This is a genomic window from Pyxidicoccus fallax, from assembly GCF_012933655.1.
In the GTDB taxonomy this organism is placed as follows: domain Bacteria; phylum Myxococcota; class Myxococcia; order Myxococcales; family Myxococcaceae; genus Myxococcus; species Myxococcus fallax.
On record NZ_JABBJJ010000007.1, the window covers coordinates 1 to 94624 of the forward strand.

General features: G+C 70.3%; 70 protein-coding genes and 3 tRNA genes. 34 read left to right on the top strand and 39 right to left on the bottom strand.

The genetic code is table 11. From position 1 onward, the window contains the following. The 3 genes from HG543_RS02360 to HG543_RS02370 all read left to right on the top strand — a co-directional run. A partial coding sequence (locus HG543_RS02360) for a DUF2760 domain-containing protein (protein ID WP_169342994.1) occupies positions 1 to 405 on the top strand: 405 nt, incomplete at its 5' end. A 61-nt stretch (positions 406 to 466) separates the two neighbouring features. Continuing rightward, positions 467 to 2326 (top strand): Hsp70 family protein, encoded by a 1860-nt coding sequence (locus HG543_RS02365; RefSeq protein ID WP_169342995.1) that lies wholly within the window; start codon positions 467 to 469, stop codon positions 2324 to 2326. 25 nt (positions 2327 to 2351) lie between these two features. Continuing rightward, on the top strand, positions 2352 to 5129 hold the full coding sequence (locus tag HG543_RS02370; protein ID WP_169342996.1) for an Hsp70 family protein: 2778 nt from the start codon (positions 2352 to 2354) through the stop codon (positions 5127 to 5129). 244 nt (positions 5130 to 5373) lie between these two features. Here the strand turns inward: HG543_RS02370 and HG543_RS02375 are convergent, their stop codons facing one another. The 3 genes from HG543_RS02375 to HG543_RS02385 all read right to left on the bottom strand — a co-directional run bounded on the left by HG543_RS02375 (position 5374) and on the right by HG543_RS02385 (position 9112). Further along, positions 5374 to 5760: a hypothetical protein gene (locus HG543_RS02375; protein ID WP_169342997.1), complete on the bottom strand. Its 387-nt coding sequence runs from the start codon at positions 5758 to 5760 to the stop codon at positions 5374 to 5376. Positions 5761 to 5987: 227 nt separating this feature from the next. Next, positions 5988 to 7787: a bifunctional metallophosphatase/5'-nucleotidase gene (locus HG543_RS02380; protein ID WP_169342998.1), complete on the bottom strand. Its 1800-nt coding sequence runs from the start codon at positions 7785 to 7787 to the stop codon at positions 5988 to 5990. Positions 7788 to 7837: 50 nt separating this feature from the next. Next, complete coding sequence (locus HG543_RS02385; protein ID WP_169342999.1) at positions 7838 to 9112, bottom strand: myxosortase-dependent phytase-like phosphatase; 1275 nt, start codon at positions 9110 to 9112, stop codon at positions 7838 to 7840. Positions 9113 to 9255: 143 nt separating this feature from the next. Here HG543_RS02385 and gmd point away from each other — a divergent pair, with 143 nt between their 5' ends. Both gmd and HG543_RS02395 read left to right on the top strand, forming a co-directional pair. Continuing rightward, positions 9256 to 10230, top strand: a complete 975-nt coding sequence (gene gmd, locus HG543_RS02390; RefSeq protein WP_169343000.1) for a GDP-mannose 4,6-dehydratase — start codon at positions 9256 to 9258, stop codon at positions 10228 to 10230. Continuing rightward, positions 10231 to 11163: a GDP-mannose 4,6-dehydratase gene (locus HG543_RS02395; protein WP_169343001.1), complete on the top strand. Its 933-nt coding sequence runs from the start codon at positions 10231 to 10233 to the stop codon at positions 11161 to 11163. Positions 11164 to 11222: 59 nt separating this feature from the next. Here HG543_RS02395 and HG543_RS54375 read toward each other — a convergent pair whose 3' ends face one another. From HG543_RS54375 to HG543_RS02410, 3 genes are all read right to left on the bottom strand, one after another. Continuing rightward, a complete protein-coding gene (locus HG543_RS54375; RefSeq protein WP_211193678.1) occupies positions 11223 to 11777 on the bottom strand; it encodes a hypothetical protein in 555 nt (184 codons plus the stop codon). A 13-nt stretch (positions 11778 to 11790) separates the two neighbouring features. Then, positions 11791 to 12942: a zinc-dependent alcohol dehydrogenase gene (locus HG543_RS02405; protein WP_169343002.1), complete on the bottom strand. Its 1152-nt coding sequence runs from the start codon at positions 12940 to 12942 to the stop codon at positions 11791 to 11793. 126 nt (positions 12943 to 13068) lie between these two features. Next, positions 13069 to 13803, bottom strand: coding sequence for a hypothetical protein (locus tag HG543_RS02410; protein WP_169343003.1), 735 nt, complete (start codon positions 13801 to 13803; stop codon positions 13069 to 13071). Between the two features lie 91 nt (positions 13804 to 13894). Here HG543_RS02410 and ybiA point away from each other — a divergent pair, with 91 nt between their 5' ends. Continuing rightward, on the top strand, positions 13895 to 14416 hold the full coding sequence (ybiA, locus tag HG543_RS02415; protein ID WP_169343004.1) for a riboflavin biosynthesis intermediates N-glycosidase: 522 nt from the start codon (positions 13895 to 13897) through the stop codon (positions 14414 to 14416). Between the two features lie 6 nt (positions 14417 to 14422). On the opposite strand, the gene HG543_RS02420 is transcribed toward ybiA, so the two are convergent. Both HG543_RS02420 and HG543_RS02425 read right to left on the bottom strand, forming a co-directional pair. Then, positions 14423 to 14956 carry a hypothetical protein gene (locus HG543_RS02420; protein WP_169343005.1) on the bottom strand — a complete coding sequence of 178 codons (534 nt, stop codon included), beginning with the start codon at positions 14954 to 14956 and terminating at the stop codon, positions 14423 to 14425. An 18-nt stretch (positions 14957 to 14974) separates the two neighbouring features. Next, positions 14975 to 16066 carry a glycosyltransferase family 4 protein gene (locus HG543_RS02425; protein ID WP_343073252.1) on the bottom strand — a complete coding sequence of 364 codons (1092 nt, stop codon included), beginning with the start codon at positions 16064 to 16066 and terminating at the stop codon, positions 14975 to 14977. A gap of 43 nt (positions 16067 to 16109) precedes the next feature. Here HG543_RS02425 and HG543_RS02430 point away from each other — a divergent pair, with 43 nt between their 5' ends. From HG543_RS02430 to HG543_RS02445, 4 genes are all read left to right on the top strand, one after another. Beyond that, positions 16110 to 18347, top strand: coding sequence for a glycosyltransferase family 4 protein (locus HG543_RS02430; protein ID WP_169343007.1), 2238 nt, complete (start codon positions 16110 to 16112; stop codon positions 18345 to 18347). Further along, positions 18344 to 19333, top strand: coding sequence for a hypothetical protein (locus tag HG543_RS54905; protein WP_246356699.1), 990 nt, complete (start codon positions 18344 to 18346; stop codon positions 19331 to 19333). Before HG543_RS02430 ends, HG543_RS54905 begins: the two co-directional genes overlap by 4 nt. A 215-nt stretch (positions 19334 to 19548) precedes the next feature. After that, the gene (locus HG543_RS02440) at positions 19549 to 19953 is read left to right on the top strand and encodes a DUF2256 and DUF3253 domain-containing protein (RefSeq protein ID WP_169343008.1); all 405 of its coding nucleotides are present in this window, start codon (positions 19549 to 19551) and stop codon (positions 19951 to 19953) included. 31 nt (positions 19954 to 19984) lie between these two features. Continuing rightward, positions 19985 to 20833 (top strand): glycosyltransferase, encoded by an 849-nt coding sequence (locus HG543_RS02445; RefSeq protein ID WP_169343009.1) that lies wholly within the window; start codon positions 19985 to 19987, stop codon positions 20831 to 20833. On the opposite strand, the gene HG543_RS02450 is transcribed toward HG543_RS02445, so the two are convergent. Continuing rightward, on the bottom strand, positions 20811 to 22700 hold the full coding sequence (locus HG543_RS02450; protein WP_169343010.1) for a hypothetical protein: 1890 nt from the start codon (positions 22698 to 22700) through the stop codon (positions 20811 to 20813). The genes HG543_RS02445 and HG543_RS02450 overlap by 23 nt on opposite strands. Before the next feature lie 431 nt (positions 22701 to 23131). Between HG543_RS02450 and HG543_RS02455 the strand changes: the two genes are divergently transcribed. After that, entirely contained in the window at positions 23132 to 26911 is a 3780-nt protein-coding gene (locus HG543_RS02455) for an FAD-dependent oxidoreductase (RefSeq protein ID WP_169343011.1), read from the top strand. Positions 26912 to 26936: 25 nt separating this feature from the next. On the opposite strand, the gene HG543_RS02460 is transcribed toward HG543_RS02455, so the two are convergent. After that, a complete protein-coding gene (locus HG543_RS02460) occupies positions 26937 to 27605 on the bottom strand; it encodes a hypothetical protein (RefSeq protein ID WP_169343012.1) in 669 nt (222 codons plus the stop codon). Positions 27606 to 27791: 186 nt separating this feature from the next. On the opposite strand from HG543_RS02460, the gene HG543_RS02465 reads away from it, so the two are divergent. Together HG543_RS02465 and cyaY are read left to right on the top strand one after the other, a co-directional pair. Continuing rightward, positions 27792 to 28286 (top strand): SixA phosphatase family protein, encoded by a 495-nt coding sequence (locus HG543_RS02465; protein ID WP_169343013.1) that lies wholly within the window; start codon positions 27792 to 27794, stop codon positions 28284 to 28286. 13 nt (positions 28287 to 28299) lie between these two features. After that, the gene (gene cyaY, locus HG543_RS02470; protein ID WP_169343014.1) at positions 28300 to 28632 is read left to right on the top strand and encodes an iron donor protein CyaY; all 333 of its coding nucleotides are present in this window, start codon (positions 28300 to 28302) and stop codon (positions 28630 to 28632) included. On the opposite strand, the gene HG543_RS02475 is transcribed toward cyaY, so the two are convergent. From HG543_RS02475 to secA, 6 genes are all read right to left on the bottom strand, one after another. Then, on the bottom strand, positions 28620 to 29744 hold the full coding sequence (locus HG543_RS02475; protein ID WP_169343015.1) for a diguanylate cyclase: 1125 nt from the start codon (positions 29742 to 29744) through the stop codon (positions 28620 to 28622). The two genes, cyaY and HG543_RS02475, sit on opposite strands and share 13 nt — an antisense overlap. Next, complete coding sequence (gene frr, locus HG543_RS02480; RefSeq protein ID WP_169343016.1) at positions 29744 to 30301, bottom strand: ribosome recycling factor; 558 nt, start codon at positions 30299 to 30301, stop codon at positions 29744 to 29746. The genes HG543_RS02475 and frr overlap by 1 nt, the downstream gene beginning before the upstream one ends. Positions 30302 to 30347: 46 nt before the next feature. Beyond that, positions 30348 to 31100, bottom strand: coding sequence for a UMP kinase (gene pyrH, locus HG543_RS02485; RefSeq protein WP_169343017.1), 753 nt, complete (start codon positions 31098 to 31100; stop codon positions 30348 to 30350). A 216-nt stretch (positions 31101 to 31316) separates the two neighbouring features. After that, the gene (tsf, locus tag HG543_RS02490; protein ID WP_169343018.1) at positions 31317 to 31970 is read right to left on the bottom strand and encodes a translation elongation factor Ts; all 654 of its coding nucleotides are present in this window, start codon (positions 31968 to 31970) and stop codon (positions 31317 to 31319) included. A gap of 151 nt (positions 31971 to 32121) precedes the next feature. Then, positions 32122 to 33108, bottom strand: a complete 987-nt coding sequence (gene rpsB, locus HG543_RS02495; protein WP_169343019.1) for a 30S ribosomal protein S2 — start codon at positions 33106 to 33108, stop codon at positions 32122 to 32124. A 403-nt stretch (positions 33109 to 33511) separates the two neighbouring features. Continuing rightward, entirely contained in the window at positions 33512 to 36340 is a 2829-nt protein-coding gene (gene secA, locus HG543_RS02500; RefSeq protein ID WP_169343020.1) for a preprotein translocase subunit SecA, read from the bottom strand. Between the two features lie 434 nt (positions 36341 to 36774). On the opposite strand from secA, the gene rlmM reads away from it, so the two are divergent. Together rlmM and HG543_RS02510 are read left to right on the top strand one after the other, a co-directional pair. After that, entirely contained in the window at positions 36775 to 37797 is a 1023-nt protein-coding gene (gene rlmM / locus HG543_RS02505) for a 23S rRNA (cytidine(2498)-2'-O)-methyltransferase RlmM (RefSeq protein ID WP_169343021.1), read from the top strand. 42 nt (positions 37798 to 37839) lie between these two features. After that, positions 37840 to 38547 (top strand): nucleotidyl cyclase domain-containing protein, encoded by a 708-nt coding sequence (locus HG543_RS02510; RefSeq protein WP_169343022.1) that lies wholly within the window; start codon positions 37840 to 37842, stop codon positions 38545 to 38547. A 106-nt stretch (positions 38548 to 38653) separates the two neighbouring features. Here the strand turns inward: HG543_RS02510 and HG543_RS02515 are convergent, their stop codons facing one another. The 4 genes from HG543_RS02515 to HG543_RS02530 all read right to left on the bottom strand — a co-directional run bounded on the left by HG543_RS02515 (position 38654) and on the right by HG543_RS02530 (position 45808). Continuing rightward, positions 38654 to 39571, bottom strand: a complete 918-nt coding sequence (locus HG543_RS02515) for a peptidoglycan DD-metalloendopeptidase family protein (protein WP_169343023.1) — start codon at positions 39569 to 39571, stop codon at positions 38654 to 38656. A gap of 224 nt (positions 39572 to 39795) precedes the next feature. Continuing rightward, positions 39796 to 40593 carry a Stp1/IreP family PP2C-type Ser/Thr phosphatase gene (locus HG543_RS02520; protein ID WP_169343024.1) on the bottom strand — a complete coding sequence of 266 codons (798 nt, stop codon included), beginning with the start codon at positions 40591 to 40593 and terminating at the stop codon, positions 39796 to 39798. A 60-nt stretch (positions 40594 to 40653) separates the two neighbouring features. Beyond that, positions 40654 to 42399 carry a DNA repair protein RecN gene (recN, locus tag HG543_RS02525; RefSeq protein ID WP_169343025.1) on the bottom strand — a complete coding sequence of 582 codons (1746 nt, stop codon included), beginning with the start codon at positions 42397 to 42399 and terminating at the stop codon, positions 40654 to 40656. 145 nt (positions 42400 to 42544) lie between these two features. After that, on the bottom strand, positions 42545 to 45808 hold the full coding sequence (locus HG543_RS02530) for a DEAD/DEAH box helicase (RefSeq protein WP_211193680.1): 3264 nt from the start codon (positions 45806 to 45808) through the stop codon (positions 42545 to 42547). Positions 45809 to 45945: 137 nt separating this feature from the next. Here HG543_RS02530 and HG543_RS02535 point away from each other — a divergent pair, with 137 nt between their 5' ends. Further along, the gene (locus HG543_RS02535; RefSeq protein WP_169343026.1) at positions 45946 to 46932 is read left to right on the top strand and encodes a 2-hydroxyacid dehydrogenase; all 987 of its coding nucleotides are present in this window, start codon (positions 45946 to 45948) and stop codon (positions 46930 to 46932) included. Next, the gene (locus HG543_RS02540) at positions 46929 to 47486 is read left to right on the top strand and encodes an adenine phosphoribosyltransferase (RefSeq protein WP_171817948.1); all 558 of its coding nucleotides are present in this window, start codon (positions 46929 to 46931) and stop codon (positions 47484 to 47486) included. Before HG543_RS02535 ends, HG543_RS02540 begins: the two co-directional genes overlap by 4 nt. 3 nt (positions 47487 to 47489) lie before the next feature. On the opposite strand, the gene HG543_RS02545 is transcribed toward HG543_RS02540, so the two are convergent. Beyond that, positions 47490 to 49748: a hypothetical protein gene (locus HG543_RS02545; RefSeq protein ID WP_169343027.1), complete on the bottom strand. Its 2259-nt coding sequence runs from the start codon at positions 49746 to 49748 to the stop codon at positions 47490 to 47492. A gap of 247 nt (positions 49749 to 49995) precedes the next feature. Between HG543_RS02545 and HG543_RS02550 the strand changes: the two genes are divergently transcribed. From HG543_RS02550 to HG543_RS02570, 5 genes are all read left to right on the top strand, one after another. Further along, the gene (locus HG543_RS02550) at positions 49996 to 50841 is read left to right on the top strand and encodes an alpha/beta fold hydrolase (protein ID WP_169343028.1); all 846 of its coding nucleotides are present in this window, start codon (positions 49996 to 49998) and stop codon (positions 50839 to 50841) included. A gap of 118 nt (positions 50842 to 50959) precedes the next feature. Further along, positions 50960 to 51571: a TetR family transcriptional regulator gene (locus HG543_RS02555; protein WP_169343029.1), complete on the top strand. Its 612-nt coding sequence runs from the start codon at positions 50960 to 50962 to the stop codon at positions 51569 to 51571. Continuing rightward, complete coding sequence (locus HG543_RS02560; protein WP_169343030.1) at positions 51568 to 52785, top strand: MFS transporter; 1218 nt, start codon at positions 51568 to 51570, stop codon at positions 52783 to 52785. The genes HG543_RS02555 and HG543_RS02560 overlap by 4 nt, the downstream gene beginning before the upstream one ends. Beyond that, complete coding sequence (gene coaD / locus HG543_RS02565) at positions 52782 to 53282, top strand: pantetheine-phosphate adenylyltransferase (protein WP_169343031.1); 501 nt, start codon at positions 52782 to 52784, stop codon at positions 53280 to 53282. The genes HG543_RS02560 and coaD overlap by 4 nt, the downstream gene beginning before the upstream one ends. Beyond that, a complete protein-coding gene (locus HG543_RS02570; RefSeq protein ID WP_169343032.1) occupies positions 53279 to 54025 on the top strand; it encodes an MBL fold metallo-hydrolase in 747 nt (248 codons plus the stop codon). The genes coaD and HG543_RS02570 overlap by 4 nt, the downstream gene beginning before the upstream one ends. A 54-nt stretch (positions 54026 to 54079) precedes the next feature. Here the strand turns inward: HG543_RS02570 and HG543_RS02575 are convergent, their stop codons facing one another. Then, positions 54080 to 55978, bottom strand: a complete 1899-nt coding sequence (locus tag HG543_RS02575) for an alpha-amylase family glycosyl hydrolase (protein ID WP_169343033.1) — start codon at positions 55976 to 55978, stop codon at positions 54080 to 54082. 243 nt (positions 55979 to 56221) lie between these two features. On the opposite strand from HG543_RS02575, the gene HG543_RS02580 reads away from it, so the two are divergent. After that, on the top strand, positions 56222 to 57835 hold the full coding sequence (locus tag HG543_RS02580) for a bifunctional metallophosphatase/5'-nucleotidase (RefSeq protein WP_169343034.1): 1614 nt from the start codon (positions 56222 to 56224) through the stop codon (positions 57833 to 57835). A gap of 111 nt (positions 57836 to 57946) precedes the next feature. Here the strand turns inward: HG543_RS02580 and HG543_RS02585 are convergent, their stop codons facing one another. Both HG543_RS02585 and HG543_RS02590 read right to left on the bottom strand, forming a co-directional pair. Then, positions 57947 to 58711, bottom strand: coding sequence for an ElyC/SanA/YdcF family protein (locus HG543_RS02585; protein ID WP_169343035.1), 765 nt, complete (start codon positions 58709 to 58711; stop codon positions 57947 to 57949). A 9-nt stretch (positions 58712 to 58720) separates the two neighbouring features. After that, the gene (locus tag HG543_RS02590) at positions 58721 to 59566 is read right to left on the bottom strand and encodes an NAD(+)/NADH kinase (RefSeq protein WP_169343036.1); all 846 of its coding nucleotides are present in this window, start codon (positions 59564 to 59566) and stop codon (positions 58721 to 58723) included. A gap of 114 nt (positions 59567 to 59680) precedes the next feature. On the opposite strand from HG543_RS02590, the gene HG543_RS02595 reads away from it, so the two are divergent. Further along, positions 59681 to 61015, top strand: a complete 1335-nt coding sequence (locus HG543_RS02595; protein WP_169343037.1) for a replication-associated recombination protein A — start codon at positions 59681 to 59683, stop codon at positions 61013 to 61015. Between the two features lie 24 nt (positions 61016 to 61039). On the opposite strand, the gene HG543_RS02600 is transcribed toward HG543_RS02595, so the two are convergent. From HG543_RS02600 to HG543_RS02610, 3 genes are all read right to left on the bottom strand, one after another. Beyond that, positions 61040 to 62497, bottom strand: a complete 1458-nt coding sequence (locus HG543_RS02600; RefSeq protein WP_169343038.1) for a sigma 54-interacting transcriptional regulator — start codon at positions 62495 to 62497, stop codon at positions 61040 to 61042. Continuing rightward, positions 62494 to 64074 carry an ATP-binding protein gene (locus HG543_RS02605; protein WP_169343039.1) on the bottom strand — a complete coding sequence of 527 codons (1581 nt, stop codon included), beginning with the start codon at positions 64072 to 64074 and terminating at the stop codon, positions 62494 to 62496. The genes HG543_RS02600 and HG543_RS02605 overlap by 4 nt, the downstream gene beginning before the upstream one ends. A gap of 167 nt (positions 64075 to 64241) precedes the next feature. After that, positions 64242 to 65189, bottom strand: a complete 948-nt coding sequence (locus tag HG543_RS02610) for a diguanylate cyclase (RefSeq protein ID WP_169343040.1) — start codon at positions 65187 to 65189, stop codon at positions 64242 to 64244. 133 nt (positions 65190 to 65322) lie between these two features. Between HG543_RS02610 and HG543_RS02615 the strand changes: the two genes are divergently transcribed. Continuing rightward, the gene (locus HG543_RS02615; RefSeq protein ID WP_169343041.1) at positions 65323 to 66114 is read left to right on the top strand and encodes a glycosyltransferase; all 792 of its coding nucleotides are present in this window, start codon (positions 65323 to 65325) and stop codon (positions 66112 to 66114) included. 16 nt (positions 66115 to 66130) lie between these two features. Beyond that, positions 66131 to 66979: a ChbG/HpnK family deacetylase gene (locus HG543_RS02620; protein WP_169343042.1), complete on the top strand. Its 849-nt coding sequence runs from the start codon at positions 66131 to 66133 to the stop codon at positions 66977 to 66979. Between the two features lie 226 nt (positions 66980 to 67205). On the opposite strand, the gene HG543_RS02625 is transcribed toward HG543_RS02620, so the two are convergent. From HG543_RS02625 to fadI, 4 genes are all read right to left on the bottom strand, one after another. Beyond that, positions 67206 to 67874: a class I SAM-dependent methyltransferase gene (locus HG543_RS02625; protein WP_169343043.1), complete on the bottom strand. Its 669-nt coding sequence runs from the start codon at positions 67872 to 67874 to the stop codon at positions 67206 to 67208. Continuing rightward, the gene (locus HG543_RS02630; RefSeq protein ID WP_169343044.1) at positions 67871 to 69004 is read right to left on the bottom strand and encodes a mannosyltransferase family protein; all 1134 of its coding nucleotides are present in this window, start codon (positions 69002 to 69004) and stop codon (positions 67871 to 67873) included. The genes HG543_RS02625 and HG543_RS02630 overlap by 4 nt, the downstream gene beginning before the upstream one ends. 86 nt (positions 69005 to 69090) lie before the next feature. Then, positions 69091 to 71331 (bottom strand): fatty acid oxidation complex subunit alpha FadJ, encoded by a 2241-nt coding sequence (gene fadJ / locus HG543_RS02635; RefSeq protein ID WP_169343045.1) that lies wholly within the window; start codon positions 71329 to 71331, stop codon positions 69091 to 69093. Beyond that, entirely contained in the window at positions 71331 to 72632 is a 1302-nt protein-coding gene (gene fadI / locus HG543_RS02640; protein WP_169343046.1) for an acetyl-CoA C-acyltransferase FadI, read from the bottom strand. The genes fadJ and fadI overlap by 1 nt, the downstream gene beginning before the upstream one ends. A gap of 212 nt (positions 72633 to 72844) precedes the next feature. On the opposite strand from fadI, the gene HG543_RS02645 reads away from it, so the two are divergent. Beyond that, positions 72845 to 75562, top strand: a complete 2718-nt coding sequence (locus HG543_RS02645; protein WP_169343047.1) for a LamG-like jellyroll fold domain-containing protein — start codon at positions 72845 to 72847, stop codon at positions 75560 to 75562. Here the strand turns inward: HG543_RS02645 and HG543_RS02650 are convergent. The 6 genes from HG543_RS02650 to HG543_RS02675 form a co-directional block, all read right to left on the bottom strand. Then, positions 75551 to 75871 carry a hypothetical protein gene (locus HG543_RS02650; protein WP_169343048.1) on the bottom strand — a complete coding sequence of 107 codons (321 nt, stop codon included), beginning with the start codon at positions 75869 to 75871 and terminating at the stop codon, positions 75551 to 75553. The genes HG543_RS02645 and HG543_RS02650 overlap by 12 nt on opposite strands. Positions 75872 to 76119: 248 nt before the next feature. Beyond that, on the bottom strand, positions 76120 to 76695 hold the full coding sequence (locus tag HG543_RS02655; RefSeq protein ID WP_169343049.1) for a hypothetical protein: 576 nt from the start codon (positions 76693 to 76695) through the stop codon (positions 76120 to 76122). Positions 76696 to 76965: 270 nt separating this feature from the next. Then, the gene (hemE, locus tag HG543_RS02660) at positions 76966 to 78012 is read right to left on the bottom strand and encodes a uroporphyrinogen decarboxylase (RefSeq protein WP_169343050.1); all 1047 of its coding nucleotides are present in this window, start codon (positions 78010 to 78012) and stop codon (positions 76966 to 76968) included. Positions 78013 to 78043: 31 nt separating this feature from the next. After that, on the bottom strand, positions 78044 to 80401 hold the full coding sequence (locus HG543_RS02665; protein WP_169343051.1) for an alpha-amylase family glycosyl hydrolase: 2358 nt from the start codon (positions 80399 to 80401) through the stop codon (positions 78044 to 78046). Next, positions 80392 to 81891: a hypothetical protein gene (locus HG543_RS02670; RefSeq protein ID WP_169343052.1), complete on the bottom strand. Its 1500-nt coding sequence runs from the start codon at positions 81889 to 81891 to the stop codon at positions 80392 to 80394. Before HG543_RS02670 ends, HG543_RS02665 begins: the two co-directional genes overlap by 10 nt. Positions 81892 to 81928: 37 nt before the next feature. Further along, complete coding sequence (locus HG543_RS02675; protein ID WP_246356700.1) at positions 81929 to 84358, bottom strand: glycogen debranching protein; 2430 nt, start codon at positions 84356 to 84358, stop codon at positions 81929 to 81931. Positions 84359 to 84612: 254 nt separating this feature from the next. Here HG543_RS02675 and HG543_RS02680 point away from each other — a divergent pair, with 254 nt between their 5' ends. The 7 genes from HG543_RS02680 (at position 84613) to HG543_RS02710 (ending at position 92484) form a co-directional block, all read left to right on the top strand. Further along, a complete protein-coding gene (locus HG543_RS02680; RefSeq protein WP_169343054.1) occupies positions 84613 to 85701 on the top strand; it encodes an ABC transporter ATP-binding protein in 1089 nt (362 codons plus the stop codon). Next, positions 85698 to 87878: an extracellular solute-binding protein gene (locus HG543_RS02685; RefSeq protein ID WP_169343055.1), complete on the top strand. Its 2181-nt coding sequence runs from the start codon at positions 85698 to 85700 to the stop codon at positions 87876 to 87878. The genes HG543_RS02680 and HG543_RS02685 overlap by 4 nt, the downstream gene beginning before the upstream one ends. Beyond that, positions 87875 to 88723 (top strand): sugar ABC transporter permease, encoded by an 849-nt coding sequence (locus HG543_RS02690; RefSeq protein WP_169343056.1) that lies wholly within the window; start codon positions 87875 to 87877, stop codon positions 88721 to 88723. The genes HG543_RS02685 and HG543_RS02690 overlap by 4 nt, the downstream gene beginning before the upstream one ends. A gap of 6 nt (positions 88724 to 88729) precedes the next feature. Next, positions 88730 to 92032 (top strand): IPT/TIG domain-containing protein, encoded by a 3303-nt coding sequence (locus tag HG543_RS02695; protein WP_169343057.1) that lies wholly within the window; start codon positions 88730 to 88732, stop codon positions 92030 to 92032. Positions 92033 to 92173: 141 nt separating this feature from the next. Next, positions 92174 to 92245, top strand: a tRNA-Val gene (locus HG543_RS02700). Positions 92246 to 92252: 7 nt separating this feature from the next. Beyond that, a tRNA-Asp gene (locus HG543_RS02705) sits at positions 92253 to 92329 on the top strand. 78 nt (positions 92330 to 92407) lie between these two features. Then, a tRNA-Asp gene (locus HG543_RS02710) sits at positions 92408 to 92484 on the top strand. Between the two features lie 65 nt (positions 92485 to 92549). Here HG543_RS02710 and HG543_RS02715 read toward each other — a convergent pair. Together HG543_RS02715 and HG543_RS02720 are read right to left on the bottom strand one after the other, a co-directional pair. Then, complete coding sequence (locus HG543_RS02715; RefSeq protein WP_169343058.1) at positions 92550 to 93764, bottom strand: tyrosine-type recombinase/integrase; 1215 nt, start codon at positions 93762 to 93764, stop codon at positions 92550 to 92552. Continuing rightward, a complete protein-coding gene (locus HG543_RS02720; protein ID WP_343073253.1) occupies positions 93761 to 94015 on the bottom strand; it encodes a helix-turn-helix domain-containing protein in 255 nt (84 codons plus the stop codon). Before HG543_RS02720 ends, HG543_RS02715 begins: the two co-directional genes overlap by 4 nt. Between the last annotated feature and the right edge of the window lie 609 nt (positions 94016 to 94624).

The following is a 94624-nucleotide window of genomic DNA, read 5'->3' on the forward strand; positions in this document are numbered from 1 at the left end:
CCCCCCGCCCCGCCGCCCGAGCGCGAGCACGCCAGCGCGCTGTCCCTGCTGGCCATGCTCCAGCGCGAGGGGCGCTTCGTGGACTTCCTCCAGGAGAACGTGGCCGCCTTCTCGGACGCCGAGGTGGGCGCCGCGGCCCGCATCGTCCACGAGGGCTGCCGCAAGGTGGTGAACCAGTACCTCACGCTGCAGCCGGTGCTGCCGCAGTCGGAGGGGGACCGGGTGACGGTGCCCGCCGGCTTCGACGCCCAGCGCACCCGCCTCACCGGCAACGTGGCGGGCCAGCCTCCCCATAACGGGACGTTGCGCCACCACGGCTGGGTGACGACGGAGGTGAAGTTCCCCTCGGTGAGCCCCGCGATGGACCCGCGCGTGCTGGCGCCCGCCGAGGTGGAACTCGCCTGAGCGTGGTGCCGCCGTTCCGCTGAGCGAACAAAAGGGAGCCCTCAAGGAGTTCCAGTCCGATATGGCCCGTTATTCCATCGGCATCGACCTTGGCACCACCCACTCCGCGGTGTCCTACTTCAACCTCGAAGAGGGCAAGCCGCGAGGCCGGGCGCAGTCCATGCTGCCCATCCCCCAGCTGACCGCGCCCGGCACCGTCGAGGCGCGCCCGCTGCTGCCCTCCTTCCTCTACCTGCCCTCCTCCCAGGAGTTCCCCGCCGGCAGCCTCGGGCTGCCCTGGAACCCGGAGACCGGCACCATCCTCGGTGAGTTCGCCCGCACGCACGGCGCCAAGGTGCCCACGCGCCTGGTGTCGTCCGCCAAGAGCTGGCTGTCCCACCCGGGCGTGGACCGGCGCGCGGCGCTGCTGCCCTGGCAGGCCCCGGAGGAGGTGCAGCGCGTCTCCCCGCTGGATGCCTCCGCGCGCTACCTGCGCCACCTGAGGGAGGCGTGGGACCACACCTTCGGCGCCCGCGACGAGGCCGGCAACGCCCTCACCGAGCAGGACGTCATCGTCACCGTCCCCGCCTCCTTCGACGCGGCGGCGCGCGACTTGACGCTCGAGGCCGCCAAGGCCGCGGGCTTCCAGAACATCACCCTCCTGGAGGAGCCCCAGGCCGCGCTCTACGCGTGGCTGGAGGCCATGGGGGAGAACTTCCGCAAGCAGGTGCAGCCCGGCGAGGTCATCCTCGTGGTGGACGTGGGCGGCGGCACCTCCGACTTCTCCGTCATCACCGTGAGGGACCGCGAGGGCGACCTCGAGCTGCTCCGGGTCGCGGTGGGCGACCACATCCTCCTGGGCGGCGACAACATGGACCTCGCCCTGGCGCACACGCTCAACCAGCGCCTGACGGCCGAGGGCAAGAAGCTGGACGCGTGGCAGTTCAACGCCCTCACCTACGGCTGCCGCCACGCGAAGGAGACGCTCTACGGCGACCCGTCCATGGACCGGGCGCCCATCTCCATCCCCGGCCGCGGCTCGTCGCTCATCGGCGGCACGCTGCGCACGGAGCTGACGCGCGAGGAGCTGGACCGCGTCCTCACCAACGGCTTCTTCCCGGTGACGGCCGTGGCCGAGCTGCCGCGCACCGCGCGCCGCACCGGCCTCGCGCAGATGGCCCTGCCCTACGCGCAGGACCCGGCGGTGTCCAAGCACCTGGCGGCCTTCCTCACCCGGCAGGCGCAGGCGCTCGCGGCCAGCCCCGACGCGCCGGTGGACGTCAGCGGCAAGTCCTTCCTCCACCCCACGGCCGTGCTCTTCAACGGTGGCGTCTTCAAGGCCGGCCCGCTGAAGGCGCGCGTCATGGAGGTCATCAACGCGTGGCTGACCGCGGACGGCGGCAAGCCCGCGAAGGAGCTGGAGGGCGCGGACCTGGACCTCGCGGTGGCGCGGGGCGCGGCGTACTACGGCTGGGTGCGCCAGGGCCACGGCCTGCGCATCCGCGGCGGCACCGCGCGCGCCTACTACGTGGGCGTGGAGACGGCGATGCCCGCGGTGCCCGGCATGGAGCCGCCCGTGAAGGCGCTGTGCGTGGCCCCCTTCGGCATGGAGGAAGGCACGCAGGCGGACGTTCCTCCGCAGGAGTTCGGCCTCGTCACCGGCGAGCCCACCAGCTTCCGCTTCTTCTCCTCGTCCGTGCGTCGCGACGACAAGGTCGGGTCGATGCTGGAGGACGTGGACAGCGAGCTGGCCAGCGGCGGCCTGGAGGAGGTGGCGCCGATTGAAACCACCATGCCCGGCCAGCCCTCCGCCTTCGGCGACCTGACGCCCGTCAACCTCCAGGCGGCGGTGACGGAGGTGGGCACGCTGGAGCTGCGCTGCCTGGAGAAGAATGGCCCGGGGCGCTGGAAGCTGGAACTCAACGTCCGCATGAAGGAGTAGAAAGCCGTCCGTCACCCGGAGGCGTATGCGAATCGTCGGAATCGACCTGGGAACCACCCACTGCGCGGTGGCGTCCGTGGACCCCTCGAAGGGCGCGGCCGCCCCCGTGGAGGACTTCCCGATTCCCCAGCTCGTCCGGCAGGGGGAGGTGGCGCCCCGCGCGCTCCTCCCCTCCACCGTCTATGTCCCCGCCGGCCACGAGCTGGCCGCCGAGTCGCTGAAGCTCCCCTGGGGCGATGACGGCGGCCCGTTCGTCGTGGGCGAGCTGGCGCGCTGGCAGGGCGCCCGGGTGCCGGGGCGCCTCGTCGCCAGCGCGAAGAGCTGGCTGTGCCACCCGGGCGTGGACCGCTCCGCCCCCATCCTCCCCTGGGGGGCCCCGGCGGACGTGCAGAAGGTGTCCCCGGTGGACGCCAGCGCCATGCTGCTGACGCACATGGCTCGGGCCTGGGACTTCGCACACCCGGACACGCCGCTGTCCAAGCAGGAGGTGGTGATTACCGTCCCCGCCTCCTTCGACGAGGCGGCGCGCGCCCTCACGGTGAGCGCCGCGCGCAAGGCCGGGCTGGAGAAGTTCACCCTGCTGGAGGAGCCGCAGGCGGCCTTCTACGACTACACCGCGCGCCACCGCTCGGACCTGGCGCAGACGCTCGCCAACGTCCGGCTGGTGCTGGTGGTGGACGTGGGCGGCGGCACCACGGACTTCACGCTGGTGCACGCGGGCATCTCCCCCGAGGGGCCCATGCTCCGGCGCCTCGCGGTGGGTGACCACCTCATGCTGGGCGGCGACAACATGGACGCCGCCCTGGCGCGCCGGGTGGAGGAGAAGCTCTTCAAGGACGGCCGGCGCCTGTCCGCCACGCAGTGGACGCAGGCCATCCAGGCCGCGCGCACCGCGAAGGAGGCGCTGCTGGGCAGGGGGCCGCCGGAGAAGTACGGCGTGTCCCTCGTCGGCGAGGGCAGCCGGCTTCTGGGCGGCACGCTGTCCACGGAGCTCTTGCGCGAGGAGGCGCACGGGCTGGTGCTGGACGGCTTCTTCCCGCTGACGCCTCCCACCGAGCGCCCACGCCGCGCCGCGCGCATGGCGCTCCAGGAGCTGGGCCTGCCGTACGTGCAGGACGCGGCGGTGACGCGGCACCTGGCCGCCTTCCTCGCGCAGCACGCGGCGGCGGGCTTCGCGGCCCTGGGCGAGACGGCCCCCGCCGAGGGCGCCCTGCCCCGCCCCGACGCCATCCTCCTCAACGGCGGCGTCTTCAACTCGCCGCAGATTTCCGAGCGCCTGGTGGAGGCCCTCTCCGCGTGGTGGCCCGGGGCGCCGCGCATCCCCCTGCTGCGCCACGAGTCGCTGGAGCGCGCGGTGGCCCGGGGTGCCGCGTACTACGGGCTCGTGCGGCGCGGGCATGGCCTGCGCATCGGCGGTGGCGCGGCGCGCGCGTACTACGTGGGCCTGCAGCGGCCGGCGGACAGCGCCGAGCAGCCCGCGCTCTGCCTCATCCCCCGCGGCTTCGAGGAGGGACAGAAGGTGGACCTGGGCGAGCGCCCCTTCACGCTCACCCTCGGGCGGCCGGTGCAGTTCCAGCTCTACTCCACGACGAGCGACCGCATCGACAAACCGGGCGACCTGGTGCCGCTGGCGGAGGATTTGAAGCCCCTGCCCCCCATCCACACGCTGCTCAAGGGCGCGTCCGGCAAGGTGGCCGAGGCGCCCGTGCACCTGCAGGCGGCGCTGACGGAGATTGGCACGCTGGAGCTGTACTGCGTCTCCAACGTGGCGGACGAGCGCTGGCGGCTCGAGTTCGAGCTGCGCGGCACGGGCGGCTCGCACGAGCTGACCGTCACCGAGTCCATGCCCGCGCGCTTCGTGGAGGCGAAGGACAACATCGAGCGCGTCTACGGCAACAAGCCGCTGCCCATCGGCCCCAAGGACGTGAAGCAGCTGGTGCGCACGCTGGAGAAGGCGCTGGGCCCGCGCGAGACGTGGCGGGTGCCGGTGCTGCGCGAGATGTGGAGCACCCTCTTCGCGGGCGCCAGCAAGCGGCGACGCACGGCGGACCACGAGCGCGTCTTCTACAGCCTCGCCGGCTTCAGCCTGCGCCCGGGCTTCGGATACCCGCTGGACGGCTGGCGCGCGGAGCAGACCTTCGGCCTCTTCGACGCGCTGGTGCAGCACCACACGGACAAGGCCGTGTGGACGGAGTTCTGGGTCATGTGGCGCCGCATCGCCGGCGGCCTCTCCGAGGCGCAGCAGCAGAAGCTGTACGCGTACCTCCAGCCGCACCTCGCCCGGAAGGTGCCGCCGGACGCGCCGCCCCCGGGCAAGCTCAAGGGCATCCAGCCCGAGGGCCTGGAAGAGATGGTCCGCACCGCGGCCTCCCTGGAGCACCTGTCACCCGGTGACAAGTCCGAGGTGGGCCGGTGGATTGCCGCCCGACTGAAGGCCGAGGCGAAGTCCGGTGGCCCCTGGGCCTGGTCGCTCGGCCGGCTGGGTGCGCGCGTGCCACTGTATGGCAGTAGCCACAAGGTGGTGGACGTGGAGACGGCCGAGGCGTGGCTCACGCTGCTGCTGGAGCTGGACCTGAAGAAGATCGACGGCGCGCCCTTCGCCGCGGCGCAGCTCGCCCGGCTCACCGGTGACCGCACGCGGGACATCGACCCGGCGCTGCGCGAGCGCACGGCCCAGGCGCTCGCCGCCGCCAAGGCGGCCGACACCTGGGTGCGCATGGTGCGCGAAGTCGTGGCGCTCGAGGCGGCCGACGAGGCCCGCGCGCTTGGCGATACGCTGCCCGCGGGCCTGCGGCTGTCCTGAGCGGAAGTCGCCGGACAACGAGCACGGCCCTCGCATTCGGAGGTCCGTGCCTTTCCGCGGTGGCGCCCGGGCTGGCCCGATCGGACACCATGCCCACGGCAATGACGCTCCACGTCACCTGTCGGGGGCACCGTGACGGGACCTCCGACGTCAGCGACGTGGACTCATCGGTCAGATCCCTCCCGTCGGGGCGGCCCTGGAGGGGCCCACCCTCGGGAAGGGGGCTCGGTCCTGGATCAGCGCGTCAGCCCTGCGCGGCGACGGGCGGGGTGACGTTCCCCGCTTCGGCGTCCGTGCCGGCGACGACCTGGAGCACCGGCGCGGCGACCTCGGGGGCCGCCTGCGCGGCCTCCTTGCCGGCCTTGGCCTTCTTGGAGCCCGCGCCCGAACGGCACGTGCGGCACCAGGGCTGATTCCGGATGGCACCGTCCGCCATCTTCCGCAGGCCGAACTGGGCCAGCGGCTTCAGGGTCCGGCACTTGATGCACATCAGCGAAATGAGCACCTCGTGGCCATCCGCATCGTAGACGGCGGACTTGCGCCGCTTGCGCGGCTGACCCTGCCCCGGTTCGCGCGGCTTGGCCTTCTCCTGCGCAGGCGGCGCCATCATCGGGGTCACTTTGTAGAGCATGTCTCTCCCTCCCACTCGCGGGCGTCCGTGCTCGCAGGCCCTGCCAAAGGGCCACCTCGGCTCAGTCGCTCGCGATCGCTAGAGTAAGGACTCTTCCCCCCGTTGAAAACTGATCCAAGGCCGAAAAATCGGGCCCCGGCGCGTTTTCTCCGTAACTACGCCGAGTTGGCCCATTTCGTTCAATCCCAGCGGATCACACCCGGACCGAATTTTCGGCCCCGGCTCCCTCAGCGCGGCGCGCCGGAACACGTCGCGACACCCGTGTAGCGCACGCGGCCCGGCGGCGGCGCGGTGAGGGTGCCGCCCCGGGCCCGCCCGTAGGCGATGAGCGCCTCGCGCAGATCCATGCCCCGCGCGGGCGTCAGGTCCGCGCGCTCGGGAGGCAGCGCCCGCGTCACGGGGCCCAGGCCGTCACCGCCGCGCGCGAGGAAGTCCGGCAGGGCCACCCGGTACGTCTTCCCCGGCTCCAGCGGCCTGCCGCCCGTCAGCGTCGCGTCCTGGAAGCGCTGGAGCCCCGGGCAGCGCGCCAGCGTCACCTCCAGCCCGGAGACGGCGAAGACGGCGCCCCGGTCCGACGCATGGGCCAGCTCCAGCAGGCGCCGCAATTCCGCGCCGGTGAGCTGGAGCACGGCCACCGTGTTGTCGAAGGGCAGCACCTCGTACACCTGTCCGAAGGACAGCGGGCCCGCGGGCAGGTCCGCGCGCACGCCACCGGGGTTCATGATGCCCACGTCCGCGCCGGCCGCCTCGCGCAGCGCGTCCGCGACGAGGTTGCCCAGCGCGCCCTCCTCCGTGTAGCCGCGCGCCAGGGGCGTGGCCGCGGAGACGCCCACCGGACGCCGCTGCGCCTCGTCCGCCAGCGCCAGCGCCGGGGCCAGCACCCGCGCCACCTCCGCGTCCGGAACCACCGGCGCCCCGAGGAAGGTGGCCCGCACCAGCCGCACCCCGTCCCTGTCGCGAAGGCGGCGCCCGTCACACGTGCCCTCTTGCGCGTCCACGCGGGCGCAGAGGGGGATGGTGGCCTGGATGCGGGTGCGCTGGGGCAGCACGCGGCGGCTCGCCGGGTCCACGTACAGCTCCACCACGCCCAGCGAGCGCGACAGGCCCGTCGTCTCGATGACGGGCACGTCGCCGAAGAAGTGCCCCATGGGCTGGTGCGTGTGCCCCGCCACCACCGCGTCCAGCGTGCCCGGTGGCAGCGCGTCCAGCATGGCGAGGATTTCCGCGTCGCCCCGGTCGCAGCTCGACGTGTCGCGCGGGTTCTTCAAGTCCGCGCACCTGCCGCCCGCGTGCGCCACCGCCACCACCACCTCCGCGCCCCGCGCGCGCAGCGAGCGCGCCGCCTCCAGCGCCGTGGGCGCCAGCGGCAGGAAGCGCAGCGAGGCCACGTTGGCGGGGTTGGTGACGTCCGGCGTGGACTCCGTGGTGAGCCCCACGAGCCCCACCTTCACGCCCTTCACCGTCACCAGGTGCGTGCCGTCATTGCCCGTCCACGCCGGGTGCTTGCCGGTGGCCGCCTCGACCATGTTGGCCGACAGCAGCGGGAAGCGCGCCTGGCGGACGCGGGCCTTGAGGGCGCCCAGCGGATCATCCCCGGGGCGGCTGGCCATGGCGCCCGGCCCCACCGGGCCATAGTCGAACTCGTGGTTGCCGATGGCCGCCGCCGTGAAGCCCAGGCGGTTGTACACGTCGATGACGACGGCCCCCTCCGTGAGGTTGGAGGGCAGCGTCCCCTGGAAGAGGTCCCCGGCGTCCACGAGCACCACCCCTTGCGGGTTGTCCTCGCGCAGCCGGGCCACGTACGCCGCCAGGGTGGCCGCGCCGCCCTCCTCCACCACCTGCCCGTCCTTCAGGCGCGTGCGGTGGGGCTCCACCTGTCCATGGAAGTCGTTGATGCCCACCAGCGTCAGGCGCACGGGCTCCGCCGGAGCGGAGCGGGCGGCCACGGGAGGAGCGGTGGGAGCGGTGCCGGCGCAGGCGGCGACGAGGGCCGCCAGCGCGACAAGGACGGAACGCGAGGGATGCATGGGGCGCGCACTTCAGCGCGGGGCGCGCGCCCTTTCAACCCGACGTGCGCTCAGCTCCGCCGGCGCCGGCCCGTGAGCGCCAGGGCGAGCAGCGCGAAGAGCGCGGAGGCGGGCACGGAGGCCGCCGCGCACGAGCACCCGTCGCCCCCATTACTGGACACGGGCGGCTTGCCGGGCGGGCTGACGGGAGGACCGGCGTCGAATGCTCCGGCGTCCGTGCCACCGTCGTTGGTGCCACCGTCCGCCTGGCCCGTACTGCCCCGGAGCGGCGGGTCGAAGGCATCCGCCACCGCTCCCCACGGCATCACCAGGAGGTTCTCCGGGGCGCCCTGGGCGTTGTGCGCGACGAGGATGCCGCCCTGGAAGTCCGTCCCCACCGTCCGCGAGACCACCGCCACGGCCAGCGGGTTCCGGGCCCCGGCGAGGTTCTCATCCGGGTTCTCCACCACGGCGAACGACCCCACGTAGACCTCGGAGCTGCGCTCGAAGACGTTGTACGCGCTGCGCGCCGGGTCCGCGGCGAGGAGGTAGCCCTCGGCGGTGGTGCCCGCGCGGTACAACGCCAGCCGGCCGAGCGTCGACCCGAGCCTGCCGCCATCCCCCTGCCACGCGACCTGCTTTCCCTCGGAGCCCGCGTCGGGCGCGATGCCATAGCGCCACAGCCCCTCGCCGACGAGCATCGCGAACAGCCGGCCGGACTGCTCGTCCACCACCAGCCCGGAGATGGTGGGCGACGTCGTGCCCGTGTCCACGATGCGCACGCGCGTGGCCGACACCGCCCCGCCCTGACCCGACAGCTCGAACTGCTCGATGTAACGAATCCCCGCCTTGAAGAGATGGAAGCGGCCCGAACCGGGGTCGCGGTAGAGGGCCAGCGACTGCTGCCCCCCGAAGGTCGTCGCCGGGTCGAACGTCACCGGCCCGATGCGCTGCACCCGGTCCGCTCCCTGCTCGGCGAGCCGGTAGGCCACCACCCCGCCCTCGAGCGCGGACAGCACCAGCGTCACCGTGTCATTCCCTAGTGGGAAACCGTCATGCACCGCCACCGCGTAGCTGGGCCCGTCCGCCTCCAGGTCCACCCGCGTCCCGTCCAGCCCGAAGGTGGTGAGCCCGGCGTTGAAGTCCCCGTACGCGGTGAGGACCAGCCCGTCGCTCCCGCCGTCCGGCGTCACCCACAGTGCGACGTCCCGGAGCGCCCCCGCGACGGCCGCGGCCTGGGGCTGGGTCTCCCCGGTGGGGAGGACCTCGACGGGCTCGATGGGCTGCGCCGACACGGCCGAGCCTGTCAGGAGCGCCACCAAGGCGAGGAGGGGGGGGTTGCGCATGACCATCTCCTTGGGCTTCGTGGGGGGACCTACCTTGTCACGGCAGGTGTGTCCTTCAAGTACGAAGTCAGCGGGAACGGTTGGCTAGCGGCAACGGCCTCGGGTAGAACCCGCGCGTCCTCCAGCAAACATAGAAAAAGACCATGGCGACCAAGCGCGCACTGATTACGGGAATCACGGGGCAGGACGGCAGCTACCTCGCGGAGCTGCTGCTCTCGAAGGGGTACGAGGTGCACGGCATGGTGCGCCGCTCCTCCGAGGAGAAGTTCGAGCGCATCCAGCACCTGCACGGGAAGATTCAGCTCCACCAGGGTGACCTGCTGGACCAGTTCTCGCTCGCGGCGCTCCTGAACCTGGTCAAGCCGGACGAGGTCTACAACCTGGCGGCGCAGTCCTTCGTGCCGACGTCGTGGAACCAGCCGGTGCTCACGGGTGAGTTCACCGCGCTGGGCGTGACGAAGATGCTGGAGGCCATCCGCCACACCCGCCCGCAGGTGCGCTTCTACCAGGCGTCCTCCAGCGAGATGTTCGGCAAGGTGCTGGCGGTTCCGCAGACGGAGGAGACGCCCTTCTACCCGCGCAGCCCGTACGGCGTGGCCAAGGCGTACGGCCACCACATCACGGTGAACTACCGCGAGTCCTTCGGCCTGTTCGCGGTGAGCGGCATCCTCTTCAACCACGAGTCTCCGCGCCGCGGCCTGGAGTTCGTCACGCGCAAGGTCACCTACAACGTGGCGCGCATCAAGCTGGGCCTCCAGGAGAAGCTGCCCATGGGCAACCTGGACGCCAAGCGCGACTGGGGCTTCGCGGGTGACTACGTGGACGCCATGTGGCGGATGCTCCAGCAGCCGGAGCCGGACGACTACGTGATTGCCACCAACGAGACGCACACGGTGCGCGAGCTGGTGGAGATTGCCTTCGGCCGCGTGGGCCTGGACTGGCAGAAGCACGTGCACATCGACCCGGCCTTCGTGCGCCCCGCCGAGGTGGACCTGCTCATCGGCGACTACGCCAAGGCGAAGAAGAAGCTGGGTTGGGAGCCCACCGTGCGCTTCAAGCAGCTGGTGGAGATGATGGTGGACGCCGACCTGGAGCGTCTCAAGGCGGGGCAGAAGTAGATGCGCATCCTCGTCACGGGAGCGGACGGCTTCGTCGGCCGTCACCTGTGCGCCCTCTTGCGCGCCGCGGGTGACGAGGTGGTGGAGGCCCACGGACCGCGCGGAGAGGGCATCAGCAGCAGCGCGCTGCACTTCGACGTGGCCAACGAGGCCGCGATGAAGGCCGCCATCGCCGAGGCGAAGCCCGAGGGCGTCATCCACCTGGCCGGCTTCAGCTCGGTGGCCAAGAGCCACAACAACCCCTCGCGCGTGTTCGCGGTGAACACGATGGGGGTGGTGCACCTGCTCACGGCCCTGCGCGACACCGCGCCGAAGACGCGCGTGGTGCTGGTGGGCTCGGGCGAGGTGTACGGCCCCGTGCCCGAGGGCACGCGCGCCACCGAGTCCACGCCGGCGATGCCGCTGAGCCCCTACGCGGCGTCGAAGTCCGCGGCGGAGCTGGCGGGCGTGCAGTTCCACCGCAGCTACGGGCTGGAAGTCATGATGGCCCGGCCCTTCAACCACCTGGGCGCCGGGCAGGACCCCACCTTCGTGGTGCCCTCCTTCGCCTCGCAGATTCGCGCCATCGGCCTGGGCACGGTGGACCCGGTGCTGCGCACGGGCAACCTGGACGCGGTGCGCGACTTCTCCCACGTGCGCGACGTGGTGGAGGCGTACCGGCTGCTGCTGTTCAAGGGCGAGCCCGGGCAGGCGTACAACATCTGCAGCGGCGAGGGACGCACCATCCGCAGCCTGCTGGAGGAGATGCTGACGCTGGCCGGCGTGAATGCACGCATCGAGCTGGACCCGGCGCGGCTGCGGCCCTCGGACATCCCGAGCCTCGTCGGCGCGCCGGACAAGCTGCGGGCGCTGGGCTGGACGCCGAAGCTGACGGTGACGGACGCGCTGCGCGACGTGCTCGGCCCCAAGGTGCCGGCCGCCAACAAGAGCTGACTCGCGGGCCGTGCGTGGCTCGGGCCGTCAGGCGGCTCGAGCCACGCGGTGCCCTCGAATCAATGCGAGGGCGCCCACTCCCGCCGGCTCCACTCCCGCCGGCGGGCCTCACCGCCCCAGCGCGTCACCGGCAGGCTCCTCGGCTTGCGGCGGCCGAGCCCGCGTGACTCGGACGCGCGCGAGGAGAGGATGAAGCCGAGCCCCGCCACCGCGAGCCCCAGGGGCAGGTACTTCTTCGCGTGGTACTCCCACGAGTCCACGCGGTCCCCGAGCAGCTTCAGCAGCCAGTGGCTGGGGTCGTGGTCGGGCATGGAGTACGCGTACTTGCGGATGGCGCCGGACAGCCCGCGCAGCGGCACGGCGGTGCCGAAGACGGGAGGCATCGTCTTGTTGGTGCGCCCGTGCATGGGCGCCGCCGGCATGCCCCGCTGCGGCTCCGGCGGGAAGCGCGTGTTGGCCATGGGCCGCGGCTCGCGGTGGCCGGGGACGCCCGGCCTGCGGGCGGGGTCCAGGTCCACGCCCCAATACGAGGGCCGCCGCACGGGCTCCATGGACTGGTAGCCGGAGCGCCGCAGAATCGTCTCAGGAGTGGTCACTTCTGGTTCGCGATTCATGAGGGTCTCCGTCCTAGTGAAGGTTGCCGTTGGGGAAGAGCGCCACCTTGACGCAGCCGTCCTTCTTCTGGGCGAACGTGTGGTAGGCGCGCGGCGCGTCCTCGAGGGAGCACCGGTGGGTGAACACGGTCGACGGCTTGATGCGGCCGGCGCGCACGTGCTCCAGCAGGTGCGGCATGTAGCGCTTCACGCTGGCCTGGCCGGTGCGCATCGTCTGCGCCTTGTTCATGAAGGTGCCGATGTCCACGCCGTTGAACGGCGGGCCATAGGCGCCGATGAGCGAGATGACGCCGCCCTTGCGCGTGGCGTGGATGGCGAAGTTGATGGCCTGCGGCGAGCCGGCCTCCAGCTTCGCGTACACGCCGAGCGCGCGGTGCACCGGCGAGCCCGAGGCCTCGCAACCCACCGCCTCGATGGTGGCGTCGGCGCCGCGGCCTTCCGTCATCCCCTTCACGATGGTGACGAGGTCGTGCTCCTTGAAGTTGATGGTCTCCACGCCCAGCCAGTCGCGCGCGAACTGCAGGCGGTAGTTCTCCAGGTCCACGGCGATGACGCGGCCGGCGCCCATGGCCCAGGCGGACCACATGGCGAACAGGCCCACCGGGCCAGCGCCGAGCACGAGCACCGTCTCGCCGCCCCGGAGGTCGCACATCTCCGCGCCCTGGTAGCCGGTGGAGAAGGCGTCGGTGATGGGCAGCGCGTCGAGGTCGTCGACGTCCTCGGGAATCTTCTCGGCGTCCACGCCGATGAAGGGCACGCGCACGTACTCGGCCTGGCCGCCGTCATACCCGCCCATGGTGTGCGAGTAGCCGTAGATGCCCGTGCCGGCGTCCGTCGCGGGGTTGGTGTTCTCGCAGCACGCGGAGAGGCCGCGCGTGCAGTAGTAACAGCCGCCGCAGAAAATCTGGAACGGCAGCATCACCCGGTCGCCCGGCTTGATGCCCTGCGCGTTGGGGCCAACCTCCTCGACGATGCCGGTGAACTCGTGACCGAAGGTGAACCCGATGCGGGTGTCCGGGACGAGTCCGTGGAGCAGGTGGAGGTCGGAGCCGCAGATGGCGGCGCTCGTCACGCGAACGATGCCGTCCTGAGGATGCTCGATTCTCGGCTCGGGCTTGTTCCGTACGGCGACGCGGTACGGTCCTTCGTAGGTCAGAGCTCTCATGCCCGATAGCGTTTGAGCGCTCTGCCGCATTGCCAACTGGACAACGGACGCGCCCAGTGAAACGTCCGCCCGGCGGCTCGTCCTCCGACAGGTCCGGGACGGAGCGACTTGGCAGGCAGGCGTGCCCTACTCCGCTCCGCTCCCCACCGCCTCCCACGCCTCCAGCCGCCGGTCCAGCGCGGTGAGCGCCCACAGGTCCGCCGGGTTGTCGGGACGCACGGCCGCCAGGTCCCGCTGGAGCGGTCCACGGGCCGCGACGACGCCCCACTCGGACAGCACGCGCAGGGCCATCAGCGACGGCTTGCGCGTCACCAGCGCGAGCAGCGCCTCCACCACGCGTGGGCTGCGCTCCGCCGCCAGCCGCTGCACGGCCTCGTGACGCTCCTCGTTCGTGGAGTCCGGGTCCTCCAGCGTCCCCGTGAGCGCGTGGAAGCGCGCGTCTTCCAGCAGCGGGCGCGGGCCCGCGCCTTCCCAGTGCTCCACGGTGACGCTCGTCCGGCCGAAGGACACGCACTCGCGCCGCACGCCGTCGTCCCCGAACAGGTCCAGGATGCGCTCCTGGGAGGGTGTGCCGCCTTCGAGCATCCGCCCCGCCCGCTCGGACAATTCCGGCGACGCACCGAGCAGGTGAACCCGCAGCACCGTCGCTTCCGCTCCCGCCGACTGCTCGGAGGGGACGCGGCCCCACTTGAGGAACACCTCGGCCAGGCCGCGCTCGTGGACGTACCAGCGGTACTCCAGCCACACGGCGCTCGGGCGGAGCGCGAAGCGTGCGTCGTGGGGCTCGGTGAGCCGGGGCGCGCCCTCCGCCATGCCGGCGAAGCAGCGCTCCAGCAGGGACTGGGCGTCGGAGAGCTTCATGGGGAACCGATGCCCATCCTACCGCCCACGTGTCAGGCTCGCGCGGGCCGAACGTTGGTGTAATCTGCACACGAAGCGGGAGGCATGGCACATGGCAGGGACGGAGCAGCGCGGGTTCACCTTCTTCTGGCGTGAGGAGTCCCCCTTTTCGCAGTGGCACCGCTCGGAGTTCGTGGTGGACGGGGTCCGCTACGTCTGCGCGGAGCAGTACATGATGGCGGGCAAGGCGCGCCTTTTCGCTGACGCGGAGGTGCTGGCCAGCATCCTGAAGTCCGCATCGCCCAAGACGCACAAGGCGCTGGGCCGCAAGGTGCGCGACTTCGACGCCGCCGTGTGGGAGCGCGAGCGGGAGCGCATCGTCTACGAGGGCAACCGCGCGAAGTTCACCCAGGACGCGGAACTCTTGAAGGCCTTGCTGGCCACCCGTGGCACGGAACTGGTGGAGGCCAGCCCGTTGGACCGCATCTGGGGCGTGGGCCTGGGCGCGGAGGACCCGCGCATCCAGGACCCGTCGAAGTGGCGGGGGCTGAACCTGCTGGGCAAGGTCCTCACGAAGCTGCGCGAGGACCTCATCGCGGAGGGCGTCACCGAGGCCCGCCCCGCCGCGCGTTAGCGGGGTTCAGAACTCGTAGCGCACGGTGGGCTGTCCCGGCAGGGCCAGGTCCACCGCGCCGGTGGACTTGCCGTACTTCTCGCGGAAGCGCTCCACGATGGAGGTCAGGTCGAAGCGCGGCGTGGCCATGACCAGCGCCTTGCACATGTCCTGCTTCGCGTCGTGCGTGATGACCAGGTGGGCCACGGGGGTGCCGTCCGTCCCCTGCTGGAACTCGCCGTTCCACGCCAGCCCGTAGGTGTGCTCGCGGCAGCCGCCGCCGTGCCGCACCGTCACGTCGAGCACGTCGCGGAAGGCACGGAAGCCCTCGATGGTGAGCGGGTCTCCGGGCTGGGCGTTCGCGTCCACGGCGATGGCCTGAACGGGCGCCTTGCCCTCCTGGGACGTCGTGTTCTTGGGGGACTCGCCGGGCGCGAACTCCGGGTTCGCCACCGGGGGCTCCGACTGAGCCACCGCGGGCTCCTCCGGCTTCTCCGGCGTGCTCGCGCACCCACCGAGCAGTCCGCACAGCACCACGCCACTCCAGATGAGCTTCCGCATTCGGTCCTCCTCCTTGGTTCAACGCCGGAGCGCGGCCTCGTACGCCGCCAGGGTGCGCTCCGCGGTCCGCTTCCAGGTGAACTCCGAGGCGCGGGCCTTCCCGCGCGCGGCCAGGGCCCGCCGCTCCTCCGGCGAGCGCAGCAGCCGGTCGATGGCCCGCGCCAGCCCTTCCGCGTCGTCCGGCCGCACGGCCACGGCCGCGTCGCCGCACACCTCCGGCAGCGAGCCCGCGGTGGAGACGATGGTGGGCGTGCCCAGGTGCATGGCCTCCAGCGGCGGCAGGCCGAAGCCCTCGTAGCGCGAGGGGAACACGAAGAGGGCCGCGCGGCGCATCAGCTCGTAGAACACGGCGTCGGACTGGTAGCCGAGCGAGCGCACGTCGTGCCCCTCGGAGCGCAGCCGGAAGATGCGCTGCTCCACGCGGCCGGAGCCGAACCAGCTCTGCCCCGCCAGCACCAGCGACACCGGGCGGCCCTGGGCCCGCAGCCGCTCCATGGCGTCCAGCACCAGCTCCACGTTCTTCCGCACGTCCAGCGAGCCCGCGTAGAGCACGTACTCCTTCGGCAGGGACAGCGCGCGCAGGAAGTCCACGCTGATGGAGTCCAGCTCCGGTGCGTGGACGTGGTCCACCCCGTTGGGCACCACCACGGTGCGGGCCTCCACCTCGGGGAAGCGGGCGAGCAGGTCATTCCGGGTGCGCTCGCTCACGCACACCACCCGGTCCGCCATGAGGAGGCTGCGCGACAGCCACAGGCGGAACTGCCAGCGGAAGGCGCGGGACACCGTCTCCGGCATCAACAGGGGGATGAGGTCGTGCACCGTGAGCACGTAGGCCATGCCGGGCACACGGGTGAGGGGCAGGTTGAAGTTGCCGTGCGCGTGGTACAGCGGCGCACCCAGGCGCTGGAGCACCCGGGGCAGCCCGGCGAGCGTCCACGCGGTGCGGCCGGAGTCCCCTCGGGGGTGCTCGCCGGAGGCGTGCGCGCCGAGCTTCTCCAGGCGCGTGCCCAGGGTCTCCAGGGCGGAGGCGAGGCAGCGGGTGTAAAGGCCGATGCCGGTGGTGGGCTCGTCCCAGAGCGTCGCGTCGAAGGCGATGGGGCCGGTGGACACGGAGCGCCTCATAGCACGCTCGTGTGTGATAGGCAGGGCACGCATGGCGATCCACCAGTTGATTCCGAGCTTTGTCCCCGGCGACGCCACCGGGCAGTCCGCGCTGCACCTGCAGCTGCTCCTGCGGCGCATGGGCCACGCGGGAGGGCTGTACGCGGACGAGGTCGGCGCGGGCCTGGAGGGTCTGGCCAGCCCCGCCTCCGCGCTGCGGCCCGAGCCCGGGGACCTGGTGCTGTACCACCACGGCATCGCCTCGCCGCTGAGCAGCCGGTTCATGCACCTGCCCTGCCGGCGCGGCGTGGTCTTCCACAACATCAGCCCCGCGCGCTTCTACACGGGCCTGCCGCTGGAGGACGCGCTGGTGGCGGGGCGCGCGCAGCTGGCGGCCATGGCGGACTTCGCGGACGTGGCCATCGGCGTGTCGGACTTCAACGCCGCGGAGCTGCGCGTCGCGGGCTTCCGCGACGTCCACACGGTGCCGCTCTTCATCGAGCCCGGGCGCTTCAGCCGCGCCAACGCGGACCCGAAGATGCTCCAGCGGCTGTCCGGCCCCGGGCCGGTGCTGCTGGGCGTCAGCCGGGTGATGCCGCACAAGCGCTTCGAGGACCTGCTCGCCCTGCACCGCGAGGTGGTGCGGCTGCGGCCCCAGGCGCGCCTCCTGATGGTGGGCGGGTACGAGCCGGGCAGCCGCTACTTCCGCGCGCTGAAGCGCGAGGCGAAGGGCTTGAGCGGCGTGCACTTCCTCGGGAGGCTGAGCCACGCGGAGCTGGTGGCCGCGTACCGCTCCGCGTCCGTCTTCGTGTCCATGAGCGAGCACGAGGGCTTCGGCGTCCCGCTCATCGAGGCCATGGCGGCCGAGGTGCCGGTGATGGCCTACGCGGCGGCGGCGGTGCCGGAGACGCTCGGGGGCGCGGGCGTGGCCTTCGACCAGAAGCGGTTCGCCTTCCTCGCCGAGCTGGCGGTGGACCTGAGCGAGGACCTGTCGCTGCGCGAGCCCGTCCTCGCCGGGCAGACGCGCCGGCTGGAGCACTTCTCCGCGGCCTCGGCGCAGGTCGCCCTGTCGAGCGCGCTGAAGGGCCTGCTGCCTCCGCCCGCACCGCGCCCGCGCAAGGCCCCGAAGCGCCCACGCGTGGGGCTGGTGGTGCAGCGCTACGGCGAGGTGACGGGCGGCGCGGAGAAGCTGGCCGCACAGATGGCCGAGCACCTGGCTCCGCATTGGGACATCACGGTGCTGACGACGTGCGCGAAGAACCACCTGTCCTGGGACAACACCTTCCCGCCGGGGCCGGACGAGGTGAACGGCATCCGGGTCCTGCGCTTCCCGACGACGCGGATGCGCAACATCCGCGGCTTCAACGGGCTGTCGCGGCAGGTGTTCGACAAGCCCAACGAGCGGCTGCGCGAGGAACAGTGGGTGGCGGAGCAGGGGCCGCTGTGTCCCGGGCTGCTGAAGCACCTGGCCACCACGCGTGATGCGTATGACGGGTACCTGTTCTTCACGTACCTCTACGCGCCCACGGTGTGGGGCCTGCCGCTGGTGGCGGACCGGGCGCTGCTGGTGCCCACCACGCACGACGAGTCCCCCATCCGCTTCGGCCTGTACGCGGACGTCTTCGAGCGTCCACGCGCGCTCTTGTGCCTCACGCCGGAGGAGCTGACCATCATCGAGAAGTACTTCCCGAACCACGCGCGCACGCGGGTGGTGGGCGTGGGCGTGGACCGGCCAGCGGCGGACGGCGCGCGCTTCCGGGAGAAGCACGGCATCCGCAAGCACTACCTGCTCTACGTGGGACGGCAGGAGCCGGGCAAGGGCGTGGGCGAGTTGCTGGAGTACCACCAGGCGCTGAAGGAGCGGTTCGCGGACGCGCCGGACCTGGTGCTGGCGGGTGACAGCAACATGGACCTGTCCGGCGAGGGCGTGCACTACCTGGGCCGCATCGACGAGCAGGACAAGCACGACGCATTGGCTGGAGCGCTGGCGGTGGTGGTGCCCTCCCGGTACGAGAGCCTCTCGCTGTTGACGCTGGAGGCCTTCGCGCAGGGGACGCCGGTGCTGGTGAACGGCCGCTCGGACGTGCTGGTGGGCCAGGTGGAGCGCAGCGGAGCGGGCCGGACGTATACGGACCTGGACTCGTTCATCCAGGGCCTGCGCGAGGTGGGTGACGAGCGAGCGCCCATGGGGAAGAAGGGCCTGGAGTACGTGAAGAAGCAGGGCTGGCCGCAGGTGGTGGCGGCCTACCGCGAAGAGATGGAACGCATCCTCGAGGAGAATCGCCAATGAAGCTGCTGGGACGGGACATCCCCGCGCGGGAGTTGATTGCGCGCATCGAGGAGCGCCTGCGCCTGCGCGGCCTCCCCACGTCGGAGCCGGTGGAGGTACCCGCCGAGGGCGTGGAGCCGCGGGTGGAGCCGCTCACCTTCAACCTGCACGCGCTGGAGGAGAACGCGGACGCCACGCGGGCGCTGCCGCTGCACACGCACCGGGGCGGCGCGGGGCAGCTCGTGCTGGTGGCGAAGTGGGCCTTCCGCAAGTCGTGCCAGGTGTTCATCAACGAGGCGCTCGGCCGGCAGCGCGTGTTCAACGGGCACGTGCGCGACTCGTACGCCCAGCTCTCCGCCGAGGTGATTCGCCTGCGGCGCGAGGTGGAGCAACTGCGCGCCCGCGCCGGTGGCAAGCCGGTCCCGGCGGCGGCGGATGGCGAGCTGAAGCGTGTCGATGAGGCGGCGGCGCGCCAGGGCGGAACCGAGCAGCGGGTGTCCTCGCCGGACGTGCCGGCGAAGGCGGCCGGCTCGACGAAGCCCGACGCCGCGGCGGAGGTGCGCCCCGCCGAGTCAGCACCGCGAGCGAAGCAGGCCACGTCGCGGGTGCCCTCGACCAAAGAACAGGCGCGACGGCCGCGAGAGTCTGCTCCGGCCGCGAAGCCTCCTCCCACCTCCGAGGTTGCACCACGGACCAGCACCGCTCAGGGCCCGGAGCGCTCCGGCGGGCGGGCCTCCAAGAAGCCGTCCTCGCCAGGGAAGACCGCGCGTCGCGCGAAGCAGGGCGCGGCGGGCCAGAATGCCTCCGAGGCGAAGTCCACGACGAGCTCGGAGCCCGTGCTCCCGCGGCCTCGTCACGCCAGGGGCGGAGCGGGTGAGCCCACCCACTCGCAGGCGAAGACGCCACGGGTCCGCCCCGAAACCGAGGGCGCCGCTTCACGCACGACGGGGAACACCGGTCCGCGCTCTCGCAAGCCCGACTCACGGCCTCGCGGCCGCCGGAAGTAATCGGCCCCCTCCCCTCGTTGCCCGGAGCCAGCGGGCGGGAGCGGATCCACGAGGAGAAGCGGTCCTGACGCGCGTCCCTGTCCGTGGGACCGCGCACGGCCCTCGCCAGCGACTGGCGGCCGGGAGCACGTCGGACACGTCCTGGGGCAGCCTCCTCCCCCGGCAGCCATGTCGCCAGCGCATCCTCGCGCACCTCCGTGCATCGGAGGTGTGGCATGGCCTCTCCTCCCGCCCCCAAGTCCTGCGCCGTTTGCGGCCGCACCATCACCTGGCGCAAGAAGTGGGAGCGCGACTGGGAGTCGGTGCGCTACTGCTCGGACCGCTGCCGGGGACGAAAGTCGGAGGTCCGCGGCGAGGACGTCCTCGCGCGGGCCATCCTGGACCTGCTCGCCACCCGGGCCCGCGGCGCCACCATCTGTCCCTCCGAGGTCGCCCGCGCGCTCGGCGAGGAGGGCTGGCGCGAGCGCATGGAGCCCGTGCGCGAGGCCGCCCGCCGGCTCGTCGAGCAGGGCGCCCTCGACATCCTCCAGGGAGGCCGCGTGGTGGACCCCTCCACGGCCCGCGGCCCCATCCGCCTGCGCCTGCGACAGCCCGTCCCAGGCCCGGATACCTCGCATTGACGCCCCGGCGGCCCCGTGCCAAACCGGGCGCGTGGAAGCACCCTTCATCAGCATCGTCATCCCGGCCTACAACGAAGGCCAGCGTCTGCCTCGCTTCGTGACGGAGCTGACGCGCGTCTTCCTGGAGCGCCCCGCCCCACCGACGGAGTTCATCGTCGTGGATGACGGCAGCCTCCCCGAGCACGCCACCCTCCAGCAGGCCTGCGTGGAGGAAGCCCAGGCCCGTCTCACCGCCCAGCGCTCGCCGCACCGCTTCAGCTATGTGGCCGCGCCACACAACCAGGGCAAGGGCTCGGCCATCCGCCTGGGCTGGCGCGTCGCGTCCCCCACCGCCGCCTGGTTCGCCTTCGTGGACGCCGACGGCGCCATCTCCGCCGAGGAGCTCCACCGGCTCGTGGAGCTGACCACCACCGACACCGGCCGCGACCATGACGTCATCGCCGGCTCGCGCATCCTCATGGCCGGCCGCCGCGTGGTGCGCAACCTCCACCGCCACCTGCAGGGCCGCGTCTTCGCCACGCTGACGGACTCGAACTTCCAGCTGCGCTTCTACGACACGCAGTGCGGTGTGAAGCTCGTCCGCGCCGCCATGCTGCGCCCGCTGCTGGACGTGCTCCAGGAGGAGCGCTGGCTGCTCGACGTGGAGATGCTCGTGCTTCTCAAGCGCCAGGGCGCCCGCGCCATCGAGGTCCCCATCGACTGGGAGGACTTCGGCGGCTCCAAGGTCGTCCCCGGCCTGGACGGGCTGCGCATGTTCTGGGGCCTGCTCCAGCTCCGGCGCCGCCTGGAGCGGCTGACGCTGCCCGCGCCCGAGTCCCGCGAGGGCGCCCCGTCCCTGCCGCCCTCCCCCGTCGGCGTCACGGGAAGCGATACACGGTGACGTAGCCGTCCTGGTGCACCAGCTCGCCTCCCAGCTCTTCCACCACGAAGCGGTGGCGCAGGGGGTGGTGGTAGTGCGCCACGTACCAGCGGTAGTGGTTGTCCTTGAGGAAGCGGCGCATCTGCTCGCGCTCCTCGGGCGTCACCGGCCCCGCCACTCCGTGCAGCCTCTCCAGCGCGCGGAAGATGCGCTGCTCCACCAGGGCTGCCTCGCGCACCGGCAGCCGGGCCAGGCGCGCGAAGGACACCGGCTTGCCGTGGTAGGTCTGCTCCCACTGCCCCACCACGTGGTCGGTGAAGACGGCCGCCGGCATGGGCGCGTCGCGAATCTCGTCGAAGATGGGCGGCAGCGTCGGCAGCGCCGGCATCGCCAGGGGCTTGCCGAGGTACTCCACGTTGGGCACCACGGCCACCGCCAGCGCCACGGCCAGCCCCACCCCCGCCCCACGCGCGGACGCCATGCGCCCCAGGTGCGCCGCCGCGAAGGCCACCAGCACCCCCAGCGCCAGCGTGGTGATCAGCTCGAAGCGCACGGGCATGCCCCCACGCGAGAAGAGCGGCACCATGTGCTTGAAGACGACGTACGGCATGGGCACCTGCACCCACAGCGGCTCGCCGAACGAGGTGAGCGGTGACAGGAACGCCACCAGCGTGCACAGCGCCAGCAGCACCGTCACGTCCCGGTGCCACGCGCGTCCCCGCCACGCGGGCCACCACCCCACCGCCAGCGTGAGGACGGCCAGCGGCACCACCGGGGACAGCAGGTCCGAGTTGCCGATGCTCAGCACCGTGCCCATGGACAGCACCGCATAGCCCAGGCCCAGCCCCGTCCACCTCCGGCCCTCCGGCACGCCCTTCCACAGGGCGAAGACGGCCAGCAGCGGCGTCAGCCACCCCAGGAAGGTGCCCGCCTCCTCCGCGTTGGTGCTCATCTTGCCCACCACCTCCGCGGAGAACGCCTTCACCTTCTGGGGCATCACCTCCAACCAGGCAGACAGCGTGTCCGGCAGGAAGAAGGCATACAGGTCCGTGAAGTAGTCGGAGTCGCCATGCTGGATGCCAATCGGCGCGGGGAACAGGTGCAAGAGCAGCGGCATCACCCCGGGCAGGCACGCCACCGCCGCCGCCAGCGCGGCCATCCCCGCCCGGCGCACGCCCGCGTCCTTCAGCGTCCCCACGGACAACAGCGGCCCGCGGCGCCAGCGGTCGGCCACCACCCAGAGGAAGGAGAAGAGCGCGATGTAGAGGAAGTAGTAGTAGTCACACAGCAGCGTGTAGAGCGCGGCCAGCGCCAGCCCCACCAGCCACTTGCGCTTCCCCTCGTCCAGCCAGCGCAGGAAGAAGAGGAGGTAGAGGGGGATGCCCTCCGTCGCGGTCAGGTTGAGGTGCGCCGTCGCGTGGCTCAGGTGGTAGCGCGAGAAGTCGAAGACGCACGCGCCCGCCAGCGCCGCCACCGCCGCGAGGCCTGGCGCGAAGCCCGCGCGCTCCAGCAGGTAGCGCATGAGCAGCCACGCCGTGTACCCCGTCAGCACGAAGCAGCTGAAGAGCACGAGGTTGTACGCCGCCTCCACCGGCATCCACGGCACCAGCACCGCGCCCCACACCGTCTTGGCCAGTGCCAGCGTGTGCCAGTACATCTCCGCCCCCAGCGGCCAGTGCAGCATCGGCGCGAAGAAGGGGTTCTGGGGGTCCACCCACACCGCCTGGCGCATCCACCAGAGGTGCCACACGTTCATCAGCACGTCTTCGCGTCCGCCGGCGACGTGGCCCTTCAGCTTCGACAGCAGCGGCCACGTGTGGAACGCCGACAGCAGCGTGAATGCCAGGAGCACCAGCGGATGCAGGGCCCGTCGCAGCAGAGGTGACATAGGCAGGGAGGCTCAGAGCGGCCGCTCGGCGGCCATCAACATGTTGTCGCCCGGGTTGAACGGAATGGCCTACGCCCCGGCACCACGCGCCGCGCCAATTCCGGTGGATTGGGCCCCCACCGGGGCCGGGCGAGGCTCCGGATGGCGGCGGGGGCGCGTTCCGTCATGGGCGCGCACCGTAGCCCCCGGGGGGCGAACCCCACAACATGACAGGTGGGGAAGCCCCGCCCATGCCCGCTCCCCTCTCCCGGGCGTGAAGGGGGGGAGTATGCCTACGTGGTCCCGACGCGTTACAACCGCAGCGGGGCCAATCGGTCCCATTGGCCCCCGTCACGACGGGAGCCGAGCCCGCTTGCTTTCCGGGCGACTGCCCGCGAAATAGGCCCCGCCCGGGGGCCGTTCCTCCAGGTTCCTCCCACACCTTCAGTGATATGCGCGCCTTGACCGACCTGCCCTCCGACCCCACCCCCTCGCTGACCCTGGGCCTGCCGGGCTTCACCTTCGAGGACCTCTACCGCCCGCGCGGCCTGCGCCGGCTCTCGGAGCGTTTCGACGCGCAGCTCGCCGAGAACGACCCCGAGCTGTTCCGGGCCTATGACGCGTACCGCAAGTCCGGCGGCACGAGCCTCACCGGGCCGGCCGAGTCGGACGTGCTCATCCGCGTGGCCCGCCACGTGTCGCGCTTCGTCGGGAAGCTCTTCGGAGTCGAGGCGGAGCTGGAGGGCCTGGCCGGCCGGCAGCGTGGCGAGCTGCCCCTCTTCGACTTCAAGCGCGAGTTCATCACCCGCCGCGTCTTCAAGAAGGGCGCCGCGGACCGCCCCACCCTCGCCGAGTTCCCCTCGCTCGACGCGCGCATGCGCCTGCTGATGAGCCTGGGCTTCCCCGAGGCCGTGGCCAGCGGCGACCTGGAGCGAGGCCTCGCCGAGTCCATCCTCCTGCTGATGGACCTGGAGCGCCTGTTCTCCGGCAGCCTCCCCCCGGAGCTGCAGCCCCAGGCGGAGGCCCTGCGCGCCCGCTGGGCCGCGCTGCGCGCCGTGCTCGTGTCCACGCAGGAGGCCCGTGACGCGTTCGGCTCCAGCCTCGTCACCCACGGCGACGACGCCGCCGAGCTCCAGGCCGTCCGCGCCCTCTTGTCCCTGGCGGACCGCTGGACGTACGCGCGCGCCCTGCACCCGGAGACGAAGGAGCTCTTCCACGCCTGGCCCACGCACCGCATCCCCAAGCCGCTGGTGTTCGACCAGCTCGTCCAGCTCAAGCGCCCGGACGCGGAGCTGCCCGAGGTGACGGAGGGCCTGGAGCACCACCTGCGCCACCGCGACGGATTCAAGCTCACCGACCGCCGGGGCACCCAGCGCGACGTGATGAACGAGGTGGACTACTGCGTCATCTGCCACGAGCGCTCGAAGGACTCGTGCTCCAAGGGCTTCCCCGCGAAGGACCCGGTGGCCGAGGGGCACACCTACAAGAAGAACCCGCTGGGCATCCCCCTCAACGGGTGCCCGCTCGACGAGCGCATCTCCGAGGCGCACGCCCTCAAGCGCGAGGGCAACTCCGTGGCCGCGCTGGCCATGGTGACGCTGGACAACCCGATGTGCCCGGGCACCGGCCACCGCATCTGCAATGACTGCATGAAGGCCTGCATCTTCCAGAAGCAGGAGCCGGTGAACATCCCCCTGGCGGAGACGGCCACCCTCACGGACGTGCTGGCGCTGCCCTGGGGCTTCGAAATCTACGGGCTGCTCACCCGGTGGAACCCGCTCAACGTCCGCCGCCCGTACGCCCTGCCCTACACGGGCCGCAACGTGCTGGTGGTGGGCCTCGGCCCCGCCGGCTACACGCTGTCGCACTACCTCCTCAACGAGGGCTTCGCCGTCACCGGCGTGGACGGCCTCAAGATTGAGCCCTTCCCGGATGACCTCGTGGGCCGCAACGGCCGCCCCCTGCGTCCCATCCGCGACTGGTCCGCGCTCACCAACGAGCTGGACGAGCGCGTGCTGGAGGGCTTCGGCGGCGTGTCCGAGTACGGAATCACCGTGCGCTGGGACAAGAACTTCCTCACGCTCATCCACCTGACGCTGGCGCGCCGCGAGGGCTTCCGCATCTTCGGCGGCGTGCGCTTCGGGGGCACGCTCACCATCGACGACGCGTGGGAGCTGGGCTTCGACCACATCGCCATCGCCGCCGGCGCCGGGCGCCCCACCATCATCGGGATGAAGAACAACCTCATCCGGGGCATCCGCAAGGCGAGCGACTTCCTCATGGCGCTCCAGCTCACCGGCGCCTTCAAGAAGGACTCGCTGGCCAACCTCCAGGTGCAGCTGCCCGCCATCGTCATCGGTGGCGGCCTCACCGGCATCGACACCGCCACCGAGCTGATGGCGTACTACCCGGTGCAGGTGGAGAAGACGCTCGCCCGCCACGAGAAGCTGGTGGCGGAGATTGGCGAGGAGGCCGTGCTGGCCCGCCTCGACGCGGAGGAGCGCGCCACCTACCAGACGTTCCTCGAGCACGGCCGCGCCGTGCGCGCCGAGCGCGAGAAGGCCCAGGCGGAAGGCCGCAGCCCGGACTTCATCAAGCTGGTGCGCGCCTGGGGCGGCGTGAGCCTCGTCTACCGCCGCGGCCTCACCGAGTCCCCCGCCTACCGCCTCAACCACGAGGAGGTGACGAAGGCGCTGGAGGAGGGCATCCGCTTCATCGAGCGCATGAGCCCGGTGGAGGCCCTGCCGGACGCCTCCGGCGCGGTGCGCGCCCTGCGCTTCGAGCGCATGGTGACGGTGGACGGCAAGCTGAAGGGCAGCGGCCAGTTCTTCGAGCTGCCCGCGCGCACGGTGTGCGTCGCCGCCGGCACGTCCCCCAACGTCACGTACGAGAAGGAGTACCCGGGCACCTTCCAGCTCGACTCCCGCGGCGAGTACTTCCAGGGCCACGAGCTGGTGGAAGACGGGGACGGCTTCGCCCTCAAGCCCGTGGCGGCCAAGGAGGACCCGGGCGCGAAGGCGGGCTTCTTCACGTCGTACCGGAAGGACGGCCGCTTCATCTCCTTCTACGGCGACAACCACCCCGCCTACGCGGGCAACGTGGTGAAGGCCATGGCCAGCGCCAAGGACGGCCACCCCGAGGTGGCGCGCCTGTACGCGAAGGAAGTGGCCGCGCTCGACTTCCACGACGAGCTGGCCCAGGCCCGGCGCGACGAGCAGCGCGCCGCGCACTTCTCGAAGCTGGATGACGCCTTCAGCGCCACCGTCGTCGCCGTCAACCGCCTGACGCCCACGATTGTGGAGGTGGTGGTGCGCGCGCCCTTCGCCGCCAGCCACTTCTCGCCCGGCCAGTTCTACCGCCTGCAGAACTTCGAGCGGACCGCGCCCGTGGTGGACGGCATGCGCCTCACCATGGAGGGCCTGGCCCTCACCGGCGCGTGGGTGGACAAGGAGAAGGGGCTGATGGGCACCATCGTCCTGGAGATGGGCTCGTCCTCGCGCCTGTGCGCCGCGCTGCGCCCCGGCGAGCCCGTCGTCCTCATGGGCCCCACCGGCGCGCCCACGGAGATTGGCCACAACGAGACCGTCGTCCTCGTGGGCGGCGGCCTCGGCAACGCGGTGCTCTTCTCCATCGCCCGCTCGCTCAAGGCGGCCGGCTGCCGCGTCGTCTACTTCGCCGGCTACCGGCAGAAGACGGACTCCTTCAAGCGCGACGAGATTGAAGCCGGCACGGACCAGATCATCTGGTCGGTGGACGGCGGCGACATCATCGAGCCGCGCCGCCCGCAGGACTCGGGCTTCCGGGGCAACGTGGTGCAGGCCATGCTGGCCTACGCACAGAACAAGCTGGGCCCCGCGCCCATCATCTCCCTGTCCGAGGTGGACCGCATCATCGCCATCGGCTCGGACGGGATGATGCGCGCGGTGGCCGAGGCGCGGCACGGCGTGCTCCAGCCGCACCTCAAGCCCGGGCACGAGGCCATCGGCTCCATCAACTCGCCGATGCAGTGCATGATGAAGGAGATCTGCGCCCAGTGCCTCCAGCGGCACGTGGACCCGCTCACCGGCAAGGAGACGTGGGTCTTCTCCTGCTACAACCAGGACCAGCGGCTGGACCAGGTGGACTTCGTCAACCTGCGCCAGCGCCTGCGCGGCAACACCGTCATGGAGAAGGTCGCCGACGTGTTCCTGGCGCAGCTGCTCAAGAAGGCGCCGCACCTCAAGCGCGTCTGAGCCGGGCCGGCAGGCTCCCGGGTCTTCAGCGGCGCGTGCCGGTGAAGACCCGGAGCATCTCCTGGTAGTTCCGCACCAGGTCCTCCTCGCGGGTGAGGACGACGTCCACGTTGGCGTCGCCGTACTCGCGCCGGGCGTCGGCCAGCTTCTCGAAGGACTCCACCTGGCGCCGCATGGAGGCCACCTGGGCGGCCAGCCCCTCCTGCTGCTCGGGGGGCAGCTTCGCCTGGAGCGCCTCCAGCTTCTTCAGCTCCTCCTCGTACTGGAGCGTGCGCCCGAGCTGCCGCTGGCTGATGACGGCCGTCACCACCTCGGCGATGCCGTTGACGTCCGCCTCGCTCAGGCCCGACGCCACGCGCGCCTCGGCTTCCGCCTTCGCCTTGGCCTCCACCACCTTCAGCCCCGCCCGCGCGGACGCCGCCGCCTCCGGCGTGCCCGCGTCCACCAGGGCCCCCAGGTTGTGCAGCCCCTTCAGCATCGAGCCGTACACCTCCAGCATCTGTCGCTGGTACCCCACGTACGCGTCCAGCTTCTCCTTCGTCACCACGTACGGGCCCGCCTCCCCCTCCCCTGCCTCCGGGCCGCCGGCGAGGGCCCCGTCCGCCTGCTCGGGTGCCGGACGGGATGCCGCCTCCTCCTTCTTACAAGCCGAGAAGGCCAGCAGTACCCACAGTCCGCACAGCACCTTGCGCATTGCGTTCTCCTCCAGACGGGCTGGCGTCGCCGAGCTTCTCCCCCACTTGCGCGGCGGGCGGCGACTCCCTTCCCTCTCTGTCATGGCGGGGTTGTTCCGGCCACTGAACAATCGCCGCATTACCTTTGACCAACCGGGCCGCGCTCGTGTACGAACCGCGGTCCTGTCGAAAGCGGTGGAGGGACTTTGAGGATTTTCCTGGTTAGGCACGGCGATGCGGACGCGGAGATCCCCGAGGGTCTCGGCGACGAGGCTCGCGCGCTCACCGCCAAGGCCCGCGCCAATACCGCTCAGCACTTCGCGTCGCTGGCGGAGCGCATGGGCCCGCTGGGCCTCATCCTGACCAGCCCGCTGGTTCGCACGGTTCAGACGGCGCAGATTCTGTCCTTCGTGGCGAAGCACGAGGGTCTGCTGAAGGTGCACCGCTGCCTGCTGCCGGACATGCCGGTGGGCGCGGTGGAGCCCGTCCTGACGGAGCACATGGACCAGAACCTGGTGCTCGTGGGGCACCAGCCCTCCATGGGCGCGCTGGCGGCCCACCTGCTGGGCATGCAGTCCTTCCCCAAGCCGGTCAACCCGGGCACCGTCATCGCCCTGGAGCGCACCGACGGGGAGACGCCGCAGATGAAGTTCCTGTTCTACGCGGCCCCTGGCCAGCAGGTGCTCGACGTCATCCAGTGAGGCCCCCGCGGCCATGATGGACGAAGCCCGCTACAACCAGCTCGCCTCCGCCGCCTTCCGCCGCATCATGGCGGCGGCGGACGCCATCGACCCGGACATCCTGGAAGCCGAGAGCACGGGCGACATGGTGACGCTCACCGCCCGCTCCCGGGAGAAGTGCATCGTCAACACCCAGCGCGCCGTGAGGCAAATCTGGGTGGCCGGGCGCGGCCAGGGCATCCACTTCGACTACGACGCGTCCACCAGCACCTGGAAGGACGACAAGGGCCGGGGCCTGGAGCTGTTCTCCTTCGTCGCCGACGTGGTCCACGACATCAGCGGCGTGGACTTCAGCTACGCCGGCTGAGGCCGCCCGCCCGCCGCGGGCTCCACCCGGTTGCCCCCGGCCGCCTGCGCGCGGCGCAGCGCCTCGCCCGCCTCCTTCAGGAGGCTCCCGAAGCTCACCTGGGCCTGGCTGGCCGACGGCGCGCCCTTGCCGCCGGGCGGCTCGGACACGGCCACGCCCACCGAGGCGCTGGTGCCTGGAAGCCCCTTGAGGCCGGAGATGCGCTCGCGCAGCCGCTCGGCCACCACCAGCGCGCCGGAGCGCGGGGTGTGCGGGAGGAAGACGACGAAGCGGCTGTCCGCGAAGGGCACCGCCACGTCGATGTCGCGCACGCCCGCCACCAGGAGCCCCAGCGCCTCGGCCAGCACCGCCGTGCGGGCGGCCGGAGCCACGGACGCGGACCGCTCGGCGAAGCCGTCCAACTCCACCAGCAGCACGGCGATGGGGTAGCGGTAGCGCCGGCTGCGCTTCACCTCCATCAGCATCAGCCGCTTGAGGAACTCGAAGTCCGGGGACGACGCCCCCGCCGCCGGAAGGTCCGGGCGGCTGGGCCGGCGGCCGCCCTCGGGCTCCACGACGGTCAGCGTGCCCGGAACCGGGGTGATGGCGAAGCCGGAGGCCCGCGAGGGCACGGGGGGAAAGGAGCCGCTGGGCCGGGCGAGGACGGGCGCCGCCGGGGCCATGCTGGAGGCCGCCAGGGCCCCGCCAACCGCGGGAACTCCGGGGGCCGCGCCGGGCGCCACGGGAGCCATTCCGGACGCGAGGCCCCGGGCCTGCTCGCGCTGCACCAGGAGCGACACGCAGGTGAGTACGTTGGGGCGCTTGAGGGGGCCCACCAGGCAGCCGTCCGCGCCCGCGTCCGCGGCGCGCAGGTCCGCCTGCTCCTCGTCCGGGGGATACACCAGGAGCACCGGCGGCGAGGCGCCCTGGGCCTTCAGCCCGCGGCACAGCGCCTCGCCGTCCAGGGGCCCGGCTCCGGACGCCAGCACCACGGCGGGCGGGCGCTCCCGCGCCGCGCGCAGGGCGTCGTCGAGGGTGCCCACCCAGGACACCTCGTGGCCGGCCCCTTCCAGGTAGCGGCGCAACACGCCCGCCACTGGAGCGGAGGGCTCGGCCAGGAGCACGAAGGACATCAGACCTCCATGACCTCCTTCTCCTTCTTCTTCACGATGTCGTCCACCTGGGCGATGCCGGCGTCGGTCTGCTTCTGGACCTGCTCGGTGATGCGCTTGTGGTCGTCCTCGGTGATCTTCTTGTCCTTCAGCTGCGTCTTCAGCGCCTCGTTGGCGTCGCGGCGGATGTTGCGGATGGCGACCTTGTGGTCCTCACCCTTCGTCTTCACCTGCTTCGCGATTTCCTTGCGGCGCTCCTCGGTGAGCGGCGGGAAGGGCAGGCGAATCATCTCGCCGTCGTTCATCGGGTTGATGCCGAGGTTGGCCTCGCGCAGCGCCTTCTCGATTTCCTTCAGGACGCTCTTCTCCCACGGCTTGATGGTGATGAGCCGGGGCTCCGGGGCGTTGACGCTGGCCACGCCGGACAGGGGCGTGGGGGTGCCGTAGTAGTCCACCCGGATGCCGTCGAGGATGGAGATGCTCGCGCGCCCGGTGCGCACCTTGGTCAAATCCCGGCGCAGGTCCTCGAGCGTCTTGTCGATGCGGCCCTTCAGTTCGGTGACGACGTCTCCACTCATTGTGGTCTCTCCTTGAGTGCTTTCCAGCGGCGCGGACTCGGGCGCTTCAGGCCCAGGCCGTCTCCGTCCCACCCACCAGCGTACCAATCTCACCGCCGCCCAGCACCGCGCGGCGGATGTTCCCGCGCACGGTCAGGTCGAAGACGATGATGGGCAGCTTGTTGTCCATGCACAGCGAGATGGCCGTGGAGTCCATCACGTTGAGGTTCTGCTTCAGCACGTCCATGTACGTCAGCGTCTTGTAGCGGCGCGCGGCGGGGTCCTTCTTCGGGTCCGCGTTGTAGATGCCATCCACCTTCGTCGCCTTCAGGATGACCTGCGCGTTGATTTCCATGGCGCGCAGGGAGGCGGCGGTGTCGGTGGTGAAGTACGGGTTGCCGGTGCCCGCGGCGAAGATGACGACGCGGCCCTTCTCCAGGTGGCGCACCGCGCGCCGGCGGATGTAGGGCTCGGCGATCTGCTCCATCTTGATGGCGGACAGCACGCGCGTGTGCACGCCCTTCTTCTCCAGCGCGTCCTGCATGGCCATGGAGTTGATGCAGGTGGCCAGCATCCCCATGTAGTCCGCGCTGGCGCGGTCCATGCCCTCGGTGGCGCCGGCCACGCCGCGGAAGATGTTGCCTCCGCCGATGACGAGGGCCACCTCCACGCCAGCCTGCGCCACTTCGATGACCTCTTCGGCGATACCGGCGAGCGTGGGCGGGTGGATGCCGTACTTTCCTTCGCCCATCAGGGCCTCGCCCGAGAGCTTGAGGAGGATGCGCTTGTAACGGAGGGGGCTCTTGGTGTCGGAGGACATGCGCGTCCGCTTCTATCCCCCGTCCCGCGCACGATCAACGCCCGAGTCGGGCCCCGGGCCCCACATCGTCCGCTGGCAATCGCCCGGGCCGGGGGGCGGCCCGCAAAGGCGAGGGCCGCGTCGCCCGGTCCCCCAGTCGGGGAGCCCCGTGCGCGCGGCCCTCTGTGCGCTACCGGCCTTCATGCCCCACCGTCCATGGCGGACGGGCGGGGAGGACTACTTCTGGCCGAGCTGCTTGGCGACCTCGGCGGCGAGGTCGTCCTTCTTCTTCTCGATGCCCTCGCCGACGACGAAGCGGGCGAAGCGGCGGATGGAGATCTTCTCGCCAATCTTCGCGGCGCGCTCGGTGACCATCTCACCGACCTTCTTCTTGTCGTCCTTCACCCAGGGCTGGTCCACGAGGCACACGCGCTCGTAGTACTTCTCCATCTTCCCGACGAGGATCTTGTCCAGCATCGCCTCGGGCTTGCCCTGCTGCTTCAGCAGCTCGCGCTCGATCTCCCGCTCCTTGTCGAGGTTCTCGGTGGGAACCTCCTCGCGGCGGACGAACAGGGGGGTGGCCGCGGCGATGTGCATGGCCACGTCCTTCACCAGGGCCTGGAAGTCCTCGTTGCGGGCGACGAAGTCCGTCTCGCAGTTGACCTCCACGAGCACGCCGATGCGGCCACCGTGCACGTAGGTGCCGATGATGCCCTCGGCCGCCACGCGGTCACCCTTGGCGCCGGCCTTGGCGATGCCCTTCTTGCGAAGCCACTCCTCGGCCTTCGCGAAGTCGCCGCCGCTCTCGGCGAGCGCCTTCTTGCAGTCCATCATGCCCGCGCCGGTCTTCTCGCGGAGCTCCTTCACCATCTGGGCGCTGACCTCGGCCATGTTCTTCTCCAGCCTCCGCCTCACCAGGGGCGCGGCGCGCCGGGCGGAGCATCAGGGTTGAAAAGGGATACTGCGGTACACGGGAAACAGGACGGCCGGGTCGCGGACTTCGCCACCCGGCCGACCAGAAGCTTGGGAGAGGAAGGGACGGCTACTCGGCCGCCGTCTCCTCGCCGCCGCCCTCGCCGCCGCCCTCGGCGGACGGCTCGGCGGCGACAGGGGCGCCCTTCATCTCCACGAGGGGACCACGGCGCTCGCCGCCGCGGTCACCACCCCGGTCACGGTCGCCACCCCGGCGGTCGCCGCGGTCGCCACGGCGCGGGCCCCGGCGGTCGTCACGGCGGTCACCGCGGTCGTCACGGCCCTCGCGCTCCTCCTGCTCGTCGCGCTCGGCGGCGCCAGAGGCGCGGTAGCGGGCGGCGCCCTCGAGGCAGGCCTCGGCGATCTTCGACGTGAAGAGCTTGATGGAGCGGATGGCGTCGTCGTTGCCCGGGATGACGAAGTCGATGCCGTCCGGGTCGCAGTTGGTGTCCACCAGGCCAATCACGGGGATGCCCAGGCGGCTGGCCTCGTGGATGGCGATGTGCTCCTTCTTCGGGTCGATGACGAAGACGCAGCGGGGCAGCTTCGACATCTCCTTCACGCCGCCCAGGTTCTTCTCGAGCTTCTCGCGCTCACGCTCCAGCGCCGCGACTTCCTTCTTGGGAAGGAGCTCGAAGGTGCCGTCCGCGGCCATCTTCTCCAGGGTCTTCAGGCGGTCGATGCCCTGCTTGATGGTCTTGAAGTTGGTCAGCGTGCCACCCAGCCAGCGGCTGGTGACGAAGAACTGACCGGCGCGCGTCGCCTCCTCGCGGATGACGTCCTGCGCCTGCTTCTTGGTGCCGACGAACAGCACCGAGCCACCGCGCGAGGTGACGTCCGCCACGAAGCGGAACGCCGCGCGGGCCATGTTGACCGTCTTCTGCAGGTCGATGATGTAGATGCCGTTGCGGGCGCCGAAGATGTAGGGCTTCATCTTCGGGTTCCAGCGCTTCGTCTGGTGGCCGAAGTGAACGCCGGCCTCCAGGAGCTGCCTCATCGTGATGCCACCGGCGGCGGCCATCGCCTGCTGCTGCGTCTGCGTATCCTGCGTCTCCATGTGATTCTCTCTCCGGTTGTTCCGCCACGCCCGCCAAGCTTCCAGTCGTGACGACCGCGGGAGAGTCCCCCTCCGAGGAGAGGCCCTCCACCCACGGAAGCACCGGCGACCGGCACGAGCGTGTGTGTAGTGGTTGCTGCTGACTGCCTGGGGTGAACGACTCCCCTACCCCATACCGAGGGCGGGGGGTCCTTAACAGAACCCCTCCGCGCGGCGCAAGCTTCACGGCACTGCCCGTCACACCCCGGACGGCCCGTGTCCGCCCGCCTGCCCCACATCCGTGCGGTTGGGGCCCGCTGGGAGCGCCCGGTCCCCGGAAAGACCACCGGCGCGACCGCCGCTCCCGGGTGGGGAGCGACGCCGCGCCGGCGTCCTGCCATGACGCTGTGGGTGGGCCCGCGTCCTAGACGCTGGCCTCCGCGGCGCCGTGGCACTTCTTGTACTTGCGGCCGCTGCCGCACGGGCAGGGGTCGTTGCGGCCGACCGGCGGCTTGTCGGCCTTGGCGGCCTGGGGCCGGGCCGTGGCGGCGACGGACGCCTCGTCCAGCTTGCCGTCCGTGGTGCCACGCCCCTCCACCGCCCGCTTCTGCTGCTGGGCGAGCTGGCGCTGGATGCGGGCGGCCTCCTCGGCCGCGTTGGAGGACGAGCGGGGCTGCACCTGCATCATCTGGGTGATGAACTGCGCCTTGATGGCGCCGAGCATCTGGATGAAGCCCTGGTAGCCCTCCTTCTTGTACTCCTGCTTCGGGTCCTTCTGGCCGTAGCCACGCAGGCCGATGCCCTGGCGCAGGTGGTCCATGGCCAGCAGGTGGTCCTTCCAGAGCCGGTCGATGGTGGCCAGGTAGTTGTACTGGAGGAAGCGCAGGAAGTTCTCGCCGAACTCCTCCTCGCGGGAGAGGAAGACCTTCTCGGCGGCCTTGTAGACGTGCTCCTGGAGTTCCTCGCGGCTGCCCACGCCCTCGAAGCCCATCTCCAGGTTGAAGGTCTCCTTCACGCCGTTCTGGAGCGCCTCCATGTCCCAGCCGTCCACGCCCTTGGTGGGCGCGTACGTGTCCGTGAGGGACACGATGACGTCCTCCATGGCGTCCAGCACCATCTCGCGGAAGTCCGCCCAGCTCACCATCTGCTCGGAGCGGCTCTTCACGCGCGTCTTGGGGTCCTCGGTGTACTCCACCAGGGGGATGCCCGCCCCGGCGGCGAGGACCTGGCGGCGCAGCTTGTAGATGGTGCGCCGCTGCTGGTTCATCACGTCGTCGTACTCGAGCAGGTTCTTGCGGATGTCGAAGTTGTGGCCCTCGACGCGCTTCTGGGCGCCCTCAATCGCACGCGACAGCCACACGTGCTCGATGACCTCGCCCTCCTGCATGCCCAGCCGCTCCATCAGGCCCTGGATGCGCTCGGACCCGAAGATGCGCATCAGGTCGTCCTCGAGCGACAGGAAGAAGCGGCTGGCGCCCGGGTCACCCTGGCGGCCGGCGCGGCCACGCAGCTGGTTGTCCACGCGGCGCGACTCGTGGCGCTCGGTGCCGATGATGAACAGACCTCCGGCCGTCATCACCTCCTCGCGCTCCTTCTTCGTCTGCTCCTCGAGCTTCGCCTTCGTCTCGGCGAGCTGCTTCTCCCAGTCCGCCAGGGCCTGCTCATAGCCCGTCAGGTCCAGCGGCTGCCCTTCCGGGGCCTCGGTGGGCGGCTCCGGCGGCGGGCCCATGGAGGCCTTGGCGAGCACCTCCGCGTTGCCGCCCAGGAGGATGTCCGTGCCGCGGCCGGCCATGTTGGTGGAGATGGTGACCGCGCCCTTGCGGCCCGCCTGCGCGACGATGTCCGCCTCGCGCGAGTGCTGCTTGGCGTTGAGGACGTTGTGGGGGATGCCGCGCTTCTTGAGGAAGGTGGACACCACCTCGCTCTTGGCGATGGACACCGTGCCCACGAGCACCGGCTGACCCGCCTTGTGCAGCTCTTCAATCTGCGCCGCCACCGCCTCGAACTTCTCGCGCTCCGTCTTGTACACCACGTCCTGCAGGTCCTTGCGGATGGCCGGACGGTTGGTGGGGATGACGCGGACGTCGAGGTTGTAGATCTTCGCGAACTCCTCCGCCTCGGTGTCGGCGGTGCCCGTCATGCCGGACAGCTTGGAGTACATGCGGAAGTAGTTCTGGAACGAGATGGTCGCCAGCGTCTGGTTCTCGTTCTCGATCTTCACGCCCTCCTTGGCCTCGATGGCCTGGTGGAGGCCGTCGGACCAGCGGCGGCCCGGCATCTGACGGCCGGTGAACTCGTCGACGATGACGACCTCGCCGTCCTTCACGACGTAGTCCTTGTCGCGCTTGTAGAGCGTGTGCGCGCGCAGGGCCTGGTCCACGTGGTGGAGCATCTCAATCTCCCCCGGCGCGTACAGGTTGGAGACGCCCAGCCGCTTCTGGAGCTTCTCGATGCCCTCGTCGGTGAGGGACACGGAGCGGTGCTTCTCGTCCAGGGTGTAGTCCTGGTCCGGCACCAGCCCGGGGATGACCTGGTCCACCCGGTAGTACTTGTCCGTGGTGTCCTCGGTGGGGCCCGAGATGATGAGCGGGGTGCGCGCCTCGTCGATGAGGATGGAGTCCACCTCGTCGACGATGGCGTAGTTCAGCTCGCGCTGGACGTAGTCCTGCAGGCGGAACTTCATGTTGTCGCGCAGGTAGTCGAAGCCGAACTCGTTGTTCTGGCCGTACGTGATGTCCGCGCGGTACGCCTCCTGCCGCTGCTTGTCCGTCAGCTCGTGCAGCACGCAGCCCGTCGTCATGCCCAGGAAGCGGTAGACGCGCCCCATCCACTCCGCGTCGCGGCGGGCGAGGTAGTCGTTCACCGTCACCACGTGCACGCCACGGCCGGACAGCGCGTTGAGGTACGTGGGCAGCGTCGCCGTCAGCGTCTTGCCTTCACCGGTGCGCATCTCCGCGATGCACCCCTCGTGGAGGAACATGCCGCCGATGAGCTGCACGTCGTAGTGGCGCTGGCCGATGACGCGGCGCGCCGCCTCGCGGGTGAGGGCGAAGGCCTCGAACAGCAGGTCGTCCAGCGACCGGCCGTTCTGCACTTCCTGCCGCATGCGGGCCGTCTCCCCGGCGAAGTCCTCGTCCTTGAGGGCCCGCATCCGGGTTTCCAGCTCGTTGACCCGCGCTACCTTCCCATGGGCCTTCTTGAGCTCGCGCTCATTCTTGGTCCCGATGAGTTTCTTCAGCGTCCATTCGATCATTCGGTCGGCTCTCTCGCCGGAGAATCCTCGAAGGACGGCGGCGAGTGAAGGGAAATCCCAGGAGGTGTAAGGGGGGAACGGTTGGAAACCACGTGCAACCGCCGAAACTTCCACTCGGCCGGTCACCCACCACGCAGCGGCTCAGAGTAAAGCGGAACCGAGCGCACGCAATGTCCCCTACGCGAAATCAACGCCGCAGGCCCGGCCGTCCTTCTCCGCCACGCACTTCCCGTCACCCTGAACGCCCGGGCCCGTCCAAGGGACGCTCCGGCCCTGGCGGCCGGCAGGCCCCTGGTTCCGGAGGCCGGCAGGCCCCTGGTCCCGGAGGCCGGCACGGCGCTGGCACGGGTGGCCGGCAGGGCCCTGGAGGCGGGGCTCCTGCACGGGCCGCGCCGCCCGCTCCCCGGGTCCCACCCCGGGCCCGCGTGCCACCCATGCCCGCACAGACGCTCGCCGCCCGGCCGGGGCACTGGCTGTGGACCTGCCGGGCCGGCTTCGAGCCCCACCTCTACGAGGAGCTGGAGTGGGCGGGCGCGAACCCCCGCCTGCTGGGCGAGGCGCTGGTGGAGAGCGAGGACGTTCCGTCTCCCCCGCCCGCCTTCGCCCGCGCCGGCTACCGCGTGGTGACCTCCCTCACGGGCAGGACGCCCGAGGAGACGGCGGAGGAGGCGGCCCGGGCGGTGATGGCCCTGCCCGGCCGTGGGCCCCGGGTGGTGCAGGCCTTCACCCCGGACACGCCGCGGGGAAACACGCTGACGGCGCCCGCGGAGGCGCTGGAGGCGGCGGTGCGCGCTCGCCTTCCCTCGGAGCGGCTGCTGGACGACGCGCAGCGGGCGCGCGAGGCGGGCGCCCTGCTCGTCGGCCTCTGCGTGGCGCCGGACGGGGTGACGGTGGTGGGGGCGGTGCCCGCGCGCGAGGCGCTGTCGCTGGCCGCGGGCGGACGGCGGCGCATGAAGCGCGCGGGCGAGTCCCCGTCCCGCGCGGCCATGAAGCTGGAGGAGGCGCTGGACGGGCTGGCCTTCGAGCCCGGCCGGGGCGACGTCTGCGTGGATCTGGGCGCGGCGCCGGGCGGGTGGACGCAGCGGCTGGTGGCGCGGGGGGCGCGAGTGATTGCCGTGGACCCGGCGAAGCTGATGCCCGAGCTGGCCGCCAACCGCCGCGTCCAGCACGTGCAGGAGAGCGCCTTCTCCTACGCGCCCGAGGAGCCCGTGGACTGGCTCTTCTGCGACATGGCATGGCGCCCGCTGGAGGTGGCGCAGCTGCTGGCGAAGTGGGGCCGCAAGGGCTGGGTGCGGCACCTGGTGGCCAACATCAAGCTGCCCATGAAGGACAAGAACCCCGTGCTGCTGCGCGTGCGCCACACGCTGCGAGAGGAGGGAGGCTGGGAGGGCCTCACCGTCCGGCAGCTCTACCATGACCGGGACGAGGTGACGGTGACGGCCCACCGGATGAAGTGAGCCCCTGCGCCAGGGCGGAAGGCGCGCTACACAAGGGGCGCCATGTCCTCCTACGTGCTCGATGAAGCCACCGCCACCGCCCTCGTCGCTTTGAATCCGTGGGTGCTCCAGCGCCACCGGGACGCGCCCGTGCAGGCCGCCGTGGAGGTGCTCCTCCAGGCCGAACAGGCCCGCCGCGGCCACCCCGACGCGAAGACGGGCGCGCTCCAGGTGCCCGCCCTCACCCAGGGCAGCCTCCTCAAGGAGGAGTACGATTTGTCCACGCACGCCCACCACGACGGCTGGCGCGTGGGCGCCGTCATCGCCGACGTGAAGGGGATGATTCACGTCAACGCGCGCTTCGGCTTCCCCACCGGCGACGCCGTGCTGCGCGCCACGGCCGAGTCCCTCGCCGCGCAGTACCCGGGCGCCAAGGTGCTGCGCCTGCACGCGGACTGTCTCGCCGCGCTGTTGGTGCCCACCTCCCAGCTCACCGTGCGCGAGGACCTGGACGTCCCCACCGCCGAGCGGCTCGCGAAGGACGTGCGCCGCGTGCTGCCCGAGGGCACGCCCGACGCGGACGTCCCCGCGTGGACGGTGAGCCTGCTGGAGCTGACGGTGGACGCGCCCTCGCACTGGCAGGTGCTGGGGCCGCTGGTGTGGGCCGAGCTGGAGCGCACCCACGTCATGGTGCGCACCGGGCGCGCGCGGGGACTGCAGCGCCGGCGCCTTCGCCTGGATGGGTTCGTTCCCGGGCCCGGCACGCTCTAAAGGGGTGCTCGGGCCCGCCTTCCCGCGCCCGCCACACCGGGAGGCCCTTCGGGGCCTGCTTCCGGGGCCGGGCGCGGGGCACTTCCGCGCCGTCCTCCTCGCCGTCCTACTCCTCGAGGATGAACTTGCGCGGGTTCTGCGGGATGCCGTTGACGCGGACCTCGTAGTGGAGGTGCGGGCCGGTGGAGCGGCCGGTGTTGCCCACCGCGGCGATGAGCGAGCCGCGCTTCACCTTGTCGCCCGCCTTCACCAGCATCTTCGCCAGGTGGCCGTAGCGCGTCTTGATGCCGTAGCCGTGGTCGATGACGAGCACGTTGCCGTACCCACCCTCGAGGCCGGCGAACACCACCGTGCCGTCCGACGGCGAGTAGACCTCCTTGCCGTGCGGCGCCGCGATGTCGATGCCCGCGTGCATGACGCGGTCGGCGGTGTACGGGTCCAGACGCGAGCCGAAATCGCTCGTCACCCAGCCGCGCGCGGGCCACACGGACGGCGTGGAGGCCAGCATCGACTTCTGGTCCTGGAAGTACGCCTGCAGCTCCTGGAGGCTCTGCTCCTGACGGGTGGCCTCCGCGCTCAGCCGGTCCAACCGGCCCAGGAGCGCCTTGGGCGTCTCCGTCGTGGTCAGCTGGGTGAACTGGGTGTCCGTCGTCGGCGCCGTGGTGCCCGCCTCGGGCTGCGTGGGGCCCATGGCCAGGTTGCGCTGCGGGTCCGACAGGAGGGTAATCGCGCGCAGCTTCTGGTCGAACCGCTCCACGCGGTCCAGCGTGCTGCCGATGTGCTCGATGCGCTCGCGCACCGACTTGAGCTGCGAGCGGAGCGTCAGGTTCTCCTCGCGGAGGATGCGGTTCTCCGACGCGTCCGCGGCCACCTGGAAGTAGTGGATGCTCGCGCCCGCCGCCAGTCCCACCACCAACATCAGCCCCATCCCCACCTGCACGAGGAAGGACCGCTGGATGGTGTACCGCTTCACCGGCGCGTCATGGTCCGGGATCACCATCAGTGTGAAGGACTTTTTCGCCACGGGACCGCTCCCCTGCTCTTGCGTGGGACTTCTGGCGCCAGAAGCTAAGTCGCTTGCTTCCGCGCAACACCTCCCCCCGCCACTCCCCACCCCGGCTCCGTCTCCCAGCGGCATTTCGCCAGCGTTGGAAACGTTGGGGCAGCTACCATTCGCATTCCAAGAGTGTCAAGGTCAACAGACCCGCAGGGAAGGCTATTGGCCACGTCCCGTGAGGGCTGCCGACCTCAGGCTTCGACGCGCACCACGATGACGGTGATGTTGTCGTCCCCGCCCCGCTCGTTGGCGAGGTCGATGAGCCGCTTGGGAACTTCCTCGAACGCCCGCGTCTTCGTCACCGCCTCGTGGATTTCACGGTCCTCGAGCATGTTCGCGAGGCCGTCCGAGCACAGGAGGAAGACGTCGCCGGGCTCCGACACCAGCCCCATGACGTCCACCTGCACCTCCTCCTCGAAGCCGACGGAGCGGGTGATGATGTTCTTGTAGCGGGAGTGCTTGGCCTCCTCGGGGGTGATCATCCCGGCCTTGATCTGCTCGTTGACCAGGGAGTGGTCCTCGGAGATCTGCTGGATGAGGTCACCGCGGATGAGGTAGGCGCGACTGTCGCCCACGTGGGCGAAGAAGGCGTGCTCGTCCCGCACCACCAGGGAGATGACGGTGGTGCCCATGCCGGACAGCCGCGCGTCTTCCTGGGCGGCCGTGAAGATGGCGAGGCACGCCTTCTCCACGGCGGTGCGCAAGGACTCGGGAATGGGCGAGTCCTGGAGGTTCGGCACCGAGAGGAAGGGGTTGTCCTTCCCTTCCCGGGCGCGCCGCATCTCCTTGTCGATGGTTTCCACGGCGATGCGGGAGGCGGTGCCGCCCCCCGCGTGGCCGCCCATGCCGTCCGCTACGACATAGAGCTGCAGCTCATCATCAATAAGGAAGCTGTCCTCATTGTGATTGCGCTTGCGCCCGACGTCCGTCAGGCCGGCGGAGACGATTTTATGGCGGGAGGCCGCGGTCTGCCCTGCGGTGCTGGACACACCCCGGATGCTATGTGAGTGCCAGGGATGGGGCAAGGACACGGATGCTCCCGGTGTTCATCACGCAGTGCGTCGGAGGCGACCCCGGGGGGTCCCCTCCGGGCCGGTCTCCCGGCGGGCCCGGGGTCCAGGCGTCCCGGCGGCCCGGTGGGCCGAGCGCACCAGGGCCTCGGCGGCCCCCAGCGCCTCGCGCGTCACCTCGACGCCGGACATCATCCGCGCCAGCTCACGCGTGCGCTCCGTCCCGGCCTCCAGGACCACCACCTCGGACACGGTGCGCTCGCCCTTGACGCTCTTGCGGATGAGCAGGTGGGCGTCCGCGTAGGCCGCCACCTGCGGCAGGTGGGTGATGCAGAGCACCTGACGGTGGCTGCTCACCTCCCGAATCATCCGCCCCACCACGTCCGCGATGGCGCCGCTGACGCCCGCGTCCGCCTCGTCCAGGATGTAGCAGCCGCAGCCGTCGCTATCCGCCAGGGCCCGCTTGAGGGCCAGGAGCAGGCGGCTCGCCTCACCACCGGAGGCCACCTTGGCCAGGGGGCGCGCCGGCTCGCCGGGGTTGGCGCTGAAGAAGAACTCCACCTCGTCCGCGCCGTCCGGCCGCAGCGTCTCGCCCGGCGTCACCCGCACCTCGAAGGCGGCCTTGCCCATGGCCAGCCCGCCCAGGCCCTCGCGCACCTGCGCGGCGAACTCCACCGCGCTCTCCGAGCGCTTGCGCGACAGCACGGCGGCGGCCTTGCGGGCACGCTCCTCCACCCGGCGGCGCTCCGCGGCCAGCTCCTCCAGCACCTCCTTGCGGTTCTCCAGCGTGCCGAGCTCGGTCTCGATTTCGCCGCGCTTCTTCAGCAGCCCGTCCAGGTGCGTGCCGTGCTTGCGGCACAGGCGCTTGAGCGCGTCCAGCCGCTCCTCCACGTCCGCCAGCCGCGAGGGGTCCGACTCCAGCCCCTCCACGTACCGGTTGAGCTTGCGCTGCGCCTCCTCCAGCTCGGACAGGGCCGTGCTCAGCGCCTGCGCCACCGGCGCCAGCGTGGCGTCCGTCTTCACGGCGTCATGCACCAGCCCCAGCGCGCGGCTCACCGTCTCCACGGCGGACTGCTCCTCGCCGGACACCAGCAGCTCCGCCTCGGAGGCGTGGCGCTTGAGCTTCTCGGCGCTGCCCAGCCGCTTGCGCTCCGCGTCCAGCCGCGAGTCCTCGCCGGGCTCCGGGTCCAGCTTGGAGATTTCGTCCAGCTGGAAGCGCAGGAACTCGGCGCGCTCGCGCACCTTCGCCTCGTCGCCCCCGAGCGCGTCCATGCGCGCGTCCACCTCGCGCAGCGCCTGGTACTCACCGAAGTAGTTCGCCAGCACCTCGTCCAGGGCGCCGTACCGGTCCAGCAGGACGCGGTGCAGCCCCGAGTCGAAGAGGCTGACGTGCTCGTGCTGGCCGGCGATGTCCACCGCGCCCCGCGTGAGCTTCGACAGCACGCCCACCGTCACGAGGGCGCCATTGACGTACACCTTGCCCCGACCGGTGCGGCCGAGCACCCGGCGCACCAGTACCTCCTCCCCGAGGTCCGGCAGCCCCAATTCCTCCAGGCGCGTACCCAATGCCGGCGTGCGCGCGAAGACCCCCTCGACGGAGGCCTCCTCGCAGCCGGCGCGGATGACGTCCGCATCGGCCCGCCCGCCGAGCAGCAGGCCCAGTGCATCCACGAGGATGGACTTGCCCGCACCTGTTTCACCTGTGAGGACGGTGAGGCCGGCTCCGAACGCCACCTCCACCTCCTCGATCACCGCCACGTTCGAGATCCGAAGACCCAGCAGCACGCGCGCCCTCCGTGGTCCGTACGACGGCCCTGGTGACTGAACACCCTAGCAGGTCCCCCTGACACTGCACAGGCGTTCGGGTCGAGCGCACGTCTGCCGTGCGGGTGGGAGAGGGGCTCCGTGTGAGCCCCAACCACGCAACCCCTCAGATTTCGGTGAACAGCTCCTGGATGTCCTGCTCGGTGAGCGTCCGGCCCATCTCGTCGCCGTCCGTGCCGAGGACTCCGGCGGCCAAATCCCGCTTGCGGCGCTGGAGGGAGAGGATCTTCTCCTCCACGGTGCCGCGGGTAATCAGCTTGTAGCTGATGACGGCGCGCGTCTGACCGATGCGGTGGGTACGGTCCGTGGCCTGGTCCTCCACGGCGGGGTTCCACCACGGGTCGAAGTGGATGACGTAGTCCGCCGCGGTGAGGTTGAGGCCGGTGCCGCCCGCCTTCAAGGAGATGAAGAACAGCGGCGGCCCGTCGGGCTGGTTGTACTCGTCCACCTTGCCCATGCGGTCCTTCGTCCGGCCGTCCAGGTAGAGGTAGCGCAGGCCCTTCTTGTCCGCCTCCGTCTTGAGCAGCTCCAACATCTCCGTGAACTGGCTGAAGACGAGCGCGCGGTGCCCTTCGGCCACCAGGTCCTCCACCAGCTCGAGGAAGCGCTCCACCTTGGCGCTGGAGGGCAGCAGCGTGCCGGGCGGCATCTTGAGCAGGCGCGGGTCGCAGCACACCTGACGCAGGCGCATCAGCGCGGCGAGGATGGACACGCGGCTGCGCTTGAAGCCCACCTTCTCGATGGACTCGCTCACCTTGCGGCGGCTCTCCTCCAGCACCTCGCGGTAGAGGGCGGCCTGGCCGGGCTCCATCTCGCACCAGGCGATGCTCTCCGTCTTGGGCGGCAGGTCCTTGGCCACCTCCGTCTTCAGACGGCGGAGGATGAAGGGCTGGATGCGGCGGCGCAGCCGGTCCTTCACGGTGGGGTCGTTGGCCACCTGGATGGGCTGCTCGTAGCGGTCCCCGAAGCCGTCCGCGCTGCCGAGGAAGCCCGGCATGAGGAAGTCGAAGATGCTCCACAGCTCCGACAGGCGGTTCTCCAGCGGCGTACCGGTGAGCGCCAGGCGCGTCTCGCTGGGCAGTGACTTGCACGCCTGCGCGGTGGCGCTGTCCGCGTTCTTGATGTTCTGCGCCTCGTCCAGGATGACGTAGCGGAAGCCCACCTGGGAGAGCTGGTCCAAATCCCGACGCACGAGGGCGTACGAGGTGAGCACCAGGTCCATCCCCTTCAGGTCCTCCGCGCGCTCCTTGCGGTCCTGGCCGTGCCACACCATGACCTTGAGGCCCGGCGTGAAGCGCTCGGCCTCGCGCTCCCAGTTGGCGAGCACGCTGGTGGGGGCCACCACGAGCGACGGCTTGCGCCCCTCGTCGTTGGCCACCTTCTGCATGAGGCTCAGCGACTGCACCGTCTTTCCGAGACCCATGTCGTCCGCGAGGATGCCGGACAGGCCGTGGCGGCGCAGGAACCAGAGCCAGGACAGGCCCGCCTCCTGGTAGTGGCGCAGCGTGGCGTTGAGCCCCTCGGGCACGGCCACCTTCGGCACGCCGGCCGTCTCGCGCAGCTCCAGCATGGCCTGGCGCGCCTTGGCCTCCACCTCGGTGAACTCGCCCAGGTCGGCGAGCAGGTCCAGGGCAACGGCCTGGTGCAGCGGCAGGCGCGTGCGCGTGCGGCCCGGCATGGCGCCGGCCTCCTCCAACAGGTCCGCCACGCGCTTGATCTCCGCGGGGTCGGCCTCGGCGAAGGTGCCGTCCTTCAGCGGGACGAAGCGGCGGCCGGAGTCCAGCCACATGCGCACGGCGCCCAGGTCCACGGCCTGGTCGTCGGTGACGAACTCCGCGTCCAGGTCGAACCACTGCACGCCGCTCATGCCCACGCGGATGCGCGGCTTGAGCTTGGGACGCAGGCGCACCTTGGGGGCCTGCACGCCGAAGCGCTCCCACTCCGCGGGGAGCGAGGCGAGCCCGCGGGCCCAGAACTCCAGCGCGACGTCACCGGTGGCGTCGAACACGGAGCTCTGCGGCTCGAACTTCAGGCCCAGCTCCAGGAGGAGCTTGCCGGCGGCGCGCTCCACGTCCTCGCGGCGGCGGTACAGCTTGCGGCTGTCCGCGCCCACGCCGCTGGCGTAGCCCAGGTGCGTGGCCGTGGGGGACACCGGCACGGTGGTCTGCCCGTAGCGGGCGGCCAGCTGCACCTTCACCTTCTCCGGGTTGCCCTCCAGGGTCAGCATGAAGCGCGGCTCCACCGACTCGTCCACGTCGATGTCGTCCGCCTTCAGCGCCATGCGGAAGCGCGGCAGGTGCGCGGCGAAGAACGTCAGCACCCGGTCCAGCTGCCCGGCCGGGAAGGACATGCTCGGCTCCAGCAGCCACTTGCGCAGCAGCCGGGGCGGGAAGTCGGGCTCCACCGCGTGCAGGTTCTGTCCCTGGATGACCCAGGTCTTCTTCCCCGACAGGAGGATGACGTCCTTCAGCGAGTAGCTGGCGCCGTCCGGGAAGAGCAGCTCGATGCGCGCGGTGGCGCCGTCCGGACGCGACTCCAGACGGATCTGCGGGCGCACGGGCACTTCCGTGTTGATGAGCGCCGTGCCGCGGTAGATGACGCGGCGGGTGCGCAACTGCTCCAGCGCCTCGCTCAGGTCCTCGTCGGAGAGGACGATGCGCGAGTCATACCGGTGCTCGTGGCGCGAGAGCATCATGAAGACGCGCTCGTCCGCGGGGGCGATGCGGCCGCCCGTCTGGAGCAGGCGCTTGACGTGGATGGGGCCCTTGGTCTGCGCGTCCTGCCGGCGCACGTCCACCACCCAGTGCCGGCCTCCGTTGCCGGTGCTGGAGGGCGTCAGGCGGTAGAAGAACTCGTAGTCCGGCTGAGAGGACAGACCCAGCCAGCTCTCCACCTTGGCGAGCGCTGGCAGGTTCACCGGGTCGATGCCCGGCGTCATCGGCTCCACCGGGACCTCGTCGTCGACCACCTCGTTGGTGGGCTCGGGCTCGGGCTCGGGGGGCTTGGGGACGACGGGACGCTGCGCGGGGGGCCCGGGAGGCCGGAAGCGCGCGGCGTAGATGAGGGCGGCGGCCACCACGTGCTTGCAGTGGGGACCGTACACGTTCCACGACTGGCAGGTGCAGGTGGACGTGGCCTTTCCGTCTCCCAGTTGCAGGGCGACCTGGTAGCGCTCGCCGGTCGAACCGGCGACCTGGGCGGTGATGCGGTCGCCCTCGCGCTGAAGACCGAAGACGCGGCGCGTTTCGGCCACCTCCCGGCCCTTCTTGAAGGTGGTGGGTTGAACTTCGGCCTTCAGGGCCCGGAGCCACACGGTGTCCTGAGGAGGGAGGGCGTCTCGAATGTCGGCGGTGGATTGCACGGCTGGCAAGGCCCCAGGCTCCAATGGCCGCGGGGAACCCGTTGAACTACCACAGCGACGGGGCTCCCGCTCGCGGGAAAAATCGATGCGTCCGCCAGCGGAACCCACCCGCCGGCATCTTGGCTGTGAGAGCATCAACCCCCGTCATGTCCCGGATTGTCCGCCCACGCGTCTTCGTGACCCGCCAGCTTCCTGGAGAGGCCCTCGGCCGACTAGGCGGCGAGGTGGACCTGCGCGTCTGGGAAGGAGAGCTGCCCCCGTCTCGGAACGAGCTGCTGGCCGAGGCGGCGCACGCCGAGGGCCTTGTCACCCTGCTGACAGACCGGGTGGACGCCGAGCTGCTCGCCCGGGCGCCGGGCCTGCGGGCGGTAAGCAACGTGGCGGTGGGGTACGACAACATCGATGTGCGGGCATGTACCGACCGGCGGATTCCGGTGGGCAACACCCCCGGGGTGCTGACGGAGACCACCGCGGACTTCGCCTTCGCCCTGCTGATGGGGCTGTCCCGGCGGGTGGCGGAGGCGGACGCCTTCGTGCGCGCGGGGAAGTGGCGCACGTGGAGCCCCACCCTGCTGCTGGGCACGGACATCCACGGGGCCACGCTGGGCATCGTCGGCCTGGGCGCCATCGGCGCGGCGGTGGCCCGGCGGGCGCGGGGCTTCGGAATGCGCGTGCTGTATGTCAGCCGCCAGCCCCGGAAGGACCTGGAGGCGGAGCTGGGCGCGCGGCGCGTGGACAAGCGCACGCTGCTGGCGGAATCGGACGTGGTGAGCCTGCACGTCCCGCTGTCGGCGGAGACGCGGCACTGGCTGGGGCGCGCGGAGCTGGCGGCGATGAAGCCCGGGGCGCTGCTGGTCAACACGGCGCGGGGCGGCGTGGTGGACCAGGACGCCTTGATTGAAGCGCTGCGCGAGGGACGGCTGGGCGGGGCGGCGCTGGACGTGATGGACCCGGAGCCGTTGCCGGCGGACAGCCCGCTGATGACGCTGCCGAACGTCTTGCTGGCGCCGCACATCGCGAGCGCCTCGCACGCCACGCGGGGCCGCATGGCCTCCATGGCCGTGGACAACCTGCTGGCCGCGCTGGAGGGACGGCGGCCTCCCCACTGCGTCAACCCGGAGCTCTTCCCATGAACACGCCCGTCATCATGAGCATCCCCGACACCACCCTCGTCGACGATGTCACGGCCCGCCTTCGCGACGTGCCGGACTTCCCCAAGCCGGGCATCATCTTCAAGGACATCACCCCCGTGCTGGCCGACCCGCGCCTGTTCGGCCGCGTCATCACCGCCATGTCCGCCCCCTTCCGGGGCCAGCACATCACCAAGGTGGTGGGCATCGAGGCCCGGGGCTTCCTGCTGGGCGCCCCCATCGCCCTCGCGCTCCACGCAGGCTTCGTCCCGGCGCGCAAGCCGGGCAAGCTGCCCTACCGCTCCGTCGTGGAGCGCTACTCGCTGGAGTACGGCGCGGACGGCCTGGAGCTGCACGAGGACGCCCTCCAGCAGGGCGAGCGCGTGCTCATCGTCGACGACGTGCTCGCGACGGGCGGCACCGCCGAGGCCAGCTCGCGGCTCGTGAAGAAGCTGGGCGGAGACCTGGTGGGCTACAGCTTCCTCATCAACCTGGACTTCCTCGGGGGCGCGAAGCGGCTCGGCCCTGACAAGGTGACGTCGCTCTTGACGTTCTGAGGCTCAGCGCCCCTGCTGGGAGGTCTTGAGGAAGTCCGTGTTGACGTCGCGCACGGTGGCGTCGTCGAGGCCGAAGCGCTCGACGGCGTCCTCGCCGAAAATCGAGGTGAGCGTATCGGCCAGCTCCTGGAGCCGGACGTTCACCTCCTCGGCGTCGGGGTCGGACCAGTCCGTGGAGGAGACCAGGCCCGCGATGCCCGCCGCGTTGAGCCGGAGCTGCTCCTCGGGGGAGAGGTCCTGGAAGAGCGCGACGAAGTCGAGCGCCTCCTGGCCTTCGAGGCCGAAGAGCGCCGCGGCCTGGTAGCCCTGCCAGACGGCAATCTCCGCGTCGCGGTCGTCACCGTCGAAGATGCGGTCCGCGCGGGTGAGTTCGTCGAGGAACTGCTCTTCCGACAGGCCCATGGTCCCCAGCAGCCGCGCGAGCTCCACGTTGTCCACCAGCAGCTCGCGGGTCGACTCCGGGCCCACTCCCGCAGCCTCCAGCAGCTCCAGGCGCTGCTCGCGAAGCTCCTCGCGGGCATCCTCGCCGCTGATGATGTCGTCGATGAGGCCACCGACCTCGTTGATGACGCCCCCGAGAATCTGGAGCACCTGGCCGACGGGAGTGAACCAGAGCACGTCGCCGAGCACGCTCACGGCCGAGCCGACGGCCGCGATGACCTCACCCGCGTTCGCGCCATCCGTGAGGGCCTCGATGTCCTGCCGGAGCTGGTTGATGTCCACCGCCGCGTCGATGAACGGCGCGAGCTTGCTCGCGAACTCGCCGACGGTCTTCGCCAGGTCGGTGCGGCCGAACAGCTCCAGGATTCCGGAGGCCTGCTCCAGGCCGCCCTGGGCCGCGGACAGGAAGCCCTCCAGCCTCTCGTCGAGGCCTTCACCATGGATGCCCTGGAAGATGCCCTGGGCGACGCCCGCGAGCTGGAGCGCCTGCGCGAACTTCGAGGTGCCCTCGGGGATGAGCTCCTCGGCGGCCGCGTAGTCGCCCGCGGCGAGCGCGCCCACCTGGGTCGCGAGGTCCTGCAGGTCCTGGGCGAGCCCCCGGAGCGTCTTGCCCGTCTCGAACCCGGTCAGCAGCGCCTGGAAGGCCTGTGCGGCGGCGACCGGGTCGTTCGGGTACTGGCTGTAGATTTCGGACTGGGCGCGCGGCACGGCCTCGCCGAGCACCTCGTTGCCGATGCGCTCCTCCAGGTCCTCACCGAAGACGTTGGTGAGTGACTCGGCCAGCTCGGGGGAGTTGTTCACCCGCTCGGCGTACGCGATGGCCTCGTCCGCGTGGGTGTCGGACGTGGCGAGCGACTCGTACGCGTTCTGGAGCGCGAGGGCCGCCTGCTGCTGCGCCTGGGGATGGCCGCTCGCGGCGACCTCTTCCAGGTGGGGGCCGTACTCGTTGAGCGCCGCGCTCAGGTCGTCTCCGGCCTCATTGACGGCGTCGACCAGCTCGGCGTTGTCCTCCTGCGCCCAGTAGGCCTCGATATAGGCCTGCCGCTCCGCCTCGCTCATCACGGGGCCGAAGGCGGCCAGGTCCGCGGCGAGGCGCTGGTCGGCGGCGGCCTTCGCCTCGACGGCCTCGTCGTACGCCTCCTGCGCCTCGGTGACCTCGGCGGCTCCGGGGACGACGATGGGCAGCCCCTGCCCTCCGATGCCCTGCACCGCGTTGAAGGAGACGGTCCCCGGCAGGCCATTGACCTTGCCACCCATGAGCAACTGCTTCAGGCGCAGCCCCGCGAGGTCCTCCCCACCGGACAGCTCGCCCGCGGCGATCCGCTTCCCCACGGTGCGGTCCGACAGGGAGAGCGTGTCCTTCGCCTTCTCGGACACGATGCCCTGAGCCACCCGACCCACGTTGATGTCAAGGCGTCCTCCCAAGGCGAGGAGCTTCTCCGCCTTCTCGGGGACGATGCCCTCGGGCGCCCTGCCCGAACGAACGTCCGCGCGCTCCGCCGGGGCAAGGAGCTTCTGCGCCTTCTCGGGCACGATGCCCTGGGCGACCCGGAACGAAGCGCCTCCGGGCGTGAGCGCCACGGGCGCCGCTCCGGAGTCGAGCACCAACCGCTTCGGTGCCGAAGCGCTGAACCCGCTGTTCGCGCTGTAGCCGCGCGAGACCGCCTGGGACGCGGTCGCGAGGTTGCGAGCCGTGCTCGGGTTCTGCGGCACGGCGGCCTTGGGAGCGCTGGCGGGCTTGGGGGAAGTCGCGGCCTTGAGGCCCGCGGCGGCCTTGGTGGCGGGAAGAGAGGAGGGGCGGGAGAGAAGGCGGCTCGTCATGGCATCACACCGGGCGAGGAGGGGGGCGCACGGTGACTACGCCGGTGGGCGATTCGCGGTTACACCGCCCCCATTTTCCCACGTTTGCGTAACGCTGAACGGCGCAAGTGCCTGAATTCACGGCGCGGGCCGCATCTGCCTCCCTGCTCACCAGGACGGCGGAGAAGCCACTCCCCGCCCTCTTGCTGCCGAAGCCGCCCTCAGTCCGCACCTGCAAGGAACCAGGACTTCACGAGGGAGGAGTCTCATGCCCGAGGTGCGCTCCAGCGACGGTGCCCGCATCCACTACGACGACGTGGGTCGTGGCGAGCCCGCGCTGCTCTTCATCCCGGGCTGGTGCACCACCCGGGCCGTCTACCGCGACCTCCTTCCCCGCTGCGCCTCCCGGCGCCGGGTGCTCTCCGTGGACCTGCGCGGTCACGGCGCCTCGGAGGGAGCCGGCACCGACTTCGACAGCACCACCGTGCTCGATGACCTGCTCGCCGTCATCGAGGCCAGCGGCGCGCGGCAGGTCGTCCCCGTGGGCCTGTCCCACGCGGGCTGGTGGGCCATCGAGCTGCGGCGCGAGCTGGGCGCCGAGCGCGTCCCACAGCTCGTGCTGCTGGACTGGATTGTCACCGAGCCACCCCCGCCCTTCCTCGACGCGCTGCGGGGCCTGATGTCGGACCGCTGGCGCGAGGCCCGCGACGGGCTGTTCGCCATGTGGCTGCAGGGCGTGGACGACGAAAACGTCATCCGCTTCGTGCGCGAGGACATGGGCGCGTTCGGCGAGGACATGTGGGCCCGGGCCGCGCGGGAGATTGCCTCCGCCTACGCGCGTGAAGGCTCCCCGATGCGCGCCCTCCTCAACCTGGCTCCGTCCACGCCCACGCTGCACCTGTACGCGCAGCCGGAGTCACACGACTACCTCGCGGGACAGGTGGCCTTCGGCGTCCAGAACCCGTGGTTCCACGTCATGAAGCTGCCCGCCGTCAGCCACTATCCCACCTTCGAGGTGCCCGACCTCGTGGCCGCCGGCATCGAGGCGCTCGTCTCCGCGCGGGAGACCTACGTGAACACCACGCTCGAAACGCCGGGCGCCGCGCCCGTTTGATTCCCGGCGGGCCCACCCCGCCGCACACCTGCTCTCCGGGGCGCCGCGTCCACGTCGGATTGACGCCCGCTGATGGCCTGTTTATAAGTTGGTCACACAACCAATAAACAAGGCCACCATGCCCCGCCCGTCCAACACCGAGGAGCGCCGCCAGCAGATCGTCGACGGTCTCCTGAAGGTCATGGCCGAGCGCGGCTACGAGCGCGCCTCGGTGGGAGAAATCGCGAAGGCGGCGGGGCTCGGTCCGGGCCTCGTGCACTACCACTTCAGCGGGAAGCAGGAGATCCTCCTCACCCTGGTGGGCCAGCTCGCGTCACGGGTGCGAGAGCGGGTGGAGACGCGGCTCGCGAAGCTGAAGAGCGACGACTCGCGGGCCCGGGTGGACGCCTTCATCGACGCGTTCCTCTCCCGGGGTGAGGACGCGGCACCGGAGGCCGTGGCGAGCTGGGTCACCATCAGCGCCGAGGCCATCCGCCAGCCCGAGGTCCGCGCCGCCTACGAGGCAGTCGTGCGCGCGGACCTGGCGCGGCTGGAGTCCCTCGTCGCCGACGTGGTGGGCCGGCGCAGGGCGCGCACCATCGCCGCGGGCCTCTTCGCCGCGGTGCAGGGCTACTTCGTGCTCTCCGCGAGCGCCCCGGGCCTGGTGCCCGCGGGCTCCGCGGCCGGCACCGTGAAGCGCATGGCGGCGGGCCTGCTGGACACGGCGGAAGCGAAGGAGGAGGCCTCATGAAGACCTCGACGAAGCTCGCGCTGCTCTCCAGCCTCTACCTCTCGCAGGGCCTGCCGTTCGGCTTCTTCACCCAGGCCCTGCCCGTGCTGCTGCGCAAGCAGGGCCTGTCCCTGCCCGCCATCGGCCTCGCGCACCTGCTCGCGCTGCCGTGGGCCCTCAAGTTCCTCTGGGCGCCGCTCATGGACCGGTACGGCTCCCGGCACTGGGGGCGCCGGCGCGGCTACATCCTCCCGCTGCAGTGCCTGTCCACGGGCCTCCTGTTGTCGCTCGCGCTCCCGGAGGGAGGTCCGGGCACCCCGCTGCTGCTGGCCGCGGTGCTGGGCGTCAACCTGCTGGCCGCCACGCAGGACGTGTCCACGGACGGGCTCGCGGTGGAGCTGCTCGCCCCCGCCGAGCGCGGCTGGGGCAACGGCGTGCAGGTGGCCGCCTACCGCGTGGGCATGATTGTCGGCGGCGGATTGATGCTCGCCGTCTTCGACGCGGTGGGCTGGCGCCCCACCCTCGTCACGCTGGGCGCCCTGCTGCTCGCCGCCACCGTGCCCATCGCCCTCTACCGCGAGCCTCCTTCCGAGCCTCCTCCCGCGCAGAGCCTCGGGCTCGCGTGGTGGCTGAAGCGCCCGGGCGCCCTCGCGTGGCTCACGCTGCTCGTCGTCTACAAGGCGGGCGAGGCCCTGGCCACGGGAATGCTGCGCACCTTCCTCGTGGACTCGGGCCTGACGCTCACCGACATCGGCTGGATGCTCGGCGGCGTGGGCTTCACCGCGGGCCTCGTGGGCGCGCTCCTCGGGGGCGGGCTGGTGACGCGGCTCGGACGGCGGCGGGCGCTGCTTGTCTTCGGCGCCATCCAGGCCGGGGCCGTGCTGCTGTACGCCCTCGTCGCGCGCGGTGGCCCCGCGTCCCTGCCCCTGCTGACGCTCACCTGCGCGGTGGAGCACGTGGCCAGCGGCATGGCCACCGCCGCCGTCTTCACCGCGATGATGGACGCGTGCCGCCCCGAGCACGCCGCCACGGACTACACCGTGCAGGCCTCGCTGGTGGTGCTCGCCACCGGCGGCGCGGCGGCGGTGAGTGGCTTCAGCGCCAGCTCCCTCGGGTACTCCACGCACTTCGCCCTGTCCGCCGCCCTCTGTGTCGCCGGAACGCTGTACGCCGCCCTCACCTTCCACCCGCCCCGGACGCTCTCGCCCGAAGCGGCTCCCGAGGTGTCCTCATGACCATCGCCGTCTACGCTGGCAGCTTCGACCCCGTCACGGCCGGCCACCTGTCCGTCGTCCGTCAGGCCGCGCGCCTCTTCAGCCACGTCGTCATCATCGTGGCCGTCAACCCCAACAAGCAGTACCTGCTGTCCACCGACGAGCGCATGGGCCTGCTTCGCGAGGCCGTGCGCAAGCACCCCAACGTCACCGTGGCCGCCACCGAGGGGCTCATCGTCGACTACGCGCGCGACATTGGCGCCAGCGTGCTGCTACGCGGGGTGCGCGGCGCCACCGACGCCCAGTTCGAGACGGAGCTGGCGCGCAACAACCGCGTGCTCGCCCCGGAGCTGTCCACCCTCTTCCTCCCCGCCGAGGCCCACCTGGCCGAGGTGAGCAGCAGCGGACTCAAGGAACGCGTCGCGCGCGGAGAGGATGTTTCGGCCTTCTGCCCGCCCGCCGTCGCGGCGAAGCTGCGGGAACGACTCGCACCCTCCACCCGGAGCCTCCGGCCATGAGCCTGTCCTTCATCACCCTCGGCGTTGGTGATGCCTTCTCCGCCCTGCGCTACTCCTCGTGCCTCGCCGTGGAGGCCGAAGGCCAGGTGCTGCTGGTCGACTGCCCCCACCCCATCCGGAAGATGATGCGCGAGGCCTCCGAGTCCTCCGGCGTGCCGCTCGACGCGGACCGCGTCAGCGCCGTGGCCCTCACCCACCTGCACGCGGACCACGCCTCCGGCCTGGAGGGCCTGGGCTACTTCTCCTTCTTCGTGCTCAAGAAGAAGCTGGAGGTGCTCGCCCACCCCGCCGTGGCGGACCGCCTCTGGGACGGGCACCTCGCCGCCGGCATGGAGTGCCTCATCGAGCGCCACGGCGCCCGGCCCAGCGACAAGCAGTTCGAGGACTACTTCGAGCACACGCCGCTCTCCACGGAGTCCACCGTGCGGCACGGGCCGTTCCTGATTGAAAGCCGGATGACGTACCACCACCTGCCCACCACCGCGCTGCGCATCCACGCGGGGGGCAAGTGCCTGGGCTACAGCGCGGACACCGCCTTCGACATGGGCCTCATCGACTGGCTCTCGGAGGCGGACCTGATGATTCACGAGACGAACTACGGCGTGCACACGCCCTACGAGAAGCTCGCGGCACTGCCCGCCGAGCTGCGCGCCCGGATGCGCCTCATCCACTACCCGGACGACTTCGACACCGGCGCGAGCGTCATCGAACCGCTCGCGCAGGGCCGCCGCTACCACGTGTGACGGCGAAGGACGCCCCGCCCGTCATGCCGGACGGGGCGCCGCTTCAGTCACGCGTCACTGCGAGAAGATGACGACGGAGTACGGCCCGATGGCGAACGAGCCGTTGTAGCCCATGCCGTCCTTGCCGCCGCTGTACGCCACGGTGTTCAGCGTGGCCGTGTTGCCGAAGTTGGACGAGTACACGTTCGCGTCGCTGTTGAAGCGCGCGTACCACGTGCCGCCACGCGGGAAGCCGATGTTGTACGAGGGGAAGTACGTCTTGCTGAAGTTCGCCACGATGATGACGTCATCGCCCGGGCCGCCACTCTCCCAGCGGTGGTAGGCAATCACCTTGCCGGTGTTGTTGACGTGGTGGACGTTGACGTTGCCGCCGCGCAGACCGCGCGTGTTGTTGAACCAGTTGCGGCGCATGCGGATGAGGTCCCGGTACATCAACCGGATGCCCGAATAGGTGACGTCGTTCTTGTACCAGTCGAGCGGGTCGGTGTCCTGGAAGTACCCGTCCTCGAGGAACTCCTGGCCCTGGAAGATCATCGGGATGCCGGGCGAGGTGAAGACGATGCCCGCGGCCAGCGTGGAGCGCTTCTTCGCCTCCCAGCTGCCGGCGTTGCCCGGCCAGATCTCCTCCGGCACGCGGGCGTGGCCGTTGGCCACCTCGTCGTGGCTCTCCGAGTAGATGATGCGCGAGGTGTGCCGCCCACTGAAGCGCTGGGTGATGGCATTGCGCACCGCGAACATGTCCCGGTTCGCGTCGTTCGACTCGATGACCGCCTTGCGGATGGGGTGCACGAACTCGCCCGCCCACTGCGCGTCGAAGTCGGCGCCGCCCGAGGTGTCGGACGTGGAGGCGTTGGTGATGGAGTCACCCCCGCCGAAGTCCTCGGCGATGCTGATCTTCCACGGCTGGTTGGCGTTGATTTCGCGGTTGATGGAGCGGAACACCCGCCAGGCGTCCGGAATCTCGGCGCTCCCGTCCGACGTGCGCATGTACTTGGTGGCGTCCCAGCGCAGGCCGTCGCCGCGGTAGGCGTGCAGCAGGCTCATCATCGAGTCGCGGATGTAGGAGCGGACCTCGGCGCGGCCGTAGTCCGGGCGCGTGTCGCCCCACGGCGTGCTCTTGCGCCAGTCGGTGTAGAAGTACTGGCCGTTGGCGCCCATGCAGTCGCCGTTGAAGCACGTGTGGGGCAGGTCCGTGGGCCCGTAGTGGTTGTGCACCACGTCGAAGATGACGCCGATGCCGCGCGCGTGCGCCTGGTCCACGAACTCCTTCATGTAGTTCGGGTGCCCGTAGACGCTCTCCGGCGCGAACGGGAAGGACGGGTTGTAGCCCCAGGAGAAGTCACCCGGGAACTCCATCACCGGCATGACCTGGATCATGTTGACGCCCAGGTCCTTCAGGTAGTCCAGCCGGGTCATCGCGCTCTGCCAGTGGCCCGGATTGCCGCCCGGCGAGTCCACGAAGGTGCCGACGTGCATCTCGTAGATGACCATCTCGTTGAAGCCCGGCGTGCTGAACGAGTTCCGCCACACGTAGTTGTTGTGGTCGAGAATCTTGCTGTCGCTCGTCGAGTTGTACTGCCACGCCGACCGCGGGTCCTTGCGGTCGTGGTAGCTGCCCCACTGGTTCTGGATGGTGTAGTAGTAATCCTGGCCATGTCCGGCGCCGGCCACGTCACCGGAGAAGTTGCCGTTGAACTCGTTGCCGAGCTCGATGCCGGACCAGTTGAAGGAGCCCTTCACCCAGACGCGCTGGGCATTCGGCGCCCAGACGCGGAACGTCGTGCCTCCGGGGTAGACGGTGGCGCCCATGCCGGGCCGGGTCGAGGCGCTCAGCTTCTGGGTGACCTGGCCAAGCTCCTGACCTGCGCCTTGCTGCGGATCCAGCCCCGACTCACCACAGCCGACCAGCCACCCGGCCAGTAGCAGTGCACTCCACCTGTTGCCGTAACGCATGATGACAACCTCCCTTGGTTGCCTAGGGTCCTAGCAATCGGCGTGAAGGCTGCGCAAAGGGGAGAGAGCCTTTTTCTGTAACTTTTCACCATGTCACATCGCGTTATGTTTCATCGGTTCTCCAAGGAGTCATGCCCGTCCCGGACGGGGTGTGAAAACACCTGGGCTCGCGTTCGCTGTCTGACTGCGCTACTCCGGCAGGGACTGCGCGCCGCCGAGCGCCCTCCAGAGAGAAAGAGCCGAATGAAGACGACGACAGCGCCGGCCCGACGTGGGGCCTCGCTCCTGCCGCTCGCGCTGGCCGTGGTGCTGGCCGCGGGGCACGCCTTCGGAGCGCCGGCCTCGGCGCCCGCCGCTCCGGTGCGGGTGACGCTGTTGCACCTGGCGGACGTGTACCAGGTGCAGCCGGTGGAGGAAGGACGTCGGGGCGGGCTCGCCCGGGTGGCCACGCTGCGCAAGCAGGTGCTGAAGGAGTCGCCCCACGTGGTGACGGTGCTGGGGGGTGACACGCTGTCGCCCTCGGTGGAGTCGCTGCTGAACGTGGACGGCAAGGCGCTCAAGGGCCGGCAGATGGTGGACGCGTGGAACGCGCTCGGCCTGGACTATGCGGTGCTGGGCAACCACGAGTTCGACTTCGGCGACGAGACGCTGGGCGAGCGCATCCGCGAGTCGCGCTTCACGTGGCTGGGCGCCAACGTGGTCAACACGAAGACGGGCGACCTCTTCCCGGGCGTGAAGGCCTACGACGTGCGCGAGGTGGGCGGCGTGAAGCTGGGCCTCTTCGGCGTGGTGCTGGCGGAGACCAAGACGTCGTCCAAGGTCGGGCCGGACACGGACTTCACGGACTTCTGCGAGGCGTCGAAGGGCGCGGTGGCGAAGCTGCGCGAGGCGGGAGCGACGGTGGTGGTGGGGCTCACGCACCTGACGCTGGAACAGGACCGCCAGCTCGCGAAGTGCGTGAAGGTGGATGCGCTTCTGGGCGGGCATGACCACGTGGGCGCGGAGGACCGCTCCACGGGGACGCCCATCTTCAAGGTGGCGGCGGACGCGGTGGAGCTGGGCCGGCTCACGCTGGACGTGGACGGCGCGACGGGCGCGGTGCGCAAGACGACGTGGAAGAAGCTGCCCGTCACGCGCAAGGTGCCGGAGGACGCGGAGTTCAACGCGGCCATGAAGGCGTACGACGCGCTGTTCGCCCGGCTCTCCGAGCGCGTGGGCCGCACGCCGGTGGCGCTGGAGGCGCGGGCCGCGGAGGTGCGCACGAAGGAGACGAACCTGGGCTCCTTCGTGGCGGACGCCTTCCGCGCGGCGGCGGGGGCGGACGTGGCGCTGGTCAACGGGGGCGCGCTGCGCGCGGACGTGGTGCTGCCGGCCGGGGTGATGACCCGCCGGGACTTGCACGCCATCCTCCCCTATGAGGACGCGCTGGTGGTGGTGGAGGTGAAGGGGGCCACGCTGAAGGCGGCGCTGGAGAACGGCGTCAGTCTCGCGCGCGAGGACGCGAAGCCGGGCCGCTTCCCTCAGGTGTCCGGCATGCGCTTCACGTACGACGCGGCCCGGCCCGCGGGAGACCGCGTGGTGGACGTGAAGGTGGGCGGCAAGCCGCTGGACGCGGAGGCCACGTACACGCTGGCCACGCTGAGCTTCCTCGCCGGCGGCAAGGACGGCTACGAGATGCTGAAGGGCCACCCCGCCACGCCCGCACTGAAGGACGGACGCACGCCGCTGGACGTGCTGGCGGAGGCGTTCCGCACCGGCAAGCCCGCTCCGCTCGTGAAGGCGGAGGGGCGGATTGCCCGGCGTGGCGCCAGCTCGCTGACGAAGGACGCGCGCCGGCCTCCGGCGCCGCTCAAGTAGACACTTCGCCGGCCGCCGGGGTCGGCTCAACGGCGCCTGCCCCATCGGCTCGTGCCCTCCACGGGAGGCAACGAGCCATGCCCAGGCGTTGGTGGAATGCAGGGCTTCGTCCTATGGCACCGCCCAGCCGCGACGCTGGTAGACGACGCGCCCCGCCAGCTCGCGTAGGGCGTCCGTGCTCTGGTTGATGTTGCCCGCGCGCGGCAGCCAGCTCATGCGCTTCAGCGGCGTGGACGAGGCGCGCACGTCCACGGGCAGCGTGTCCGGCCGCAGCCCCACCGCCGCGAAGCACCCGGCGGCGCGCGGCATGTGCGCGGCGCTCGTCACCAGGAGCAGCGTCTTCCACCCCTGCTTGCGGATGATGCGCTCGGACTCCACCGCGTTCTCCCGCGTGTTGCGGCTGCGGCCCTCGGTGAAGATTCGCTCCGCCGGAATGCCCCAGGACTGGAGCTGCCGCGACAGCACGTCCGCCTCCACCACCGCTTCGGGCCTCGGGTCCAGCGAGCCGCCGGAGATGAGCAGCCGCTCCGCCCTCCCCTCCCGCAGCAGCTCGAAGCCGCGCAGTATCCGCTCGGGGGCGGCGTTGTACTCGGGCCGGCCGGAGCGCTCGGTGGCCGTGGGGTCCAACCCGCCACCCAGCACGATGACGGCGTCGTACGTCACGTCCTTGCGGAACGTGGACACCGCGCCCGCCTCCGTCGCGCGCATCAGCGCCGTGGACACCGCCTCCGTGGAGAACGCGTAGAGCACCAGGAGCCCCAGCACCGTCCATGCCCGCGCCCGCCTCCGCGTCAGCGCTCCAATCAGCAGGAACAGCAGCGCCCACGACAGCGGCGCCAGGAAGATGTCGAGCACCTTCGACAGGAAGAGGAACACGTCGCCCCTTCAGCGCTCGCCCCAGTGGAGCTTCTGCCGGAGGATGGAGAAGTAGGCCACCCGCGGGTTGCGCACCAGGTTGACGCGGTTGGGTGAGCGCACCACCTCGATGCAGTCCCCGCCCTGCAGCCCGTGGCCCGTCTGTCCATCCAGCGTGAGGTACGTGTCCGCCGTCTCACTGCGCAGCGTAATCCGGATGACCCGGTCCGCCGGCACGACGATGGAGCGCTGCGTGAGCGCGTGCGAGCAGATGGGCGACAGCACCGTGCAGTCCACCGAGGGGTGGACGATGGGCCCGCCCGCCGACAGCGAATACGCCGTGGAGCCCGTGGGCGTGGCGAGGATGACGCCGTCGGCCTTGTAGGTCGTGATGGGCACGCCATCGATGGACGTCTCGTGGTCCGCGATGCGCGCCAGCGCGCCCTTGTTGATGACCACGTCGTTGAGGATTTCGTCCTCGATGAGCGTGCGCCCGTTGCGGATGAGCCGGCAGGTGAGCTTCATGCGCGAGTCCACCTGGAAGCGCCCCGCCATCACCGACTCCAGCGTGGTGTACAGCTCCTCCACGGGAATCTCGGTCATGAAGCCGAGGCTGCCCAGGTTGACGCCGAGGATGGGCACTCCGCGCCCGCCCAGCATCCGGGCCGCATGGATGAGGGTGCCGTCACCGCCCAGCACCACGACGAGGTCCGCCCGGGCCGCCAGCTCCCGGTCCTCCACCCGCGGCCAGCCGAGCACATGCGCCAGCGAGCGGTCTCCCAACACCGTCAGGTGCGGGTAGCGCTCGCGGAGCTGGGCCGCCAGGGCCGCCGCCTCGGCCTTGTCCTTCTTCGCGACGATTGCCAGGGTCTGCACGCGGGTGCGTTCTAGTCCAGGCGGCCGTCCGGGCGCTCCCCTGAAATGCCGAGGTGCCCGCCCGCCGACAGAGGCCCCGGCACGTCCGGCCCCCGGGCGCTACCTTTGGCTGTCATGGACCTCTTCGAACATGCCGGCCAGAAGGAGCAGGCCAGCCAGGCACCCCTGGCCGACCGCATGCGCCCCCGCTCGCTCTCCGAGTTCGTGGGCCAGGAGCACGTCACCGGCGAGGGCCGCTTCCTGCGCCGGGCCATCGAGAGCGACCAGGTCCCCAGCCTCATCCTCTGGGGCCCCCCGGGTACCGGCAAGACGACGCTGGCGCAGATTGTCGCCCGCTCCACCGGCGCCGCCTTCGAGTCCGTCTCCGCCGTCCTCTCCGGCGTGAAGGACCTGCGCGAGACGGTGGCCCGCGCGCAGGACCGCTGGAAGCTGCACCGAAAGCGCACCTTCCTCTTCGTGGACGAAATCCACCGCTTCAACAAGGCCCAGCAGGACGCGCTCCTGCCCCACGTGGAGCAGGGCACCGTGACGCTCATCGGCGCCACCACGGAGAACCCCTCCTTCGAGGTCAACGCCGCCCTCCTCTCCCGCTGCCGCGTCGTCACCCTGCGCGGCCTGGAGGAGGACGAATTGCTGGCCCTCCTGCGCCGCGCGGTGGCGGACGAGCGTGGGCTGGGCGGCCGCGTGGTGGTGGACGACGAGGCCCTGGCCTTCCTCGCCAGCACGGCCGGGGGCGACGCGCGCAAGGCCCTCACCGCGCTGGAGGTGGCCGCGGCCCACGGCGGCGCGAAGGTGGACCGCGCGTCCGCGGAAGAGGCCCTGCAGCAGAAGATGCTCCTCTACGACAAGGGCGGCGAGGAGCACTACAACGTCATCAGCGCCTTCATCAAATCCATGCGCGGCAGCGACGTGGACGCCGCCGTGTACTGGATGGTGCGGATGCTGGAGGCCGGCGAGGACCCGCTCTTCATCCTCCGGCGCATGGTCATCTTCGCGTCCGAGGACATCGGCAACGCGGACCCGCGCGCGCTCCAGGTGGCGGTGAGCGCGCTGCAGGCCTTCCAGCTCATGGGCCTGCCCGAGGGCACCCTGCCCATGACCCAGGCCGTCACCTACCTCGCGCTGGCGCCCAAGGCGAACACGGTGATTACCGCGTACATGGCCGCGCGCGAGGCCGTGACGAAGGAAGGCGCGCTGCCGGTGCCCCTGCACCTGCGCAACGCGCCCACGAAGCTGATGAAGTCACTGGGGTACGGGGGCGGCTACAAGTACCCCCACAACTTCGAGGGCAACTACGTCCCCGAGGACTACCTGCCGGAGGCCCTCAAGGCCCGCCGCTTCTACACCCCCACCCGGAACGGCGAGGAGGCGGAGCTGGCGGACCGCTACGAGGCCATCCAACGCCAGCTCGCGGAGCGGAGCACCCGCGAGCCGGGCGAGGAGGGCTGAAGGCCCTCCTCCGGGACTACCTCGTCAGGACGCCGCCTCCATGGCGTCGCCCTCGTCCTCCTTCAGCTGCCGCGGCTTCATGGAGCGGCCGGCCACCTCGTACTGCTTCAGCAGGCGGCGGAAGTTGGAGCGGTCCACGCCCGCGGCGCGCGCCGCGCTGGAGACGTTCTGGTTGTTCTTCTCCAGCAGCGCGGACAGGTAGCGGCGCTCGAAGGCGCGCATCGCCAGGCGCTTGGCCTGGGCGTACGGCAGGTGCGCCAGGCTGAACACCTCCACCGTCGAGTCGGACTGCGGCGCGGCCTGGAAGCCAGGGGGCAGGTCCTCCACGTCGATGATGTCGTTGGACGTCAGCACCACCGCGCGCTCGATGACGTTCTCCAGCTCGCGCACGTTGCCCGTCCAGCGGTTGCAGGTCAGGGCCTCCATGGCGCGCGGGGAGATGCCCGTCACCTTCTTGTCCGCCTTGGACGCGTACAGCTTGAGGAAGTGGTGCGCCAGCAGCGGCACGTCCTCGGGGCGGTCGCGCAGGGGCGGCAGGTCGATGGTGATGACGTTGAGGCGGTAGAAGAGGTCCTCGCGGAACTTGCCCTGCTCCTTCGCGCGGGACAGGTCCACGTGGGTGGCGGCGATGACGCGCACGTCCACCTTGACGGGGTCGTTGGCGCCCACGCGCTTCACCTCACCCTCCTGCAGCACGCGCAGCAGGCGCACCTGGGTGGCGGGAGGCACGTCGCCAATCTCGTCCAGGAAGATGGTGCCGCCGTCGGCCGCCTCGAAGAGGCCCTTCTTGTTGCCGGTGGCGCCGGTGAAGCTGCCCTTCACGTGGCCGAACAGCTCGCTCTCCAGCAGCGTCTCCGTCAGCGCCGAGCAGTTGACGGCCACGAAGGGCTTGTCCTTGCGCGAGCTGCGGTAGTGGATGGCGCGCGCCACCAGCTCCTTGCCCGTGCCGCTCTCACCCTGGATGAGCACGGTGGCCGTGGAGTGGCTCACCGTCTCCACCAGCTTGAAGACGGAGCGCATCTGGTTCGACTGGCCGATGAGGTCCTCGAACTGGCTGCGCGCGGTGAGCGCCTCCTCCAGCGCGCGGGTGCGGTCCTTCAGCGCCTTGCGCTCGGCGGCCTTGGCCACCGTCATGCTCACTTCGTCGATGTTCTCGAAGGGCTTGGTGAGGTAGTCGTACGCGCCCGCCTTCACCGCCTCCACCGCCGTCTCCACGGTGGCGAAGGCCGTCATCATGATGACCTCCACGTCCGGGCGCTCGGCCTTGATGCCGCGCAGCAGGTCCATGCCGGACAGGTTGGGCATCTTGATGTCCAGGACGACCACGTCGATGGACGGGTCCTTCGCCGCCGTCAGGCCCTCCACCGCGTCGTCAATGGCCACCACGGGGTGGCCCTCGCGCTGGAGAATCTGCGTCACGGCCTTGAGGACGACGGAGTCATCATCCACGACGAGGACTTTGGCGCGCTTGACTGGATTCACGGCAACCTCTCGAGCTGCAGGGGAATGGGCAGGAAGACGGTGAAACGGGAGCCGGAGCCGACCTCGGTATCCACGTGGAAACTGCCCCCGTGGTCCTGGACGATTCGGTAGGCGATGGACAGGCCCAGCCCGGTGCCTTCACCGGGGGCCTTGGTCGTGAAGGAAGGCTCGAAGATGCGCGGCAGGTGGCGCTCCTCGATGCCCGTGCCGGTGTCGGCCACGGCGAAGTAGCAGCGGTCGCCCTCGCGGCCCGTCACCAGCGTCAGCTTTCCTTCCGGCGTCGGCAGCGCCTGGAGGCCGTTCTGCAGCAGGTTGAGCACCACCTGCGCCAGCTGGCCGGGGTCGCCGTACACCTTCGGCAGGCCGTCCATCAGCCCCAGCGTCAGCTCCACCTTCGGCGTGGACTTGAGCTGCGCGCGGAACAGCACCGCCGCGTCCTCCACGCACTTGGACAAATCGAAGAGGCGCCGGTCCTCCACGCGGCTGTGGCGGCTGAACTTCAGGAGGCTCTCCACAATCCGCTTGCAGCGCAGCGCGCTCTCTTCAATCAGCTTGAGCGACTCGAGGTCCGAGCCGCTGCGGCCCGCGTCGCGCGACATCAGCTGCGCGAAGGCGAGGATGCCGCCCAGCGGGTTGTTGATTTCGTGCGCCACGCCGCCGGCGAGCTGGCCCACCGCCGCCATCTTCTCCGTCTCGATGAGGCGGCGCGTAATCGACTGCTCCTCGGTGACGTCCCGGTACGTGCACACCACCCGGTCGTCCCCCGCCATGGGGTAGGCGGACACGACGTAGGTGCGGCCAGACTGCTGCACCTCGCCGCGCGCGCCCTTGCCGCTCTCCACCGCCGCCGGCAGCGGGCAGCCCGTGCACGGCTCGTTGCGGCCGAAGAGGTAGCGGTAGCAGGCGGTGTCGGAGGGAATCTCTTCAATGGAGCGGCCGGCCACGCGCGCATACGCGAGGTTGGCGCGGCGCACGGCGAAGTCGCGCGCGCGCACCACGCACAGCGGCGTCTCCATGCAGTCGAAGGACAGCTCCCACTCGCGCTTGGCCTGGCTGAGCATCCGCGTGCGCTGCGCGACGCGCTCCTCCAGGTCCGCGTTGAGCAGCTTCAATTCCGCGTTCTGCTCCTGCGTCACGCGGTACAGCCGGTCATTCTCCGTCTGGAGCGCGTACTGCTCGAAGGCGCTCTTCACCGTCAGGACGAGGTGGCTGTCGTTCCACGGCTTGGAGATGAAGCGGAAGATTTCGGAGCGGTTGATGGCCTCCTCAATCGCCTGCTGGTCCGCCTGACCCGTCAGCATGATGCGCTGGGCGCGCGGCTCCTGCTGCTTGACGTGGGTGAGGAACTCCACCCCGTTCATCCCCGGCATGCGGAAGTCGGAGATGACGACCTCGGGGTGGAAGCGCTCCAGCGTGCGCAGCCCCTGCTCGGCGTCCGTCGCCGTCTCAATCTCCCAGTCGCCCCGGCGCAGCACCCGGCGGATGGACTTGAGGATGTTCTCCTCGTCGTCCACCAACAGCAGGCGCCCGCGGGGGGCGGTGTCCTGCGACTGAAGCTGTGCGGCTTGGGGACCCATGGATTCTTTCTGCCTCACGACAATTGCAATGGCCCTGCCAAAGGCCGTTGCGAGCCAAACTCCTGGAATCACGAGAGTTAACTCTCTCGTGACCCAAGAAGCCGTGAGTCAGCATAGACCCTCCCCCACCAAACGGGTCAATATCACCCCAGGGTCTTTGACCCGGGTCAGCCGCCCGACGAGGAGGGAGGCGGGAAGGCCGGCACCTGGGAGTGGAGGTTGATGCGGTCTCTTCCGTCGTGCTTGGCCCGGTAGAGGGCCTCGTCGGCGGTGAGCAGGAGCTGTTCAGGGGTCAAAACAGACCTATGGGGGAAGCTGGACAGGCCGAAGGAGGCCGTCACGCGCAGGCCGCCCTCGGAGCCCAGGCGCAGGTCGCGCAACTCGCGGCGCACGCGCTCGGCGACGGTGAGGGCGCCGGCCAGGTGGGTGCGAGGAAGGAGTACAGCGAACTCCTCTCCCCCATAGCGGGCCACGAGGTCCGTCTCGCGCACGCCGCGCTGGAGCGCCCCCGCCACCTCGCGCAGCACGCCGTCCCCGGCCGCGTGGCCGTGCTGGTCATTCACCTGCTTGAAGTGGTCCAGGTCCAGGAGGATGAGGGACAGCGCGTCGTCATAGCGCTGGGCCCGGCGGAACTCGTCTCGCAGCCGCTCCTGGAAGTGCCGGTGGTTGTGGACCCCGGTGAGGCCGTCCGTGGAGGACAGCTTCTGCAGCTCGCCCACCTGGGTGGCCAGGGCCTCCATCCGGGCCTGCACGGTGAGACTTCGTCGTACCCGGGCGGCCAGCTCGTCCGGGCTCCATGGGTCCAGAAGGACCTCGGCGCCGCGGCGCAGGGCCTCCAGCCAGGTGTTCCGGGGTTCCGGAGGCGCCAGCAGGAGCACCGGGGGGCCGGGCTGGGTGTCGGTGGGAAGCAGGCGGTCGAGCAGCGCCCACGTCCCAGAGGCGTCCTCGCCCGGGCAGAGCACCACCAGGGCCACCTCCCGGGCCAGCCGGGGCACCTCCGGGCCATGGGGCGTCACCCGGAGGGCGAAGTCCTCCGGGCCCAGGGCGCGGGCCAGCCTCGGCAGCGTCAGTTGCGAGTCATCCACGACGAGCAGGGTGTAGGGCCTGGAGTTCACAATGTCCCCGCAAATATTTGCTTATACGGTAGCACACCAGTAGGCCGGGGTGCGACCCCAATCGTTGATTGGTTCCGGGAGCTCTGCTACCGAGGCGCGTTTACTCCTGCACGCTTCGCCGCCGAGGTCTTCCGTGGGCAAGTATCCCAGCATCAGCCTCTTCTTCCCCGCCTGGAACGAGGAGGACTACGTCGAGCGCGCGGTGAGCCGGGCGCTGGATGTCCTGCCCAGGCTGACCGACGACTTCGAAATCATCATCGTCAACGACGCTTCCACGGACCGGACGCGCGAAATCTGCGAGGCGCTCGCGCAAAAGGTGCCGCAGCTGCGGGTCATTCATCACCCCGTGAATCTGAAGCTGGGCGGGGCGATGCGCACGGGCCTGGCGGCGTCGACGAAGGACATTGTCGTCTATTCGGACGTGGACCTGCCCTGGGACATGCGGGAGCTGGAGCGGGCGCTTCACCTGCTGGAGTACCTGGAGGCGGACATGATTTGCGCCTTCCGGTTCGACCGCACCAGTGAAGGCCCCAAGCGCATCGTCTACTCGTTCGTCTACAACCTGCTCATCCGGGCGCTGTTCGACATCCAGATCAAGGACGTCAACTTCAGCTTCAAGGTGATGCACCGCCGGGTGCTGGAGTCGATGGAGCTGCACAGCCAGGGCTCGTTCATCGATGCCGAGCTGGTGGTGAAGGCCATCCGCAAGGGCTTCCGGGTGTTCCAGATGGGCGTGGACTACTTCCCGCGCACGCGTGGCATCTCCACGCTGGCCTCGCCGTCGGTCATCGTGAAGATGGTGAAGGAGCTGGTGAAGCTGTACCCGGAGACGCGCACGCCGTCGCCGCCGGTGCACCCGGTGCGACTGCCTCCGTCGGTGCAGCAGCTGCACTCGGTGCCCCCGGGGCGGGCGGCGCGGGGCTGAGGAGATGGGGACTGGCGTGGCGCGCACCGTCACGCGCCTGGTGGTGAACGCGGATGACCTGGGGCTGCACCCGGCCCTGGACGCGGGCATCCTCCGGGCGCATCGCGAAGGCATCGTCACCAGCGCCACCCTGCTGGCCATGGGCCCCACGGCGCCCGAGGCCGCCGCGCGCGCCCGGGCGCAGGGGCTGGCGGTGGGGCTGCATCTGGCGCTCTCGACACGGCTGCCCTCGGCGGCGCCGGCGGGCAGCGTGCCCTCGGTGGCGCCGGGCGGGCGGCTGCGGGGGAACTGGGCGGAGTTCGCGAAGGCGTGGCTGTCCGGGGCGGTGCGGCGCGAGGAGGTGGAGGTGGAGCTGGCGTCGCAGCTGAAGCGGGCGCGCGAGCTGGGCGTGGAGGTGGACCACCTGGACGGGCACCAGCACCTGCACCTGTTGCCGGGCGTGCGTCCGGTGGTGGAGGCGCTGGCCGCGCGCGAGGGGTTGCCCTTGCGGTGGCCGGATGCGCTGCCCCGGGTGAAGTGGCTGAAGGCGCCCGGGCCGGCGGTGAAGGCGACGGTGCTGGCGGCGCTGGCGCGGGTTCCGCCGTGGCGCTCGCCGGGCGTGCGGAGGGTGAGCGCGGGCGGCGTGTTCGAGGCGGGCCGGCTGGACGAGGCGGCTCTGCTGGACGCGCTGGACACGCTGCCGGCCGGGGACTTCGAGCTGGGGTGTCACCCGGGTGAGGGAACGCCGCACGTGCCGGAGGACCCCGTGTGGACCTACGGCTGGCAGGCGGAGCTGGACGCGCTCACGAGCCCGAGGGTGAAGGCGCGGCTGCGCGAGCGCGGCATCGAGCTGCACACGTACGGCAGCCTCGCCTCGGCGGCGTAGGGCGGCAGTGAGCGGGGCCGCGGCGCTGGGGCCACCGTCTCGGCATCGCCCATCGAAGCCGGGCTCTGGTGGTGTCGCTAGACGGATGCCAGTGCCTGTGCTGGAGCCCGTCCTGCGCGGGCTGGAGAAGCCTCCGAGCTGACGGGCGCTTCGCCTCCGTAGCGGAAAGGGTGCCAGCGGTGCACGTACCGAGGCCGCTCCACACCGTGCAACGGGCTCCCCTCCCCTACGGTCTCTTCGCCTCCGCGACGTAGAGCACGTGAGGCGTGGTGTAGCCCCGGCCCAGGTCCGCCACCTCGCTCACGGAGAAGCCCGCGTCCGCGAGCAGTCGCGTCATCTCCCCGCGCGGCTTGAGGGCCATGCCCCCACTCGCCTGCGTGCGGCCGAGCAGCGACACCATCACCCACTCCTGCGCCAGCGCCTTGCGGTGCTTCCAGGAGCCATCGCCCTCCACCTCCTTCAACAGGAAGCGTCCACCGGGCTTGAGCAGTCCGTGCACGGTGCGAAGGAACGCGGGCCACTTCGCCTCGGGCAGCAGGTACAGCACGTCGCACACCACCGCCGCGTCGAAGGCTCCCGCAGCCTCCTTGGCGAGCGTCTCCTCCACGGTGCCCTCCGCGAGCCGCACATTGCTCAGCCCCGAGAGCGCCTGCCTTGCCCACGCCACCTTGCGAGGGTCCGGGTCCACGCCGTGCACCGTGCGGCGCGGGTCGGCCAGGGCCAGCAGCGCGGACATGAGCCCATGCCCGCAGCCGATGTCCGCCACCGTGCCGCTCGGCGCGCGCGCAGCCACGGCTAGCAGCGGCGCGGAAGACGCCCGAGCGTGGACATGGAAGCGCTCGGCCGGGGGAAGCTTCGCGTACAGCGCGAGGGTCTGCTGAAGGAGCGCGCTCATGAGATGTAGTAGTCCGCGCCAAAGGCCCACGAGAGGACGATGACCGAGACAGCGCCCACGGCCACCGACGCCCGCCATACGAGGGGCCGCTGCCGCAACAGCAGCGCGGCGGTGAGGAAGACGGGGAACGCGGACAGCAGATAGCGCCCCATGCCCATGAAGTCCTTCGTGGACCACGCGGGCAGGCCCACCATCACCAGCAGATAGGCCGCGTAGCCCCACCCCAGCAGCTTCCGCGTGGGCCACACCAGGGCCAGGGCCAGCAGCGTGAAGAACGCGTGCGCGGCCAGGCGGAACGCCTCGCGCTTGTCCGTGGGATTCAGGAGGACGCGCTCGAACCAGCTCACCTTCAGCCACGTGCGCCAGCCGGGGTTCTGGTCCCAGCCCGCCGCGCCCTGCACCTTCACGAAGGCGAGCGGGTCTCCGAACTTGTGCCAGAGGAAGAGCATGTAGCAGCCGAAGCCCAGCCCGGCGAACACGGGGAGGAAGTCCACGACGGTCCACTTCTCGCCCCGCTCGCGCTTCCACTCCAGCCGGCGCACCAGCAGGCCCACCACCACCGCGGGCGCCACCGGCCGCGCCGCCGTGGCCACCGCCGCCACCAGCACCGCGGGCAACAGCAGCCCCCGCTCCAGCAGCAGGAACGCGGTCACCACCAGGAGGACGAACAGCGCGTCCGAGTACATGGCCCCGTAGAAGTAGAAGGTGAACGGGTAGCAGGCCATCAGCAGCCCGGCCTTCAGCGCGGTGTCATTGTCGGTGAGGCGGCGGGCCCACAGCGTGAACATCACCAGCGCCAGCGGGCCGCACAGCAGGGTGATGAGGACGCCGGCCTGGTACACGTTGGGCCCGAGCGTCTCCACCGCGCGGATGAGCAGCGGGTAGAGCGGGAAGAAGGCCACCGAGCTCTGCTGCCCGGGGATGAACTGGTAGCCCTCCTGGGCAATCCGCATGTACCAGCTGGAATCCCACGCCACCCACCCCATGGTGACGTACTCGTCCCACCGGACGACGGGGTTCTGCGGATTCTTGTGGAAGTAGCGCCAGGCCCCGGCCGCGGCGGCGGCGCTGCACAGGACGACGGCGACCAGGGTGACGAAGGAGATGACGCGGGGCGCGGAGCGGGCCATTCGGCCGGCAGGCTTTGTCCAGAACCGCGCCCCGGTCAAGCCCGGGAGCCGCGCGTGACGCGGAACTCCCGGGCCCGGGGGGTGGCTCAGCGCGGGTAGAACGTCTTGCCCGCCTTCACCATCTCCACCAGGTGCGGCGCGGGCGTGAAGCGCTCGCCGAGCTTGTCGTGGTAGTGCTCCAGCTTGCGCAGCACGTCCGCGGGGCCGCGGCTGTCCACGTAGCGGAACGGGCCGCCGAGGAACGGCGGGAAGCCCAGGCCGAAGATGGCGCCCACGTCGCCGTCACGCGGGCTGCGGAGGATGCCCTCGCCCATGCAGCGCACGGCCTCGTTCACCATCTGCAGCACCAGCCGCTCGGCCATCTCCTGGCGGTCGAACGACTTCCGGTCCTTGCCGTGCGGCAGGAAGTTGTAGACGGTGGGGTCCACCTCCTTCTTCTTGCCGTTCTCGTACAGGTAGAAGCCCTTCTGCGTCTTGCGGCCCAGGCGGCCGTCGGTGACGACGCCCTCCAGCGCCTTGGGCGCCGCCATGCGCTTGCCGAAGGCGGCCTCCATGATGGGGCCCACCTTCTGCGCCACGTCGATGCCCACCTCGTCCAGGAGGGTGATGGGGCCCACCGGGAAGCCGAAGTCCACCAGCGCCTTGTCCAGCTCGGCGATGTCCGCGCCCTCGGCCAGGAGGTACGCCGCCTCGTTCATGTACGGCGCGAGGATGCGCGAGGTGTAGAAGCCCGGCCCGTCGTTGACGACGATGACCGTCTTGCCCTGCTTGCGCCCCACCTCCACGCAGGTGGCCGTCACCCACTCGGCGGTGCCCGGGTGGGTGATGATCTCCAGCAGCGGCATCTTGTTCACCGGGCTGAAGTAGTGCATCCCGATGACCTGCGACGGCCGCCGGCTGCCCTTGGCCAGCTCCGTGATGGGGATGCTGGACGTGTTGGACGCGAAGATGCAGTGCTCGCCGGTGACGGCCTCCACCTCGGCGATGATGCGGTGCTTGAGCTTCAGGTCCTCGAACACCGCCTCGATGACGAGGTCCGCCGACTTGAAGCCGCTGTAGTCCGTGCCCGCCGTGACGAGCGCCATCTTCGCCGCCGCCTCGCGGGGCGTCAGCGAGCGCTTCTTCGTGCGCTCATCCAGGATGGACTGCACCTGCTTCAGCGCGCGGCGCACGCCGTCGTCGTCCTTGTCCTTCACGCGCACGGGCACGCCCTGGAGCACGCTGGCCACGTAGGCGATGCCGCCGCCCATGAGCCCGCCGCCCAGCACCGCCACCTTCTTCACGTCGCGCGGCTTCACGCTCGGGTTGGAGGTGCCGTTCTCCTTCTTCAGCGCCGTCGTCGCGAAGAACATCTCCACCAGCCGCTTGGAGACATCGGACACCACCAGCTCGCCGAAGGCCCTCGCCTCGGCCTCCTGGCCCGCCTTGTGCCCGGACTCCAGGCCCACGCGCACCACCTGCAGCGCCCGCTCCGGCGCCGGGTAGCGGCCGCGCGTCTTCTTCAGGAGCTGCTTGCGCGCCTCGTCGAAGACGAGCTTGCGGCCCAGCGGGTTGTCCTCCAGCGCCACCTCGGCCCACAGCTCCTTGTTGGCCAGGCCCTGGAAGAAGCCCGCGAGGCCCTTCTTCTTGCCGCCCTCGACCACCGACTTGAGGCCCTGGCCGCGCGTGCGCTCCACCTTCAGCGTGCCCTCGGCCAGCTCCTTCGCGCGCTGAATCGCCAGCTTGCGCAAGAGCGGCACCGGCACCACCTCGTCCACCACGCCGAGCTTCTTCGCCTTGGCGGGCTTGAGGCTCTTGCCGGTGAGGATGAGGTCCAGCGCCGCCTGCACGCCGATGAGCGCGGGCAGCCGCTGGGTGCCGCCAGCGCCCGGAATCAGGCCGAGCTGCACCTCGGGCAGGCCCAGCGACGTCTTGGGGCTGTCGGTGGCGATGCGGTAGTCACACGCCAGCGCCCACTCCAGGCCGCCGCCCAGGCACGAGCCGTGGATGGCCGCGACGACGGGCTTGGGGAAGGCGTCCAGCCGGTCGAAGCCCTCCTGGCCATTGCGGCTGATGGCGGTGGCCTCCTCCGCCGTCTTGATGGTCTGGAGGAAATCAATCTTCGCCCCGGCGACGAAGTTGTCCTTCTTGCCGGAGATGAAGACCACGGCCTTCACGTCCGCTTGCTGCTCCGCGCGCGTCATCAGGCGGGAGAAGACCTCGCCCGTCTCCGGAGACAGCGTGTTCACCGGCGAGTCCGGCAGGTCGTACGTGATGACGGCGACCCCGTCCTCCACCTGGTAGGTGAAGCCCTGCCGCACCTCGAGCTCGTCAACCTTGATGGCCATCACGCACGCTCCAGGACCACCGCGGCCCCGAGGCCACCGGCGGCGCAGACGGTGCACAGCACCGTGTTCTTGTTCCGACGCTTCAGCTCGTTGAGGGCCTGGGTGACGAGGCGCGCCCCCGTGGCGCCGAACGGATGACCGATGGCGATGGAGCCACCCGTCACGTTCAGCCGCTCGCGGTCCACCTCGCCCACCGGCGCGCTCCAGCCGGCCTTCTTCGCGAACTCCTTGGACGCCAGCGCCTGGATGTTGCTCGCCACCTGCGCGGCGAAGGCCTCGTGCATCTCGAAGAGGTCGATGTCCGCCAGCGTCATGCCCGCCCGCTTCAGCGCGGTGGGCACCGCGTACGCGGGGCCCTGGAGGAGCTGATCGCCCGGGTCCGTCGCGGCGTAGGCGTGCGCGCGCAGGTAGCCCAGCGGCTCATAGCCCAGCGCCTTCGCGCGCTCCTCGCTCATCAGCAGCAGCGCCGCGGCGCCGTCGGTGAGCGGCGAGGCGTTGCCGGCGGTAATCGTGCCGTACTTCCGGTCGAACACCGGCTTGAGCTGGCCCAGGGCCTCCACGCTGGTGTCGTCGCGGACGATGTTGTCCTTGGTGGCGGTCTGCTCGTACCTGGGCGGCACGGCGACGTGCATCACCTCGTTGTCGAACAGGCCCTCCTTCCACGCGCGCGCGGCATTGTGGTGCGAGTTGTAGGCGATGCGGTCCTGCTCCTCGCGGGAGATGCCGTTCTCCTTGGCCATCTTCTCCGCGCTCTCGCCCATCGTCAGGCCGGTGGAGTACTCGGCGATGGCGGGGGGCACCGGAATCAGGTCCTTGGCCTTGAGCTTCTGGAAGGGCTTGAGCTTCTCCGGCAGCGAGCGCCCCTTGGACGCCGCCACCAGGGCCTGCGCCAGCGGGCGGCTGGTGAAGATGGGGGCGTCGGACATGCACTCGGTGCCGCCCGCGATGATGACCTCCGCCTCGCCCACGGCGATGGCGTTGGCCGCCGTCGTCATGGCCTGGATGGAGGTGGCGCAGGCGCGCGCCACCGTGAAGGCCTCGATTTTACGCGGCAACCCCGCGGCGATGACCACCTCGCGGGCAATGGACGGGGCCGTCAGCGTGGGGATGACCTGACCGAAGACCACCTGGTCGATGGCGTTCGGGTCGAGGTCCGTCCGCTGCACCAGCTCCTGGACCACCATGCGTCCGAGGTCCAGCGCGGTGAGCCCCGAGAAGACGGAGCCCGCCTTCACGAAGGGAGTCCGCAAGCCGCGGACGATGGCCACCCTCGGGCGGCCGTTGCGCTTCTCGCTTGCCATGTGTCCCTCACCTCCTGCTGCGTCAATGGGGGGCATCTAACGGGCCACAATGCGCCGCGTCAATCGTCCATTGATTCAAGAGTCAACCGGTGGGCGGAACGCCCAGCCCCCCCTGGCTTGCCCGGTTGGAGGACGAGGGACGAGGATGGGTGTCCCCCATGAGACCCGACACCCTCCCCTGTCGGCGTAGGACGCGTGCAGCGGCCCTGGCCGTGTTCTGTAGCCTGTGGCTGAGCACCCTGCCGGCGGGCGCCCGGGCCCAGGAACGGCTGACGTTCCAGGAGCGCGCCGCCGAGAGCTTCCTCCATCCCGACGTGGTCCACGGCAACACCGAGCTCTTCGGGACACCGGGAGTGCTCCAGGTGCGCCAGTGGAGCCCCGACGAGCGCGCGGCCTATCCGGACCTGACGGGCAACACCCTGCGGATGCGCCTGGACGAGACAGCGGCCACGCCGGGGGACAGGCTCCAGTGCCTGCCGGCGACGCCGGGACTGACGCCCCTGTTGGAGGGCAGCGGCGGCAGCGACGTCCGCAGCGTCGCGGGCGTCCTGGGCAACGCGTTGGACATGCCGACGGACCGGAACACCCACGTGCGCCTCGTGGCAGAGGGCATGGGCGTGGACCTGGCCAGCAACGCGAATGCCGTGACGCTGATGGGGTGGATACGGCCCCGCTCTTGGGCGGGCAGCGAGGGCATCCAGCACATCTTCGACGTGGGCGGCACCGGAGGTTCTCGGCTGGGGGTCTCACTCTGGGGAACGGATGAGCTGCGGGCCTGGGCCGAGGCGCCCGACGCCAACACGGAGCCGCTGACCGCGTACGTCCAGGTCCCTCCGTTTCCAGGTCGCTGGCGGATGCTCGCCACGGTGTTCGAGCTGTCTCCCACCAACCGCGTCAGCTTCTATCTGGATGGGAAGCTGCTGGGTGCCCGGGCCATGCCCTTCTCCGCGGCGACGACGGGCAACGCGCTGTCGAACCGGGCCGCGCTGGGCAGCGACGAGACCTACGAGGACAACCACTTCGAGGGCGCGCTCGACGAGCCTTCCATCTGGAAGCGGGCGCTGCCGGCGGAGGAGCTCCGCCGCATCTGGCTCCGGCAGAGCGGCCCATACGGCGGCGGCGAGCCGGCCACGTTCGTCTCGCGCGTCCTCGACTCGGGAGGGCCGCGCGTGCGCTGGGACACGCTGGGGTGGAAGCCACGCGCGCCCGCGTGGAAGGGCCTGCCGGACGAGGGAATCACCGAGACGGGCTACACCGAGGGCAACGTGTCCATGGCGGGCAACGTGCTGCTGCTGCACGCCGATGGCGTGGGGACGCTGGGCTCGCGCGAGTCGGTGCCGGATGCCTCCGGGCGGGGTCATGCGGCCACGTTCACCGCTCCGGACGGGGAGCCAGCCACGTACGTGCCGGGCCGCGTCGGAGAGGGGCTGGCGATTCCCCAGGCGGGCTACCTGACGGTGGGAGGCGACGCGACGCCGGACTTCGCCTTCGGCAAGGAGGACTTCACCTGGTCGGCGTGGGTGAAGCTGGGGGCCTGCGTGGACAACAACCTGGTGGTGATGGGCGCGGAGGGCTCCAGTGGCCAGCCCCACGTGTGGCTCGGCGGCGGTTGCGAAGCACAGGTGTGTCCGGACGGGCGCGCCTGGTGGGTGCTGCGGGACAGCACGGGCGACGTCATGTACGTCTGCCACTCCACGCGGCTGGATGACGGCGAGTGGCACCACCTGGTGGGCGTGAAGTCCGGCCATGCGCCGGCGACCCTGACGCTGTACGTGGATGGCGAGCCACTGTCGAAGACGCACACCTACGAGGGTGACTTCAGCTTCGACCAGGCGCCGCTGCTCGGACAGTTCCCCCGGCTGGACTACCCCACCGAGGTGACGGTGGACGAGGTGGCCATCTGGCGCAGGGCGCTCAACTCGAAGGAAGTGAGCGACATATGGCGGCGCGGGGGGACGCGGCTGAAGCTCCAGGTGCGCACCTGCGACGCGCCCGGCTGCGCGGGAGTGCCCTTCGTGGGGCCGGATGGCACGGCGGCCACGTACTTCTCCGAGGCCACGCATGGTTCGGATGACCGACCGCCGGAGCTCGGCCCGCTCGGAGAGGCTGGAGCGCGGCCCGGGCGGTACTTCCAGTACGCCGTCACCCTGGAGACGGACAGCTCGCGGGACACGCCGGGTCTGACGGAGGTCACCGTGCTGGCCGCCAACTCCGCCCCCGTCGCCACGCCGGAGGTCTTCGAAATCCCGGCCATCGGAGTGCTCCAGGTGGCGGCGCCAGGCGTGCTCGGCAATGACGTGGACGGCGAGGGCGGCGCGCTGCGCGCGGTGCTGACCTCGGGTGCGACGGAGGGCCTGCTGCAGCTCGGAGAGGACGGAGCGTTCCAGTACATCCCCGCGCCGGGCTTCAGCGGGACGGACCGCTTCCGCTACCGCGTGAGCGACGGCGCGCTGGAGTCTCCCGAGGTGGAGGTCGTCCTCACGGTGAACGCCACGGCGGCACCGGGCTCGCCGCGAATCGACCGGCCCGCCGCGAATGAGGTGCTGCACACACGCACGCCGGTGTTGGAGGGAACCGCGGACCCGGGCGTCGAGGTGGAGCTGCTGGTGAACGGCACGGTGCTGGGCCGCACCACCGCGGACGCGCAGGGCCGGTGGCGCTACGCGGTGACGGCGGAGCAGGCACTGCCCGTGGGCAGCCACCGCGTGGTGGCCTACGCCGTGGGCGTCACGCAGACCCGCAGCGGGCCCTCCACGGAGGTGGCCTTCGGCATCCAGACGCGCGAGTTGGACGTCACCGGCTGGGGGTGCGGCAGCACGGGCGGCGGACGGGGCGCGCTGGGGCTCACGTGGCTGGTCCTGCTCGCATGGGCGCTGTGGACCGAACACCTGGCGCGTGCCCGCCGCGCGCGCTCGGCATCAGGGAGCTGACGGGCTGGAAGAGGGCTGCCCGAAGCAGACCTCGAGGAGAAACGACTCCAGGGGCCTGAGCAGCTCGTGCTTCCACACGGCGGACAGGTCCGCGTTGGCGAGCCGCTGACTCAGGACCTCGGGTGGGGTGCCTTCTCCATCCCACTTGAATATCTCGTCCAGCACCTTGAGTGGTTCGTACCGCCCCCGGACCCGGTCCTCGATGGAGACCGGAACCGGCATCACGGCCTTCACGACGCCCTCGTCCAGGAAGAGCAGCGACTCGACCTCCGGAGGCACCATGAAGACCAGGTACTTCCCCCAGGACACGTGCCTCCGGAGGTACAACATGCGGAGTTCGTATTGATCCGCGACGCGGACAGGGTGCACGGACTCCGCGCTGGCGACGAGGGCAACGGGTACGGACGAACGTAGGAAATGACCCCTCATCCAGCCCGGTAGGTTCACACCGGGTTGGCTCCGCGCGCGGATATCCTGGTCCCTCAATGAGGGATGGCTCTTCACCAGCCGCTCCATGATGGCCGCCTGCAATGGCTCGCTGGTCAGAATGATGGCCTTCATGCCGGGTTGTCCTCCGCGGGCTCATCGTCAGGTTCTTTCCGATCCACGAGGCCATGCTCGATGGCGTAACGCAGCTTGCGCTTCATTCCGTCTCGGAGAGTTCCCAGCCTCAGCGCCTGTGCAATGGACTGGTGTTCCCACAGCAACACGTCAGGAGGAGGCAGGGACTCGGCCATCTCATGAGCGGCCTCGGTGAAGGTACCGTTGTTGAAGATGGCACCCAGCGTCATCCGCGGACGGCGAAGCAGCCGCATCTTCATCTGCGCGATGCTCAGGAAGTCGAGCGGTGCCTGCCTATCCCGGGCTTCAATCAGACACGCCAGCCCATCGAAGAAGACCGCGCCGTCGATCTGCTCCAGCAGGACTCCGTCCTTGCGGACATCGTAGGGCCACGTCACGTCGGCACCCTCCAACTGGAAGGCCCGCAGGATGAGGTACTCCAACGCCCTTCCTGGAGGCCACCCTATCAGATTGCCACGCTGATGGACAACCTGCCACGTCCTATAGACACCCACCCTGTCGAGCGAGAGCACCCGTTCGAGGTACACCGCCCGCCGCTCCGTCTCCTCCATCCCGCCCCTCCGTCGCAGGCACGTCGCCCGCGCACCTCCTACCTACCCGGCGGGTCTGACATGGATTGAATACCCGCGGAGGCGGCGCAACATCCGTAGCGTCGGCTGCGTCTGTCTGTGGTCGTGAGCGGACGCCCTGAAGCACCGGGCCCGCGCCAACACGCGCGAGCCCGCTCAGGCACACCCGCCAAGGTGAAGCCCTTCCGCCTCGGCCCCGCGCGGGCCCACTCACGGCAACCCGCGCCAGCAGCGCGGGGCCCATTCACCGCGCTACTTCCCCAGCGTCCCCTGCCGCAGCGCCACGCCGTGCTTGTGCACGGCGTCCACGAGGAACTTCGCGGACTCGGGGTCCGTGGGCGGAAGGATTCCGTGGCCCAGGTTGAAGATGTGCCCCACGGGCCCGGCGCGCTGGAGGATGTCGCGCACGCGCCCGTCCAGCTCCTCGCGCGGGAGGAACAGGTGCAGCGGGTCCAGGTTCCCCTGCACCGCCACGTCCGGCCCCAGCACGCGCCGGCCCTCGTCCATGGGCATCGTCCAGTCCAGGCCCACCACGTCCGCGCCCGTGCTCTTCAGGAGCGGCAGGTGCGTGGACATGCCCACGCCGAACACGATGACCGGCACGCCCGTGGCCTTCAGCTCGGACACCATCCGCTTGAGGTACGGAATGCAGAAGCGCTCGTAGTCCCACGGCGACAGCTCGCCGCCCCACGAGTCGAAAATCTGGACGATGCTCGCGCCCGCCTCCACCTGCATCTTCAGGTACGGGATGAGCGTGTCCGTCAGCTTGCCGAACAGCCGGTGCGCCAGCTCGGGCTGCTCGAACATCAGCCGCTTGATGAGGATGTAGCTCTTCGAGCCGCCGCCCTCGACCATGTACGCGGCCAGCGTGAAGGGCGCGCCCGCGAAGCCGATGACGGGCACCGAGTCATTCAGCGCCTTGCGCGTGCGGCGGATGGCCTCGGCCACGAAGCCCGTGCCCTGCACCGGGTCCGGCACGCCCAGCTTGTCGATGTCCGCGGCGGTGCGCACCGGGTTGGGGAAGTGCGGCCCCTTGTCCCCCAGCTCCAGTGCAATCCCCATCGCCTCCACCGGGATGAGGATGTCCGAGAAGATGATGGCCGCGTCCACGCCCAGGCGTGTCACCGGCTGCACCGTCACCTCGGCGGCCAGGTCCGGGTGCTTGCACAGGTCCAGGAAGGCGATGTTGCCGCGGATGGCCCGGTACTCGGGCAGGTAGCGGCCGGCCTGGCGCATCAGCCACACCGGCGTCGTGTCAGTGGGCTGGCGGCGCGCCGCGCGGAGGAGTCGGTCGTTCACGTCAATCCCTCGAGTCTGGAGGAACGGCTCTTCAGCGCTGACCCCACGCCAGCTTCTGGCGCAGGGGCTCGCGCCCATCCGGGATGAACAGGAGGCGGTTGTCGCCGCCCTCCCAGTCGAACTTCCCCGGGGTGCTGTCGCGCACGAGCTTGTACTCGAACACGGCGCCCACGGGCAGTGACAGCTTGAATCCGCCGGATTCCGAACGCAGCGAGCGCTCGGGCTTCCAGCCGCCCAGCTCCGGCCCGCTGCCCACCAGGCGCACCGCCGGGTCGTCCACCGTCAGCTCCACGGTGCGCCGCTCGCCCTGCCCCTTCCAACGCGTGCCGGCCTGCTTCGCCAGCGCGCCGAAGCCACCGGCCGTGCCCGGCTTCAGTCGCAGCAGCGTCACCTCCCCGGGCCGCGCGGTGACGGAGCGCGCCGCCGCGGGCAGCTCCGCCCCCGTGAGCATCTCGGAGCCACGCGCCCCCACCAGTCCCTCCGGCAGCGCCACGTCCGCGGGCGCCTTCCCGGAGTTCACGGCGATGACGACGGCCTCGTCCGGCGCCACCCGCGCGTAGGCAAAGAGGTCTTCCCGGGCGGCGAGCACGAGCGTCTCGCCACCCTGGAGGGCCCCACTGCCACGGCGCAGCTCCAGCAGCCGGGAAATCCACACGCGCAGCGGGTGGTCCGGCGTGAAGCGCATGTCGCCGCGGTTCTCGGGCTCCTTGGCCCCCGTCAGCCCCTCCTCCGTGCCGTACGTCAGCGCCGGCACCCCGCGCGCGGTGAGCTGCACCGCCAGCGCCCGCTTCACCCGCTCCACGTCCCCACCGCACTCGCTCATCACCCGGGGCAGGTCGTGGTTGTCCAGCATCGTCACCAGCGAGCCCGGCGCCGGGTACAGCCGGTCGTTGAAGAGCACCGCGCCCAGGTGCGCCGGCGCGCGGTTCCTGCAGAAGACGTCCACCATCGCGAAGGCCAGCGGGAAGTCGAACATCGTTCCGAAGCGGCCCTGCTCCATGGTGCGCGCCAGCAGCACCGGGTCCCCGTCCAGCATCTCGCCCAGCAGCAGGAAGTCGCGCCCCGCGTGGGCCCGCAGGTCGTCGTTGTAGCGGGCCCAGAACTTCAGCGGCATGTGCTTCACCGCGTCCAGCCGGTACCCCGCGGGCCTCACCGCGTCCACCCACCGGCGCGAGTGCTCCAGGAGGTGCGCGTACACCTCTTCCTTCTCCACCGCCAGGTCCGGCAGCCCGTGCACGTCCTTCATCACCAGCTCGCGCGGGTTGTCCCAGTTGTCGATGGGGCCCAGGCCGTGGAACCACTCCGGCTTCTCGCGCACCAGCCGCGTCTCGGGGCCCACGTGGTTGAGCACCACGTCCAGCACCAGCCGCATGTCCCGGCGGCGCAGCTCCTCCGCCAGCGTCGTCAGCAGCGCCTCGTCACCGAAGCGCGGCTCCACCTTCCCGAAGTCCTCGACCCAGTAGCCGTGAAAGGCCCCGTACCCGTAGAACTTCTCCGTGCGCATCTGGAAGACGGGTGAAAGCCACACCGTGCGCACGCCGAGTTTCCGCAAACCGTCCAGCCGGTCGATGACGCCCTGCAAATCACCCCCGTGGAACGCCTGCGCGTCCTTCAGGTCCACCTTCCCGTCGTTGCGCGGGTCGCCGTTGGCGAAACGGTCCACCATCACGAAGTAGATGGCGTCCCCCGCCGGAGGCACCCACGACGTGCCGCCGTCCGTGGGCGGGGCCTGCGTCGGCTGCGACTGCGGCGGCGGCGGCGGAATCGGCACCATGCCCGGCGGGGCGCTCATCCCCTTCACCCCACCCTCGGCCGGCGCCGACATGGGCGAGGCGAGGAACGAGTCGAAGAGGGCCGCGGCCTGACCGGCAATCTGCTGCGACGCTTCAATCAGCGCGTCGTTCTCCCGCTGCTGGTCGAACTGGAGCGCGGCGCCATATTGCTGGGTGTTGCTGCTGGGCTCCAGCTCGGACTTCGCGCGCCCCGCCGTCGTGCGCACGTACACGTCCCAGGAGAAGCGGCCGCCCACCTGCCCGTAGGAGGAGACGCGCGTCTCCACCAGCAGGTACAGCGGCGCGTCCGGCGCGAGGGCCGCCAGCATCGCGTAGCGGCGCTGCGAGTCCGACACCTTCGCGAACTCCGCCGCGTACTGCTCGTACGGCACCACCTGCACCTGGATGTTGCGCTTCGCCAGCGTCTCCGCCACGCGCTCCTTCACCCGGGCCGGCACGTCCTCCACCGTGCGCTTGAACACGTCGTCGCGCACGTAGGCCACCGCCACCACCGTGCCATTGGGCGCCTGCACGGGTGGCGTCGAGCGTGTCAGACAGCCCGACGCGGCCACCGCCGCCAGGAAGAGGACGACACCCCACCGCTGTCTCAGAACCATCCTTCGGCCTCGATGGCGACCACCGAGTGCCAGTGGCGCTCGGGGCCGACGTACAGGTTGTACTGGTCCAGGCTCTCCACGAACGAGTTGCCGAACGCCGCGTGTTGCGTGGAGTACTGGATGCCGTAGAGCAGGCGCAGGTGGGGGCGCGCGTAGATGCCCCGGCCCATCGGGCTGAGCACCACGCCCACCTTGCCCTGCCACGTGTCGCGCGTGCTGCTGTCACCGTACTCCAGCCCGCGCGCGTCCGGCACCCCGTCCGTGTTCGTGAACACCGAGTCCACGTGGTTGCGGAACAGGTTGCCGTTCTTGCTCTTCTCCCGCGCGATGCTCGTCTCCGCCAGCAGGTGCACGCGGTCGGTGACGAAGTACTCGAGCCGCAGCACCGTGGAGGCGACGAGCCGGTCGTCCTCGCCCGGCTTGATGGCGTTGTCCTCGTTGAACGAGTACCCCACCCACAGGCCCCACAGCGCCTCCAGCTTGTTCGGGATGATGCGCAGGTACGCCTCGTTGCCGAGCACCGCGTCGTAGCGCTCGTCCGTCTGGTCCGCGATGTACACGGTCCAGTCGCGGCCCCGGAAGTTCTCCGTGTATGACAGCTCCGGGTGCTTGCGCTCGAAGGTGACGTAGAGGTTGTCCCAGATGAGCGGGCCCACGTTGCCGAAGCCCAGGTAGCCCACGGTGCGGAAGTACGCCGCGCTGCGCGGGTTGAGCTCCGGCACTAGGTCCTCCTGGCCGGGGTTGTTCTCGAAGTAGCGCCGCACCACCTCGCGCCGCACGTAGTCCTCGTAGTTGATGCCGGGCGACGCGTAGAGCGCGTTGCGGTTGCCGCGCACGGAGGGCTCGTAGCCCACCTGCGCGCGGATGCCCGCCTCCAGGTGGCCCGGAATCAGCCGGTAGCGGAACGAGCCCGCGGCGGTGAGCACCGTGTTGTACCGCGTGGGCCGCAGCGTGTACCCGCTGTCACCCACCGCGAACAGCACGTCCCACCGGTCCCTCCGGTACGTGCCGGACAGACCCACCGTGTCCCAGAGCAGCGTGCCCGGCCGCTGGTCGTAGATGTGCAGGTCGTTCCACCGGTCCTCGAGCGTGCCCAGCTGCCACGTCACGCCATCCAGCAGGATGTTGCCGGCGCGCACGAAGAGGTAGTCCGCGCGGAAGTTGAGGAACGAGCCGTTGCCCGGGTCCGCCGAGCGGAACGAGGTGCCGGAGAAGCGCGTGTGCACCTCCGCCCAGGCCTCGTCGGTGCCCGGCGTGGCCTGGAGCACGTCCAGCCGCAGGTTGAGCTCGCCGTAGGGGCTCTCGTTGAGGAGCCGGCCGTAGAGCCAGTAGTAGCCCAGCTGACCGGAGCCGCCCGAGAAGTCCGGGCGGGTCATGATGCGGAAGTAACCCGCCGCCCCGAAGCGATCTCGGGGCGCATCGGCCAGGGCCAGAAGCGGGCTGAGGAGCAGGAGCAGGAATGCGCCGAGGCGCGCGTGCGGGACTCGCATGAAGGGTCCCGCTTATAGCGCACCTCGGCGGCTTGCCCTACTCCGCGCGCAGGACGACGATGCTCCTATCCGGCACCCCGTAGGTCGTCCCCGCCACCGGGGGCGGGGCATCCAGCCACGCGTTGCCGGTGACGCGGCTGCCCAGGCCCGCGGACGTCAGGTACGCCGGGCTGTCGAAGTAGGACTGGGTGTCGATGAGCCGCTTCCACTGCCGGCCCGGCACCTCGGGCAGCGTGAACTCCACCGCGCGCGGCTCCATGTTGATGAGCACCACCAGCTCCGGCCCGAACGACGCGTCGTGGTAGTGGATCATCAGCTGCTTCGAGTCCCACACCACGGGGCCGTTCGTCGCGCTCTTCCAGGCCAGCGGCGCGCCCTTCCCGTAGTCCGCCGGGGCGAAGGCATAGGCGTGCTCCTTGCGCAGGCGGATGGACGCCTTGACGAACTCGTACATCCGGTGACGCTCGTCACGCGCCAGGTACGCGCCCCACTGGTACCAGTTGAACGGGTTGTCCGCGCGCGTGGAGTACGCGTTGTTGTTGCCCAGCTGCGTGCGCATCCACTCGTCGCCGCCGAGGATCATCGGCGTGCCGTGGCTGATCATCATCGACATGAAGGCGTTGCGCATCATCTGCCGGCGCGCGCTCTCCGCGCGCTCGTCACCCACGGGGCCCCAGTTGCGCGAGCGGTTGTGGTTCTCGCCGCTCTCCTTGTCGCAGAAGGGGCTGTTGGGCGTGTCGCAGCACACCGGGTTGAGCGGGCCGCACTTGTTCTGCTTCTCGCTGTACGCGAACAGGTCGTACATCGTGAAGCCGTCGTGCACGGTGATGAAGTTCATCGAGTGATACGGACGGCGCCCGTTGCGCTCGAACCACTCCTTGCTGCCGTACATCAGGAAGGCGCCGTCCACCGAGCCCGGCCTGCCACACAGCGAGCCCTCGTTGGAGTTGAGCTTCCAGCCGTCCTCGTTGATGAACGAGCGCCACCAGTCGCGGAAGCGGCCGTTCCACTCGTACCAGCCGTTGCCCGGCTGCGTCTGCGAGTTGGGGAACTCGCCCAGCGGCATGCAGTACCAGCCGCCCGCGCTCCAGGGCTCGGCGATGATGCGGGTGTTGTACTTCTGGAGGACGGGGTCGTCGACCACCTCCTGGAGCACCGTGTTGCGCGGGTCGTCCCAGCGGTTGTAGTCGCCGTCGCGCTCCCCGAGGATGGGCGCCAGGTCGAAGCGGAAGCCGTCCACGTGCAGCTCCTCCACGTAGAAGCGGAGGCTGTCCATGGTCAGCTTGCGCATGGGCCGGTGGTTGGGCCGCGTCTGGTTGCCCACGCCGGTGTTGTTCCAGTACGTCCGCCGGTCGGGGTTGAGCGCGTAGTACGCCTGGTTGTCGATGCCGCGGAACGAGTAGAGGCCGGCCACCTCCGCCGGGTCCAGGGACTCCAGCGGCTCACCGGGCTGGACGTCGTCCGTCTCCAGCTTCTCGCGCCACAGGCCACCCTCGCCGGTGTGGTTGTAGACCACGTCGACGATGACCTCGATGTCGCGCTTGTGCAGCTCCTCCACCATCCACTTGAACTCGTCGATGACCTCGTGCGGCCGCTTCATGGCCGCGTAGGACACCTCGGGGGCGAAGAAGTTGATGGTCTGGTAGCCCCAGTAGCCGCCGTCCAGCGGCTTCTCGTGGATGGGCAGCAGCTCCACCGCGGTGATGCCCAGGTCCTTGAAGTAGTCCGCCTTCTCACCGAGGCCCCGGTACGTGCCGGGGAAGCGCACGCCGCTGGCCGGGTCCGCCGTGAAGCCCTTGGCGTGGACCTCGTAGACGATGAGGTCATTCCACTGGTGGCCCTTCCAGTTCTCGTCCTGGCGGTTCTCCCGGTACTGCCGCTCCGCCTCGCCCCACTGATAGGTGCTCTGCACGAGCACGCTCTTGGCCGAGGCCCCGTACGTCACCTCCGTGCGGGCGGGTCCACTGGCGGTGCTGCCCTTGCTCCAGTCGTGATCCCGGTGGAGCGCCTTGGAGTACGGGTCCGTCAGCAGCTTGTTCGGATTGAACCGGTTGCCGTAGACGTCGGCGTCCGCCTTGAAGCCGTGGATGGAGCCGGGGAACCACTTCGCGTCGTACTCCCAGTTGGGGCCCCAGGCGCGGAAGCCGTAGTGCTGGCCCAGCCCCACGCCCTCCACGTAGACGCTCCACACGTCCCCGAAGCGCTTCATCTCGTACGTGCGCGTGGGGCGGTTGCTCTCCGGATCATCGAACAGCAGCAGCTCCAGCTTCGTGGCGTTCTCCGAATACAGGGCGAAGTTCACGCCCCGGTCCACGAAGGTGGGGCCCATGTGCTTCATGGACTCCACGTCCTCGACCGAGTAGCTCGGGGCCCGGGCTTCGCTGTGATAGAGCCGGACGTAGTCGCTCTCGCTACAGCCGAGGGTGAACAGGACGCTGGCCAAAGCCGCGCCCTTCAGGCGGGTCATACGGAGAGTGCTCATACAGGTAGGCTGCCCTCGACGATCCGGACGTGGCTCAGCCCGGGAACGAACCATGCTTCCATAACAAGCGGCTTCCGGGGCTGACAAGGCAGGCCCTCGGACTCCCTACGTGTTTCATCCTCGCCTGGATGCTTCACGTATGACATGACGCACCGCGCCCAACCAACTGGGTTTGGGGAAATCCCGCGCGCGAGGGTAAGGTTCGCGACCGTTCTCCCCATAATTTTTCCGAGCGCGACTTGTCCGAAGTCATCCTGAGCGGAATCAAGAAGTCGTTTGGCCAGAACCTCATCGTGAAGGGCGTGGACCTTCAGGTGAGGGAAGGCGAGTTCCTGGTCATGGTCGGTCCTTCGGGCTGCGGGAAGACCACGCTGTTGCGGCTCATCGCCGGGCTGGAGCAGGTGGACTCGGGTGAGGTGCGCATCGGTGGCGCGCGGGTGAATGACGTGCCCCCGCGTGATCGCGACGTGGCCATGGTGTTCCAGTCGTACGCGCTCTACCCGCATATGACGGTGCGGGAGAACCTGGCCTTCGGCCTGACGCTGCGGAAGTTCCCGGAGGCGGAGATCGCCTCACGCGTGCAGGAAGTCGCGGGGATGCTGGAGCTGGGCCACCTCTTGGACCGCAAGCCCAAGGCGCTGTCCGGCGGCCAGCGCCAGCGCGTGGCCATGGGGCGCGCCATCGTCCGGCGGCCCAAGGTGTTCCTCTTCGACGAGCCCCTGTCCAACCTGGACACCGCCCTGCGCGTGCAGATGCGCGGCGAGCTGGCGCGGCTGCACCGCCGGCTGGGCGCCACGATGATCTACGTCACCCACGATCAGGTGGAGGCCATGACGCTGGCCACCCGCGTGGCCGTCTTCAATGGAGGCCTCCTGCAGCAGGTGGGCCCACCGCTGGAGCTGTACAACCGCCCGGCGAACCGGTTCGTGGCGGGGTTCCTCGGCTCGCCGGCCATGAACTTCCTGGAAGCGAGGCGCGAGGGCGCGGGCTTCACGGGCAAGGGCTTCACCCTGCCCTGCCCCTCGGACGTGCCGTCGGACGCGGGCAAGGTGCTGGTGGGGCTGCGTCCCCAGGACCTGCGCGTGGCGGCGCACGGGCCGCTGACGGGCACGGTGGACGCGGTGGAGCGGTTGGGCTTCGACGGGTACGCCTTCCTCACGACGGAGGCGGGGCCGGTGGCCGCGCGCTTCGACAAGGGGATGCACGTGGCGGTGGGGGACAAGGTGTCCCTGGCGCCGGTGACGGACGCGCTGCACGTCTTCTCCGAGGACGGCGCGCGCGCCCTGCGTCACCCGGTGGAGCGCGAGTCGCTGGGGGTGGCGTCGTGACGCGGCTGCTGGCCCTGGCGCTGCTGGCCACGGCGTGGACCGCGCACGCGGCCGACGAGGCCGAGCCCCTGAAGCTGTGGCACGCGTATCGCGGCGGCGAGGAGGCCGCGCTCATCCAGGTGGCCGAGCGCTTCACCGCGAAGACGGGCGTGAAGGTGGACCTGCTCGCGGTGCCCTATGACGCGTACGGCGCCAAGCTGACCAACGCCATTCCGCACGGCGCCGGCCCGGACGTCTTCATCTTCAACCACGAGCGATTGCACAACTTCCACTCGCAGCACCTCCTGGCGCCCGCCACGGGCGTCATCGTGCGCAGCGACTACTTCCCCAACACCGTGCAGGCGCTGGAGCTGGATGGCCAGGTGTACGGCTACCCCATGGCCCAGAAGTCGCTGGCGCTCTACGTCAACAAGAAGCTGGTGCCGACGCCGCCGCGGACCACCGAGGAGCTCCTGCGGATGCTGCCGGCCCTGTCGAAGGCCGACGAGGGCCGCTTCGGCCTCGTGTACGAGAGCGGCGACTTCTACTTCCACGCGCCCTTCCTCTTCGGCTTCGGCGGCGAGCTGTTCGACGCGTCCGGCCGGGCCCTCTTCGACACGCCGGGCATGACGAAGTCGCTGGCCTTCGTGAAGAAGCTGCAGGACGACCGTTACCTGCCGCAGGAGGTATCCGGCGCGCTGGTGAAGAGCCTCTTCAACGACGGCCGCGCCGCCATGGTCATCAGCGGCCCCTGGTTCGCGGGCGAGGTCTCCCCCGCCGTGGACTACCGGGTGGTGGCCCTGCCGGTGGTGAGCGAGACGGGCATCCCCCTGAAGCCCTTCCTCGGCGTGGAGGCGGCGTTCGTCTCCGCGCAGTCGAAGCAGGGCGAGAAGGCGCAGCAACTGGCGCGCTTCCTGTCCACGGGCGAGTCGTCGCGGATTCGCGTCACGGTGGGCCGGCAGATTCCGGCGGAGGTGGCCGCGTACCAGCTGCCCGAGGTGAAGGACGACGTCCTCATCTCCTCCTTCCGGGAGGCGGCGCGCGACGCCACGCCCATGCCCAGCTCGCTGGAGATGCTGCGCGTGTGGGAGCCCATGAAGCTGGCGCTGCGCGGGGTGCTCCAGGGCGGCACCGCGCCCCAGGACGCGGGGGCGCTGGCGGACCGCCGCTACCGCGCGCTGTACCGGGAGCGCCCGCCCGACGCCAGCCCCCTGCCCTGGCTGGGCCTGCTGGGCGCCATGGCGCTGGGCGGCTCGGTGTGGGTGCTGCGCCGGCCGGCCTCGGCGCTGACCTTCCAGCAGCGCTACCCGGACGTGAAGCTGGCGGTGACCTACCTGGCCCCGGCGATGGCGGGCCTCCTGGTGCTGGTGTTCATCCCCTTCGGGGTGGGGCTGAGCCTGTCGCTCTTCCACCACGAGTCGGGCGAGTACTCGTTCGTGGGGCTGGCCAACTTCGTCGACATCCTCGCCAGCCGCGGCTACAGCATCACCGAGCCGCTGTCCTTCTACTTCACGCTGGCGGTGACGCTGCTGTGGACGCTGGTCAACGTGGTGCTCCACGTGGGCATCGGCCTGTTCCTGGCGCTGCTGCTCAAGGACCCGCTCCTCAAGCTGAAGGGCGTGTACCGGGTGCTGCTCATCATCCCGTGGGCGGTGCCCAACTACATCACCGCGCTGATGTGGAAGGGCCTGTTCCACCGCCAGTTCGGCGCCATCAACGGCCTGCTGGTGGCGCTGGGGCTGGAGCCGGTGAGCTGGTTCGCCCAGTTCTCCACCGCCTTCGCGGCCAACGTGGCCACCAACACGTGGCTGGGCTTCCCCTTCATGATGGTGGTGGCGCTGGGCGCGCTCCAGTCCATCCCCCAGGAGCTGTACGAGGCGGCGGAGGTGGACGGGGCGAGCAAGTGGACGCAGTTCCGGCGCATCACCCTGCCGCTCCTGCGCCCCGCCATGCTGCCGGCCGTCATCCTCGGCAGCGTGTGGACGTTCAACATGTTCAACATCATCTACCTGGTGTCCGGAGGCGAGCCGGGCGGCGGCACGGACATCCTGGTGTCCGAGGCCTTCCGCTGGGCCTTCCAGCGCAACCAGCAGTACGGCTTCGCCGCGGCGTACTCGGTGCTCATCTTCGTGGTGCTGCTGGCCTGGTCCAGCTTCACCAAGCGGCTGACGCGCTCGTCCTCGGAGATGCTGGGATGAACCGCTCCTCCCGCCTGAAGCTGGCCGCCATCCACGCCGGGCTGATGCTGATGTGCATGGTGACGCTGTACCCGGTGCTCTGGGTGGTGAAGATGGCCCTGTCCCCCACGGACGGGCTGTCGCTCAGCGTCAGCCCCATTCCGGACGCCGTCACCTTCGACCACTTCCGCGAGGTGCTCCTGAGCACGGACGCGGCGGGGCGCTGGGTGTTCGGCCGGCAGCTGCTGTCGAGCATCGTCGTCTCCGGCGCCACCACGCTGGTGGGCCTGACGCTGGCGGTGTCCGCGGCCTACGCGCTGTCGCGCTTCCGCTTCCCCGGCAAGGAAGGCGGAATGCAGGCGCTGCTGATTACGCAGATGTTCCCGGCGACGCTGATGCTGGTGCCCATCTACAGCATCCTCCAGAAGCTGCACCTGCTGGACAGCCTCACGGGACTGGTCCTGGTGTACGCCACCACGGCCATGCCCTTCTGCATCTGGATGCTGAAGGGCTACTTCGACACGCTGCCGCGCGAGCTGGAGGAGGCGGCGGTGATGGACGGGGCCTCCCCCGCCCAGGTGTTCCTGCGTGTCGTGCTGCCACTGGCCCGCCCCGCGCTGGCCGTGACGGCGCTTTTCTCCTTCATGACGGCATGGAACGAGTTCATCCTCGCCGCCACGCTGCTCAATGACCCGACCCGCTTCACCCTGCCCGTCGCGCTCCAGCGGTACGTGGGCGAGCACAAGGTGGAATGGGGCAAGTTCGCCGCCTGCGCGCTCGTGGTGTCCGCGCCGGTCATGGCGTTGTTCTTCGCTCTCCAGAAGCACCTCGTCGGCGGTCTCACCGCTGGCGGCGTCAAGGGGTGATGGCCGATGTCGTCTCGTTGTCTCCGGTCCCTGCTGCTCGTATTGCCGTTGCTCGCCGTGGCGTGCAGTGACGACTCCGACGGAGTCTCCCCGTCCGAGCTCACCGCGCCCACGGTGCGGGAAATCCAGCCCACGGGCGGCCCCATCGCGGGCAACACGCTCGTCAACATCTATGGCTCCGGTTTCCAGCCGGGCGCGAAGGCATTCCTGGGCAACCTGGAGCTGCAGCGCACGGTGGTGGTCAACACCTTCCGGCTCTACGGCTACACCCCCACCGCCACCTCCGGGCGCATGGACGTGCGGGTGTGGAATCCGGATGGCGCGTACGGCGTGCTGGTGAAGGGCTTCGCCTATGAGGGCCCCCCGACGCCGCACATCGCCCAGGCCGAGGTGGTCAACGGCAACACCGACGCGGTGAGCGGCGGGCCGCCGGTGGGCGTCACCGTGCGCGGCGCCGTCACCGTGCCGGGCGTCACCCGTGGCGCGGGCCAGGGTGCCGGCGTGCTCGCGCAGGTGGGCTTCGCCGCGGGCAACGCGGAGCTGCTCAACCCGCAGAGCTACACGTGGTCGGACGCCATGTACGAGACGGACTCGGGCAGCGGCGAGGCGGACATCTACCGGGGCACCGTGCTCCTGCAGGCCCCCATCGGCGGGGAGAATCGCGAGTGGGTCGTCTCCGTGCGCTTCTCGCTCGACAAGGGGCAGACGTGGGTGATGGCGGACGGCGACGGCAGCGCCAACGGCATGTCGGCGGCGATGATGCGCCGGGTGTTCATCGCCCGGCCCCGGGTGGACTACTGCAAGCTGGGGCCGAACGGGAACCCCGCCAACCCGGACCTCTTCTATGCGCCGGGTGAGACGAAGCTCCACAAGGTGGCGGGCCAGGTGTTCGCCGACGGCATCACCTCGGGCGCTGGCGCGGGCTCGGGCGTGGTGGCACAGCTCGGCTACGGCCCGGATGGCACGGACCCGCGCACGTCCGAGCAGTGGACGTGGACCCACGCCACGTACGTGACCGAGCACGGCAACAACGACGAGTGGCAGGCCGACCTGCCCAACCCGAAGACGCTCGGCACCTACAAGCTCGCCTTCCGCTTCAGCATCAGTGAGAACGCCTGGCGCGTGTGCGACGCGGACGGCGTCAACGACAGCACCACGGGCGAGCTGACCTTCAGCATGGCCAAGCTGGGCACCCTGACGGTGGCCAACGCTCCGCCGAAGCCGAAGGTGGCGTGGTGCAAGATTGGCGAGGACCGGAAGGACCCCGAGGCCGTCGACTACCAGACCACGCAGACCAACGGCCTGGCGACGGTGTACGCCCAGGTTGGCATCCCCGGCGTGACGGACAAGGTGGGCCCGGGGCCGGAGCTCGTCGGTCAGCTCGGCTGGGGCCCCGCGGGAGAGGACCCGCGGACCTCGCCGCTGTGGAACTGGGCCACGGAGCTCGAGTTCAGCAAGGACAACTTCGAGGTCAACGACGAGTGGAAGGGCACGCTCCCCGTTCCCCCGGTGAGCGGCGCGTACCGCTACGCGGTGCGCTTCAACGTGGTGGATGGCCCCGTGACCGTGTGTGACGGCGACGGCACCAACGATGGGGACCAGCCGTTCGAGATGGACAAGCTCGGCGTCCTCAACGTCACCGGCGCGTCCGCGCCGCCCACGGTCGCCGGCTACTGCAAGCTGGGACCCGTCGGGACCACCACGCCGGCGTCGCTGGCGTACACGACGGTCTCCGCCGCCTCCCACAAGGTGGTGGCCCAGGTGTACGTGCAGGGCGTGACGAACGGAAACGGCCAGGGCGCCAACATCGTGGGCCAGCTCGGCTGGGGTCTGGCCACCGAGAACCCGTCCTCGCAGCAGTGGAACTGGACGACCCCGGCCACATTCAGGGGCGACGTCGTCAACGGCACCATCCGCAACTTCGACGAGTACGAGGCCACGCTGCCCAACCCGGGCACGGCGGGTAACTACCGGTTCGCCTACCGCTTCCAGGTGAACGGCGGCGCGCCCCTCTACTGCGACGCGGACGGCAACACGGGTGGCACCGGCTTCGATGCGACGAAGATTGGCACGCTCACCGTGAGCCCGCCGCCGACCACCAACGTCGTCAGCTACTGCAAGCTGGGGGCGGCCGGGGACACCACGCCCCCGGAGCACACGTACTTCACGGTCTCCCCAGCCACCCACGCGGTGGTGGGCGTCGTGCGCGTGACCGGCATCACCGACACCACGACTGGCGCGGTGGCCCAGATTCGGGGCCAGCTTGGCTGGGGCCCCACGGACCAGGACCCGGCGTCCCTGCAGTGGCACTGGGCGGACGCGCAGTTCAAGGGCGATTCCGACACCAGCGATGAGTACACGGCGAACCTGCCCAACCCGAACACGGTGGGCACCTACCGCTACGCCTACCGCTTCCAGGTGAACGAGGGCGAGTTCCTCTACTGCGACGCGGACGGCAACGACGACGGGGCCGCCGGCTTCGACGCGACGAAGGCTGGCTCGGTGACGGTGGAGACCCCGCCTCCCGCGCGGTGCCAGCTCCAGAGCGTCAGTGGCACCACGGTGGCCAGCGGTGACGACGTCACCGCGGTGGGCCGCGTGCTCCTCCCCGGCTTCACCGAAGCAGACGGGGCGCCCACGGGCCTCCAGGTGCAGGTGGGCGTGGGCGCCGCGAGCGCGGATGCCTCCACCACTCCGGCGGCCTTCACCTGGAAGGCCGCGACGTACGCGCACGGAGTCGAAGGCGAGAGGGCCACGGACGAGTTCTCCGCGCGGTTCAACCCGGCGTACACGGGTGAGCGCACGGTGAGCATGCGCTACAGCACGGACGGCGCCGCCTGGACGTACTGCGACAAGGACGGCAGCGACGTGGGCGGGTACAGCGCCGACCAGCAGCACGCTCTCACGGTGGGCAACCACACGGCCATCAACTACTGCAATCTGCAGTGGCCCCCGACGACGGAAGGCGGCCGCACGACCTACGGGAAGGTCTATGAACCCGGCGCGACCGACGGCACGCCGCCCAACACCAACCTGACGGCGGAGCTGGGCTACGGCCCGAAGGAGCAGGACCCGGGCGTGGGCGCCGGCTGGACCTGGAATGCCGGCACCCTGAATGGCGATGCCAACGGGGACACGGATGAATACACGGCCAGCCTGCCGCCGACCGTGCCCGTGGGCCACTCATACGTGTGGCGCTACCGCGTGGGGACGGGCCCGTACTGCTTCGGCGATGTGCAGCTCGACGGGCAGTCCGGTGGCTCGTCCAACGGCGTGTCCCCGGACACGTTGGGCCAGGTCACCCAGTAGGCTGTCAGGCGCGGCCCGCCCGAGCGTCTGCACTGCTTGGCTGGGCCGCGCCGGAATGATCAGGCCGCAGAAAACGTATCCTTGACAGTGAGGGGGCCGCTTTATAAAAGCCCCCTCGTCGCAGCGCGGCGGACGCCTTGAGGGCGGATAGCTCAGCGGTAGAGCGTCGCCCTTACAAGGCGAGGGTCACAGGTTCAATCCCTGTTCCGCCCAAGGTTGTGGGGAGTTAGTTCAGTTGGTTAGAACGCCGGCCTGTCACGCCGGAGGCCACGGGTTCAAGTCCCGTACTCCTCGCCAAGAAGAAGGGCCCGGAATCGCGAGGTTCCGGGCCCTTCGCCTTTCAGGGTGAGGGCACTGGTTTTCCGCCCAGGTTGTGGGGAGTTAGTTCAGTTGGTTAGAACGCCGGCCTGTCACGCCGGAGGCCACGGGTTCAAGTCCCGTACTCCTCGCCATTGAGAGCCCAGCAATCCTCAGGGGTTGCTGGGCCTTTCTTTTTCCTCCGTCCCCCTATGTGCCCTCAGTGTGCCCCTCCGGCGTCTGTGGCCGGTGCGGCGTGGAGCTGGGGGGGGACCGGCCGGTCGAGCTGCTGCACCGCGCTCTCCCGGGCCTCCGGCGCGAGATGGGCGTACCGCATGGTCATTTCGATGGTGGCGTGGCCCATCAGCTCCTGGATGACCTTGAGAGGGACGCCCCTCATGGCGAGGTGGCTGCCGTAGGTGTGGCGCAGGTCGTGCCAGGTGATGCGCCCCTGCTCGCGGCTGATGCCCGCCCGGCTCACCGCCCGCGATAGCCGGTGCTCCGTCATGCTCGCGGTGAGCGGCTGGCCGTCCGACTGGCAGAACACGTAGGGGCCGCGCAGGTGCCGGTGCCCCTTGAGTGCGTCCACCACCGAGCCGGGAAGGTCCACCGTCCGTCCCCGTCCGCCCTTGGGCAGCCCCGTCACTCCTTGCCAGATGGAGCGCCGCACCTGGAGCTTGCCGCGCTTCAAGTCCACGTCGCTCCACTGGAGCCCAATCAGTTCCCCATGCCGCAGCCCCGTCTTGAGCGCCAACAGGACCAACGTGCGCCACTCCGGCTCGGCGGCGTTGAGCAGGCGCTCGGCTTCCTCGAAGATGAGGAAGTCAAAGGCGGGCTTGTCCGTCTTGAAGAGCTTCACGCGTGGGACGTGTTGGAGCACGCCCTGTTCCTGGGCCAGTGCGAGCAACTTGTGCAGCACGGTCAGGACGTTGTTGATGGACTTGAGGCTCAGGAGCTTCACCCCGGAGCCCTTGCGCTTGCGCAGGGCATCCTTCGAGGGGGCGTCCCTCCGTCCGGGAATGCCCGCAGGCTTCTTCCGCATCGCGGCCTTGAAGTCCTCGATCTCCGCTGGACCGATGGCGTCAAGAGGCGTGTCCCCGAGCACGGGCAGCAGGTGGTCATCAAGGATCTGCCGCTTGGTGACGACGCTGGAGTGCTTGTTGTTGTTCTCGCTGTACGTGATGAAGCGCGGGACGAACTCCCCAAGGGTGAGGACCCGGCCCGGCTCGTTCTGCTTCTCCTTCCCGAAGGTGCCCGTCAGGAGGGCTTGGCGGACTTGGCGCTCGTACTCTTCAGCGCCCCGGCGGGTGTTGATGGGCGATGCCTTGCGGACTCGCTCCACCCTCCCGTTGGGGTGCTGGTACTTCACGTCCACCCACCACGCCTCCTGCACCCTGCCCTCCTTCGTCTTCCACTTGCGCAGCCTGACGCTCATCGCTTCTCTCCGAGCGCAGGACCGCTGTGACCCGGCATCCAACGTAGCAAGACAACGCGGCGGATGCGGATGGATCGACTGAGGTGGAGGACTCCGGGCACCTGCCCGAGCCGGATCGACTCGTAGAGCGTCTTCAGGTTCACGCGCAGGAGTGCTGCGGCCTCTTCGACGGTCAGGAACTCGGGCGCGCTGGAGCCTTTTTCAGCGGACGTGGGCTGGCTTGAAGTTGGCGACAAGAAGGGTTTTTCCACAGCCGATAAATGAGTGCGGATTCTTGGCGTGGCTCAGGCCGCAGAGGGAATGCGGCAGGCGTCAACCGTCAAGTGGCTATGAGAGTTTCCCTAAAACCCTATATCCCTATACCTCTTGTATACTCCTATACTACCTGAACTTTTCCTTAAGGAGTTTAGGAATAGAGGGTTGACGGGGATTGACGTTTGACATCGTGACGGAGCGCACAGGGCGCCCGCTCGGTGTCGCTTGGAGGGGCCCCCGGCTCCGGTTTCCGATGCATGGCTGCTCGGGACCTTGCTCGGCGGTCGTACACGCTGGGAAAATTTCCCAGAAAAACTGCGGCCCCCTCTGGTTTCGCCGTTCGCAACCCCCGAAGTTTTGACGAAACCCGCTCCTGGCTGGCTGGACGTTGACAAGGGCGCTGATACAAGCCGAGCAAACGGCTCGCGCCAGCACGCTCCATAGGCAACTGCGCTACTCCCCATCCCGATGCCTCACGTCCGTTGCCGCGTTCCTCAGCCCTCCTGGGCGCAACTGTGCCGTTCCCCAGCAAGTTCCCGCCGAGCGACGCCTGCCGCGTTCCCAGCGCCCTCCTGGACCACGTCGTGGCACTCCCTGGCCCCCAC

Excerpts from the sequence above, each read along its gene's own strand:
- cyaY (WP_169343014.1), top strand. The coding sequence starts at position 28,300 with ATGATGGACGAAGCCCGCTACAACCAGCTCGCCTCCGCCGCCTTCCGC.
- HG543_RS02675 (WP_246356700.1), bottom strand. The coding sequence starts at position 84,358 with ATGACCCGCCTGAAGGGCGCGGCTTTGGCCAGCGTCCTGTTCACCCTC.
- HG543_RS02450 (WP_169343010.1), bottom strand. The coding sequence starts at position 22,700 with ATGTCACCTCTGCTGCGACGGGCCCTGCATCCGCTGGTGCTCCTGGCA.
- HG543_RS02405 (WP_169343002.1), bottom strand. The coding sequence starts at position 12,942 with ATGAGAGCTCTGACCTACGAAGGACCGTACCGCGTCGCCGTACGGAAC.
- HG543_RS02410 (WP_169343003.1), bottom strand. The coding sequence starts at position 13,803 with ATGAAGCTCTCCGACGCCCAGTCCCTGCTGGAGCGCTGCTTCGCCGGC.
- HG543_RS02475 (WP_169343015.1), bottom strand. The coding sequence starts at position 29,744 with ATGTCCTTCGTGCTCCTGGCCGAGCCCTCCGCTCCAGTGGCGGGCGTG.
- HG543_RS02570 (WP_169343032.1), top strand. The coding sequence starts at position 53,279 with ATGAGCCTGTCCTTCATCACCCTCGGCGTTGGTGATGCCTTCTCCGCC.
- HG543_RS54905 (WP_246356699.1), top strand. The coding sequence starts at position 18,344 with ATGAAGCTGCTGGGACGGGACATCCCCGCGCGGGAGTTGATTGCGCGC.
- rpsB (WP_169343019.1), bottom strand. The coding sequence starts at position 33,108 with ATGGAGACGCAGGATACGCAGACGCAGCAGCAGGCGATGGCCGCCGCC.
- HG543_RS02365 (WP_169342995.1), top strand. The coding sequence starts at position 467 with ATGGCCCGTTATTCCATCGGCATCGACCTTGGCACCACCCACTCCGCG.
- coaD (WP_169343031.1), top strand. The coding sequence starts at position 52,782 with ATGACCATCGCCGTCTACGCTGGCAGCTTCGACCCCGTCACGGCCGGC.
- HG543_RS02715 (WP_169343058.1), bottom strand. The coding sequence starts at position 93,764 with ATGAGCGTCAGGCTGCGCAAGTGGAAGACGAAGGAGGGCAGGGTGCAG.
- HG543_RS02625 (WP_169343043.1), bottom strand. The coding sequence starts at position 67,874 with ATGAGCGCGCTCCTTCAGCAGACCCTCGCGCTGTACGCGAAGCTTCCC.
- HG543_RS02385 (WP_169342999.1), bottom strand. The coding sequence starts at position 9,112 with ATGCGCAACCCCCCCCTCCTCGCCTTGGTGGCGCTCCTGACAGGCTCG.
- tsf (WP_169343018.1), bottom strand. The coding sequence starts at position 31,970 with ATGGCCGAGGTCAGCGCCCAGATGGTGAAGGAGCTCCGCGAGAAGACC.
- pyrH (WP_169343017.1), bottom strand. The coding sequence starts at position 31,100 with ATGTCCTCCGACACCAAGAGCCCCCTCCGTTACAAGCGCATCCTCCTC.
- frr (WP_169343016.1), bottom strand. The coding sequence starts at position 30,301 with ATGAGTGGAGACGTCGTCACCGAACTGAAGGGCCGCATCGACAAGACG.
- HG543_RS02430 (WP_169343007.1), top strand. The coding sequence starts at position 16,110 with ATGGCGATCCACCAGTTGATTCCGAGCTTTGTCCCCGGCGACGCCACC.
- HG543_RS02540 (WP_171817948.1), top strand. The coding sequence starts at position 46,929 with ATGAACACGCCCGTCATCATGAGCATCCCCGACACCACCCTCGTCGAC.
- HG543_RS02455 (WP_169343011.1), top strand. The coding sequence starts at position 23,132 with ATGCGCGCCTTGACCGACCTGCCCTCCGACCCCACCCCCTCGCTGACC.
- HG543_RS02670 (WP_169343052.1), bottom strand. The coding sequence starts at position 81,891 with ATGCGAGTCCCGCACGCGCGCCTCGGCGCATTCCTGCTCCTGCTCCTC.
- HG543_RS02375 (WP_169342997.1), bottom strand. The coding sequence starts at position 5,760 with ATGCTCTACAAAGTGACCCCGATGATGGCGCCGCCTGCGCAGGAGAAG.
- secA (WP_169343020.1), bottom strand. The coding sequence starts at position 36,340 with ATGATCGAATGGACGCTGAAGAAACTCATCGGGACCAAGAATGAGCGC.
- HG543_RS02550 (WP_169343028.1), top strand. The coding sequence starts at position 49,996 with ATGCCCGAGGTGCGCTCCAGCGACGGTGCCCGCATCCACTACGACGAC.
- HG543_RS02595 (WP_169343037.1), top strand. The coding sequence starts at position 59,681 with ATGGACCTCTTCGAACATGCCGGCCAGAAGGAGCAGGCCAGCCAGGCA.
- HG543_RS02580 (WP_169343034.1), top strand. The coding sequence starts at position 56,222 with ATGAAGACGACGACAGCGCCGGCCCGACGTGGGGCCTCGCTCCTGCCG.
- HG543_RS02380 (WP_169342998.1), bottom strand. The coding sequence starts at position 7,787 with ATGCATCCCTCGCGTTCCGTCCTTGTCGCGCTGGCGGCCCTCGTCGCC.
- HG543_RS02690 (WP_169343056.1), top strand. The coding sequence starts at position 87,875 with ATGAACCGCTCCTCCCGCCTGAAGCTGGCCGCCATCCACGCCGGGCTG.
- HG543_RS02630 (WP_169343044.1), bottom strand. The coding sequence starts at position 69,004 with ATGGCCCGCTCCGCGCCCCGCGTCATCTCCTTCGTCACCCTGGTCGCC.
- HG543_RS02545 (WP_169343027.1), bottom strand. The coding sequence starts at position 49,748 with ATGACGAGCCGCCTTCTCTCCCGCCCCTCCTCTCTTCCCGCCACCAAG.
- HG543_RS02555 (WP_169343029.1), top strand. The coding sequence starts at position 50,960 with ATGCCCCGCCCGTCCAACACCGAGGAGCGCCGCCAGCAGATCGTCGAC.
- HG543_RS02665 (WP_169343051.1), bottom strand. The coding sequence starts at position 80,401 with ATGGTTCTGAGACAGCGGTGGGGTGTCGTCCTCTTCCTGGCGGCGGTG.
- rlmM (WP_169343021.1), top strand. The coding sequence starts at position 36,775 with ATGCCCGCACAGACGCTCGCCGCCCGGCCGGGGCACTGGCTGTGGACC.
- HG543_RS02655 (WP_169343049.1), bottom strand. The coding sequence starts at position 76,695 with ATGGAGGAGACGGAGCGGCGGGCGGTGTACCTCGAACGGGTGCTCTCG.
- HG543_RS02510 (WP_169343022.1), top strand. The coding sequence starts at position 37,840 with ATGTCCTCCTACGTGCTCGATGAAGCCACCGCCACCGCCCTCGTCGCT.
- HG543_RS02395 (WP_169343001.1), top strand. The coding sequence starts at position 10,231 with ATGCGCATCCTCGTCACGGGAGCGGACGGCTTCGTCGGCCGTCACCTG.
- HG543_RS02370 (WP_169342996.1), top strand. The coding sequence starts at position 2,352 with ATGCGAATCGTCGGAATCGACCTGGGAACCACCCACTGCGCGGTGGCG.
- HG543_RS02460 (WP_169343012.1), bottom strand. The coding sequence starts at position 27,605 with ATGCGCAAGGTGCTGTGCGGACTGTGGGTACTGCTGGCCTTCTCGGCT.
- HG543_RS02420 (WP_169343005.1), bottom strand. The coding sequence starts at position 14,956 with ATGCGGAAGCTCATCTGGAGTGGCGTGGTGCTGTGCGGACTGCTCGGT.
- HG543_RS02535 (WP_169343026.1), top strand. The coding sequence starts at position 45,946 with ATGTCCCGGATTGTCCGCCCACGCGTCTTCGTGACCCGCCAGCTTCCT.
- HG543_RS02560 (WP_169343030.1), top strand. The coding sequence starts at position 51,568 with ATGAAGACCTCGACGAAGCTCGCGCTGCTCTCCAGCCTCTACCTCTCG.
- gmd (WP_169343000.1), top strand. The coding sequence starts at position 9,256 with ATGGCGACCAAGCGCGCACTGATTACGGGAATCACGGGGCAGGACGGC.
- HG543_RS02695 (WP_169343057.1), top strand. The coding sequence starts at position 88,730 with ATGTCGTCTCGTTGTCTCCGGTCCCTGCTGCTCGTATTGCCGTTGCTC.
- ybiA (WP_169343004.1), top strand. The coding sequence starts at position 13,895 with ATGGCAGGGACGGAGCAGCGCGGGTTCACCTTCTTCTGGCGTGAGGAG.
- HG543_RS54375 (WP_211193678.1), bottom strand. The coding sequence starts at position 11,777 with ATGAATCGCGAACCAGAAGTGACCACTCCTGAGACGATTCTGCGGCGC.
- HG543_RS02605 (WP_169343039.1), bottom strand. The coding sequence starts at position 64,074 with ATGGGTCCCCAAGCCGCACAGCTTCAGTCGCAGGACACCGCCCCCCGC.
- fadI (WP_169343046.1), bottom strand. The coding sequence starts at position 72,632 with ATGGCAAGCGAGAAGCGCAACGGCCGCCCGAGGGTGGCCATCGTCCGC.
- HG543_RS02440 (WP_169343008.1), top strand. The coding sequence starts at position 19,549 with ATGGCCTCTCCTCCCGCCCCCAAGTCCTGCGCCGTTTGCGGCCGCACC.
- HG543_RS02575 (WP_169343033.1), bottom strand. The coding sequence starts at position 55,978 with ATGCGTTACGGCAACAGGTGGAGTGCACTGCTACTGGCCGGGTGGCTG.
- fadJ (WP_169343045.1), bottom strand. The coding sequence starts at position 71,331 with ATGGCCATCAAGGTTGACGAGCTCGAGGTGCGGCAGGGCTTCACCTAC.